The organism is Salinibacillus kushneri (assembly GCF_900111405.1).
In the GTDB taxonomy this organism is placed as follows: domain Bacteria; phylum Bacillota; class Bacilli; order Bacillales; family Alkalibacillaceae; genus Salinibacillus; species Salinibacillus kushneri.
In genome coordinates this window covers 1-115343 of record NZ_FOHJ01000002.1, presented here as the reverse complement: position 1 = coordinate 115343, position 115343 = coordinate 1, and the positions used below count along the sequence as shown (strand labels likewise).

103 protein-coding genes, 9 tRNA genes, 3 pseudogenes and 1 riboswitch (1 of these 116 running past the window's edge) are annotated in these 115343 nt (G+C 34.7%); of the genes and pseudogenes, 27 read left to right on the top strand and 88 right to left on the bottom strand.

Annotated elements, in window-relative coordinates; translation table 11 throughout:
• The 3 genes from BMX63_RS03020 to BMX63_RS03010 all read right to left on the bottom strand — a co-directional run.
• Positions 1 to 1211, bottom strand: partial view of a sigma-54-dependent Fis family transcriptional regulator gene (locus tag BMX63_RS03020; RefSeq protein WP_093132476.1) — the 5' portion only. Its footprint begins 604 nt before the window's first position; the window shows 1211 of its 1815 coding nt (coding positions 1–1211); the start codon lies at positions 1209 to 1211; its stop codon lies beyond the left edge, outside the window.
• 286 nt (positions 1212 to 1497) lie between these two features.
• Entirely contained in the window at positions 1498 to 1683 is a 186-nt protein-coding gene (locus BMX63_RS03015) for a type Z 30S ribosomal protein S14 (protein WP_093131849.1), read from the bottom strand.
• Between the two features lie 170 nt (positions 1684 to 1853).
• A complete protein-coding gene (locus BMX63_RS03010; RefSeq protein WP_093131847.1) occupies positions 1854 to 2669 on the bottom strand; it encodes an alpha/beta fold hydrolase in 816 nt (271 codons plus the stop codon).
• 124 nt (positions 2670 to 2793) lie between these two features.
• On the opposite strand from BMX63_RS03010, the gene BMX63_RS18615 reads away from it, so the two are divergent.
• Positions 2794 to 2922: a hypothetical protein gene (locus BMX63_RS18615; RefSeq protein ID WP_281242713.1), complete on the top strand. Its 129-nt coding sequence runs from the start codon at positions 2794 to 2796 to the stop codon at positions 2920 to 2922.
• A 261-nt stretch (positions 2923 to 3183) separates the two neighbouring features.
• Here the strand turns inward: BMX63_RS18615 and BMX63_RS03005 are convergent, their stop codons facing one another.
• Positions 3184 to 4455 (bottom strand): MFS transporter, encoded by a 1272-nt coding sequence (locus BMX63_RS03005; RefSeq protein ID WP_093131845.1) that lies wholly within the window; start codon positions 4453 to 4455, stop codon positions 3184 to 3186.
• Between the two features lie 470 nt (positions 4456 to 4925).
• Between BMX63_RS03005 and BMX63_RS03000 the strand changes: the two genes are divergently transcribed.
• Complete coding sequence (locus BMX63_RS03000) at positions 4926 to 5789, top strand: AraC family transcriptional regulator (protein WP_093131843.1); 864 nt, start codon at positions 4926 to 4928, stop codon at positions 5787 to 5789.
• 355 nt (positions 5790 to 6144) lie between these two features.
• Here BMX63_RS03000 and BMX63_RS02995 read toward each other — a convergent pair.
• Together BMX63_RS02995 and BMX63_RS02990 are read right to left on the bottom strand one after the other, a co-directional pair.
• Positions 6145 to 6958, bottom strand: a pseudogene (locus tag BMX63_RS02995) (ZIP family metal transporter).
• A gap of 720 nt (positions 6959 to 7678) precedes the next feature.
• A complete protein-coding gene (locus tag BMX63_RS02990; RefSeq protein ID WP_093131841.1) occupies positions 7679 to 7894 on the bottom strand; it encodes an aspartyl-phosphate phosphatase Spo0E family protein in 216 nt (71 codons plus the stop codon).
• A gap of 168 nt (positions 7895 to 8062) precedes the next feature.
• On the opposite strand from BMX63_RS02990, the gene BMX63_RS02985 reads away from it, so the two are divergent.
• From BMX63_RS02985 to BMX63_RS02955, 7 genes are all read left to right on the top strand, one after another.
• Positions 8063 to 8881, top strand: coding sequence for a helix-turn-helix transcriptional regulator (locus BMX63_RS02985; RefSeq protein WP_093131839.1), 819 nt, complete (start codon positions 8063 to 8065; stop codon positions 8879 to 8881).
• A gap of 28 nt (positions 8882 to 8909) precedes the next feature.
• Positions 8910 to 9482, top strand: a complete 573-nt coding sequence (locus tag BMX63_RS02980) for an MEDS domain-containing protein (protein WP_177167154.1) — start codon at positions 8910 to 8912, stop codon at positions 9480 to 9482.
• Positions 9483 to 9613: 131 nt separating this feature from the next.
• Positions 9614 to 10462: a MurR/RpiR family transcriptional regulator gene (locus BMX63_RS02975; protein WP_093131834.1), complete on the top strand. Its 849-nt coding sequence runs from the start codon at positions 9614 to 9616 to the stop codon at positions 10460 to 10462.
• 134 nt (positions 10463 to 10596) lie between these two features.
• Positions 10597 to 11481, top strand: a complete 885-nt coding sequence (gene murQ / locus BMX63_RS02970) for an N-acetylmuramic acid 6-phosphate etherase (RefSeq protein WP_093131832.1) — start codon at positions 10597 to 10599, stop codon at positions 11479 to 11481.
• Between the two features lie 21 nt (positions 11482 to 11502).
• Positions 11503 to 12882, top strand: a complete 1380-nt coding sequence (locus BMX63_RS02965; RefSeq protein WP_093131830.1) for a PTS transporter subunit EIIC — start codon at positions 11503 to 11505, stop codon at positions 12880 to 12882.
• 54 nt (positions 12883 to 12936) lie between these two features.
• Positions 12937 to 14007 carry a DUF871 domain-containing protein gene (locus BMX63_RS02960; protein ID WP_093131828.1) on the top strand — a complete coding sequence of 357 codons (1071 nt, stop codon included), beginning with the start codon at positions 12937 to 12939 and terminating at the stop codon, positions 14005 to 14007.
• A gap of 284 nt (positions 14008 to 14291) precedes the next feature.
• Positions 14292 to 14834, top strand: a complete 543-nt coding sequence (locus BMX63_RS02955; RefSeq protein WP_093131826.1) for an NADPH-dependent FMN reductase — start codon at positions 14292 to 14294, stop codon at positions 14832 to 14834.
• Positions 14835 to 15031: 197 nt separating this feature from the next.
• On the opposite strand, the gene BMX63_RS17865 is transcribed toward BMX63_RS02955, so the two are convergent.
• The 4 genes from BMX63_RS17865 to BMX63_RS02935 form a co-directional block, all read right to left on the bottom strand.
• Complete coding sequence (locus BMX63_RS17865) at positions 15032 to 15214, bottom strand: hypothetical protein (protein WP_093131824.1); 183 nt, start codon at positions 15212 to 15214, stop codon at positions 15032 to 15034.
• Positions 15215 to 15249: 35 nt separating this feature from the next.
• Positions 15250 to 16956 carry an ABC1 kinase family protein gene (locus BMX63_RS02945; protein ID WP_245732690.1) on the bottom strand — a complete coding sequence of 569 codons (1707 nt, stop codon included), beginning with the start codon at positions 16954 to 16956 and terminating at the stop codon, positions 15250 to 15252.
• 8 nt (positions 16957 to 16964) lie between these two features.
• Positions 16965 to 17264, bottom strand: a complete 300-nt coding sequence (locus BMX63_RS02940; RefSeq protein ID WP_093131823.1) for a phasin family protein — start codon at positions 17262 to 17264, stop codon at positions 16965 to 16967.
• Between the two features lie 502 nt (positions 17265 to 17766).
• Positions 17767 to 18417, bottom strand: a complete 651-nt coding sequence (locus BMX63_RS02935; RefSeq protein ID WP_093131821.1) for an SDR family oxidoreductase — start codon at positions 18415 to 18417, stop codon at positions 17767 to 17769.
• Positions 18418 to 18623: 206 nt separating this feature from the next.
• Between BMX63_RS02935 and BMX63_RS02930 the strand changes: the two genes are divergently transcribed.
• On the top strand, positions 18624 to 18839 hold the full coding sequence (locus BMX63_RS02930; RefSeq protein WP_093131820.1) for a DUF6366 family protein: 216 nt from the start codon (positions 18624 to 18626) through the stop codon (positions 18837 to 18839).
• 114 nt (positions 18840 to 18953) lie between these two features.
• Here BMX63_RS02930 and fdhD read toward each other — a convergent pair whose 3' ends face one another.
• The 5 genes from fdhD to BMX63_RS02905 all read right to left on the bottom strand — a co-directional run bounded on the left by fdhD (position 18954) and on the right by BMX63_RS02905 (position 27507).
• Positions 18954 to 19760: a formate dehydrogenase accessory sulfurtransferase FdhD gene (fdhD, locus tag BMX63_RS02925; RefSeq protein ID WP_093131818.1), complete on the bottom strand. Its 807-nt coding sequence runs from the start codon at positions 19758 to 19760 to the stop codon at positions 18954 to 18956.
• A 167-nt stretch (positions 19761 to 19927) separates the two neighbouring features.
• On the bottom strand, positions 19928 to 22279 hold the full coding sequence (locus BMX63_RS02920; protein ID WP_093131816.1) for an FdhF/YdeP family oxidoreductase: 2352 nt from the start codon (positions 22277 to 22279) through the stop codon (positions 19928 to 19930).
• A 164-nt stretch (positions 22280 to 22443) separates the two neighbouring features.
• Positions 22444 to 23721 carry an L-lactate MFS transporter gene (locus BMX63_RS02915; RefSeq protein ID WP_093131814.1) on the bottom strand — a complete coding sequence of 426 codons (1278 nt, stop codon included), beginning with the start codon at positions 23719 to 23721 and terminating at the stop codon, positions 22444 to 22446.
• A gap of 620 nt (positions 23722 to 24341) precedes the next feature.
• Positions 24342 to 26273, bottom strand: a complete 1932-nt coding sequence (gene fbp / locus BMX63_RS02910; RefSeq protein ID WP_093131812.1) for a fructose-1,6-bisphosphatase — start codon at positions 26271 to 26273, stop codon at positions 24342 to 24344.
• Between the two features lie 58 nt (positions 26274 to 26331).
• Entirely contained in the window at positions 26332 to 27507 is a 1176-nt protein-coding gene (locus BMX63_RS02905; RefSeq protein WP_093131810.1) for an acetyl-CoA C-acetyltransferase, read from the bottom strand.
• A gap of 255 nt (positions 27508 to 27762) precedes the next feature.
• Here BMX63_RS02905 and BMX63_RS02900 point away from each other — a divergent pair, with 255 nt between their 5' ends.
• Positions 27763 to 28935 carry a hydroxymethylglutaryl-CoA synthase gene (locus BMX63_RS02900; protein ID WP_093131807.1) on the top strand — a complete coding sequence of 391 codons (1173 nt, stop codon included), beginning with the start codon at positions 27763 to 27765 and terminating at the stop codon, positions 28933 to 28935.
• Between the two features lie 401 nt (positions 28936 to 29336).
• On the opposite strand, the pseudogene BMX63_RS02895 reads toward BMX63_RS02900, so the two are convergent.
• The 9 genes and pseudogenes from BMX63_RS02895 to BMX63_RS02855 all read right to left on the bottom strand — a co-directional run bounded on the left by BMX63_RS02895 (position 29337) and on the right by BMX63_RS02855 (position 36047).
• Positions 29337 to 30075, bottom strand: a pseudogene (locus tag BMX63_RS02895) (alpha/beta fold hydrolase).
• A gap of 264 nt (positions 30076 to 30339) precedes the next feature.
• The gene (locus tag BMX63_RS02890; protein WP_093131805.1) at positions 30340 to 30573 is read right to left on the bottom strand and encodes a hypothetical protein; all 234 of its coding nucleotides are present in this window, start codon (positions 30571 to 30573) and stop codon (positions 30340 to 30342) included.
• A gap of 117 nt (positions 30574 to 30690) precedes the next feature.
• On the bottom strand, positions 30691 to 30912 hold the full coding sequence (locus tag BMX63_RS02885; RefSeq protein WP_093131803.1) for a hypothetical protein: 222 nt from the start codon (positions 30910 to 30912) through the stop codon (positions 30691 to 30693).
• Positions 30913 to 31078: 166 nt separating this feature from the next.
• Positions 31079 to 31405 (bottom strand): hypothetical protein, encoded by a 327-nt coding sequence (locus BMX63_RS02880; protein ID WP_093131801.1) that lies wholly within the window; start codon positions 31403 to 31405, stop codon positions 31079 to 31081.
• 14 nt (positions 31406 to 31419) lie between these two features.
• A complete protein-coding gene (locus BMX63_RS02875; RefSeq protein WP_177167153.1) occupies positions 31420 to 31920 on the bottom strand; it encodes a HEAT repeat domain-containing protein in 501 nt (166 codons plus the stop codon).
• A gap of 228 nt (positions 31921 to 32148) precedes the next feature.
• On the bottom strand, positions 32149 to 33663 hold the full coding sequence (locus BMX63_RS02870) for a glycine betaine uptake BCCT transporter (protein WP_093131797.1): 1515 nt from the start codon (positions 33661 to 33663) through the stop codon (positions 32149 to 32151).
• 347 nt (positions 33664 to 34010) lie between these two features.
• Entirely contained in the window at positions 34011 to 34736 is a 726-nt protein-coding gene (locus BMX63_RS02865) for a polymer-forming cytoskeletal protein (RefSeq protein ID WP_177167152.1), read from the bottom strand.
• A gap of 18 nt (positions 34737 to 34754) precedes the next feature.
• Positions 34755 to 35411, bottom strand: coding sequence for a hypothetical protein (locus BMX63_RS02860; protein ID WP_093131793.1), 657 nt, complete (start codon positions 35409 to 35411; stop codon positions 34755 to 34757).
• On the bottom strand, positions 35412 to 36047 hold the full coding sequence (locus BMX63_RS02855; RefSeq protein WP_093131791.1) for a YhbD family protein: 636 nt from the start codon (positions 36045 to 36047) through the stop codon (positions 35412 to 35414).
• A 532-nt stretch (positions 36048 to 36579) separates the two neighbouring features.
• Between BMX63_RS02855 and BMX63_RS02850 the strand changes: the two genes are divergently transcribed.
• Positions 36580 to 37152 (top strand): CBO0543 family protein, encoded by a 573-nt coding sequence (locus BMX63_RS02850; RefSeq protein ID WP_093131789.1) that lies wholly within the window; start codon positions 36580 to 36582, stop codon positions 37150 to 37152.
• 37 nt (positions 37153 to 37189) lie between these two features.
• Here BMX63_RS02850 and BMX63_RS02845 read toward each other — a convergent pair whose 3' ends face one another.
• Positions 37190 to 38482 (bottom strand): hydroxymethylglutaryl-CoA reductase, degradative, encoded by a 1293-nt coding sequence (locus tag BMX63_RS02845; protein ID WP_093131786.1) that lies wholly within the window; start codon positions 38480 to 38482, stop codon positions 37190 to 37192.
• Positions 38483 to 38709: 227 nt separating this feature from the next.
• Positions 38710 to 40692 carry a lipoteichoic acid synthase gene (ltaS, locus tag BMX63_RS02840; RefSeq protein ID WP_093131784.1) on the bottom strand — a complete coding sequence of 661 codons (1983 nt, stop codon included), beginning with the start codon at positions 40690 to 40692 and terminating at the stop codon, positions 38710 to 38712.
• Positions 40693 to 41320: 628 nt separating this feature from the next.
• Here ltaS and BMX63_RS02835 point away from each other — a divergent pair.
• A complete protein-coding gene (locus BMX63_RS02835; protein WP_093131782.1) occupies positions 41321 to 41563 on the top strand; it encodes a Parvovirus coat protein VP1-like protein in 243 nt (80 codons plus the stop codon).
• Between the two features lie 582 nt (positions 41564 to 42145).
• Here the strand turns inward: BMX63_RS02835 and BMX63_RS02830 are convergent.
• The 3 genes from BMX63_RS02830 to BMX63_RS02820 form a co-directional block, all read right to left on the bottom strand.
• Positions 42146 to 43372: a DUF4317 domain-containing protein gene (locus BMX63_RS02830; RefSeq protein ID WP_093131780.1), complete on the bottom strand. Its 1227-nt coding sequence runs from the start codon at positions 43370 to 43372 to the stop codon at positions 42146 to 42148.
• Positions 43373 to 43602: 230 nt separating this feature from the next.
• Positions 43603 to 45006, bottom strand: coding sequence for a vWA domain-containing protein (locus BMX63_RS02825; protein ID WP_093131778.1), 1404 nt, complete (start codon positions 45004 to 45006; stop codon positions 43603 to 43605).
• Positions 45007 to 45159: 153 nt separating this feature from the next.
• A complete protein-coding gene (locus tag BMX63_RS02820; protein WP_093131776.1) occupies positions 45160 to 46053 on the bottom strand; it encodes a fructose bisphosphate aldolase in 894 nt (297 codons plus the stop codon).
• 512 nt (positions 46054 to 46565) lie between these two features.
• Here BMX63_RS02820 and BMX63_RS02815 point away from each other — a divergent pair.
• Both BMX63_RS02815 and BMX63_RS02810 read left to right on the top strand, forming a co-directional pair.
• Positions 46566 to 47366 (top strand): SDR family NAD(P)-dependent oxidoreductase, encoded by an 801-nt coding sequence (locus tag BMX63_RS02815; RefSeq protein WP_220083811.1) that lies wholly within the window; start codon positions 46566 to 46568, stop codon positions 47364 to 47366.
• 81 nt (positions 47367 to 47447) lie between these two features.
• On the top strand, positions 47448 to 48290 hold the full coding sequence (locus BMX63_RS02810) for an aldo/keto reductase (RefSeq protein WP_093131772.1): 843 nt from the start codon (positions 47448 to 47450) through the stop codon (positions 48288 to 48290).
• Between the two features lie 119 nt (positions 48291 to 48409).
• Here BMX63_RS02810 and BMX63_RS02805 read toward each other — a convergent pair whose 3' ends face one another.
• The 5 genes from BMX63_RS02805 to BMX63_RS02785 form a co-directional block, all read right to left on the bottom strand.
• The gene (locus tag BMX63_RS02805; RefSeq protein WP_093131770.1) at positions 48410 to 49045 is read right to left on the bottom strand and encodes a FusB/FusC family EF-G-binding protein; all 636 of its coding nucleotides are present in this window, start codon (positions 49043 to 49045) and stop codon (positions 48410 to 48412) included.
• A 162-nt stretch (positions 49046 to 49207) separates the two neighbouring features.
• Positions 49208 to 49471: a CD3324 family protein gene (locus tag BMX63_RS02800; protein ID WP_093131768.1), complete on the bottom strand. Its 264-nt coding sequence runs from the start codon at positions 49469 to 49471 to the stop codon at positions 49208 to 49210.
• 263 nt (positions 49472 to 49734) lie between these two features.
• Positions 49735 to 50688 (bottom strand): permease prefix domain 1-containing protein, encoded by a 954-nt coding sequence (locus BMX63_RS02795; protein ID WP_093131766.1) that lies wholly within the window; start codon positions 50686 to 50688, stop codon positions 49735 to 49737.
• Between the two features lie 4 nt (positions 50689 to 50692).
• Complete coding sequence (locus BMX63_RS02790; RefSeq protein WP_093131764.1) at positions 50693 to 51019, bottom strand: PadR family transcriptional regulator; 327 nt, start codon at positions 51017 to 51019, stop codon at positions 50693 to 50695.
• A gap of 268 nt (positions 51020 to 51287) precedes the next feature.
• Positions 51288 to 52274 (bottom strand): aldo/keto reductase, encoded by a 987-nt coding sequence (locus BMX63_RS02785; RefSeq protein WP_093131762.1) that lies wholly within the window; start codon positions 52272 to 52274, stop codon positions 51288 to 51290.
• Between the two features lie 279 nt (positions 52275 to 52553).
• Between BMX63_RS02785 and BMX63_RS18375 the strand changes: the two genes are divergently transcribed.
• Both BMX63_RS18375 and BMX63_RS18370 read left to right on the top strand, forming a co-directional pair.
• Entirely contained in the window at positions 52554 to 52940 is a 387-nt protein-coding gene (locus tag BMX63_RS18375) for a hypothetical protein (protein ID WP_245732689.1), read from the top strand.
• A 47-nt stretch (positions 52941 to 52987) separates the two neighbouring features.
• Positions 52988 to 53635: a mechanosensitive ion channel family protein gene (locus BMX63_RS18370; protein ID WP_245732688.1), complete on the top strand. Its 648-nt coding sequence runs from the start codon at positions 52988 to 52990 to the stop codon at positions 53633 to 53635.
• Positions 53636 to 53837: 202 nt separating this feature from the next.
• On the opposite strand, the gene BMX63_RS02775 is transcribed toward BMX63_RS18370, so the two are convergent.
• From BMX63_RS02775 to BMX63_RS02760, 4 genes are all read right to left on the bottom strand, one after another.
• Complete coding sequence (locus tag BMX63_RS02775) at positions 53838 to 54524, bottom strand: response regulator transcription factor (protein ID WP_093131760.1); 687 nt, start codon at positions 54522 to 54524, stop codon at positions 53838 to 53840.
• Positions 54521 to 55609 (bottom strand): sensor histidine kinase, encoded by a 1089-nt coding sequence (locus BMX63_RS02770; RefSeq protein ID WP_093131758.1) that lies wholly within the window; start codon positions 55607 to 55609, stop codon positions 54521 to 54523. The genes BMX63_RS02775 and BMX63_RS02770 overlap by 4 nt, the downstream gene beginning before the upstream one ends.
• Positions 55610 to 55691: 82 nt before the next feature.
• A complete protein-coding gene (locus BMX63_RS02765) occupies positions 55692 to 55889 on the bottom strand; it encodes a DUF5957 family protein (protein WP_093131756.1) in 198 nt (65 codons plus the stop codon).
• Position 55890: 1 nt separating this feature from the next.
• The gene (locus BMX63_RS02760; protein ID WP_093131754.1) at positions 55891 to 56310 is read right to left on the bottom strand and encodes a DUF6220 domain-containing protein; all 420 of its coding nucleotides are present in this window, start codon (positions 56308 to 56310) and stop codon (positions 55891 to 55893) included.
• A gap of 298 nt (positions 56311 to 56608) precedes the next feature.
• Here BMX63_RS02760 and BMX63_RS02755 point away from each other — a divergent pair, with 298 nt between their 5' ends.
• Complete coding sequence (locus BMX63_RS02755; protein ID WP_093131752.1) at positions 56609 to 57241, top strand: LysE family translocator; 633 nt, start codon at positions 56609 to 56611, stop codon at positions 57239 to 57241.
• Between the two features lie 192 nt (positions 57242 to 57433).
• On the opposite strand, the gene BMX63_RS02750 is transcribed toward BMX63_RS02755, so the two are convergent.
• Complete coding sequence (locus tag BMX63_RS02750; RefSeq protein WP_093131750.1) at positions 57434 to 58216, bottom strand: CAP domain-containing protein; 783 nt, start codon at positions 58214 to 58216, stop codon at positions 57434 to 57436.
• 434 nt (positions 58217 to 58650) lie between these two features.
• On the opposite strand from BMX63_RS02750, the gene BMX63_RS18805 reads away from it, so the two are divergent.
• Both BMX63_RS18805 and BMX63_RS02745 read left to right on the top strand, forming a co-directional pair.
• Complete coding sequence (locus BMX63_RS18805) at positions 58651 to 58695, top strand: erythromycin resistance leader peptide (protein ID WP_105980607.1); 45 nt, start codon at positions 58651 to 58653, stop codon at positions 58693 to 58695.
• Positions 58696 to 59190: 495 nt separating this feature from the next.
• Positions 59191 to 60654, top strand: a complete 1464-nt coding sequence (locus BMX63_RS02745; protein WP_093131748.1) for an Msr family ABC-F type ribosomal protection protein — start codon at positions 59191 to 59193, stop codon at positions 60652 to 60654.
• 279 nt (positions 60655 to 60933) lie between these two features.
• Here BMX63_RS02745 and BMX63_RS18265 read toward each other — a convergent pair whose 3' ends face one another.
• From BMX63_RS18265 to BMX63_RS02720, 6 genes and pseudogenes are all read right to left on the bottom strand, one after another.
• Complete coding sequence (locus BMX63_RS18265; protein WP_093131746.1) at positions 60934 to 62535, bottom strand: ABC transporter permease; 1602 nt, start codon at positions 62533 to 62535, stop codon at positions 60934 to 60936.
• Positions 62535 to 63452: an ABC transporter ATP-binding protein gene (locus BMX63_RS02735; protein WP_093131744.1), complete on the bottom strand. Its 918-nt coding sequence runs from the start codon at positions 63450 to 63452 to the stop codon at positions 62535 to 62537. The genes BMX63_RS18265 and BMX63_RS02735 overlap by 1 nt, the downstream gene beginning before the upstream one ends.
• A gap of 12 nt (positions 63453 to 63464) precedes the next feature.
• Positions 63465 to 64112: a TetR/AcrR family transcriptional regulator gene (locus tag BMX63_RS02730; RefSeq protein ID WP_245732687.1), complete on the bottom strand. Its 648-nt coding sequence runs from the start codon at positions 64110 to 64112 to the stop codon at positions 63465 to 63467.
• A gap of 170 nt (positions 64113 to 64282) precedes the next feature.
• Positions 64283 to 64428: riboswitch (cyclic di-AMP (ydaO/yuaA leader) on the bottom strand.
• A 261-nt stretch (positions 64429 to 64689) separates the two neighbouring features.
• Complete coding sequence (locus tag BMX63_RS02725; RefSeq protein WP_245732686.1) at positions 64690 to 65634, bottom strand: Na+/H+ antiporter NhaC family protein; 945 nt, start codon at positions 65632 to 65634, stop codon at positions 64690 to 64692.
• A 31-nt stretch (positions 65635 to 65665) separates the two neighbouring features.
• Positions 65666 to 66157 (bottom strand): Na+/H+ antiporter NhaC family protein, encoded by a 492-nt coding sequence (locus tag BMX63_RS18260; RefSeq protein WP_220083809.1) that lies wholly within the window; start codon positions 66155 to 66157, stop codon positions 65666 to 65668.
• Positions 66158 to 66180: 23 nt separating this feature from the next.
• Positions 66181 to 67334, bottom strand: a pseudogene (locus tag BMX63_RS02720) (trans-sulfuration enzyme family protein).
• A 193-nt stretch (positions 67335 to 67527) separates the two neighbouring features.
• On the opposite strand from BMX63_RS02720, the gene BMX63_RS02715 reads away from it, so the two are divergent.
• Both BMX63_RS02715 and BMX63_RS02710 read left to right on the top strand, forming a co-directional pair.
• On the top strand, positions 67528 to 68187 hold the full coding sequence (locus BMX63_RS02715) for a FadR/GntR family transcriptional regulator (protein WP_093131742.1): 660 nt from the start codon (positions 67528 to 67530) through the stop codon (positions 68185 to 68187).
• A gap of 144 nt (positions 68188 to 68331) precedes the next feature.
• Complete coding sequence (locus BMX63_RS02710; protein ID WP_093131739.1) at positions 68332 to 69288, top strand: threonine ammonia-lyase; 957 nt, start codon at positions 68332 to 68334, stop codon at positions 69286 to 69288.
• Between the two features lie 164 nt (positions 69289 to 69452).
• On the opposite strand, the gene BMX63_RS02705 is transcribed toward BMX63_RS02710, so the two are convergent.
• The 8 genes from BMX63_RS02705 to BMX63_RS02660 all read right to left on the bottom strand — a co-directional run bounded on the left by BMX63_RS02705 (position 69453) and on the right by BMX63_RS02660 (position 75762).
• The gene (locus BMX63_RS02705) at positions 69453 to 69626 is read right to left on the bottom strand and encodes a DUF3231 family protein (RefSeq protein WP_093131737.1); all 174 of its coding nucleotides are present in this window, start codon (positions 69624 to 69626) and stop codon (positions 69453 to 69455) included.
• Positions 69627 to 69813: 187 nt separating this feature from the next.
• A complete protein-coding gene (locus BMX63_RS02700; protein WP_093131735.1) occupies positions 69814 to 70818 on the bottom strand; it encodes a DUF3231 family protein in 1005 nt (334 codons plus the stop codon).
• A gap of 314 nt (positions 70819 to 71132) precedes the next feature.
• A complete protein-coding gene (locus BMX63_RS02695; protein WP_177167151.1) occupies positions 71133 to 72884 on the bottom strand; it encodes a recombinase family protein in 1752 nt (583 codons plus the stop codon).
• Between the two features lies 1 nt (position 72885).
• Positions 72886 to 73323, bottom strand: a complete 438-nt coding sequence (locus BMX63_RS02690; protein WP_093131731.1) for a hypothetical protein — start codon at positions 73321 to 73323, stop codon at positions 72886 to 72888.
• On the bottom strand, positions 73324 to 73539 hold the full coding sequence (locus BMX63_RS02685; RefSeq protein WP_093131730.1) for a hypothetical protein: 216 nt from the start codon (positions 73537 to 73539) through the stop codon (positions 73324 to 73326).
• Positions 73540 to 73996: 457 nt separating this feature from the next.
• Entirely contained in the window at positions 73997 to 74299 is a 303-nt protein-coding gene (locus tag BMX63_RS02675) for a DUF960 family protein (protein WP_093131726.1), read from the bottom strand.
• A gap of 777 nt (positions 74300 to 75076) precedes the next feature.
• Positions 75077 to 75394, bottom strand: a complete 318-nt coding sequence (locus BMX63_RS02665; protein ID WP_093131722.1) for a hypothetical protein — start codon at positions 75392 to 75394, stop codon at positions 75077 to 75079.
• A 41-nt stretch (positions 75395 to 75435) separates the two neighbouring features.
• Positions 75436 to 75762: a hypothetical protein gene (locus tag BMX63_RS02660; RefSeq protein WP_093131720.1), complete on the bottom strand. Its 327-nt coding sequence runs from the start codon at positions 75760 to 75762 to the stop codon at positions 75436 to 75438.
• A gap of 672 nt (positions 75763 to 76434) precedes the next feature.
• On the opposite strand from BMX63_RS02660, the gene BMX63_RS02655 reads away from it, so the two are divergent.
• Both BMX63_RS02655 and BMX63_RS02650 read left to right on the top strand, forming a co-directional pair.
• A complete protein-coding gene (locus BMX63_RS02655) occupies positions 76435 to 76860 on the top strand; it encodes a hypothetical protein (RefSeq protein ID WP_093131718.1) in 426 nt (141 codons plus the stop codon).
• Positions 76861 to 76882: 22 nt separating this feature from the next.
• Positions 76883 to 78085 (top strand): phospholipase D family protein, encoded by a 1203-nt coding sequence (locus BMX63_RS02650; protein ID WP_093131716.1) that lies wholly within the window; start codon positions 76883 to 76885, stop codon positions 78083 to 78085.
• Between the two features lie 40 nt (positions 78086 to 78125).
• Here BMX63_RS02650 and BMX63_RS02645 read toward each other — a convergent pair whose 3' ends face one another.
• The 8 genes from BMX63_RS02645 to BMX63_RS02605 all read right to left on the bottom strand — a co-directional run bounded on the left by BMX63_RS02645 (position 78126) and on the right by BMX63_RS02605 (position 85404).
• Positions 78126 to 79025 carry a tyrosine-type recombinase/integrase gene (locus BMX63_RS02645; protein WP_177167150.1) on the bottom strand — a complete coding sequence of 300 codons (900 nt, stop codon included), beginning with the start codon at positions 79023 to 79025 and terminating at the stop codon, positions 78126 to 78128.
• A 590-nt stretch (positions 79026 to 79615) separates the two neighbouring features.
• Positions 79616 to 80110 carry a hypothetical protein gene (locus BMX63_RS02635; RefSeq protein WP_093131710.1) on the bottom strand — a complete coding sequence of 165 codons (495 nt, stop codon included), beginning with the start codon at positions 80108 to 80110 and terminating at the stop codon, positions 79616 to 79618.
• A 3-nt stretch (positions 80111 to 80113) separates the two neighbouring features.
• On the bottom strand, positions 80114 to 80362 hold the full coding sequence (locus tag BMX63_RS02630; protein ID WP_093131708.1) for a hypothetical protein: 249 nt from the start codon (positions 80360 to 80362) through the stop codon (positions 80114 to 80116).
• Between the two features lie 456 nt (positions 80363 to 80818).
• Entirely contained in the window at positions 80819 to 81670 is an 852-nt protein-coding gene (locus tag BMX63_RS02625) for a hypothetical protein (RefSeq protein ID WP_220083806.1), read from the bottom strand.
• 265 nt (positions 81671 to 81935) lie between these two features.
• Positions 81936 to 83159 (bottom strand): MFS transporter, encoded by a 1224-nt coding sequence (locus tag BMX63_RS02620; protein WP_093131705.1) that lies wholly within the window; start codon positions 83157 to 83159, stop codon positions 81936 to 81938.
• Between the two features lie 12 nt (positions 83160 to 83171).
• Positions 83172 to 84218 (bottom strand): ArsR/SmtB family transcription factor, encoded by a 1047-nt coding sequence (locus BMX63_RS02615; RefSeq protein WP_093131703.1) that lies wholly within the window; start codon positions 84216 to 84218, stop codon positions 83172 to 83174.
• Between the two features lie 409 nt (positions 84219 to 84627).
• On the bottom strand, positions 84628 to 85068 hold the full coding sequence (locus BMX63_RS02610; protein WP_093131701.1) for a hypothetical protein: 441 nt from the start codon (positions 85066 to 85068) through the stop codon (positions 84628 to 84630).
• An 87-nt stretch (positions 85069 to 85155) separates the two neighbouring features.
• The gene (locus BMX63_RS02605; RefSeq protein ID WP_093131699.1) at positions 85156 to 85404 is read right to left on the bottom strand and encodes a hypothetical protein; all 249 of its coding nucleotides are present in this window, start codon (positions 85402 to 85404) and stop codon (positions 85156 to 85158) included.
• Positions 85405 to 85614: 210 nt separating this feature from the next.
• Here BMX63_RS02605 and BMX63_RS02600 point away from each other — a divergent pair, with 210 nt between their 5' ends.
• Positions 85615 to 87060 (top strand): TOTE conflict system archaeo-eukaryotic primase domain-containing protein, encoded by a 1446-nt coding sequence (locus BMX63_RS02600; protein WP_425441450.1) that lies wholly within the window; start codon positions 85615 to 85617, stop codon positions 87058 to 87060.
• A 202-nt stretch (positions 87061 to 87262) separates the two neighbouring features.
• On the opposite strand, the gene BMX63_RS02595 is transcribed toward BMX63_RS02600, so the two are convergent.
• The 10 genes from BMX63_RS02595 to BMX63_RS17860 form a co-directional block, all read right to left on the bottom strand.
• The gene (locus BMX63_RS02595) at positions 87263 to 87628 is read right to left on the bottom strand and encodes a hypothetical protein (protein ID WP_177167149.1); all 366 of its coding nucleotides are present in this window, start codon (positions 87626 to 87628) and stop codon (positions 87263 to 87265) included.
• A 79-nt stretch (positions 87629 to 87707) separates the two neighbouring features.
• Complete coding sequence (locus BMX63_RS18365) at positions 87708 to 88820, bottom strand: YecA family protein (RefSeq protein WP_093131693.1); 1113 nt, start codon at positions 88818 to 88820, stop codon at positions 87708 to 87710.
• Positions 88821 to 88955: 135 nt separating this feature from the next.
• Entirely contained in the window at positions 88956 to 89300 is a 345-nt protein-coding gene (locus tag BMX63_RS02585) for a hypothetical protein (RefSeq protein ID WP_093131691.1), read from the bottom strand.
• A gap of 221 nt (positions 89301 to 89521) precedes the next feature.
• Positions 89522 to 89950 (bottom strand): hypothetical protein, encoded by a 429-nt coding sequence (locus tag BMX63_RS02580; protein WP_093131689.1) that lies wholly within the window; start codon positions 89948 to 89950, stop codon positions 89522 to 89524.
• Positions 89951 to 90054: 104 nt separating this feature from the next.
• Positions 90055 to 91608 (bottom strand): UvrD-helicase domain-containing protein, encoded by a 1554-nt coding sequence (locus tag BMX63_RS02575; RefSeq protein WP_093131687.1) that lies wholly within the window; start codon positions 91606 to 91608, stop codon positions 90055 to 90057.
• Between the two features lie 59 nt (positions 91609 to 91667).
• On the bottom strand, positions 91668 to 93518 hold the full coding sequence (locus BMX63_RS02570) for an ATP-dependent nuclease (protein ID WP_093131685.1): 1851 nt from the start codon (positions 93516 to 93518) through the stop codon (positions 91668 to 91670).
• Positions 93519 to 93555: 37 nt separating this feature from the next.
• The gene (locus tag BMX63_RS02565) at positions 93556 to 94545 is read right to left on the bottom strand and encodes a hypothetical protein (protein WP_093131683.1); all 990 of its coding nucleotides are present in this window, start codon (positions 94543 to 94545) and stop codon (positions 93556 to 93558) included.
• Positions 94546 to 94992: 447 nt separating this feature from the next.
• Complete coding sequence (locus BMX63_RS02560) at positions 94993 to 95349, bottom strand: hypothetical protein (protein WP_143060108.1); 357 nt, start codon at positions 95347 to 95349, stop codon at positions 94993 to 94995.
• A gap of 271 nt (positions 95350 to 95620) precedes the next feature.
• A complete protein-coding gene (locus BMX63_RS02555) occupies positions 95621 to 95995 on the bottom strand; it encodes a hypothetical protein (RefSeq protein WP_093131679.1) in 375 nt (124 codons plus the stop codon).
• Positions 95996 to 96964: 969 nt separating this feature from the next.
• Positions 96965 to 97117, bottom strand: coding sequence for a hypothetical protein (locus tag BMX63_RS17860; RefSeq protein ID WP_177167148.1), 153 nt, complete (start codon positions 97115 to 97117; stop codon positions 96965 to 96967).
• A 463-nt stretch (positions 97118 to 97580) separates the two neighbouring features.
• On the opposite strand from BMX63_RS17860, the gene BMX63_RS02550 reads away from it, so the two are divergent.
• The gene (locus tag BMX63_RS02550; protein ID WP_093131677.1) at positions 97581 to 99083 is read left to right on the top strand and encodes an ATP-binding protein; all 1503 of its coding nucleotides are present in this window, start codon (positions 97581 to 97583) and stop codon (positions 99081 to 99083) included.
• A 272-nt stretch (positions 99084 to 99355) separates the two neighbouring features.
• Here the strand turns inward: BMX63_RS02550 and BMX63_RS02545 are convergent, their stop codons facing one another.
• The 7 genes from BMX63_RS02545 to BMX63_RS02515 form a co-directional block, all read right to left on the bottom strand.
• Positions 99356 to 100627, bottom strand: a complete 1272-nt coding sequence (locus BMX63_RS02545; RefSeq protein ID WP_093131675.1) for a hypothetical protein — start codon at positions 100625 to 100627, stop codon at positions 99356 to 99358.
• A 14-nt stretch (positions 100628 to 100641) separates the two neighbouring features.
• On the bottom strand, positions 100642 to 102471 hold the full coding sequence (locus tag BMX63_RS02540) for an AAA family ATPase (RefSeq protein ID WP_093131673.1): 1830 nt from the start codon (positions 102469 to 102471) through the stop codon (positions 100642 to 100644).
• Positions 102472 to 102631: 160 nt separating this feature from the next.
• Positions 102632 to 104524 (bottom strand): DUF1998 domain-containing protein, encoded by a 1893-nt coding sequence (drmB, locus tag BMX63_RS02535; RefSeq protein WP_093131671.1) that lies wholly within the window; start codon positions 104522 to 104524, stop codon positions 102632 to 102634.
• A complete protein-coding gene (locus BMX63_RS02530; RefSeq protein ID WP_093131669.1) occupies positions 104521 to 108036 on the bottom strand; it encodes a helicase-related protein in 3516 nt (1171 codons plus the stop codon). Before BMX63_RS02530 ends, drmB begins: the two co-directional genes overlap by 4 nt.
• Positions 108037 to 108056: 20 nt before the next feature.
• Positions 108057 to 109574 (bottom strand): DISARM anti-phage system protein DrmE domain-containing protein, encoded by a 1518-nt coding sequence (locus BMX63_RS02525; protein ID WP_093131667.1) that lies wholly within the window; start codon positions 109572 to 109574, stop codon positions 108057 to 108059.
• Positions 109575 to 109579: 5 nt separating this feature from the next.
• Positions 109580 to 110560, bottom strand: a complete 981-nt coding sequence (locus BMX63_RS02520) for a hypothetical protein (protein ID WP_093131665.1) — start codon at positions 110558 to 110560, stop codon at positions 109580 to 109582.
• 164 nt (positions 110561 to 110724) lie between these two features.
• On the bottom strand, positions 110725 to 111834 hold the full coding sequence (locus tag BMX63_RS02515; RefSeq protein WP_093131663.1) for a DNA cytosine methyltransferase: 1110 nt from the start codon (positions 111832 to 111834) through the stop codon (positions 110725 to 110727).
• 281 nt (positions 111835 to 112115) lie between these two features.
• Between BMX63_RS02515 and BMX63_RS02510 the strand changes: the two genes are divergently transcribed.
• Positions 112116 to 112913 carry a hypothetical protein gene (locus BMX63_RS02510; RefSeq protein WP_093131661.1) on the top strand — a complete coding sequence of 266 codons (798 nt, stop codon included), beginning with the start codon at positions 112116 to 112118 and terminating at the stop codon, positions 112911 to 112913.
• 10 nt (positions 112914 to 112923) lie between these two features.
• On the opposite strand, the gene BMX63_RS02505 is transcribed toward BMX63_RS02510, so the two are convergent.
• The 10 genes from BMX63_RS02505 to BMX63_RS02460 all read right to left on the bottom strand — a co-directional run bounded on the left by BMX63_RS02505 (position 112924) and on the right by BMX63_RS02460 (position 115325).
• On the bottom strand, positions 112924 to 114081 hold the full coding sequence (locus tag BMX63_RS02505) for a phospholipase D-like domain-containing protein (RefSeq protein WP_093131659.1): 1158 nt from the start codon (positions 114079 to 114081) through the stop codon (positions 112924 to 112926).
• Between the two features lie 339 nt (positions 114082 to 114420).
• Positions 114421 to 114502: transfer RNA gene (locus BMX63_RS02500), tRNA-Leu, on the bottom strand.
• Positions 114503 to 114510: 8 nt separating this feature from the next.
• A tRNA-Cys gene (locus BMX63_RS02495) sits at positions 114511 to 114584 on the bottom strand.
• An 8-nt stretch (positions 114585 to 114592) separates the two neighbouring features.
• Positions 114593 to 114667 (bottom strand) — tRNA-Gly (locus BMX63_RS02490).
• 4 nt (positions 114668 to 114671) lie between these two features.
• A tRNA-Gln gene (locus BMX63_RS02485) sits at positions 114672 to 114746 on the bottom strand.
• Positions 114747 to 114760: 14 nt separating this feature from the next.
• Positions 114761 to 114833: transfer RNA gene (locus BMX63_RS02480), tRNA-His, on the bottom strand.
• 26 nt (positions 114834 to 114859) lie between these two features.
• Positions 114860 to 114933, bottom strand: a tRNA-Trp gene (locus tag BMX63_RS02475).
• Between the two features lie 18 nt (positions 114934 to 114951).
• Positions 114952 to 115038 (bottom strand) — tRNA-Tyr (locus BMX63_RS02470).
• Between the two features lie 80 nt (positions 115039 to 115118).
• A tRNA-Phe gene (locus BMX63_RS02465) sits at positions 115119 to 115194 on the bottom strand.
• 54 nt (positions 115195 to 115248) lie between these two features.
• Positions 115249 to 115325 (bottom strand) — tRNA-Asp (locus BMX63_RS02460).
• Positions 115326 to 115343 lie beyond the last annotated feature (18 nt).

The window sequence follows — 115343 nt, the reverse complement described above, 5'->3', positions numbered from 1 at the left end:
AAAAGTTTTGTTTGCATAGGAAGCGGCATTTCAGCAATTTCATCTAAGAAGAGAGTACCATTTTGGGCCAATTCAAATTTTCCTGGTTTCCCTCCCTTTTTAGCCCCGGTAAAAGCTCCTTCCTCATAACCGAATAATTCCGTTTCAAATAAATGTTCTGGTATTGCTCCACAGTTTACACTAACAAACTTCCCACCTGCATATGGGCTTAAATGATGAATGCCTTGTGCGTACATTTCTTTTCCCGTACCACTTTCACCTGTTATGAGAACAGTCACATTTGTTTTTGCAACTTTCCTGGCCATTCTTTTCAGCTTTGAAGTACACTCACTATCACCAATAATCTGATCCAGTGTCATGATATGATTTTCTCCATCATTTCTAAATGGAATCTGTGCTTCTTTTTTATTTCTACTTGCTTCTTTTTGTAATCGCTCATATATTTTGTATAATTCAGTGATACCCTCGAAAATAATCATTCCGATGGCACCGACAACACGGTCTTCCTTCCAAATGGGGATTCGATGTACAATCATTGGTTGACCTTGTATATGCTGGATTGCTCCACGCTCTGGCATTCCAGTACGAATCGTATTATGTAAATTTGTATTATCAATCACTTCCTCTACATTGCGTCCGATTGCATCTTTTTTATCAATACCAATAAATTGGCAATAGGCATCGTTGAAAGCTATGATGATACCTCGATTGTCAACAACCGCTATCCCTTCATAAGCACTTTCTAAAATAACATTTAATATTTCAGCCGTATTTTCTTCTTGTTGAAACTTGAAAATATAAGATGATAGAGCTTTTAGCATTTTATCCCGTGTAAGTATTCCAATAAGTTTATTGTTATTCTTCACTACTAAAAAATATGGATCCGGCAATGTACAGACACCCAAAATGGAATCGTTTACATAAAGGGTCGTAAAATTTTTATTTAAATGAGAATCTCCAAGAAGCCTTTGTTTCCTATCATTGTGGATTAAACAATCTAAGAGTACCTGGACAGTAAGAATACCAACTGGGTTCATTTCTTTATTTACTACTGGAATATATTCAAGATTCTTCTTCTGCAGTAATTCAGCTGCTTCTATTAATGAAATATCACGTTGAACAGTAGACGGATTTGTCGCCATCCAATTTTTAACTTGAAAATATCCATCTTTATCGAGCAAATTTTCATGACTTTGAATGAACTCGTGCATCATCCTTCTCAAGCCCCTTTTATAAATTAAGATTTCAATGAAATGTAGAATAAATGGCGAAATGCAGCCATTTAAAACGATTCATCTCGCAAGGCTGGTGGTATTCAAGAACTTTTCTCAGGAAGTGAAACCATTACTTATACAGATGTTAACACAATATTCAGAATAATGTGTTAAAAGTTCAAACAAAAAGGATTACATCCAAATATAAGCTTCCAATGACGAGCTCCATTTTTATCATTTCCTATACCATAAAAAAAACCGGCCAACCATTGGGCTGACCAGTTTACCAGCTTGCTTTTTTTACACCTGGAATTTGTCCTTTATAAGCTAATTCACGAAAACAAATACGGCATAATTTAAATTTACGCAGTACAGAGTGAGGACGTCCGCATCGCTCACAACGTGTATACTCCTGGACTTTGAACTTAGATGGTTTCCTTTGCTTCATTACCATGGATTTTTTAGCCAAGTTTATTCCTCCTTCCATTAAATTTTATCTATAAAAGAAATGAATCTTTAATTTTAATCAAAGGATTATATTAACACAATCTTTGGCATAATCCAATGGTAAATGAAGGTAAACCAGATAGACAACCGAAGAACTGTAAAAGGATTGAATAGGAAGTTGAATCTGTCCTTCTACTGTAAAAATTTTGATAAGATTTGATTAAACTTCTCACTATGCTCCCAAAACATCATATGACCACCAAGAACTTCAAGCTTTGATTCCGGTGCGACCCTGTTCATGGTGGCTTTGGCTTGATCTGCCCAGTGTTCAGCTACTACGGTTAAAGTTGGCACAGCTTGACTGGCTTTTCTTGCCTCTTCACGATAATCAGAGAACATGCCAGATGCGAACAAATTCGCTGCTATGTAGTACGGCGTTTTTAACGACTCGTCTACAAGCCAAGCCAATTCCTCTTCGGTCAATTCCCTCTGCACCATTACCTGAGTAATATAGTCCATTATAAACGTCCGCTGTCCTTGAGGATTTCGAAGTGATGATGTATAAATGCTCGCAATATCATCAAGTGTCCCTTCTATCCAATCTTCTTCATTAGTAGAAAGAGACTTAGGCGGCATATCAATCAGCACCATTGATTTAACCGAATCAAAACCGAACTGCTTTCCATATTCCCAAACCGTAAAGCAGCCAAAGGACCAGCCGACAAGGGTCGCATCCTTGACATCAAGCTCTTCCAGCACTTTACCCAAATCTGTACCATGCGTAATATAATCATTACCATGGACAGAAATAGTTGACCGGCCATGACTTCTTGGATCTACGACAAGTACTCTATTGGTCTTTGAAAAATATTCAACCTGATGTGAAAATACCTCTCCTGTAAACGTAAAGCCAGGAACAAAAACAATAGGTTCGCCCTTCCCCACATCCTGAACGCAAAGTTCCACGCCAGAGTCTACTTCAATATATTTTGAAGTTGTCAAAGACATTTTCATCCGCTCCTTTTTATATTTTTAACCATGAAGAAACTTACGAGAGTTATATACATGTTCAACACTTGTCAATGGAAATCCTTTTATAATGATTATCAGTTAAAGGTCAAAAATATCGAATATGAAAAGACATCATAAAGAGGAAATTTATCATTTCTCGGTAGAAGTACAATATCAAAAAGAAAGCAGTGACTTATCAGAAGCTAAAATTTTAGATGGGCAAGCTAATTTAAATGAGGAACATAAATAGAAGAGATGGTCATTCACAATGAAAGGGGCTTATGAAAAGCTTTGATCATTACAGTTAAACCCAAAAAGTCTATGTTTGTATGGACGTAACCCGAACAAAAGCAATATAAAGGATCATCAGCTTGATGGTTTTTATAGCCAATTAGAGTAAAAGCCCAATAATCCTGTTTATCCAATGGAAATCCCCCAAAAAGGGGGACTCATCTTAATGTTTATTAAATAATAGGGGCAAAGAAATTTACCCTTCAGAGAAATTCTGGGGTTAAGCTTGTATTTGTGCCTTACTTGGTTTCTTCGCAATCAGCGCACAAATTAAACCAATAACAGGAAAAATAAGGGTAGCGAGAATCACATAGGTATAGCTGTGAAATAAATCATATCCTACCCCAAACGGAAGTGGTCCTAATGAGGAACCAATAACAGTCATGGTTACCCCGACTCCGCTAATACTTCCAATATATTTACGTCCGAAAAAATTTGGCCAAATAACCTTAATACTGATCCGCTCAAGTCCATTGGCAATCCCCCAGATTACTCCGAAAAGAATTGCTAAAAAGAAATTCGTCGTAAAAAGCAGCATTGTTAATAAAATGATTTCGACGATAAAGATCACTGCAAGCAAGTAATTGGTAGGAATCCGGTCGGTTATGATTCCTGATACAAACGACATCGGAATGCCGACTGCTGCCATCAAACTAAGAACCGTCGCTGCCAGAGCAGGTGATAAATCGTTGGAACCAAAAATCGAAATAATATGAAACGTGATGCCGGTATTCACCATCGCAGGGATTCCAATGCAAATCAGAATCGCCCAAAAGGTTCTCGTCTGTCTCGCTTCTTTTAACGTCCAATCCTCTGTGTCTGCATTAATATTTGTTGTACCCATGATTGGTTTTGCATGTTTTGCTTCTTTTCCAGCAAAACCATCTGGTTCTAAACCAACATCCTCGGGTGTGTTACGCACACCAAATAAAGCAAACGGTACAAAAACAACAAGAAGTAAAATCGACCAGAACTGCCAGGCAAAACGCCAATCCCAGGTATCAATCAACCACGTATTAATGACCGGAAAAACCATGGCACTGATAAAACTACCCAGCGTCATGATACTAAAAGCAAAGCCTCTCTTCTGAATAAACCACTGCGCAACCAATGTATTTGGTATCAGTGTCATACTTCCCTGACCAAGTAAACGAATTAGGAAAAAACCAATGGCAAGCATCCACAGACTCGAGACCATACTGTTCCAAAATAGCGCGATTGCAAAAAGAGAACCAATCGTCACCATCATAATACGCGGACCAAATCGGTCAATAAACTTACCCACAAACATCATAATGAGACCTGCCACTAAGGTCGCAGCCGAATACATTCCGGAAACCTCTGAACGAGACCAGCCAAAATCCAATATGTATTGATCAATAAAGGCCGAATTTGAATACGTCTGCCCAGGACCGGAAAAAAAGATGCCTAATGCTCCTATAAATACAATAAACCAACCATAATAAATTTTTTCAAATACCCTCGACTTCACTACACCGCACCTCTTTGTTGTGAATTAAAATATGAGAACAATAAATATAATCTTAACATAATAGTTCGATATTGTTGTAGAGTGGTATAGTGAAGGTTAGTTTTCACGTACCGAATACTTACATGTTGAATGGGTATCCTTAAACCATGATAAGACTATTAAAACGATTCCTATTCATTTAGTCTTCTACACCCTTGCTTCTCCTTTAACTGTTCGAGCAATTTCTCCACTGTCCCTACTCATGGGTACTGTGTTCCCTACAATAAACATAGCTTTTGCAAACCTTGTCAAAACTTACAAAATGATATTTACAGCAATTACATTCATTCCTTTAATAAATAAATGCAAAATAATTTATACAAGAATCCTGTCTTTTTATTAATTTAATCATTCGATATTTTTTGTGTTAAGAATGTCGAGTATTTTTAAAGTTACTTTGCTATTATGTAGACATGAAAAGGAGGGATATATTGCTAAAAGAATTAAACCTAGTGATTGACTATATTGAAAATCATTTAACTGATGACCTATCTCTTGAAAAAATTTCTAAATATGCTGGGGTTTCCGACTACCACTTTAGAAAGATATTCTTTTATCTTTCAGGGTTGACACTAAGTGAATATATAAAAAACAGAAAATTGTCGGAAGCAAATAAGGATTTATTGCATGGAGAAAAAGTAACGGATATTGCATTTAAATATGGTTATCAGTCAGTGGAAGGCTTTTCTAGAGCATTTAAAAACTGGAGTGGTTTTTTACCCTCAGATGTAGCAAAAAAAGAGTTAAACAAATTGTTTCCCAAACTTTCATTTGTAATAACGGTTAAAGGAGGAAATATTATGGAATATAGAATTGAGGAAAAACCTGCGTTTAATTTAGTCGGTGTAAGTAAACGTGTTCCTATGCAATTTGAAGGTGTTAATCATGAGATTGTAAAGCTTGCAGAAAGCATAACAGACGAACAAAAGGAAGAAATGCATTCTCTTCAAAATATAGACCCTTATGAAATTATTAATGCTTCTTATGATGCTGACGCTAAATTCTTAAAAGAAGAAGGGGATTTAACTCACTTGATAGGTGTATTAACGACTAAAAATGAAGTAAGTAATCAATTCGTAAAAGTGCCTGTCGATGCCTATACTTGGGCAATATTTCCAAATGAAGGACCATTTCCATCTACGTTACAAGAAACCATGGCAAAAACATATTCAGAATGGCTTCCTTCTTTCGATTATGAAGTAATCAATGCCCCCTCTTTTTCTTTTACTAAAATGGATAAACATAAAAAGGATTACGCTTATAGTGAAGTTTGGATTCCTGTTAGGAAGAAATAAAAACAGAAATCATTGAGGTCGACGCAAAATTATATTTGAAATGGACGATGAATAGCGTTAGATAAAGACGTAAAGACACAAAACCGATTACCTATGATGAGCAACGCTGATAAGTCTGCGTTGCTCTTTTTGAATTATTGTACCCATTAATCGAATAATGGAAGTATGTTATCAACAAATAAGAAGACCAACTTAATTTAGTCATTCTTTAGCATTTCCATATATGTCCTTTTCAACTGGAGCCTGATCGTTTAAGTACCAAGTTTCACAATCGCTGTTTATTAGCCATTTTCCTTTTTCGTTTTCGATGTTTTCATTTCCGCCACATGAATAATATAATACTTGTATCCTATTTTTATCCAAGTGCTACATCTAGAATCATCATTATAGTAAAACCAATCATTAAACACATGGAAGCAAGATCTTTATTTCCTTCCTCTTGAGATCCAGGAATACCTCTTCGACAATCACAAATATCATGGCTCCAGCGGCAAAACTTAGAGCGTAGGGTAAAATGGGTTCAATAAAGGAAACTGCCAGTACTCCAATAATCGCCGAAATAGGTTCAACCATACCTGAAAATTGACCATATTGGAAACTCTTCTTCCTGGACATGCCATCTCTAAAAGTGGCATGGAAACGGCAACACCTTCTGGAAAATTCTGAATCCCAATTCCTATCGCTAGTGCAATAGCCCCAGTAATGGTTGCTGAAGGCGAACTGGTAGCTACAGCTCCAAATGCAACACCTACTGCTAACCCCTCTGGTATATTATGTAATGTTATTGCGAGAACAAGTAATGTGCTTCTTTTTCTTTTTTTAGCGTGAATTCCTTCAACTTGATCTATAGGTGAGTTAGGGTGTAGATGTGGAAGTAACTTATCAACTGTCCAGAGAAAGATTCCGCCTAACATAAAGCCTATTGCAGCAGGAACCCAATCAGGTATTTCTCCACCTTCTGCCATTTCCAAAGCAGGGGCTAATAAGGACCAAAAGCTCGCAGCAATCATTACCCCACCTGCAAAACCTAACATTCCATCTAATAATTTCTGATTAAACGACTTAGTAGTAAATACTATTCCGGCTCCTAATGCTGTCATTCCCCATGTAAATAAACTTGCCAATGCTGCCTGTACTACTGGGTCTAATCCTTGAAAAAATTCCATCATTTATAAACATTCCTAACAATAGTATATATCCTATTAAAATATTCAAAATACCTAAAAAGTTTCTTTAGGTAAACATTTTAAATTCCTATAACAATTAAGTCAAAACACCTGTTTAAGTTACGGAATGATCCGTGTAAACACCAGATTTCATCACTTTTCAAGGCCTTCATATCGCTTTTAAAGTTTTCTTTCATGTTTCCCGCTAATTGTTTATTTGAAGAGGGATAGTAAATAAAAGCCATACAATTCTACGTAATACCTCCATATAATATAATCTCCATTCCTTATCATTAATTCCCAGATATCTATTGACAATCATTTCGAGATGAAAAATAATGGTACAACTTTCCTATTCCTAATATATAATTATGAATAGATTATCATCTGCATCTCTTTTATCCTGCTCTTTTCCATAGCAAAGAAGGCAGCCCCTAGATACAAATGGGCTGCCATAATTTGTACACATCCTTTCGCTTCCACAGGTTTGCCATTTCAAAAACACGATTATTTTGTCTCATACCTTTTTCTGTTTATTTATCCAAATAATACTAATGATAGATTATTAGCAACCTATTAAAATAATAAATAGGCTGTTATGCTATTTTGAATTTTTCGTTCTTTTATATAGGTAACATTACTTATAAATAATAAACGGTTTTAAAAACCATTACGGAGTGTATCGAATTCACACTAGCTGTGGAGAACTTATGAATGACTAGATTAGCTGTTCATGTTTTGATATTTATTAATCAATTTATCTAATTCTTGACTCAGCCATAGCGTTTCCTGGTCTTGAAAACCTTTAGTTAATCCCGCCTCAATAAGTTCTTTTCGTTTCCAATAAATTTTTTTCTTCAACTGATTCTCTTTCTGGTCATACATAGTGTTTTCATTCCTTTGCACGCATTCGTCGTCAGGTAAAATATGAATGGTCACAAAGATGCATGCACCCTCCCCTCTTTTTTAATGGGACAAATATAATGGTAATGTTTTCACAATAAAATTCAACAGATGCTATGTGGCAAGTAGCCACACAAGGCATACTTAATATTTGCTAAACTATTAAGGATATGTGTACTAGTGAAGTGAGATTGGAGGATAGAGATGAAAAGGGAATGGTTAATCCAATTTCGCAAATCAAATAAAATGACTCAGGAACAGGTAGCTTCCTTTGCATTTATTGACAGGGGTTACTATTCGCAGATAGAAAATGGAAAACGTGATCCTGGAATTACCGTAGCAATTAATATCTCAAAAGCGTTAGGCTTTGACCCGTTCATGTTCTTTCAAGAGCAACTATGTGATCATCCTATTAAAGAAACTTCTTCCAATGTAATATCAGAATTCTTTAGAAAAGAAGATAGCGGTCAAGTTTTATATCTATTTAATAGCTTTGAAAACTATATTCAACAAGCGGTTACCTTTTTATTAGCAGGATTGGAAAAAGAATGTTACAGTATCATAATTGATGAAGATAAGAACATTAACCTGATTCGTAAAAGTCTTGAAACGATTTTCTCTAAACATGATTTATTTAACCATATATACTTGATTGAAAAGAGTTACCTTGCAAATCAGGAACCTGAAGATGTGAAACAGTACTTGTATTCTCTACTTGAAAACACACCCTCAGCAGGAATATGGCTGCATGATGAACAAAATTCTTCTATAAATTGGTTTCACAATGCAGAGAAAGACTGGAAGATAATAAAAGAAAGAATAGATTGCAATCATATCCTATTCGTTCGTTCATATAATGCGACGGTGACTTCCGCAGGTGATTACATCAAAATGATGCGAATATATCCATATTTAATGACCGATCAGGAAATAGTCGAATCACCTCTCTATCAAATCGGGCTTCCATCATCTGATTCATCCGCTTACCCATCCTTATTTCTACAGAAAAAACAACAGGAGTAACAGAGCATTAAAGAAAAGGGTGAAACAATTGACAAATAAGCTATTTCTAACAAAGGATTTACAGGTCAACAATAATGCACATATTTTATATATCTTTGAAGATAATCAATGCTACTTAGAAAACCTAATAGCCTATATACATGCAGGAATTGAGAGAAATCATCACCTTATCGTTATCGAGGAAGCCGCATTATTTCCAGAAATTAAAAAAAGGCTTCAACATGACAACGGACAAAAATATGTACATTTAATAGATAATCAGCAATTTTATCGCTCTTATGGCGATTTCCACATTCACCATATTGTTGAACATTTTTATGATATACTGAAACCTTTTTTGGAAAAAGACATCAATATTCGTACTTGGGCACATGTTAACTGGAAGGAGCAAAATGATATAGTAAATAAATTGGATGAATTTGAATGTCTCGCTGATAAAAGTGTAAATCATATGAGACTGATGTCTGTTTGTGCTTATAATGCTTATGATGTCTCAGCAAATCTACAAACAATATTAATGAGAAGTCATGAATATCTGATGACTGATCAGGAGCTTGTTCCATCGTCTCTATACTCACTAGGGAGAAAGAATGAACGTTAAGGGGGTTAGGACAGTGTAGCCCCCTATCTCCCGTGGTATTTCTTAACCTTCCTTCCCGCTTTATACCTGTCCCATTAACCCATATTGCTGTATAATATTCCTTAAAATAGAAACAGAAAGGAAATGACAGTATGGGGCCATTACTAACCAGAATTAAAGATAGTCTACCTTCATTATCTGAAGCTGAAAAGAAAATGGGTTTATATGTACTGAAACAGCCAGAGCTTATCCCCAACATGACAACCAAAGAACTTTCTCAAAAATCAGGTACCAGTGAATCCAGTGTGGTTCGATTCTGCAAATCAATCGGCATTGGAAGCTTTAAGTCATTTAAATTAGAGCTTGTCAAGGAATTGGCGATGAACGAGGAGAAACTGACGGATTTTAATTTTCTACAGGATAAAAGTGAGCCCTATGATATTTTTCAAAAAGTAACTCATGTCAATACCTCTGCCATTGAAGCTATTCCTACATCATTAGATCGAAAGGAATTTCAAAAAGCCGTTCATACGGTCAATCATGCAGAAAGGCTCATTTTCTACGGGGTTGGAGGCTCAGCCACAGCTGCTGTAGATGGTTATTATAAATTCACTAAATTAGGTTATGCATGTACCGCCCATCAGGATTTCCATTTTTTATTATCATCCATTCCCTATTTAAAGAAAAACGACGTTATTATGGCCATAAGTATGTCCGGAAAGACAAAAGATGTATTGGAATTATCCAGATTTGCACAAAAAGAGGGTGCATCCGTTATTGCGATTACGAACCTGGATAAATCGCCCCTGTATAAAGAAGCAGATATCCGCCTTTGTACTCCAATAGTTGAACATGATTATCGAATTGGGAGCATCCCTTCCAGAATGACGCAACTGACCATTATTGACGCCTTATATCTCAGTGTCTTTAAAACCAAAGGTGAAGATGTGCTCCCTCAATATCACGAAGCAAGAAATGAAGTTATACGACTTCGAAGATAGTCCAATATCCGTACAAGTATAATTTTTTGATCATCATGAAATTTAGTTTCATACATTTATATAATTTAATTGGCATATAATTTCAATAACCATAAAATGTATGTATGAAAACGGTTTCTTGAAAGGGTGAAATCATGCTAAATAAATTAACGACAGAAACAAGAAACCCCAATAGTCAAGACTTAGACACCAAATCAATCAAGGAAATCCTGCAAATCATGAACCAAGAAGATTATCAGGTCCCATCAGCAATTGAGAAGGAGATTCCTCAAATTGAAAAGGCTGTTAACTTGGTTATTCAGTCGTTTAATCAAGAAGGACGATTAATCTATTTGGGTGCTGGAACGAGTGGTCGTTTAGGAATATTAGACGCTTCAGAATGCCCGCCCACTTTTGGGGTATCTCCTGAAATGGTACAAGGTCTAATTGCAGGTGGCTCAAAAGCGATTACAGATGCAATTGAAGGTGCAGAGGACAATAAAACCTTAGGAGGTGACGACCTTAGAAACCTTTCATTAATGGAAAAAGACACCGTTGTAGGTATCGCTGCCAGTGGTAGAACTCCTTATGTAATGGGAGGTTTAGAATATGCCAAACGTATAGGCGCAAGCACTGTCAGTATCAGTAACAATAAGAATTCGAAAATAGGAGAAGCTGCTGATGTAGCCATTGAAGTGTTAACAGGTCCGGAAGTTGTAACCGGCTCCACACGACTAAAAGCTGGTACTGCTCAAAAACTTGTTTTAAACATGATTACAACAACGGCAATGATTGGAATTGGCAAGGTTTATCAAAACTTAATGGTCGATGTACAGCCAACCAATCAAAAGTTAGTGGAAAGATCGAAGCGAATCATTATGGAAGCTACTAACGTTGATTATGAAACTGCAGAAGGACATTTCGAAAAAGCCCATCACCAGGTGAAAGCGGCTATTGTTATGATTCTATTAAACTGCACTTACGAACAGGCAGCAGAAAAATTAGAAGAGTCAAAAGGCTTTGTCCGGTATACGAAATAAATCAATTAGGGGGGGAACCTAATGAAAAAAGAAGAACAATTAGCGAGAGAGATTCTTAAACAAGTTGGGGGAGAAGAAAACATCCGTTCTTTTACCCACTGCATGACCCGTGTAAGACTTAATTTAAAAGATGATGCAAAAGCCAATGTAAAAGATTTGAAACAAATAGATGGGGTTATGGGAGTCGTCGAGGATGATACCCTGCAAATTGTGGTTGGTCCAGGTACTGTAAACAAAGTGTCAGATCACATCACAAATATTACAGGGATTCAAATGGGAGAAGAGCTTGATGTAAATGAAGATGATCTTGCCGATAAGACAAAGGCGAACATTAAGAAGAAAAATAATACACCATTTAAGAATCTGCTCCGTAAAATTGGCGGTATTTTCATTCCACTGATACCTGGTATTGTCGGTTCAGGTATTATCAATGGTACAGCTGGATTTTTAAACAATGCCGGTGTGGATACATCCTTAACCTGGATGCAGCTTCTAATCGTTTTAGGGGGAAGTATTTTCTCCTATTTAGCTATTATCGTAGGCTGGAATACTGCAAAAGAATTTGGCGGGACACCCGTATTAGGTGCCATTGCTGGAATTATCACGATGAATCCAGCCTTAGCTGATATTACCCTCTTTGGAAACGATTTAGCTCCGGGATATGGAGGATTAATTGGTGCCATGTTCGCAGCCTGGTTAATGGTATTTTTCGAGAAGCAATTCCGAAAGATTATCCCAAATGTTGTCGATATCATCTTTACGCCATTATTAACGATCTTAGTGGTTGGTTTGCTAACATTAGTTGTGGTTCAACCAGTCGCCGGTATTCTATCTACTGGTATTACTTCTGGGATTAATGCTGTATTAAGCCTTGGTGGTGCTTTAGGAAGTGCAGTAGCCGGAGCTTTACTAGGGGGATTTTTCCTACCATTAGTTATGTTTGGTCTTCACCATGGATTAACCCCAATCCATATGGAATTAATTAATTCCTTTGGTTCAACGGCATTACTTCCAATTTTGGCGATGGCTGGAGCCAGTCAGGTTGGAGCAGCGATTGCAATATATGTAAAAACGAGAAATAAACGACTGCGTAATGTGATTAAAGGTGGTCTTCCAACAGGATTTCTCGGAATCGGTGAACCATTAATTTATGGGGTCACTCTTCCGTTAGGACGTCCATTTATTACCGCTTGTTTAGGTGCTGCTGTTGGAGGAGCGTATCAGGCAGTAGTAGGTACAGCATCTTCTGGTATCGGGGTATCTGGTATCCCACTTATTCCACTCATAGTTGATAATAAGTTTCTATTTTATTTCATCGGTCTACTAATCACTTATACCGCCGGCTTTATCATGACGTACTTCTTCGGATTTAAAGAAGAGATGGCGGATAACCTAGACTAAATACAAAGGGAGAATGGATTTCTCCCTTTTTCAAATAGAAAGGTGTGAATTATATTGCTCGGTGTCTCCATCTATTTGTCGAATCATTCCGTAACGGAACAGGAATCTTATATTCAATCCATGAGTAAACTCGGGTTTACTAGTATTTTTACTTCCCTGCACATCCCGGAGGACAACCCTGAAACCTATAAAAAAGGATTAGTTGACTTAGGCAAGCTCGCCAAGACCTACGATATGGAACTGTTTGCAGATATTTCGCCCAAATCACTGGACTACCTAGGCTTTCCCTGGGACAACGCTCACCATTTAAAGGAATGGGGACTTACAGGACTGCGCGTTGATTACGGAATTTCTGATGAAACCATTGCTGCATTATCCAATAAAATGAAGGTTGCATTGAATGCCAGTACAATCACACATGAAAATATGGAAGCTTTACGAAAAAATGGAACTGATTTTTCTAGGATTGAAGCCTGGCACAATTACTATCCTCGCCCGGAAACCGGTTTAAGTATCAAAGATTTCAATGAAAAAAATAAGTTTTTAAAGGCTGAGGGATTGACCGTAATGGCTTTTATTCCAGGCGATGGGGAACAAAGAGGCCCTGTTTATCAGGGGCTTCCAACCATTGAAGCTCATCGGAACCGTTCCAGCTTTTCTTCCTTTATGGAATTCCATCATAATCAATGGGTAGATAAGATTTTAATTGGGGATCCGTCGATTAATGAGGATTCGAAGAGACAATTTGCAGATTATCGCAATCAAGTAGTTCGACTTAGAGCAAAACCCTATACAACCCAGGAAGATATAAAAAATCAATTACAAGAAAAGCAAACCAATCGCCTGGATCCAGCAAGAGATGTCATTCGATCTGCAGAATCCAGACAATACGGACTGATTGGACATTTTCCGGTCCAAGCTAATCATACAGGGGAACGTACAGAAGGATCCATTACGATTGATAATGAAAAATACGGACGCTATCAAGGAGAAATTCAAATTACCAAACGCAATCTTCCGGCTGACGAAAAGGTTAATGTGATTGGCCGGGTTATCCCTGAAGATCGATATTTACTTCCATATATCAAAGGTGGAGTTGCGTTTAAAATGGAATGGACCGAATAATTGAGCCGGAGGACAGATCTATAGATTTGTCCTCCACTTTTATGCTTGTTTCATCGGATATTTTTCGTCTGATGTAGAGTACCAAATGGATGCCCAGGTGATGCTTAAATGGACTACAATTCAAAGCCTCACTCCCGTATTCGTGATATTATGCTATATTCCAGCAGCTATCATCAATTTTATTTGGTTAACCTCCCCATCTAACCTGGAGCACAATCCTGTCTACTCGTGCCTGAAAATGATACGATGGGATTATGATGAACTTAGGCTTAGGAGGTTTTTTTATGAAACTAGTAGGCGTGTCAGGTTCCTTAGTTGGTTCCAAAATTTTAGAAGCTGTTTACCACTTTTTGAATACAGCAAAGGCAATAGATCCTACTATCAAAACGGAACTAATTGATTTAAAAGAAGAAGACGTTGAATTATTCCATGGTCCTTCTCTTTCTTTCTACAACCAGAATACATGGGATGTCGTAAATAAAATCACAACAGCAGATTTTCTTTTGTTTTCTACCCCTATTTACCAGGCCTCCATTTCAGGATCTTTTAAGAATTTATTAGACTATATGCCGCAAAACGCCTTTAAAGGAAAAGTAACCGGATTTATTACTGTAGGCGGCTCTGGAAAACACGCTTTAGTAGGGGATTACCAGTTAAAACCGATTCTTTCTTATTTAAAAGGAATAATTCCTAACAACAATGTGTTTATCCACAACACCTCCTTTGCAGAAGAAGGAGATTTGGAGGATGAGAAGGTGATTCGTCGCTTAGAGAAGCTGGCGAAGGAAATGATATCTCTCCAAAAAGGATTAAACGTAAATGACTGACATAAAGCAGTAATGTCCATCCTCCGTACCAAAAGAGGATGGCAAAAGTTTTTATCAAAGAAAAAATACAAACCCAATAAAAAATGAGACAGATGAACCTGTCGTCTTTTTTCCTTAGTCGGCAAACCCTTGCTTCGCAAGGGTTTAATTATCGTATCTATTGATTTCCTTTCTTTAATAGAATCGTTACTTAAATATCATTCAGGTAATGCTCCTTTTAGATTATCCGGTAAGGTAAAGTTTGCGTTAACAAAAGTACCTGGTTCGCATTTAATCGATAAAATATATAGAACAGTATTATAAAGATTATCATGATATGCATAAAAGGAACCATTACTTTCATGTAAAAAGGATTGTCTCAAAATCAAGACAATCCTCATTTCTACATGACAATATGTTCGTTCTACTCCCCCCTTTAAAACCTTCCAGACCTGAATATAGAATACAAGAGCCAAAGAAACATTAAGGTAGCAACCACAAATCCTATTTCAACTGCGGGGAAGTTCCATACTAATGACGATTCTCCACCCAAAGCTGAACCTATAATCAACCCTACCATTATGATGCTAAAGGCAAGGAGGACGATACTGAAGGACAGCCGATTACTAATCCGGTCCAATTTATTCAAAAATAATTCAAGATTTGGCATTGATAATTCCAAAGGGACCTTGCCCTTTTTAATCATCGATGTCAGCTCACGAACATTTTTCGGTATATCGATGAATATTTCCCTAAACTCATTCCACTGGTTAAACAAATTCTCAGCAAGCGTTTTGGGGTGGTATCGTTCCTTTAATAATTGTTTTCCAAATGGCTCAGCAATTTGGATAATGCTAATCTCTGGATCTAATTTTTCTACCATTCCTTCCAGAGTAAGAAGTGTTTTTCCTAGCAATGTGAGATCAGAGGGCAGCTTAATATGATGCCGATTAGCTACCTCAAATAAATCATTGACTGCCTCACCTAAACTTATTTGACTAAGGGATACATCATAATACTTTTCCCGAAGCTCATCGACATCCGCCCGTAGCATCAGCATATCCACATCATCGGGAACGAGTCCCATATTGGTGATTGCTCTAATAACCCCATCTGTATTTTGACGCATCATCGAAATTACAAGCGAAGCAAAATTATCCTTCATCCCTTTTGTGATACGACCAGCCAGTCCAAAATCCATAAAAACAATTACTTCTCCTGGTAGTATCGAGATGTTACCAGGATGGGGGTCCCCATGAAAAAATCCCTCTATTAAGATTTGATGAAAAACTGCATTCGTAATTCGCTCACCCAAAAGCTTAGTGTCATACCCTTTTTCCTTAAGAGCATCCAAATCATTCAGCTTTGTACCTTCAACAAATTCCATTGTAAGAACTTTTTTGGTTGTAAAATTCCAGTAAACCTCAGGGATTTGGATCATTGGAGTTTCCTGGAATTGTTTTGCTATTTTATCGGCATTGTGACCTTCCTTGGCATAATCCAATTCATCTAAAATAGCCTTCGAAAACTCCTCAACCATCTCTCTTACCTGATATTGAGCAGCCCACTCAAGTCTTAATTCCGCTAGTACCGCTAATTGCAGAAGAATTTCCAAATCCGTCTTAATCATATCCTCAATATCTGGACGCTGAACCTTTACAGCTACTTTTTCACCAGTCTTTAAAACAGCATAATGAACCTGACCAATCGATGCTGCGGCAAGGGGAGTTTCTTCAAATTTAGTAAAGATTGATTCTATTTCGTCTCCCAATTCACGCTCTATAATTGATTTTACTTGCTGATATGGAAAAGGGGGCACTTCATCCTGAAGCTTTTCCATTTCTTGAATAATATCCTCTGGTATTAAATCCGGTCGTGTGCTGGCAATTTGTCCAAGTTTGATAAAAGTGGGTCCTAATTCTTCTAAGAATAACCGAACCCGCTCTCCTCTCGTTTTGATATGTACTTCTTTTTCCTTATCGTGAATGAATAAACGCTTGGGTAAGGATAGGATAGTATCCATCCCCAGTTCTCTGACAAGGAAGCCAAAGCCATTGCGGGAGAAGGCTGTAGCAATTTCTCTGTATCGCTGCAAATGCCGTACTCTCTTTTCAAAAATAAGCACCCCCTCCTTTCTAATCATTAAAATATTTATTGATTATTGTTTTGATTCTCCAATTGTTCCAAACGCTTTTCCAACTCGCTGATATCTTCCTTAGTTGCAACATTTAAATCATTTAGTACCTTATTTAATTTCTGTTGGATTTTTCCCTCTAACTCCTGCTGGGTCTCCTGGCCTCTCTCCCATATCTCATTATAGAATTCCTTTGATTCCTGTTGGCTTAACTCACCTTTTTTCACCAGTTCATCTAAAACCTTTTGTGCCTGTTCCTTACTTGTTAAAGCTAAACCAATTCCTAACGACAAACCTTTTTTAAGAGTATTCTTCATTATAGATTCCTCCTTTTTTTAATGAATATATACTTCACGAGCAACAACTACTTTTCCAAATTATCTATCTATTTAAATTATAACAAGAAAGGGGAAACCATGACATTAATGTTCACAAAAATATAACAGTATAAACAGAATCGGTGCTTGTCACTCCATTTAATTATTTTTTCACGATAAGGATTCTTTTATTTTCTATACTGGAAAAAATGCCTATGAAATTTTTTAATCCTATTCTCCAAATTTTGTCACCTCTTTTTAAAAGATTAAGCTGATCATTATCAAATTAATCCTGCTATACATGATTTCCATATGGATTTTCTTTTTTTAATCCTATTTATCTTTTAATGGACCATGATATTCCATTTTTATCCACCTTTCCCATAATAAGTCCAGACCCATAGGAATGGATTCTTTAGGAAATTCTGTATTTTTCCAGTAATCAAAAAGGACATGTATATCGACTATACATGCCCTAAGTTATTGTGATATTTGTTTTTGTTTAGATAGAATCTATAGCATCCTTTACCGGTGTTGTACCCGTTACAAGTTGAAACTCCTTGCCAACAGTTGAATCATTTTCTAAAGCAGCAACGATGACTCGTGCTACATCCTCTCTAGGTACTTCCCCTCTATCCACTTCGACAGCAGCTTTTACTTGTCCTTTACCTTCGTCATTAGTCAGTGCGCCAGGATGTATAATCGTATAATCCAGATCTGTCCGCTTCAACCATTCGTCTGCATAGTGCTTCGCCGCAACATATGGGGCAAAGGAGGAAGGAGCACCCTGGATCGCTTCCCGTGTTGTATCAAACGAACTAATCATAATGAAACGCTTTACTCCAGCAGCTTTAGCTGCTTCAATCGTTTTTACTGCGCCATCTAAATCAATCATAATGGTTTTGTCTTTCCCAGTATGTGGACCGGATCCTGCTGTAAATACAATTGCATCTACTCCCTCAGCAGCATTAGCAATCGTATCAATACCTCCTTCGAGATCGACTATCGCAGTTTCTGCACCTAAATCTTCAAAAAAGGAAGCCTGCTCCTGCTTACGAATCATTGCCTTAGCTTCCAGATTATCAGTATCCTGAATAAATGAAACGAGGTGCTTTCCAATTTGTCCATTTGCTCCTACAACAAGAACCTTCATTGCTACCATCCTTTCTTTATTCTTACCTACATCTATCGTATACATATTGTAGCAGGATGTCCAATTATGGGCATTACATGCAGTTGCTTCCCTTTTCTACTTAACCATAAGATGTTAATCTATGGTATAAATCTAATAAAATCAGATTTACCAATGAGGATAAAGGAATATTTGGTTATCATTTAAGAAAATGGAGGGGTGTGACAATGAGGGAAGACAAGGAAACACCTGAAAGAAGAAGAGAAAGCCTAAGACAAGAAGAATTAATGAGAAACCCAACTGGAAATATGAATGATGGATTTAATAGGACTGAAACTGGAAATCTTGCAGACTTAGTTGGTCGTTTAGGTTGGAAGGGGACTGGAATACTTATCTTTGTTATTATAATAGGTTTTATAATCGTATCTATCTTCTTAAACTGAGAAGACTATTTATTGATCTTTTATTATGCACTTCTACAACTACACAGTTGTAGAATATGATACCTACATAGACAGGTTGATTGACTTGTGAAATTTTCATTTTGATAAGTAGCTTCAGGCCTCTGTCCTACTCACATCCAATAACCTTTCCGGGTGGGTATATATATTCATTTTATTTCCTCTGGCAAATCCGATGGCGGTAATATTAAGGTCATGGGCCAGATTAAGAGCCAAATCAGTTGGAGCAGATTTTGAAATGAGAATCCCAACGCCAATTTTTGATATTTTTAATAATACTTCTGATGAAATACGTCCACTGAACACGATAAGTTTGTCGGATAGGGGGATTTTATTTTCCAATACATGTCCATATATTTTATCCAATGCATTATGCCGTCCAATATCTGTTCGAATCGCCACCATCTCATCCAATGTACATAGGGCTGCATTATGAACACCACCTGTTAGATGAAAATGTTCGGATTGTTTCTGCATCTCTTTCATTAGTGACAAACTCTGATCAACTGTAATCATCATGCGACTTAAGACCGTTTTGGCTGTTTTTACATCACTTTTAAAGTAGAACTGACGACTTTTACCGCAGCAGGAACCAATAAAGCGCTTGGAATGACTTGTTGTATCCTCGGGTAATGATTTATGCAAATCAACATAGATAAAACCGGCATCCTCATCAATGTCTATGGATTTAATCTCATCGTAAAACAATATGATACCTTCTGAAGCTAAAAACCCAATAACAAGATCATGCAAGTCACCTGGTGTACAAACCATGGTCGCAAATTCTTCCCCATTGACAACAACCGTTATCGGTAATTCCGTTGCCACAATTTCCTCTCTTTCCGACAGACCTTCACCATCATATTCGATAATTCGCCAATGATTAATGGTTTCATTAGACATTGGTCTCCACCCTTTTTTGTATTGTATCATTCCATTCTCATTACTTTACCCAATCATCCACCTCATTATACACGTGTGATGGGGGGATGAGATAAGTATTTCTTCCTTCATTAAAAGTCATCCCCCATCATTATTTAAATCATAATATGCTCTCATACTACCAGTCGTTAATGTGGATCCATTTCTAATTCTTCTATCCGTTTTTCTACATATTGGGTATCCTTATGTGCGTAATAGGTTTCTGCTTTTTCCACAATAACCGACGTGTTGTATTCTGGAATTCCGGCATATTTTTCATAAACCCCTTTTGGAATGAAAGCATTTCCTTCTGGCCAGTGGACTTCAATATTCCCTTGTTTCATCGGTTCAAACTTTGCCCGGCCATTAAATGTACCATGCTGATTATAAACCACAATCGCATCGCCTTCCTGAATATCATGTTTTTTCGCATCCTCTTCATTCATAAGAACATCATCACGACTTGCATTATTAAAAGGATCTGATTCACTGTAAATCATGGAATTAAATTGTTTTCCGCGTCGTGTGGTTACATGAAAGTGGCCTTCAGGTTTTCGAAGCTCTGGAACTTCCACAGTAATCAGATTTCCTTTCCCATCAGGGGTCGGACATTCTCCCCCTTCACATAACCAGGCCCCACCCCATTGAAAAACATCTCCTTCCTCCCTTAGGTTCTGGATTCCATCATAATTAGGGGCTGCCTTTGCGATTTCATCACGAATTTGCTGGGCGGTTTCAAAGTTTATAAGATGTTTTTGATCTGGTTTCACTCTCTTGGCAAGATCCACATAAATCTCCCATTCCGCCCGTGCCTCTTCTATTCTAGGACCTTTAATTTCCGGTGATAGATATACCATTCTTTCCGTTGAGGTAGACGTACCTCCTCCAGGCTGTTCATATCTGGTCATAGCTGGCAGGACAATTACCGCTTCTTTAGCATCAACCAAGGTCGACGTATTAAAAATAATATCCTGATGGACCCGGATATCGATATTTTCCAGACACTGTTTAACAAAGTCAGGATTTGGCATGGTCTCTAAGAAATTACCGCCGGACATGTAATAGAGCTGCAGTTTTCGCTCATGGTCCTCAGGAAGAAGAGCGTTTTCAAGAGATACTCCTACAATGTCCCCTTGCCACTCTGGGATAGGAAAACCCCAGACATCTTTTATGCGCTTCCTGTTTTCTTCCTTCATGCCTCCACCTGGCAGCACAAATGGGTCGGCTCCCATTTCTCCAGATCCCTGCACACCTGAATGTCCTCGAATAGGCATAACACCACAATTCTCTCTGCCAATAAAACCACGCAGCATTGCCAGATTCGCTACTTGAGAAACGTTATCTGTACCAAAACGATGCTGAGTAAGCCCCATGGACCAGACAAAGACACCTGATTGTGATTGAGCCAGTATTTCTGCTAATTCTCTTATTCTATCTTTCGATAATCCGGAAGACTTCTCTAAAATGTCCCAATCATAGTAGGTCACCTTTTGCTTTAACTCCTTAAATCCATTAACGTGCTGCTGAACAAACTCATGGTCAATGGCAGATCCAGGTTCCTGTTCCTCCATTTCAAACCAGTGCTTCATGATGCCATGCATAAAGGCAATGTCCCCACCAATATTTACCTGGTATACATCATCCGCAATCTTCGTTCCAAATAAAGCGGAATCCGGAATCGATGGTACCCAATATTGATCCATAGAAGGTTCGTAATACGGATTAATGATAATTATCTTCGTCCCTTTTCGCTTGGCGGCATACATGTATTTGGTTGATACCGGCTGATTATTAGCTGCAACTGATCCCCAGAAAATAAGGACATCTGATCCAATCCAGTCTTTGTAGTTACAGCTTGAAGCCCCAATACCAAGCGAACGGCTTAGTGCTGTTTTGGATGGTGAATGACAGATACGAGAGGCATTATCAATATTATTCGTCCCTAAAAAGCGGGCCACTTTTCCAGCTGTATAATACGTTTCATTGGTAATGCCTCTTGATGTTAAATAAAAGCCGTATTGTTTTGGATCCATTCCTTTCATCTTTTCCGCCACCATATCAAGTGCTTCATCCCAGGACAAGCGTCTAAACCTTCTTTCACCGGGCTTACGAATAAGCGGATAAGGGATACGACCTAATTTTCTTAATTCAGTACTGCTCATTTTCCTTAAATCATCAATATCCGCATGAAGGACATCCTCCTTCATCGCGTGCATAGTATTTAATCGGAGTACATTTAATCTTGTTGTACATAAATGAGGCCCTTTAAGTGTTTGATCCTGAAAGCCCAACACACCTAATGCGCAGCCATCACAAACGCCCTTTCTTAAAATACGTGTCGCGTAGGGTAGATTATCTTTATTTTCCCAGGCAACCTTCATCATATCCCGAATATGATGCGGCTTAATTTTTCCTAAACCAAATGGAACCTTACTTACCCACAAGCTTGGGTCAGGTTTTTTCGGCAATTTCACAGGACCGGAGTGCTTTGTAGTTCCCAAAGAATATCCCTCCGTTTAAAAATGATTTTAGTATATCCTATTAACGTAGTACGAACTTTAAAACTTTTGTTATGGAAGAAAAACGTCGTAACGCATCTTTTATATAAAAATGATCGTTACGACTTGTTGAGATAGGCTTATTGATATGTCTCCATAACTTTATTTTAGTTTAACTCGGCACCCGCCATATTTGGATCAGGCTTTTCCTGTTTATTTCGTAGCCTGTTGATATCTGCCCGAATCCAAAGAGATAATCCAAATGCAGCTACAAACAAAATACCAAATATATACAATGTAGCATTATAACTGTTTGTTAGATCATAGACAGCTGAGAGAAGTATTGGTCCAACTACCCCTGCCAATGCCCAGGCTGTTAAAATGTAGCCGTGGATGGCGCCAAGTTGTTTCGTTCCAAAGATATCTCCAATATAAGCTGGAATGGTAGCAAATCCACCACCATAACAGGTTAGAATAGCAAACACTAAAATTTGGAACAAAAGGGCGCTGTAAGCAATAGGCAGTGTGAAGAAAGCGATGATTTGTATCACAAAGAATGCTGTATAAACATTTGGTCGCCCCATATAATCTGACAAAGATGCCCAGCCAATTCTCCCTAATCCATTAAACAAGCCATTCAGTCCAACCATGGCGGCTGCCGCAATAGGTGTCATACCTGCAATTTCCTGTGCCATTGGCGAGGCGACAGAAATGATAGCGATTCCACAAGTGACATTAATAAAAAGCATGAACCAGAGCATGTAAAAGCGGCGTGTTTTAACAGCTTGATTGGCGGTAAGCTGTGCAAGATCTGGTTTAATTTGCTTACCTCCACTCTGCTCTTCGGAATCAAATCCTTTTGGAACCCAGTCCTCAGGTGGTGGAGCTAAGTATTGAGATGAGGCGGTCATGACGATAAAATAAATGGCTCCAAGAATATAAAAGGTGGTCGAAATGCCGACAGACTCAATTAAGGCTGCAGCGGCTGGTCCACTAATTAAGGATGCAAAGCCAAATCCCATAATGGCAAGTCCCGTTGCTAGCCCACGTCTATCCGGGAACCATTTAACCAAAGTAGAAACCGGTGCGATATACCCAATCCCTAAACCAATACCACCGATAATCCCATAGAACAGATATAATAGATACAAAGATTCAAAGTAAGTGGCTAAACCTGAACCTGCTACTCCAACACCAAAGAACAGTGCCGCGAGCATGCCTGACTTTCTTGGACCTTGTTTTTCTACAAACCTTCCCATAAAAGCTGCAGATAGACCAAGAATAAAGATCGCAATACTAAACGCCATGGAAATTTCCGTAGTCTCCCAGCCAAATGAATTCGCCATTGGGTTGGTGAACACGCTCCATGCGTACGCAGATCCGATGGAAATATGAATACCAACAGCAGATGCCGCAATTAGCCAGCGATTTTTGACCTTATCCATACGTTTCCCCCTCACTTCATGATGATTAGAGCTCGTAAAAAGGCCACAGTTTGTCTACTGGCGCTGCCTCTTTCATATTCATAAGAGGGACTGCAAACCATATAAGATTATCAAACAGGACCTTTTGTGGATACCATATTTTTATGCGTACTTTTTTATGAATATTTTATGAAAATTTATAAAGTGAGGTCTTTCAGGTTCCGGATATGAATCGTTTGGAAATCTTATGAAGGATTTTGCCGGCCTTTTGATTAATAATTCAAAATGAAACGAATTAAACCCTATTTTCCGGAATTGATTATGAGTTGCCATAATTGAGCATTTATAATATTTTTTCTGCCTATTGATTAGCTATTTACTCCTGTTTTGGAATTTTTTAATCCCCTTTTCAAAACTTTTAATCCCCTTTTTAAAAAGATTAAGCGGACATTTATACAATTCATCCTGTTATACACTTTTCCAAAGAAAAATTTCTTTTTTAATCTGATTTAACCTTAAATAAGCGACAATCTTCATTTTAAATCCACATGCCTAATCATTCATGCAAAGGTATAATCCCCAACAAACAAAAAACCTCACAAACGTTAATAAGTGGACATTTGTAAGGCTTATTGATCGGCTCAATTCATATAGCGATATTCCATCAGACTCTTCAAAATCGAAATTTCCTGTAATAACTCCTCTCCGGTATTCGTTTCTAATACCTTTTTTCTTTCTACTTCTTTATCCACCAGTCTTCTTACCGATAATACGTCCGTGCCATCTTGCAGCACAGCTTCTTTTGAATGGAAATGTTTGTGGGCAACGAGCTGCATCCCGTAGGAATTATACAATAATGTATATCCGGCAATTCCTGTTGTCGATTGATAAGCTTTTGAAAAGCCTCCATCAATGACAATCATCTTTCCGTTCGCTTTAATCGGATTTTCTCCGTCAATCTCTTTTACAGGGGTATGGCCATTGATGATATGCCCCTGCTCAGGATTAAGACCGAACTCAACTAAAATTTTACGGCACATTTCCTCATTTTCACGTAAATAATAGTATGGATTCTTTCGCTCTTTATGCGTTGCTTTGTCTTGAATAAAATATCTCTCAAAAGTGGTCATTTCCCTTTTCCCAAAGAGGGAGGAATATTCTCCTGTCCATAAATACCAGACCATATCCGTTGCAAGGTCATCGGTCACTTCAGGGTGGGCAAAAGCCTCGCGTAAATAGTGTTCAAAGATATCCAGCAATTCCCGCCCTGCGTAAGTTTGATTTTCAATACGCATGTTCTCCATATTTCCTTTTTGATCAACAGGGATACAGCCATGTATTAGCAAGTTCCCATTATACTTCAAATAAAGATTCCCTTTTTTCATGAGAAAATTCATATGTCTCGCTAACTTTTCCGAATGCTGGACAGAAAATAAGAGTCGATCCATCACCTGCTTCTCTTCCTCTAATAATTGGTCAGGCTGTTCGGGATTAACCGTAGCAAAGCAGGTATTTTCCAGCGGGTACGTATGCCCATGAATCGTGATTTCGTTTTGGTCATAATCGATTTTTTCCAGCAACAGTCTTTCGGACATATTAAAATACGGACGTCTTTTGATAATCGGCATTTCCAGTTTGAACTGAATCATCGCTATGGCTTGATGAATTTTCGTAATTTGCAGCTGCTCGGATTCAGATAGCCTTTTGTCGGATTGCCGCTTTGGTCTAAAAGCAGGATTATCGTCATAGTATTTTTCCGCAAGATTGAGAAGGGGTCTAAGATTGATGCCATACACATCTTCTATAATATCCAAATTATCATAGCGTGCACAGATCCGAATAATATTCGCCAGACAAACCTCGGATCCCGCAAAAGCACCTAGCCAGAGGACATCGTGATTGCCCCATTGAATATCAACAGAATGATAGTTAATCAGTGTATCCATAATTTTGTCAGGCTCCGGTCCCCGGTCATAAATGTCCCCCACGACATGAAGATGGTCAACAACTAATTGCTGTGTTGTGTAAGCAAGACCGGTTATGAGCTTATCAGCCTGAGCCAGGGAAATAATCTCCTGAATAATTTTAGTATAATACCGTTTCTTATTGGTAAATTCATCTGTCTTGTATAAAAGCTCTTCAATTATATAAACAAACTGCTGAGGCAATGCCTTTCGCACTTTTGACCGGGTATATTTCGATGAGGCATAGGCAATCAATTCAATCAAATGCTTAATGGTTTCCGTATACCATTCGTTTAATTCCTGTTTATTATCAAAATTATTTTTCATTAACTGTAATTTCTCTTCAGGATAATAGACTAAAGTCGCCATTTCATTGATTTCTTCCTCAGCTAATCGATCATTAAAAAGGCCTCTGATTTTCTCTTTTACTTTGCCTGAACCATTTCTTAACACATGCTGAAAGGCCTGATACTCCCCGTGTAAATCACTAACAAAGTGTTCGGTTCCCTTTGGCAGATTAAGGATGGCTTCAAGATTGATAATTTCCGTAACGACTTTCTCTTCACTATCATATCTTTGCGCTAATAAATCTAAAAATTTTTTGTCCAATAATCGCATCCCCTTTTTCCCTTTGTCATAGGCGGAACAGAGGGGCAACTCCCCTGTCCTATCTATTTATCTGCATGGAAATGCCAATCCCTCCACCGACACATAAGGAAGCGACTCCCCTATGAACATCCTGTTTTTGCATTTCGTATAAGAGTGTAACCAGAATTCTTGCCCCGCTTGCCCCGATTGGATGACCCAAAGCAATGGCGCCACCGTTTACATTGACCTTTTCCCTATTAAGCCCTAAGTCTCTTGTAACGGCAATGCTCTGAGAGGCAAAGGCTTCATTTAACTCAAACAAATCTATTTCCGTTGCATCCACACCTGTTTTATCAAAAAGTTTTTGTAAGGAGTAGTAAGGGGCATACCCCATAATCGAAGGGTCTATCCCTATTTCCGCATATCCATTGATCATCCCTAAGTAAGGAATCTTTCTTTCATCAGCCATTGATTTTTTCATCAAAATCAGACTGGCAGCTCCATCATTAATTCCTGAAGAATTCCCAGCTGTCACTGTACCATCTTCTACAAAAGCAGGTTTTAGTTTGGCTAAGCTTTCTAAACTTGCATCAGGACGGATATGTTCATCATCAGAAACAAGTTTTTCCCCTTTTCTCGTTTTCACTTTTACCGGAACGATTTCCTCTTTGAATCTACCATTATTCTGTGCAAAAGCTGCCTTTTTCTGTGACTCAAGGGCAAATTGATCCTGTTCCTCACGGGAGACACAATATTCTTCGGCAACTTTTTCAGCTGTTACGCCCATATGGACGTTTTCAAAAGCATCGGTCAGGCCATCCTTCACCATACTATCAACCATATGAGTATCCCCCATTTTTTGGCCAAAGCGATGATTCGGCGATAGATATGGAGCCTGGGACATATTTTCCGTTCCACCTACAGCGACGACATCAGCTTCCCCTAATTGGATGGCTTGAGCACCTAGGATAACGGATTTTAATCCTGAACCGCATACTTCATTAATGGTCATCGCCGGCACTTCATAAGGAATACCGGAATGAATAGCGATTTGTCGCGCCGAGTTTTGCCCAACACCCGCCTGTAATACATGGCCGAAAATCACACGATTTACCTCATCAGGTGAGAGGTTTGCTCGTTGCATGGCCTCCTGAAGTGCTGTTTTTCCAAGAGTGATCGCCGATATATTTTTCAAACTGCCCCCGAATGTTCCGATTGGCGTACGGGCAGCACCAACAATAACAACTTCTTCCATTTTATGCTCAGTCCTTTACTTTTGATATAATAGAAAAGATTAAATCTATTTCAATATAAACAGAGAAAAAATCTCAAAAATATGAAATTACCTTGTGTTTTTCATTTACTATCGTCTAAACAAGTATTATAGTTTTATTTGTAGTCGTTTACATGATTATATCATGGATGATACGAAGTTACATGTAACAAAATTTTAAATTTCAGCTACATTCTCTTACTTAAATTAATAAAAATAAAAAAGGTGGGACTAGATTTGCAAATAGGAATTGATAAAATAGGATTTTATACACCCCAAATGTATATAGATATGAACGAGCTGGCTGAAGCTAGAGACGTTGATCCAGCCAAATTTACAATTGGAATTGGACAGGAAAGAATGGCAGTTCCCCCCATTACTCAAGATGCCGTCACTTTAGCGGCCAACGCAGCATTAGAAATTTTAACAGACGAGGATAAACAACAGATTGATTATGTTATTTTTGCCACTGAATCTGGTATCGACCAATCAAAGGCTGCTGCAATTTATGTACATCGCCTATTAGGTCTAAACCCGAACGCCCGCTCAGTAGAAGTGAAAGAAGCCTGCTTCGGAGCGACTGCCGGTATCCAAATGGCAAAAGGTCATATTGCTTTACATCCTGAAAGCAAGGTACTGGTACTTGGTTCCGATATTTCCCGCTATGGTCTGAATACTGGTGGTGAAGTAACTCAGGGTGCTGGTGCTGTGGCGATGATCATCAGTGCAAACCCGCGCATTATGACTATCGATGAGCCAAGTGTATACCACACAGAAGACATCATGGATTTCTGGCGTCCGAATTATTCTGATGTTGCTTTTGTAGACGGGAAGTTTTCCAATGAGAAATATATCTCCTTTTTCCAGAATGTATGGGGGCAATATCAAACAAAAACAGAAATGGGATTAGCTGATTTCGATGCAATCTGCTTCCACATGCCTTATACAAAAATGGGCCTTAAGGCTTTAAAATCGATTTTTGACGAAGAAACCAACTCCGATCAGGACAGATTAATGGACCGTTATGAAATCAGCAAAACGTATAATAAACTGGTTGGCAATATATATACAGGAGCTTTATATTTAAGTCTTATCTCCTTGCTAGAATTAAACACGGACATCGAACCGGGTGCCAGAATTGGACTATATAGCTATGGATCAGGGGCCGTTGGTGAATTCTTCTCGGGGATTTTACAACCAGGCTACAAAGAGGTATTAAAAACAGCCCAACATCAGAAATTACTTGAAGAACGTAAAGCATTAAGTGTTGCAGAATATGAGGATATTTTCCAAGAAGGCTTGCCAACAGACGGTTCAAGCGTAACGTTACCAGTTGAAGAGGATCCTGCTGTTATTTGTCTCGGTGGTATTGAAAATCATAGTCGTCACTATGTGAATAAAAATAGGTGAAACCTCATTAACTAAAGCAGTATAGGAAAAGAAAATTGCTCATTTTACTGTATAATGTACAATCAGCATCATTTTTACGAAGAAATTGAACTGGCGCTTAGATACATAATTCGTATCTAAGCGTTTTTTCATGCAATAAAAAATTTTAAATTCAAGGCAATCTTCATTGCTGAGTATATTTAATCACAATGCCTAAGAACCCACAAAGTCCAAATCTAAGACTCAGAGTAGCTTTTGGATTTTCTTTTTGACAGTGATAGATGGACTTTTATGGACTTACTCTATTTAATTAACTCCATTGTACATTTTCAAATGAGATTACTTGATAAATAAACTCATCTGATGTTTACATGATAAATTTTATTAGACTTCATCCTTTTTATCCAGTTATTACTTGTCAACTAAATAAATTGTGTTAATAGTTGGTTAAACCTGTCACGTTTTTCCCAGAAAGGGCCATGACCACTATATTGAAACGGGACTAGCTGTGAATTTCTTATTTTTTGGTTTACCTCGTGAGCCTGTGCAAATGGAATAAGTAGGGGCATTCACTTTTGGAAGATCCACATCTAGCGTCTCATCTCCTAATGTAATAATAATAGCTGCTGTTGACCAACTTGCTGCCTGTAATCCCATTTGCAAAAACCAGTCCGAAAATGGTTTCGTAATATACTGAAAGAAAAAGGTATCGGTTACTCCCTGCATCATCTTCGGGCGGTCCTTTAGAGTTTCCGTAAGAAGTTAATTAGCCGTTTCTTTCGTAAATCCAGTTGGGACAGCCGCATCAATTAATACAAGGTTTGAGACTCCAATACCATTGTGACGAGACATATATCGAATCGCGATAGCCCCGCCGGTAGAGTGACCAACCAGAGTAAAATTGTTCAATTGAAGTGTACTAACTACTGCTCGGATATCATCGGCAAGTCTGTTAAAAGTATAGCCACTTATTGGTTTATCCGCATTTCCAAACCCTCTCCAGTCGATTGCAATTACAGCGATAACCCATAGCAGGTAGAACGTTAAACTGATAGTCAAACTGTTTATGGTTTAACGGCCAGCCATGTAAAAATACAATCGACTTTTTAGCCTCTGGGCGTATAACTTCACACCAGGCTCTACAGGAACAAAGTATCCCATAAATGATTCCCCCGTAGTTTTATTGGTTTTAACAATAAGATATTCATTTTTAAACCATAGGTGAGTACCTATGCTAGGTAGGGGAAACATAAAGGTTTATTGAAGTATCCCAAGACAAAATTCGCCGATATATACAAATAAATTATATGTAATTGATGAAAAACTTCTCATAAGATATTAAATTTGCTATTTTACTACTCTTCCAACTTAAAAAATTCCTGCCTGTTTCTGAAATACAAACCAATATATAATATATAACATTGTTTAATTCTTTTTCCCAAAACCTACAACTGAAAATAGTAGACCTACAAATACGAATAAGTATTCAAGGCCACCTAAATCTGAGTTATCATCAACAGCAATAATTCCACCAACTAAAATGAAACTTAATCCAAGTAGCATAAATTTTAGCCCTGATGTATCTTTTCCACTGACGATCAAAGAAATTAAGTAACCGACTAAAATGAATAGTAATAGTAAAGTAATAATTGCATTCATTGTTTCCACTCCCAATGTAATCTAAGTAAGTATTTTAAGTAAGTATTTTCTATAATTTTGCTTATTCCATTCTAATTCAACGAATGATCTTGTCAATAAAAGATATGAATATGATAATCAAAATAAAGGATGAGGAAAGGCGAATCCAAAAAAACTCATTTTTTCATAGATATCTGGTTCCTTTTTAAACATCCAACGCATTCCAAACAAATAGCTTTCTTTTGGATTTATAATTGACCAAATTAACATCGCTACAAATGGTACACCTAATACAATATTGAAGAACCACTCGACAAATGGCTGTGGCGATAAATCTGGAATTGCCTTTTCGCTATACATTTTTTATACCACCAATTTAAAAATCCCTGTAAAATCACACAAAATATTAAAATTGGTTTATTCACCATTCGCTCCCTCGCCCCCAAATTCCCACCGAGACGAAATATCCTGACATTATCCGATAAACCTGCCTCATAGGAAGGACATCTTACTTTTTTAACTCCTGTTAAGAGTCCATTTTAATAGCCAATTTACCAAACAATTCAGGTTCTTTCTTTCTAACTTTATTTAAATTTGAATGGATTGCTTTTTTTACCTTATACCGCTCATCATTTAGAAGTGTTATTATTATTCCTTCTGCACGAACGATATACTTCATTCCCTCAGCAGACGAGAAAATCTTGGCTAAATTCCACCTTGCATTTTCATCATTTATCACTATCCACTTATTTAATCTACCTAATACTTTATCTGGGTAATATCGAAGTAGACCATCCCCAATTGCAAATTGCCCCAGGTTTTTCTTCACATAAGGATCTCTGTCAGTTAACAATAACTCTACAATATCTAATAACGGTTCACCGAATTCCTCTTTTCTTCGTTTTCCGCATACATTGCAGCTAGAACAGCTGCCCTCCTGACATTTCCCGAATGATCATTTGTCCAATTCCTTATATCCTTATAAAATTGATCAAAATGATTAGTAAGTACATGACCACAAGCACCAGCAGCCCATTCTCTAACTTCCCAATTTTCATCATTGGCAAGTGTCCTAAGTATGTTGGAAGTCTGGGAAGGATCTTCATGATAAACCGTAGAAAGTAATGATGTTGCAATTTCCCTACCTGTAACATCTTTAACCATTGCAAGTTGTATTGCAATATCCTTTAACCGTATTTGGTCTTTCACATTAGAAATAACATAATTAATCGCTTTCCTTTTCACAGGCGTTTTTGGGGTATTACGAGATCCCGTTCCCAATTTTTTTAGAGTTTCGATTGCTTTTATGAAATGATGATTTAAAAGATCGTTTAAAAATGTTTCTAAAACCTCATTACTATTATTCATACAATGTTCACCCCACAATGATATCGGATATACATTTACTTCAACAAAAAAGAGCATTAACCTTTTTTGGTTAACGCCCCTGTTTGTAACATTATCTTTTTGTGAACACTCTTATGAATCATTAACTGCAGCCCACTCCCAACTATTCCTCGACTCCTTCAAATAAACAAGTGAAAGAATATAAAACTTTCATTTATTGTCAATCATAAGCCGATAATGGCTGCTACATCAATTTTTCTTCTGCTTAATCTTGCCGATTCCCAGTTCTTTTCCTTCTTTATAAATTGACTTAATGAAGCTAATACACATAAAGAACATGATGACAGAGAACGGTAACGCAGCTATTATCATGGTATTTTGTAAAGCTTGGAGTCCTCCCGTGTAGAGAAGAGCTAGTGCGGTAGCAGAAAGAAGCACACCCCATGTCAATTTTACCGTTTTCCCTGGATCACCTGTACCGCCGGTTGTCATTAATCCCAACACAAATGTTCCAGAATCGGCGGATGTGATAAAGAATGTACTAATGAGCAAAATGGCTACAATAGATGCAACTAACCCTAATGGGAATTCCGAAAACACACCGAATAGTGACTCTTCAGTTGCTAGTTTCGATATCTCGGCTACACCTGTGTGCTCAAGATGAATCGCTGTTCCACCAAATGTAGCAAACCATAGGAAACCCACAATGGATGGAACGATTAAAACCGTAAAGACAAATTCCCGTATGGAACGTCCTTTTGAAACACGAGCAATAAAAATCCCCACAAAAGGAGACCATGCAATCCACCAAGCCCAGTAGAAAATCGTCCATGATTTAATCCACTCACGCGTTTCTTCATTCAATGGCGCTATACGAAAACTCATCTGCGGTAAGTGTTGTATATAAGAGCCAATGGAGTTTGTAAAAAGATTTAAGATAAATAAGGTTGGCCCCAAAATGAAAATGAGAAGAAATAGAAGACCTGCTAATCCCATGTTAGCATTACTCAAAATTTTGATACCTTTCCCTAATCCCGTCCAGGCAGAGATCATAAAAAGAACCGTTACAATAACGATAATAATTAATTGTATGAAAAAGTTACTCGGAATATCGAACAAAAAAGCCAATCCACCATTGATTTGAACCGCACCAAAACCAAGAGTAGTTGCAACCCCAATAACAGTCGCGATAACAGCGAAAATATCGATTACTTTTCCTGACGTTCCTCTTGCTGCATCGCCAATAACAGGTTCCAAAGTTGCACTAATAAGACCTGGCTTGTCATGTCTGTAATTGAAATAGGCTAAAACCAGAGCTACTATTCCATAAATCGCCCAGGCGTGAATTCCCCAGTGGAAATAGGTGAAACGCAGCGCGTCCTTTATAGCTTGATCAGTTCCAGTTTCCAAGGTCGGTGAACTAACGGCGTAGTGACTGATTGGCTCAGCCGTTCCCCAGAACACAAGACCAATTCCCATCCCTGCACTGAAAAGCATCGCAATCCAGCTCGGTCTGGAAAACTCGGGTTTTTCCCCTTGCTTTCCTAATTTAATTTTACCAAGTGGCGTGACTAAGAATACCAAGGCAACTAGGACAAAAATTGTAACAATAATTAGGTAGTACCAGCCTAGCTTACTCGCTATAAAAGCTTGCACATTCGTGGTGATGTTCTCTAAAGCCTTAGGCCACACAACTCCGAGAATCACCAGTACCAGCATAATCCCTGCCGATATTTTAAATACAGTCGAGAATTTAGTAAGCATAACATAAAGACCCCTTTCTGCAACCAGGGTTAACCCGAGAGTTCATTATGATGTTATTATTTTTTAGAACGCTCGAATTTATACGTTAAGATCGGGAGGATGAAGTATGTGGCGCTCTTGCCTTGATGGGAGTGGACTTTTGGTAGGTGTGAGCGGCTTTTCTTTCAATTAAAATTATAAAACCTGCTCCTTAAATTTTGAGAGCAGGCATGGACAATTAACCTTGATCTTTTTTCAACCTTCCTAATTCCGTGTACAATCATAAATCCATCCATGGCTTACAAGAGGTTTATGACTATCACAGCTGCCTGGCTAGGAAACCATAAATCTAACCAAATCTCCATAAATTATAGTTTCTTATATTTATCTACGACCGCCTTCTCCGATACTTGCAGATTACTGCTATACTCTATATATTCAACCTCACACCCAGGACCAATCTCTACTGTATTTCCACGGACAACTTTCGCCTTAGTATATTCTAGTTTAACCACATCACCTTCAATGAGATTTGCATGTAATTCTTTACTCAACGTTTTAATCAACTTATCCAAATGAAGAATGGGATACCGGTTTCTTTTTACCGTGATCATTTCCCCGCCAATTTCTTTCACGGATGATTTCCCATGTAAGGTTATCGCAACTTGATCTGCATTTAGCAACCCATCAATTGTAAAGGCTCCATTGAACTCTGCTTTCTCCACTTCACAATCACCAGCTATCTTAAGAATTCCTTCAAGGAAAATGTCGTCACCTTTTAAAAATTGCTTCAATCGTGTATGCCCTTTGATTTCCATGCTCCGAAAAAGTGTATTTCCTTCTATCGTTGAATCCCCATGTATATTGATCTCATCAGAAGAGAAATTCCCCTGTATATTTGTACTTCCGTTGATGACAGTGTACTGAGACGTGATATCCCCATCTATTTTTGCAGAACCATTACACTCAAAATCTTTACATTCTACATCTCCATTTATTGTTCCATTGCCGTTGATTGCAACCTTTATGAAGGAACCACCTCTTGTTTCACTATTTCCAGATAGAACTAAATCTCCTTTTGTTTCTCGAGTCATCATAAATCCCTCCAATCGTTAAATTTGATTTACATGAAAAATATTTTTTGAATTCTTTTCCTTATTTGTAAAGGTAGACCTGTATTCTACTTTTTCAATATGACAACCTGGACCGATTTCAACGTCATTACCTCTAACTATTTTTGCTGTGGTGTGCTCTAGATAAATGCTATCTCCTTCTATCACCTCTGCTTCAAGGGTATAAGATTTCTTCAGGATGCTTTTGCTTTTGATCATAATCTTCTCACCACCAATTTCACCGACACTACTAGGAGCAACTTGTAAATTAACCAATAAATCACCAACATTTAATAACCCAGTGATCGTAAAGCCCCCTTTAAGGTCCATTTTTTCAAGCTCTACATTCCCAGAACAATGAACAAATCCTCTCATATCAAGAGTATTTGCTTTCACCGACTGCTTAACATTTAACTCACCAGTACCTTTTATTGTATGACTGTTTAATTCTTCATCAACATTCAGCTTCCCAGTCACTTGCACTTGTTCCTTTGTCGCATTTCCTTTCACACGACATTCTCCAATAATTTTTGTGTGTTGAGAATAAACATCTCCGGAAATTTCCACTTGTCCTGTAACTTTAATCTTATCGTAATCTCCACCTGGATAGCTTCCGTTTCCTAAAACTTTTAACCGTATGTCTTTTTCCTTTGTCATTTAAAAACCCCCTGTTACTAAGGAATTCAGTAGTTTATCCAATTCTGTTTCAATGTCCAATAACACAGCCACTTTCGTTTTCTCATCAACATATAAGTCATCTGGATTGGTAACAAGTAACACGGTTACAACTCCCATTTTTCTTAACACCACTAATGAAGCACGCTTTTCCTCTAGCTTAGGAAAATGGTCATGTAATGTTTGAATGATTTGCTTTCCTTCTTCCCATCCAACCTCTCCTGTCTCCAAAGATTTATCAAAAAGATACAAATATAGTGATGTTTGGAAGGTAATCGTATCCAGTTCACCGAATTGCTCTTCAAAAATAGTAACAGCATTGCTCGAAACAATGTTTCGTTCTATGAAGTCCTTCTTTGATATTTTTATGTCCTTCTTTTTTGGAGATAAAGCATTTGCTAATTCATCCAGTGATAAATGATCTTTTAATTCTTTAATTCTGTTAATTCTTTCAATCATTTTCTCCTTTGGAAAAAACGTTTCTTGTCCAGTAAACGTTGATTTTCTAATAAACCAATCGTCCGGGATTAACTTTTTCCTCTTCCAACGGTAGAGCTGTCCGTAAGTTATGTCCGTTTGCTCTAACAAGTCTTTTTTCGAGATTAATCCTTCATCCATTGTCTTCACTCCTTAAACATAACGTAACATAACACTGTTACATTGTAAAGCTGCTAAATTCCTCTTTAAAAAGAATAACTCCCTGCTTACTTATTAAATACCTGAGAGGATTTGGCTGGTTAGGTTAAATAGTAACTTGATTAGGTTTTGATAAAGATTGAAAACTTCAAATAAAAAGGAAGAACCTACTTTTACTAGAGCTTTGTGTTTTTCGCCGTTTTCATTGATTGTCACATTTCACTTTAATACCAATATAAACTGGCATTCCCCAAATAATAAGGGCTAATAAATCTGCCTAAACTTATCAAAAAATAAGTTATTGAAGGGGCTGAAAGATGTAAACTTTTAGGTCAGTCTAATGTGTATTCCTTTGTTGAAAATACTAACTCGGGGGGCCTTTTTCCTTATTACATAATAAAATAATATTATTAAATACTATTTAATATTGGAAAAGTTTTTTGATTACAGCAGTAATGATTACAAAAACGAAGACGGTCTTAGCTGTATTAGTAAACCTGTTAAGGAGGAAACCATGTCTTATCCATCTTTTGACGAAATCCTGAATTTACAGTACAAATTAACCGATTTCAGATTACAATATTGGGTTGAACATGACTTATTTACATGGCAGTGGTGGTTATTAGCCATTATGCTTATTTTACCCTGGTTTCTATGGTACAAAATCATTCCAAAGGAAAGAAAGGCAGAAGTTTTGTCATACGGGCTTTTACTGGGACTTCTGACAAGTCAAATGGATGAAGTTGGTATTACAAGTGGTGCCTGGGCTTATCCTTATCAATTAACACAATTAAACAGAGGACTAAACCCTTATAACTTCGCCCTTATTCCCGTCTTCTATATGATTGTTTATTACTATTACCCTAAGTGGAAACACTTTATTATTGGAAATGTTGTTATCGCTATACTTGCAACTTTTGTAGTCGAACCTATCTTAATTAGTATGGGCATTTATAAACTTTTACATTGGAAATTAATATACTCGTTTCCAATATATATATTACTTCCCATAGTATTTCGAATTTTTCATTATTATTTAATTGAACAACACAAAATGGAAACCAAAAAATCAACAAAACCAACGTGAAGAGTTACCCACAAAAAGAAAGGACTATTGGATTGGTTTACTGCTCTCTTAAATCCTTTAACATTTCCTTAGCCGTATTTAAGTCCATCTTTTTACTCTGTCTAAGTTTCTCACTAACGACTTCAATTTCTGTCCCTGTTGCACCAGCACTAATGGCTAACGATTTCGCGTGTAGTTTCATATGTCCTTTTTGAATACCTTCTGTAACAAGAGCTTTTATTGCAGAAAGATTTTGTCCAAGTCCAGCTGATACAATAATGGACTCTAATCCCTTCGCGTTTTCATAGCCCATTAATCTTTTAGTAAACTGAGCAGCAGGATGAATGCTTATTTGACCACCGACAGCCCCAACAGGAAGAGGAAGGGTTAAACGACCAATTAATTCACCATTTTCTCCCTTTTCCCAGGTTGACAGGGAACGATATTGTCCAGATCGTGCTGCATACGCATGAGCCCCTGCTTCAATGGCACGCCAATCATTACCAGATGCAATGACAACTGCATCAACTCCATTCATAATACCTTTATTGTGCGTAACTGCACGGTAAGGATCAGCATATGCAAATTGGGTGGCTTCAATGATTCGGTCCCGAACTTCTTCTCCTGAAAACTCTCCTTTTTCCAAAAGGGAGAGGGGAATACGGCATTCTGCAGTAGCGAGACAATCCGTTGCATAGTTCGACAAGATGCCCATTAATGCTTTTCCATTTGTAATCTCTTCTAAATACGGTTTGATTGCCTCAACCATAGTGTCAATGATATTTGCCCCCATCGCTTCCAATGTTTCAATATGAAGATGAACCACCAGAAAAGAAGGAATATTGTTCTGTTCATCTGCAGGTAAGACACGAACAAGTAAGTCCTTTGCTCCACCCCCACGTTTTACAATGGAAGACTTGGATTCATTAGCGATTTGTAAAATATTTGCTTTGTGTTCCATTATAATGTTTTCTGCATCTTCTAAGTTAGGAATATCCTTTAAGGCAACTTGTCCAATCATCCTGCGTTCTTCTATGGATGTATGGAATCCTCCTGCTTTGTTGATGATTTTAGCTGCTGAACTTGCAGCTGCAACCACAGATGGCTCCTCAATCGCCATAGGGACAGCATATTCCTTGCCATTAATGAGAAAATTAAGGGCAGCACCAAGAGGAAGCTCATACTTCCCAATCTGGTTTTCAATCATATTGTCTGCCACATCTTCAGGTATAGATAAACCATCTCTTAAAAGAGCAGCATCATCCTCATGAATGACCCCAGCTAATACTAATGCCCCAATTCTCTCAGAACGATTTTTTTGATAAAACTTATGTAAATATTTATTCTCCATACTTCCCCTCCTATAGGTATAAATTCCTCATCCTACATTATCTTTTTATAGTGAATTTCTGTTTAGTTGCTTTTATTCGTATATGGGAAGAAAAAACAGAAATAAAGAGTTGGCTAAATTCCTAGTTAGCGCTATCATTTTCTTCTGACTTCTATATGTATTTTAGCATATGAACATCCCGAAGAATAACTTTCAGGAAAAAACGACAGGTGCCAGGCACCTGTCGTTTATTTTGAATCTTGTTTATCAGTTGGTTCTTCCTTTTCATCCTTTGTATCTACAGCTTCACCTTTTTCAGGATACGTATAATCATTTGGATTTACAGGTTCCCATTCTTTATTCGGGGTATAGAAACGAAGTAAGTCACCGTTTAATACTTTATCCGAAAGTTCCAGCTCATGCATAACGGTTTCTCTCTTCTTCAACATTTCTTCAGTTGGTTCCGAAATCTTTTCCTTCGTTTCATTATCATAATAGGTTCCATTAACGTAGCTGTATTTATCTGTTATAAAGTCACCATTTCGAAATGGTACAAACTCTTTATGATCTTTAGAGAATAAATCTGTTCCAAATGTAATATAATCCTGTGCCTTAATACCTAAAAGGTGTAACAATGTTGGCATAACATCTGTCTGGCCGGAATATTCATGATTCACACCTTGGCCATCTACTCCAGGAATTTTAATCATATATGGAACACGTTGTAATTCAGCATTCTTTAATGGAGTAATTTCTTCACCTATTATTTCCTTCATTGCCCGATTATGATTTTCTGAAATACCGTAGTGGTCCCCATAAATCATAATAACTGAGTCTTCATACAAGCCAGCTTCTTTTAAATCATCAAAGAACTGTTTCAATGCTTCATCTAGATAACGAGCTGTCTGGAAGTATCGGTCAACCGAACCATCTCCTGTTTCAGCAGGCGCAATTGTTGTATCCTCTTCATTAATCAAATATGGATGATGATGAGTTAATGTAATCATATGCGCATAAAATGGCTGTTCCAAGTTTTCAAGATATGGCATCGATTGCTCAAAGAATGGTTTATCCTTCAAACCATAGTTAATGACATTCTCAGGGCTCATATCATAGTAACTATCATAATAGAATTTATTAACACCTAATTCTTTATAAATTTTGTCCCGATTCCAGAACGATTTACCATCCCCATGGAAAACAGCACTAGTGTATCCCTCTTGCTGATCCATAATTGCCGGTAAAGCCTGATACGTATTATTTGCCTTCGTTGAAAATGCAGAGCCATTTGGGAGTCCATATAAGGAGTTATCCATTATTAGCTCTCCATCAGCTGTTTTTCCTTGCCCCGTTTGATGGAAGAAGTTATCAAAGTAAGTAAAGTCCTTACTCTTATCATGAACAAGCGAATTTAAAAATGGTGTTACTTCTTCCCCATGTAACTTATAGTCAATAAGAAAGGATTGGAAAGATTCTAAATGGATTTTAATAACGTTTTTTCCTTTTGCCACTCCAAAAAGCTCTTCATTCGGCTGTGCATATTTAGCCTTTGTATAGTTTTGGACCTCTGTAATATCATTACTATCAGCTAAAACACGCTGTGCTGAATTTTCAACATTTTGAGCAGCATCATATACCATAAAATTATACATGCCCAGATATTTCACAAGGTAGTTTCTGTCAAAGGTACGTTCCAATAGCTGCGGGCGATCTGCTTCTGCCAGACTAAGATTAACGCCAAATACGATAACACCCGTGATTAATATAGCCATTGCTTTACGGACTTGCAAACGTTCCATTGACCAGTTAGATTTCACTCCGCGGTAGAGGAAAAATAATAGTGCAATATCTACTAAATAAAGAAAATCATATGGTGCCATCAAGTCTTTAATGCTACCGCCAAGACTACCAAAGTTGTCTGTTTGCATTAATGTAGCAATCGTAATAAAGTCGCTATTGAATCGATAATAAACAACGTTAGCATATAAAATAAAGCTCATTAGCGTATAAATAATAAGGATTCGTCTTCCAACTTTATTGCCTTTTGAGAATAATGCCAGTCCTAAAACAATTAATCCAGAACTTAGAGGATTAAAGAATAATAGGAACTCCTGCATGGGTCCACTTACACCAAGATTAAATTCTGATTTATAAATTACATACGTTTTTAGCCAAAAAAGAAGTACAGCAATTGAGAAGAAACCCATCTTCGTGGATAATATCTTCTTCATTTTTTTCACCTCATAGGATGTTTTATTAATTGTTTCATAGATTAAAATTTTATATCTTGAACAGCTTAATGTCAACTTTATTCTTCAAAAAATTTATAGATTCCACATGGTATTTATTCCCTCTTTCATTACACCTTTTCTAGAATGCTGAATATAAGAGGAAACAATCCAGTCAAGATAAAAATTCTAATGTAAGAACAGATGTTATTTCCAACTTTATGATTAAGCTTGTCTTTAAATGATACTTCTTAATGGAAAATAAGAGGTAGTACTTCTTCGATTTTAATTTTGTCCCTTTTTAGGTGATACAAGTGTTGGATCATTATATCATAATCATCTTCTTTTACATCAGGATAATCATGTATTTTATCCTGTATATATCTTAATTCTAAAGGTAATTCCTTCTTTATCCATAATGTTTCTCCTCTAAGGTAAAAACAATAATTTTTCTATTATTATAACTAAGGAATGTAAAAACCTATCAATTTATAAACCTAGTATCATCATATTCACTTAAGAAACCCTTAACCCCTTTTTGGGGATAACAATCTGTGTTTCTGTCCATTGCGCAAAATTTCTTCTAACATAAATTAAAGTAAAAAATGAAAAGTTAGAGGAGGAAAAAATTATGCCATGCTTACCCGGCTATCGCTACTGTGGCCCTGGATGTATAGGCCCGGGAACACCAGTAAATCAGCTTGATGTTTTCTGTATGCAGCACGATACCTGTTATCGAAGTAATGGCAATAGAAGATTATGTGATGATGTATTCTTAAGACAGCTGCATCCCTATACTTATCGGAGAGATAAATTAGGTAAAGATGCAAGACTCATGTATCAGGCTATATCACTTAAAAAAAAATGGTTTTAATCATAAAACGACTATTCCTTACATTCATCCTTTCGTTCATGCGATTTTTTCCCTGACTTTTGATATTATTCCTTCTACTACTCCCATTACTTTTATATATACGTAATTCAATATCCTGAACGTTTTTATCCTTTTCTCCCATATTCTCATTAAACTAGCGAATCATAGCGAAAATGTCTTATAAAATTACTTACTTAAGGGATGCTTTTAATCAGCATCCCTTTTGACTTACGCCAATCATATAAGTGTTTATATAGGAATTGGCTTTAATTTCGTCCTCCCCTGGTATTAGATTTCCCTTTTCCTCTTTTTTGTTCATCAGGTATTCTGTCCTTATCCTTTCTTTGTTTCTTCGGTGCATGAGAGTCTTTAACCATGTTTTGCCCTCCGTTACTTAATGATGTATGGAGTCTTGCTGCTATTTTAGCAACATTAACCAGTCTTAGCCTGACCGTAATAAATTGAATTATTCAAATACCTTATTTGGTTTTTCACATTAAAAAAACCCTCATATGCGTAAAATAACAACACATGAGGGCTTAACGGTTTCCTGTAGGACGGATCCTAAAATATTTTATGAAATTATTCAGATTCGCTCTCTGCTTGACTCTCTTCTGTCTTGTCTTTGGTTTTTGTATCTCCAAACAAACCTTCTGGAATCATTTCAAAGCCATCTATAACCGTATTTTCTTCTACTTCAATCATTAAGTAAAGCTTACCGTTCATCTCGACCTGGCGAACATATCTTAGGTCTTGTGGACTAACGGAAATATCAGCCGCTTTCGTTTTGACTTTAATGGACTTTGACGAATATTTCGGAATGATGTTACTTGCTTTTACCTCATATTTTTCATCATCCATGACACTCTTAAACGCTGTTTCCACTTTTTCCTGATTAACATCTTCAACTCCACTGCTCTTTAAGACTTTTTCTACATCTTTGTAATCTAGCTTTGGTGTATCTTCTTCCTCTTCATTCTCTTCTATGACACGTTGAACTTCATCATAAACATTCGACAGTGTAGACGTATTCATTTGATTACCTACTACGTTTTTTACAACTTCCTCAAAAACAAATTTTTCCTCTTCTGCTGTTATAATTTCTTCTGCATTTATTACTTCTTCAATGAAGTGATAATTCAATTCATTCCCTTTTCCAGCCGAATAAAGGATATGGTTAACATCTGAAGCGTTGTCCGTAATGGAAGGGAACAGAAACCCTGATAGGGGAGCTTTCAAATCAATTATGGGATCTACAGCAATATTGTACTTAAATTCCTTTTCCACATAGTCAAACAGTAATTCTTTTTTCGGATCCTGGGTTTTGTTCATACTGCATAAGATAAAAGGATGGGAATAGACCGTATCCCGCTCGCTTTCCTCAGACTCTTCACTTCGTTTTTTCATCGGTTTCTGATATTCTCCTCGAATAAAGGTCACGACAATATCCATTTCATACTGCTTATCCTTAAGCATTTTTTCTACGATTTGAACCATGTGACTTGTCCATTCATCGGTATCATGGCTTAATAATCCCTGATGAAGAATAAGCTGACTGCTATTTTCCACATTACGCTGAAACTTTAATTCAAATAATTTCTCATCCAATTGACCGGAAAGAACTTTTTTGAAATTGTTCATAAACAGCTCTTTCTGTTCCTCTTCCAGCATTTCAAAGGGTAAGCTTTGATAATGATAAATTTCGCTGGATTCCTTCATTATGTACACATTAAAAATCTCACTAATTTGTAACAGATCATTATTTACTTTAAATTGTTTTCGAATATTGGCGATATCTTTCTTGTTCAATTTTGTTCCACTCCTTGGTGCCTGTCACCACCCGAATTTTGTCGAAAATAGGCTGATAACTTTATCTTGCATACAGGACTCCTATTTTACACCCCTTCTTCTTTCGTGTACATCCTAGTTTAAATATCTTACTAAATTCCGTATAGTAACAATGAATTTTAGGAGTGCAAATTATTTTTTCCCTACTTGAATTCTTTTCTTTAATTGATTAGAGTGCACCACCCCCAATATTACCATATATCGCCCCGCTCATCTTTTCTTCGTTCCATTTCTTCCTTCCATTCATTTACGCGCTTCTTAATTTCATCAGCAATAGCATCAATCTCATCAATTTTTTCTGACCTTAACTCCTGAAGCTCATCAATACGAATGTTATAGTTTTCCGATAGTAGATTTTTCAGCTCTTCTGTTACTTCATCAGTGATTAATTCTTCTTCCCTTAAGATGGAAATAGCTTGATCATATCGCTCATCTTCCTTTTTAACTAATGTTTTAATTTTGTCGTGTTCAACATCGTATTTATCATATTCATCTAAAATCTCCCAAGGGCCTGGTGCCTTTGTATGAGCCCATGCCAAATCCACCCGGGACGGCAGCCACTCATAATCAATGGTATCTTTTAATTCGTCTGCATCATCGGCTGAATAAAATTCACCATTACCTGCTTCAGAAACATTGGCTAATTGTTCTTCTGCATCCTCATCCACATTAAACCCAATAATATTGACTTGACGATGGTTATTATCATCTACAAAAGATTCTGCTGATTTCACAGGGTTCCCATCACAGGTCTCTACTCCATCACTCACAATATATAAAGTGATTTCACCATCCAGTTCCTTACTCATTTCTGCTGCTTTATCTATAGCTCCAGCTAAAGGTGTCCATCCTTTACTTTCAAATTCATTTAGCGATGCTTCAAAGTCTTTCTTATCATATGGACCCATAGGATAGATTTCTTCTATTCCTTTACAGGACAATTTTTTATCGGATTCAGCCTCAGAACCTTTATGTCCATAAACAATTAAAGAGACATCTTCTTTCTGACCTATCACATCGGCAAATTCCTGAACGGCCTCTTTAGCAATATCCATCTTCACTTTTCCATCAACCGTTAACAGCATACTAGAGCTGGCATCAAGTAAAAGCATAGCCTTCCCTGAACCAGACTCCCCTTCCACCTCACCTTCTACTTGTTTTGCATCAGGTAAATCCGGTTCAGGAAAATTCGGTTGAAAGGCCTCAGCAGTTTCTATGGCCGTGGTGTAATTTGGCGTACCAAGCAAGTGCACTATAGCTTGTTCTAATTCTACTGGATCTGTCGTTTCATTCGTTATGGTTTGTAAATGCTCGGTTAGTTCTTGTTTATTTTCATTTATGAAGTCCTCGTTATCCATATCAAGCTCCTGCTCTAAGGATATGTCATCGATCAAAATGCCCCCCGTTTGATTCTTCATGCCATCTCTGGAAGAATCCACTGCGGAGAAATTAGCTACAGTGAGTTTTTCTTCATTTTCATCTTCCACAGCCTCTTCCTGACTCTGTTGTTCCTCGTCATCTTTTGGAGTATTATCGTTGCTGCAGGCTGACAAACTAAAAAGCATACAAAATAATAGCACAGTAAACTTTTTCAACTCCCACACACTCCCCTAATGGGAAGGTGCCTGTCACTACCCGAAAAATGTCGAAACGCAAAAACACCTCACAAATGCTGATCCAACAACATTTGTGAGGTGTTTTTTCTGCTTTTCATTTTCCATTTTCACAACTGGAATACCCAGTTTTACTTAGTTCTTGTTTACAGATGCGTCATAAATGGAATCAACTGCTTCTTTTAATGTTGTATTAAATTCCTCATCAGTCTGATTCACATTTAAGTCGGCACTTAAAGCTCTGGAGAAGCTTGCAATTAGTCCTTCGTTATCTTTTAGTTTTTCGTTTGCTTCTTCTCTGGAATAACCACCAGATAATGCAACTACGCGGACTACTTGTGGATGCTCGATAAGCTCTTTATAGTGATTAGCATTTGTTGGAATGGAAAGCTTCAACATCACTAGTTCATTCTCGTTTAATTGATCAAGGTGTTTTTTAATTTCCTGCTTTAATATTTCTTCAGATTGTGCTTTATCGGAACTATTGATATCTACTTCCGGCTCAATGATTGGAACAAGCCCTGCATTAATAATCTTTTTACCGATTTCGAATTGCTGATCCACTACTTCTTTAATTCCTGCTTCGTTTGCTTCTTTAATAACAGAACGCATTTTTGTTCCGAAAATACCACGCTGGTTAGCTCTTTCCAATGTTTCGTCAAGATCATGGATTGGTTTCATCTTCTGAACACCATTGGATAAATCAGCTAATCCTTTGTCTACTTTAAGGAATGGTACAATCCCTTTTTCCTCTGCTAAATAAGCTGCAGTATATTTACCTTCGATTTCACGGTCCATGGTTTGCTCAAATAATATGGCACCAAGAATTTTCTCTGAATCAAAGGCTGGAGCAGTAATGATTCGAGTTCTCATTTCATGTACAAGATCAAACATTTCTGCTTCAGTTGAATATTGATCTTCTGTTACACCATATCCTGCAAGGGCTTTTGGTGTACTACCGCCACTCTGGTCAAGGGCTGCAATAAAACCTTTTCCGTTTTTAATCTGTTCTAGGTGTTGTTTCTGCATTTAGCTCACTCCTATATAAAAAATCAGTTCATTATATATTACTGATGAACAGTACTTATCTATTGTAACACTTTTTGGCAAGGGGTGCTCGTCACATATCTAAAAAATTTGTTTCACAAAATTTTCAAAACATAAAGAGTAGAAAGAATGATTATTGCGATAGAGTAAGCAGCATCTTTTAATGAGGGCCCCCACTTTTTAAAAATTTGCCGGCAATAGTAATAGTCTCCAGTTCTTTTCCTCATCATTAAAATTTTTCACGATAACTCCCTTTCCTATTCTTCATGTTAGGAGCTTATAATCATACTTTACCAGAATGTAACGATATAACAAAAATTCAGTACTTTGAAGGTCTTTATACTTTTTAATCGAAACTATAGAAAAAGGGTAGTTTTTCAAAATAAGTTTTAACTAAAAGAATTCTTATGATTGGGTGTCTTTTTCCGGTGGGATTATATTGTAGAAGAAAAGATTATTATTTTACCAATTATAGCTTGAGGAGATGAATAATGATGGATTTAGGATTAGCCAATAAAGTCGCGCTTGTAACTGGTGGGAGTAAAGGCATTGGTAAAGCAATCGCCAAAGCTTTGGCAGATGAAAATGTCAAGGTAGCAATTGCTGCTCGTAGTCAGGAAGAACTGGAACAGACAAAGCACGAAATTGAACAAAATGGGAGTACTGCCCTTTCTATTGTGATGGATATTACAAATGATGACGATGTTAAACAGGGAATTACATCTGTGATTAACCATTTTGGTCAACTAGATATCCTGGTCAATAATGCAGGGATTACTCCGGGTTTTTTCGACTTTGAGGATATTGAAATCGATGATTGGAAAAAGATTTTCGATATCAACGTTTTCGGTATGGTCCGAACAACAAAGACAGCACTTCCTTATTTGAAAGAGTCAGATGCTGGCCGGATTATAAATATTAGCTCTGAGTCAGGAGTTCAGCCTGATGGATTTATGCCCGATTATAATGCTACAAAAGCGGCCATTATTAACATGACGAAAAGCTGGTCTAAGGCATTTGCGAAAGATGGTATTCTTGTTAATACCGTTTCACCAGCGTTCATCCTCACCCCACTATTAGATCAAGCCATGAAACAGGATGCTGATAAACAAGGGATTTCCAAAGAAGAAGCCATTCAACAGTTTCTAAAAGAAAATCGTTCTCATATTGAGGTGAAAAGACCTGGAAATCCTGAAGAAGTAGCTAGTTCTGTAGTATTTCTTGCTTCCAATCAGGCATCTTTTATAAACGGAACCAATTTACGTGTGGATGGTGGATCTGTTGCCAGTCAATAGTTGATCTACCTGAGACTAATCTCTATGTTTTCTTTTTTCACCCAATACAAATCGAAATCCAAATTTTAAAGGAGTGACACGATGAATACTCAAATTCCAGAAGCCAAATTAAATGACGGCAATCTTATCCCTGTTATTGGATTTGGTACTTATAAACTGATTGGGAATGAAGGTGCAATCGCCATTGAAAATGCAATCAACAATGGTTACCGATTAATTGATTCCGCTTATAATTATGAAAATGAAGGAACTGTTGGTGCAGCTATTCGCCGGACTTCGGTTCCCAGGGAAGAATTACGTATTACTTCAAAGCTGCCAGGGCGTTATCACACATACCAGGATGCTTTACATACGATCCAGGAATCCCTCTACCGTGCCAACCTTGATTATTATGACGTATATTTAATTCATTGGCCAAACCCAAAACAGGATCAATATGTAGAGGCCTGGCAAGCATTAATCGACGCTAGAAAGTGGGGATTAATTAGATCCATTGGCGTTTCTAATTTCTTACCCGAACACCTTAACCGATTAGAAGAAGAAACTGGAGTAATGCCAAGTATCAATCAAGTTGAACTACATCCATTTTTTAACCAGGAATCTCAGAGAAAGTGGCATGAAAAACACCATATTATAACGGAATCCTGGAGCCCGTTATTCCGTACCAGTAATGTTTTCAAAAACGAAACAATTAAGGATATTGCCCTTAAACATAATAAGACGATTTCCCAAATTGTTTTGCGTTGGCACTATCAGTTAGGTGCCGTTCCTATTCCGAAATCATCATCTCCAGTTCGTCAGCTTGAAAACATATCTATTTTCGACTTTTCCTTAGATGACAAAGATATGACGACATTAGCCAATTTAACAAGACCAGATGGCCGAATAAACGATCAAGATCCTGCCGTCTATGAGGAATTCTAGTTATTTATTCAATGAATACCCCGGCTACCTTCCATCCTATATCAATCACGGAAGGTAGCTTTTTTATGGTGATGACTTAGCCACCTATCACATTATCTTCAATGTGTAATGAAACTTCTTTAACCGTTAAGCCGTTCGACAAACTCATATAATTTATCCAAAGACATGAGGTTGTGATTACACGTCTTACTATCCTGACAAATATAATTTCCCCTTTTAATAAAGTTTCCTTGAACATTTCCTTTCTTTTTAACTAAAAACATGCCAACGTCTTCATAGCTATTACAAATGGAACAAATTCCTTTTTGGTTAGAAGTTGTAAAGGAGCCCTGTAATCCAATTAATTTTTTATCACGTCGGATGACAATATATTTTTTATTTGCACTATAATCCACCCAGCTAAAATAAGATATTTCCCGCAAATCGATATCCTCTAACGCAGGAATCTTTAACTTCTTAACCTTAGGAAATAATTTCTTAATCCCTTGTTCAGTGACATTAAAAGGGATGACATACGGCTTTAATTGATCTATAAATCTCTCTGCTTTTTCTTTATCATCAATCGATGTAATGGGCTGGAACAATTGTTTTTGTTCTTCATTCATGTTAGGAAATAGAGCTGAAACCCTCTCTATAGCCATTGACTTTATCGTATTTAGTACACTCTCATCTTTAGCCGTTGAATGACCATTTACCAGGTTTTGCACTTGCCCTTTAATATAATTAAACTGATATACTCGAATAAAAGCGTTCATTTTTATCACTCCAAATTTTCCAACTAACACTTACCACCATTCGTTTACAAAATATGCTTCCTGTTTAAAATGTAAAAAACAATTCCCTATTATTCTCTACATACTAAAAACACTGAATATCCTCATATGAGGATATTCAGTGCTTCCTGAGGGTTATCTATTTCACTTTGAATATACAATTTTCTTTATCGTCTCTGATGATAAAAAATATTCCTCAACGAACTCGTCTATTGATACGCCCTTTTTAAAAGAACGTCTGATGGCAGCATTTCTTTCGGCAATCGACTTTCTTGCACCAGAACATGCTCCCCACTTTTGATAGAACTCTTTTGGTTTCGGAATATAAAGGTTTTCTCCTTGAACATATTTCTGAATCTCTTTTAAAAGTTCTTCCGGCAAAACCTCTTTAGCTTTTACATGACTCATCCTAGCCCGCTCCTTATTTTTTATTTTGTTTTTAAAAATAAGGTGCAAAGCCTAATATTAGAATGTCATGTCAAGCGAATGTATAATGGATTCCTCATGCAAAGATTCGCCTATCCAATACTAGGCTTTGCATGAGAAGATACAATATCAGGCACGTTCGATGCCATTTCTATCACCCTTAAAATCATACTTAATCCTATTGTATATTTTTTTCATTCCTATTGCATCCGATCATGATAAAATACCCAAAACCCTTCCAACTTCTATTTTGACTTCAGGATTTTATAGGCGCCACTAAAGGTTGCAAAGAGTAAAGCAGTAATCGGGAATATAATCCAATTAATCCCCCACATTTCAAAAAGGAAACCCGTGATAAGAAAGATACATAAAGCCAAAGGCCATATAATGGAATTTGCAGCAGCAATCACTCTGTTTTGCTCCTTTTCACGCATCGAATATTTCTCAATTTTTACCAGCTTTTTATATCCATCCTTCACCATACCGCTATAGACGATCATATAAACACCAACAGCTACCATTAATAGTAAGAAGACTACCCCATAATCGACACGAAAAGCTGATAAAATAATAAGTGTTAAGGGAGATAAAATGATAAGAGTAACACCTGTGACAATAGATCTTACAAAGGACGAATGAAAAGCCTCATTTTTCTGTTGAATTTTGTGCTGTACAACAGAATCAATTTCTACTCCGTATTCAATATGTTTATACTTTTCAATCTTCAACCCCGCGTAAATAAATAGAATAACGGCTACAGTAATAAACAGAAAGAATGGAATAAGACCGGCGATATTTCCAAATTCTGTAGAGGGGAATGTCACGATGCCCATATCAATTAACTGATAGCTTAAAACAAGTATTGCTGATGCTATAATGGATAAAAAGACACCAAAACCAATCATTTTGGCTGATTTTTTGTTCTCGTCTAAAAAGTCATTGATTTCCTCCTCTGTCATAGACGGTAGTGACTTTTCATCACTTTTCTTTTTAATGTCATATGCCTCCATTAATTCATCAATATTACCAAACTCTGAAATAACAATTCCAATAGCCTCATTTTCGGTTTTTCCACTATTTTTTAGTTCATAGTACTTATCCTCCATATTGGATAAAATCTCTTCTTTCAGCTTTAACATTTCATGAGTATTAGGCAAATTTTTAAACATATTTTCCAAATAATTAATAATGGTTTCCATTCGATTAAACCTCCTTAATGAATCGGTTAATAACTTCTTTCGTTACTTCCCACTCTTGACACTTCTCGTAATAATACTTGATCCCAGCATCGGTGATTCTGTAATACGTACGCCTTTTTCCAAATGTTTGTTCCTGATAATAAGACTTAATATACCTCTTTTTCTCAAGACGATTAAAAGCTGAATAAAGGGTTGTTTCTTTTATAATGTATTTTTCATCTGATAATTGTTTAATTTTTTTTGATATTTCATAGCCGTAGGAATCATTATCTAACAATAGATAAAGAATGATTGTATCATTATAACCACGAATGACATCACTACTAATCAAATAAAATTCTCCTTCCTGTAGTCGATATTTACTACATCTGTCGTACTTTATCTGTCGTAGTAATTTAACTATACCACAAATTACCACGACAGGTAAAGTAATTTTCACTAAAAAGGGCCTGCCCCTTTAAAGGGGACAGGCACCTCTATGAAAAAAAGGACAGGGAATAAATCCTGTCCTATGTTAACAAATCGTGAGGGACATCAGTGGTTTTTCCTCTGTCCCATCATTGTGTTTTACGGCAAAAGAAAGCTGTCTCTCCGCTCCATTATAAGTTAACGGTTCTCATGCCTTCTTCTGTATAACGTTTACCGGCTGCTGCACCCAGCGGTAGTACTTTGTTTATTCTATTAATTTCGTCATCCGTTAATTTTACTTGAAGGGAACCGACATTTTCTTCTAAGTATTTTACTCTTTTGGTACCAGGAATCGGTACGATATCTTCTCCTTGCGCTAATAACCAAGCAAGGGCTAGCTGAGAGGGCTGGCATCCTTTTTCATGTGCGATTTCTTTAATTTTGCTTACAAGATCAAGGTTCTTTTGAAAGTTTTCACCTTGGAAACGCGGTGAATAACGTCTATAATCATCTTCTGCCAAGTCTTCAAATTTCTGAATTTGTCCTGTTAAAAATCCTCTTCCAAGTGGACTATACGGAACAAAACCAATTCCTAGTTCGCGACAAGTAGGTAAAACTTCTTCTTCTACATCACGACTCCACAATGAATATTCCGTTTGCAAAGCAGAAATCGGGTGAACAGCATGTGCTTTTCGGATTGTATCTGGTGCCGCCTCAGACATACCAAGGAAACGCACTTTTCCTTCCTTGACTAAGTCTGACATGGCACCAATGGTTTCTTCAATTGGAACATTTGGGTCGACTCGATGCTGATAATATAAATCAACATGATCAACACCCAACCGTTTCAAACTTGCATCACAAGCCTTCTTCACATAATCAGGATGACCATTTACTCCTAAACTGGTTCCATCCTCAGCTCTTACATTCCCAAATTTTGTTGCAAGCACTACTTGATTACGACGATCTTTTATCGCTTGCCCAACTAATTCTTCATTTTCACCTACACCATACATATCTGCTGTGTCGAGAAAGTTTATTCCTAAATCAAGTGCATAATGGATAGTTTCAATCGATTTTTCGTCATCTCTACCACTGTAAAAATCAGACATTCCCATACAACCTAATCCTAATGCCGTAACTTCTAATCCCTGGTTTCCAAGCTTTCTTTTTTCCATAAACGTCACTCCCTTTCCTAGTTTAAGCGTGTTTTTTAAACCTTTTATCCTCATCTTTCTCTCCAAGTTTATTTTGATACTGAACGTTGAATTTATGTCCATCATAACAGGAAAATAATGGGCATACAATCATTCAAGGTTTCCCCATTCAGTTTTCCCATGCTCCTATATTTTTTCATTTTATATCTTAAAAGTGGGGACTTTCTACCTTGTTTTCTATTGGAAAGTGTTATCGATAAAAGAAGTATGATAATATATTAGCAATACATAAAGTTAAAGGTGATTCTATTGTTCTTCTTATCCTCTACTATTTATAATCTTTTCCTATCAAATTCCGTTTGGATTAGTGAGGTCATCGTTTATGCTGTGGTTCTATGCCTCATCTTTTTGTTACGTTGGATTGTGAATGTAGCGATAAGAAAGTTTAATAATCATGAAGCCCTTCGTTCCATTGTTAATTGGGTAACCATTTACGGTGCTTTGGTATATACCTTGCTCTATTTTTTAGATGCCGACTGGATGACCCGTGAAATCACATCTGTAGGCAAGGTGGAAATTTCTTTTTTTCTTGTCATTGTAGCTATCCTCATCATTTCATTTGCTCACCGCGCATCAAAAGTTATGACAAAATATCTATTACCAAGAGCTTATTCCAGATATCAATAGATCAGGGTATACAATACACCTTTAATCGGATTATCCATTACTGCATTATGATTGTTGCCTTTGTTGTGAGCTTGGCGACCGTCGGGATTGATTTAAGTGCGCTAACTGTATTTGCTGGTGTCGTAGGAGTAGGTATTGGGTTTGGCATGCAAAATATTGCTTCGAATTTTATTTCTGGTATCATTTTGCTTTTTGAGCGACCTATAAAAGTGGGCGATCGTGTAATTGTCAACGACATTTTAGGGTATGTAGAAAAAATTAATATGCGGGCAACCATCATTCGAACGATTGATAATGAACATATCATCGTTCCTAATTCCTATTTTTTAGAGGAACACGTTGTAAATCGTTCCTATAGTGACCCAAACTTAAGACTCCGTATTCCCATCGGTGTTGCATATGGAAGTGATGTGGAAAAGGTACGGGACTTACTTTTACAAGTAGCTCAAGAAGAAGCAGCTGCCTATGAAAATATTTTATCCGATCCAGAGCCCTTTGTTTATTTTTCTGGATTTGGTGATTCCTCCTTAGACTTTGAGTTGTTTATATGGATTGCAAATCCTGATCAGCTCATTATTACTAAAAGTAATATAAATTTTCGTATTAATAATATTCTAAAAGAAAATAATATCGAAATTCCATTTCCTCAAAGAGATTTACACATCAGAAGCATTACAGGTAATGATCAAAATTAGGGGAAAACACCATACTTTTTTGGCAAAGTAAAAGTAATGGACTAGATGTTCATTTCCTATCGATATTCATTCAATATAAACAAAATCACACGCATCTGGAAGCAGCTCCTCCTAAAGGGAAAGCAGATATCCCGGCTTTTGCCGCTTTGATTTAAAAAACGAAGCGAAGCTCTTTATGAACTTCGCTTTTGTCACTCCCATTTTATTTTTTTAACCGATAGCCTACTCCCCATATCGTTTCAATATACTTAGGATTTGAAGGATCTTCCTCTATTTTTTCTCTTATTTTTCTAATATGGACGGTTACGGTTGTAATATCTCCCAGTGAGTCGATTCCCCAAATTCGCTCAAATAACTCCTCTTTCGTAAACACCCGGTCTGGATTTGCAGCGAACAATACTAGTAAATCAAATTCCTTAGCCCGTAACACTCTTTCCTTTCCATTGACATAAAGCCTTCGTGAACTCAGGTCGATGTGCAGTCCTTTAAAACGAATTTCATCTGGTTCACTATTCTTATTGACCAGCCGTTCATACCTGGACAAGTGAGCTTTCACCCTCGCCACAAGTTCACTCGGGTTAAAAGGCTTCTGGATATAATCATCAGCACCACGATCAAACCCTCGTATTTTATCAATGTCTTCTTTTCGCGCTGTTACCATTAAAATCGGAATATCTAGCCTATCCCTCAGTTGTCTGCAAATATTAAATCCATCAACACCAGGCAGCATTAAGTCCAGGATAATAAGGTCATAACCGTTCTCTTCAGCTAACTTTAATCCTTCTTCACCCGTCGTTGTAATGTCACAAGAATAACCATTAACGTCTAAATAATCTCTTTCCAGTTCAGCAATATTCATTTCGTCCTCAACAATTAAAATCTTTTTCATGATGACACCTTCTTTAGTGTAAAGTAGATGCTTGTACCTTGTCCTTGTTCGCTTTCAGCCCAAACTTTTCCGCAATGCTCTTCAATGATTTTTTTTACGATGGCCAGTCCAAGACCACTGCCACCTGTTGAAGAATTTCTTGATGCGTCTGTCCGGTAAAAGCTTTCGAAAATGTGGGGAATATCTTCTTGAGGGATTCCGCTTCCATTATCTTTTATTTCAACCTTCACCTGCTGAGCCTCAGATTTTAAACGGACTCTAATTTTCTTATGCTCTCTTTTCATATATTTCAAGCTATTTTGAACGATATTGGTTACGACTCGCCTTAACTGCTCACGATCTGCTTCTACTATATAGGAATCCTTTGGATCGGCTTGCAAGGCAGCCGTTCCCTCTTCCTTTTCTAATTCAAAATCCAATTCATCAATAAAATCAGCGAAAAAGGAATACAAATCTACTTTTTCAAACGTAAACGGTATTTGTTCGATATCCAATTTGGAATATCGAAATAAATTATCGATAAGGCTTTCCATGTCATTGGCCGTTTTATAAATGATGTCCATATACCGTTCCAGTTTATCTGGAGTATTCGCCACTCCATCCTGAATTCCCTTTACATAACCTTTTATCGATGTTAAAGGTGTTGATAAATCATGAGAAATACTCGCCATTAGCTCCTGGCGATTGCGTTCATACCTTGCCTGATCCGCCTTTGCCTGTTTCAAGCTAATCCTCATTTCTTCAAACGTATTAGAAAGCGCACCAAGCTCATCTTTCCTGTCCGTTGCAACGCTATACTCTAAATTCCCTTCACTAATTTTTCTTGCCGAATGGGATAGTTCTTTGATTGGTTTAATGATGCTTCTGGAGACGTAATACGTTAATAATCCATTTGTCAGAACGACAATGAGTACAATCGAAATAAAACGCAGACTAAAAAATAGTTGTAGATCCGCTCCTTGTGGGTCACCATTAAACATGACAAACATAACGTAACCTAATATCATTTCAACTAATAAAAATCCTACAATCGGAAGCACAATCATCCCTATATTAGACAATAGTAATCGCTTCTTAATGGACATGAGGTTCACCTGCTTCTTCCATCTACTTTAAACAAATTTAATTTAATGTAATCTAATCTTTATGAAAAGTTTAGCACATCCCTTATCTGTTTTTCAGGTTCTTCTGGTCCATAATCGGTACCACAACAGCACAAATCATAGCTGTGAAGTAAGAAAGATATTTAATCCCCATTGGTTCATTAAATATCATCATTCCCAATATTCCGATAAAGCTTGATAATGCAATACCAAGAACAAATCCTCCGATTAAACCGACAAGTATTCCTAAAAAGATTCTCATATTAAGCCTCTCCCTTCTGATTTCTATTGTTGTCGAATGTGAATTTCCATATTTTCCGAACCGTTTTGTATGACAACACGAATAATAGAACACCGAAAACGGGATGCATAGCACCTAGCCATGGTAATGCAGTAGTAATATTTGCGGTGAAATACATAAGGAATATCAGCGTTAACATTCCTAACAATTGCCAGTATGCAAAGCGTGGTAATGCACCAATAAATGCAAAAATAAACATGAAAATCGGAATATTAAATCCAAATAAGTGGACGAATATCATATGCTTCATCCAATTTACCGGACTTATAAAAATCGCCATGCCTGCCAAAAAAATCTGAATAACAACACTTAATGCAAAAAGAATCGCTAATATAAGGTAAACGATTCTTCCTATACGAACTCTTAGATTTATGGTCTCCAAAATATTTTCCTCCTTTGTTTGAACTCTGTATCTAGCATACAAAGGAATTCTAAAATCACCCTTAGGTAATTCTTAAATAAGTCTTAAATATAATGAGAAGGAAGAGGTTTGATATGGAGAATACCAAATGGCGATAGATGAATCAGCATGTCAGGAAGCAAATAGAGGTATGGGAGCACCATATATCAAAATGAATATATGATAAAATGAAAATAAAGAATAATCTATTATGTAACGAATGAGTATTTAGTTTATAAAGCACGATTCGGCTTCAAATCTGAATATTATGGTGATAACTATGGATCAAATGGTGAATTTTGGCGGGTTTTTAGTAGCAGCTATTTTGCTGAATTTAACACCTGGTACAGATACCATGTATATCGTAAGCAGAAGTATCTCACAAGGTAAATTAGCCGGGCTTTTTTCAGCTCTTGGCATTACTGCTGGTGTTGTAGTACATACATTATTAGCTGCTTTTGGACTATCACTTATTTTAGTTCAATCAGCTTTTTTATTTAATGCAATCAAAATTTTAGGAGCCTTGTATCTAGCTTATTTAGGTTTTCAAATGATCATTGCCAAAAAGACAGCAAATGAACTGAAATCATTGCCAAAAACAAATAATAAAAAAATATTTTTACAAGGTATGATAACGAATGTTACGAATCCGAAAGTAGCTTTGTTTTTCTTAGCTTTTCTTCCTCAATTCATTCACACTGATGCTACTGCAAGTCCGATACCTTTTATACTCCTAGGTCTTACTTTTACATTAACCGGAGGAACATGGTCTCTGTTCACAGCCTATTTTTCTTCTTTGATGACTAAAAAACTGAGAGAGAACTCAAAGATTGAATTGCTTTTAAGTAAAATGACCGGAGTAGTTTTTATTATGATGGGAGTAAAATTACTTAATACAAAAGTTTCACAATAATAATTAAATGTATGTAGGGTTTAATTAAAGGGCGTCTTTCCTTCAATACCAGGATACGTAAGTTTCTATGTTGCATCATTAAACCATTCAGAGTTGTCAACAAAAAAAGGACCATACCGAATAGTTTTGACTATTCGGTATGGTCCTTTGTATTTATCGTATAGGTAAGCCAGCCTCTTCAGACGTTAATAATTATTTACCAATGAATTGTTGTGTCCAGTGGTTTCCTTGTTCTACGTATCCAACACCAATATGGGTAAAGTTTTCATTTAAAATATTGGCACGGTGTCCTTCACTGTTCATCCATCCATTCACAACTTCTTCAGGTGTACGCTGACCTTTGGCAATATTCTCGCCTGCCGTACGGTACGTTATTCCATAGCTTTTCATCATATTAAAAGGTGAACCATAATTTGGACTGTTGTGAGAAAAATAATTGTTTTCAGCCATATCTCGTGATTTTTCTCTTGCTACTTTGCTTAATTCCTTATCAATTTTTAATGGAGCTAAACCTTGCTTCTCCCTTTCTTGGTTCGTTAGGTCTACTACTTCCTGTTCAAATTGACTAAGGTTCGATTCTTGTGATTGACTATTTTCTGTTTCTTTAGCTTGTTCTTGAGCCTGTTCTCTTTCCTGTTCGGGCGCTTTTTCCTGTGCTTGCTCCTGCTTCTGTTCTTTAGATGGATCCTTAGCAGATGGCTCTTTTACCGGTTGTTCTTTTTGAGCAGGCTTTTCCCCTTGATCTTGCTTCTGATTGAATTCTTTCCAATTCATATTATAGTTTTCCATTAATTGATTCATAAGTTTATTGATGTTCATTTGTGACTCTTTCATTAAACTACCATTTTCTCCATTTACAAAATAGGAGATATTATGGTTAAACGAATGATTTTGTTCGGCATCAGCTTTATCAAAAGCGGATCCAAAGATAACAGCTGATGATAAGGCAGTGAGCATTGCGATTTTCTTAAACATTGAAAATTCCTCTCCTTTGTTGCCAAATTAACTTACATCAAAATTTTAGCATGATTTTTTTGTAATAATTGAGGGGGGATTTTCCATTTCTATGATTGTTCCTTTTTTATAAACTTCTTCACTATTAAAATTTCCCTTAACTATCTAAATGAATAGAAAAATACTAGATTTATATTATTTGGAAATAAATTCAATAAAATGAAAAAGTTGCAATAAAAATGGTGTTGACAGCATTTATAAACGAGCGTTTTTGTAACAAACTAATTTCAATTGTAATAGATGTAATCGAAATGTCACTTGTTTGCGCTTTGCTTGTTCAGCTACCGAAGTAGACTAATGAAATAAGTGTCCTTTTCCTTTGACTTTTTCAAGAAGTCTCACTAAAATAATAGTAAATAACTGTATTTTTAAAATGTAAGGAGGATTATTAAAAAATGACACACTCTATGAGACTTCGTTTCCCTACTTTGAACCAGTAATTGAATATGGTCAAAGACTCTGTTTGTATATACAGAGTAAATGGGATAAGTCTGTCCTTTTTTAATAGTCCTCATTTTATATAATGGTATCAGTTGAAGAAAGGGGATTTTCTGCCTTTCTTTATTTATATGTAATCTTTATGAGAGACTTATTTGGCGATAGATAACTTCATAACCCACTCGATTAGAAGAGCCCTTTACTCTAAATCACAGACAGACCGTCTGTGATTTTTATTTTTATGTAAATAGATGGAGGGATTTTAAATGCAGATGATCCTTTTTTATTGATACGAGCTTTGGCTTTGATGGTTTGTCTGGGCGATTGTTATCAACACCGCTCTTATCATGATGTAAATGTTGTTTGTGAATAGGAAAAGAGATAGGAGGAGAAAACCATGCAATTTTTATTATTTTATTGATACGAGCTTGGTCCAGAAGCTCGTATCGATTCTCGCTATCGATACGAAATGATAAAAATTTCGGGAGGTAGCAAAGATGGAACAAATTTGTTTTGAATTTGAAAATGTTGAAGTGACATATTTAGATAAGGAAATTTTAAAGATTGACCGATTAGCGATCCATCAATTCGACCGTATCGGAATTGTTGGTAAAAACGGGGCAGGAAAAAGTACCATTTTGAAATTATTAGCAGGTAATGTTCAACCAACAAAAGGGAAAGTGCTTCGTCATGTTGAGTTCGGATATTTTGAGCAAATTGAAGCACCACCAGCCCTTGAAGCCGATCCAGTATTACTTGGAAAATTAGATATACCAGAAGATTCAATTCAGTTAAGTGGTGGGGAACAAACCAGGTTGAAGCTTGCTCAGTTGTTTACCCATTATTACGAAGCATTGCTAATAGATGAGCCGACAACGCACTTGGATCAAGATGGGATATCTTTTTTCTTAGATGAACTTCGGTATTATTATGGAGCGCTTGTATTAATTAGTCATGACCGTGTTGTACTAGACGAACTGGTCACGACGATTTGGGAAATGGATGAGGGTAAGGTACGTGTTTATTCAGGAAATTATAGTGAATATGCAGTTCAAAAGAAGTTAGAACGTGAACAACAACAGAAGGCCCATGAACAGTTCATTAAAGAAAAGAGCCGGCTCGAAAAAGCTGCACAAGAAAAAATGAAAAAAGCTCAGAAGGTTGCTCAGGCAAAACGAATGTCAAAAAGGGAAGCGAATGCCCTACCGAATAAATCGTTAATGACAAAGTCCAAAGGTACCAGCCAAAAAGCCATGCAACATGCAGCAAAAGCTATTGAGAGTCGAATGGAAAAACTTCAGGAAGTTGAAGCTGTTAAAGAAGATAAACCTATTATCTTCCATCCATCTAAAACGGTAGAATTGCATAATAAGTTCCCCATTATGGCAGACCGATTTACTCTTAAAGTTGAGAACAAAGTATTATTAGAAGATGTTCGTTTCCAGCTGCCACTTGGTCAAAAAATTGCGATTTCAGGCAGCAATGGCAGTGGAAAAAGTACATTGCTACACCATATAGCGAATCTTGATTCTAATTTAATCATTTCTCCAAAAGCAAAAATGGGTTACTTCAAGCAAATGAGTTATCAATTCACGAGTAATGAAACGGTGTTGCAATTTGTGAAAAATCGATCAGAATATGATGAAACATTTTTACGGCGTATTTTACATTCCATGCAGTTTGTTGGTACAGATATACAAAAAAACGTGAAATCCTTAAGTGGTGGAGAAGTTATTCGACTCCAACTTTGTCAGCTGTTCTTAGGGGAATATAATATTTTATTGTTAGATGAACCGACCAATTTTTTAGACATCCATGCTATTGAAGCATTAGAAACTTTTTTTGCAGGTTATGAAGGCACAATCCTTTTTGTATCACATGATAAACAATTCATAAAAAATGTAGCAGACTTTCAATTGAATATACATGAGAAAAAGTTGATACAACATTCAATTGATTGAGAAAAACTGCCAAGAGGTGGGGGTGAGCCCCAAAATGTAGAGTGTTAATTTTGCATCTGATTGGCTGGTTTGAGTTCGATATTGTACTGGACTTAAACCAGCTCGTTTGATTTTATTGAAAATCCTGAACTTCCGCAGCTTCCTCCCCCCAACTTCCTCGTATAAAAAACTGAAGGCCTACCAGACAAATTCCGGAAAAAGCCTTCAGCTTTGAAACATCCTTTTCTTTGAGGGAAAACCTTGTAAAGTAATGATAGTCTGATACTCTGCTTAGCCATGTTAATTTTTACTATCACGTTTTCGAAAACCTACAAAGCTAATCATCATTAATCCTAACGCAATAATACTTAATAAGAACAATGGCATAAATGTTACATCCTCTATAGGTACTTGTGGAACATGACCAAATGGAGATAGTTTCCCTACCAAATCGGGAATTTGCATTAAGTTCCCTAAATATAGGACGAAGAATGAATAAATAAAATAAATCCAAATCAAAGAGGTCAGCATTGGTAATAATCCAATAAGGAATGCAGCGATACCAATCATAACCAGCATTGCTGGGTAAAATACAAGAGCTGCACTATAGACCATTCCTAATTCCAGACCCGTATCCATAACAGTTGTTGCTGCAGACCACAGGCCAAGGGCACTAAGGGAAATCATCACAAAACCATTCACAACCGCCATGATTAAATAGGATCCTATAAGCTTTGTCCTCGATACAGCCCTACTTAATAAATGCTCCAAACGCTCCTTTTTCTCTTCACCACGAAGTTTATTCATAGCCATAACAGGAGGTATCGTTGCTATAAGAGAAATGACGATCATCAATGTTGGAATAAATTGTTCGACAATAGAAGCTCCTTCAGCTTGTTGTAGCATTTGTTGATACATTTCATTTCCTTCAAAAAACGATTCTAAATCGCCAAATATAGATCCATAGGAAGCCCCTAGCACAAACAATCCAATTGCCCATGCTATAAACCCGGTTCGCTGCAGTCGAAACGCTAAACCAATTGGACTTTGCAAAAGACGCGAGGCATATCTTCTCCCTGGTTTGGATGCTATGAATCCTTGTTCTAAATCACGAATATTATTTAGGTAATTTGCAACTACAAATAATAGGATAGAAACAGCCAGCATTAACAATATAGAGCCCCAATTATTAGATGAATATACTTCTGCTTTCGATACCCATCCTAATGGAGAAATCCATGATAATGCTTCGTTACTTATATCAGTAATAGCCCGAAAAAGGTAAGCAAGAAGCAGGATAGCAACCGACCATCCGATCGTACCTCGGGAACTTTCTGAAAGCTGGGCGAAAATCGCTGTCACTCCTGTAAAAACGAATCCCGTCCCGCCTAAAGCAGCACCATAAAGCAAGGACCCTTCTAAATCCATACTTTCAATTCCAAGTCCATACAATCCAAAGCCTATAACCAACGCTAAACCAATAAACGTCCCACTTGATACAATTAATGAAGCATTTAAGTAAGAAAGGCGGCCTGATGGTAAAGAACGAATCATTTCAATGCGACCATCCTCTTCATCTGCTCTTGTATGACGTGTCACAAGTAAAACAGCCATTATACCGACAATTACTGCAGTCATTACTATCATTTGATGGGCTGTCATGGCACCAATCGTATAATTATCCAAATCACCGGTCCCTAACATCGCTGTCATTGCGGGATTTGCCATAGTTTCAGTAATGGCATCTCTTTCCTGCTGCGTTTTATATAAATTATCAAAAGCAGGAGGTACGACTAATGTGAACATTGCCAATCCCATTATCCATAATGGGATTTTTACTCTATCAAGACGGAGAATAAATCGAGATAGTTTACCTGTGTTAGCAAAGCTATGTTGATCCATTAACGGACACCTCCTGTTTCTTTCCCTTCTGATTTATCTTTGCTTTCATAATGACGCATAAATAAATCTTCTAGGGTTGGCGGTGCACTCTCCAACTTTTCAATTCCAAACTGACTAATATGCCTGATAACATCGTCCAGTTGTTCCGTATCTACTTGAAAGGTTAAACCTTGATCTGTTTCTTCTATTTTATGGATTCCCTGCAATTCATTTAACGATGAAATGGATTGTTTTGTCTCTACAAGAATATGTGTACGGGTTAGATGACGGAGTTCGCTTAATGATCCAGTTTCTATGATTTTGCCTTGTCGAATGATTCCCACTCTATCACACAATTTTTCTACTTCTGAAAGGATATGACTTGAAAGCAGTACACTTTTTCCTCTGTTTTTAACATCCATTACACACTCCTGAAAAACCTTTTCCATCAACGGATCAAGTCCAGAGGTTGGTTCATCTAGAATATACAAGTCTGCATCTGATGAAAAGGCTGCAATTAATGCAACCTTTTGTCGGTTACCCTTAGAATATGTTCGGCATTTCTTTGTGGGATCTAAATCAAATTTTTTGATCAATTCTTCTCTTCTGCTTTTATTATTGCCCCCTCGTAATTTTACAAATAAATCAATTACTTCCCCACCTGTTAAGTTAGGCCATAAATTGACATCACCCGGTACATAGGCCAATCTCTTATGAATTTCAACTGCCTCATTCCAAGCATCCTTACCAAATAACTTAACTTCCCCTTCTGTTGCCTTTAAAATACCCAGTAATACTCGTATTGTCGTTGATTTACCGGCTCCATTAGGTCCAATAAATCCGAAAACCTCCCCACTACCAACTTCGAAATTAACACCATCTAAAGCTGTAAACTTCCCAAACTTCTTCGTTAAATTGCTAACTTCCAATACGCTCATGTTTAATCCTCCCTATTTGTAAAAACTATACTTCAGTATTTTTGAATAACTCTCCCATTCATTAAGATACTCCTCTCCAACTCCTTCAAAGGTGGTTAGTTGATTGACTGCTTTCTCCCCAAATCCGAACATCGTCCAATTAAGAATCTCGATCGCTTTTTGAATATCGATGTCCTCACGAAATTTGGAGTAGTCGATATTCTCATATATTTTTGTAACCCCCTCTTCAAAGATGGAATCAACTCTTTGCTTAATGTCGTCCTTCACTTCATCAGATTCCTCAAGGCGTAAGGAGCTAAGAAAATCAAATACATGAGGGAATCTTCTGTGGATTTGCAATTTTTTTAAGCCTAATTTCTCGATTCTTTTAAAAATATCCCTTTCATTCAAATCGATTTGTTCATAAATTTCCTCGATTATTTGAACACCGTATTCGATTAAATATAAATAAAGATCTTTCTTGCTATTAAAATAGTTAAATAACGAACCTTTAGAGATTTCGGCCTCTTTTACCATTTCATTTGTTGATGCTTTTTCAAAACCACTTTGAACAAATTCTTTTATTGCGGCGTTAATAATACGCTCTTGTTTCTCTGATTTTAGGCTGTTAAATATAGAATTAATGATAATGATCCCCTTTCTGCATAACCTAAATGACATATTGGTCAACAAAAATTAAGGAGAAAGCAGTGACAAGTTCTCGGCCCGACTTGGTCATTCTGCTTAAGTGTTGACCACATCGGTCAACGAATCTCAAAAAATTTTTTATACCCATTAAAAAGGACCATCACAAACAAGAATGGTCTTAGGATAACCCATAGACCTTTCTCTCGAGTATTATGTAACGCTTACGAGGTTAGCTGTCGGATTAGGGACTGAGAGTATCCCCTCTTACTAAGTAAGATTCACCCCAAGATAGACAAGTATCTATCGAAAACGGTTCCCCCGCTCAACTTAGTTTCAGCGAATAAAAGGTGTTCGGCAATATTTTTTTGTTGATTTAACTAAAAAATACTCCCATTATTCTCTATTGTCAATAACTTTTTTCACTTGAAAAAGCAAAATGTTCTTACCTATCATCAACTAAAAGCTGATACACGACTAAGGACCATTCTGGATGTGATCTCCTTCCCATTTGGCCGCTAATTCTTTTATACGTAAGAATAGAACTTTTAAGAGAGCAAAGAAATCCTTGTGGAATAAAGGAAGGAGAAGAACCCTTCTTCTCCTTCCCTCGCTATTGTTGAAGATTCTTGGAATTTGTCAAATTAGTTTGGTCTAGATGATCATCGTCTCCTATTTTCCGAGTGCCAAATCCAGCTGTGTATGGTGCAAGTAATCCATATAATGCAGAGAATATAAAGCCCCCAAGGTTAAAAATCGCCCAAGGTAAGAATTCAAAATTAGTCACACCTAAGGTAGTTGCCATAAATACACCAGAAACAGTCCATGGCATCAATACCTCTGTGATTGTTATGGAATCCTCCATATTTCTCGAAAGATTGACTGGGTGAAGCTTCTTTTCTTTATACACCTTTCCATAAATATCTTGAATTAAGAAAAACGATACAAGAGCATTTGATGTACAATTAATAACTGCGAACCCGGTTACAAGAGCGGAGAATGTTGTACTACCAATTGTTTTCAAGTGTTTGATAATACCTTCGAGGATAATGGATAAGGCTTGAGATACTTCTAATGCTGATGCGAAGAAAAAGGCAACAAAAACAAAGAAAGTTGCATTATACATTGAGTAGAGACCGCCTCTATTTAGTAATGATTGCATATCTTCACTAATTACATAGGCATCTCCACCTAGAATATCAACATTAAAGCCTGAAACAGCTGAAGTAAATTGATTGGATATAGATGCGTCTTGTGTGATCGACGCGAGGATTAAAGCTGTTATCGCTGAGGTGAATAATACAATTAGTGGTGGTTTTTTCATTAGAGAACCGGCAATTACTACAATGGCTGGTATCAACAAGAGTGCATTTAAGTTAAACAGCTGATCAAGACCAGAAATCATTTCCTGGATATTTGCCAGCTGTGTTGAATAAGTTTCAATTCCTAAGCCAACAATCGTAAAAACGATGATAGCAACTATGGACGATGGGATTGCCGTATATAACATATGCTTAATATGCTCATATAGATTAGAACCTGCAACAAGTGAACTCATGTTTGTTGTATCGGATAGTGGAGATAATTTATCACCAAAATAAGCTCCCGACCACCACAGCACCTGCTGTAATAGCTAAGGATAAATCCATGGTTTCAGCAATACTCATAATGGCTACACCAATTGTCCCAGCGGACCCCCAGGACGTCCCAACACAGGTAGAAACAATCGCTGTAACTAAGAAGGCTAATAAGTATAAATAACTAGGGTTGATAATATTAAGACCATAATATACAAACAAAGGAATCGTACCTGAAATCATCCAGGTTCCTATTAAAATTCCAATACAAAATAAAATGGCTGGAAGTGCCCTTTTTATTTTATCCCCCATGACAACAATAATTTTGTCCCATTGATGGCCGTTCAACACAGCAAAAATGGCAAATACAATTCCTGCAAATAGTAACATTAATTCTGCTGGATACTTTAACATTCCAATTCCACCAATAAAAATGACTAAAGAAATAACAATTGGAATGAATGCGATCCCTAATGAAGGACGTTTAATCGTAGTCTCGCTCATTATCCAACTCTCCTTTACACTTTTTATAGTTGTTGAAACGCGCGTTCTAAATCACTAATTTGAAGCTCAGAACCTTCTAGTCCTACTGACAGTCTAATTAAGCCTGGTGATATGCCTTGTTCTTTCAACATTTCCTCATTGTCCTCTTTGACTGGCGAATTCACGAGGCTTTCATAGCCCCCCAACTAACACCAATTTTAAATAACGTTAAACCATCAATAAAATTACACACATGGGCAAAATCTGCCTGTTTAAGTTCAAAACTCAGCAGCCCTGTAAACCCCTTCATTTGTTTATTTAAAAATGACTTGTTCAGTTCCATACTAGGGTGGTGAATATTTGCCACATCTTCTTTTGTCTTTAAATAATCAACGATTTTTATTGTATTTTCCTGATGCTGTTTTAACCGTATTGGTAAAGTACGCAAACCTCTAATAACCAAATAAGCGTCGTTCGGTCCCAAAACAGAACCATTGAGTTGATAACCATAAGTAAAGATTTGATCAACTAATTCATAACTACCTATTACCGCTCCTCCAACGACATCACTATGACCACCAATATATTTCGTCAATGAATGAATTGATAAATCAAATCCTAATGTTAATGGTTTTTGAAAAATTGGTGTCGACCATGTATTATCAATAGCCGTAATAATCCCATTATCTTTAGCCTTTCTCGCCACAGCTTGAAGATCGACAACATTCATTAGCATAGTACCTGGACTTTCCACATAAATCATCTTCGTATTTTCTTGAATCATAGTATCCAAGTTAGTTAATTCATGATCAACACAACTGTAGGTGATATTAAATTTCTTAAACTGATCCATCAATTGCGTAGTAGGTCCATAGATGTTATTGATAAATAAAACGTGATCTCCACTTTCGAGCAGTGAAAAAAACACAGCACTAATGGCTCCCATTCCTGATCCGAAGCATTTACACTTATCCCCCCTTTCAAGTGCAGCTAACTTTTTTTCCAGAACTTCAACTGTTGGATTGACCCCTCTAGAATAAACGTAATGTTCCCTCTCCAACTTTTGAGCCTCCGTAAATTCTTTAAAGCTTTCAAAAGCAAAAAGACTAGTTTGGTAGATTGGTGGGGAGACAGACCCATTATTTTTGGAAGGATTTTCACCAAAATGGGTACATATTTTTTCATCGGTGTTAAACATAAGTTAGTCAACCTTCTTTCCTGAGATGATTAGGTATTCCAGTCTTTCATACCTTTAAAAAAATACTATCACACCTCCAACCTGTATGAAAGGTTAAAATATTCAGAATTTATTGGTTGTAATCATTAAAATGGATTAACACCAAATGTTATTATAAACTTAAACCAATACCATTCAGAGGTGACGGATATTCATGAAGACTGTAAAAAAGAAGAGACTATCTGAATTAGTTGCAGACGAAATTAAAGCCTATATAAAAAAAGAAAATCTCAAAGAAGGGGATCGTTTACCTTCTATCTCTACCTTAATTAACATATTAGGTATTGGACGATCGTCCCTTCGTGAAGGGCTACAGTTATTAGAAGCACAAGGAACTATAGAAATTTTGAATTCAAAGCCCTTTCAAATCCAGACATCCTTCGATATTGAAAATGAGAGACAATTTTTATTAGAAGCATTGGAAGTACGAACAGCACTGGAAGGAAAAGCAGTAGACCTTGCTGCCCAAAAAGCAACTAACGCTGATATAGAGAAAATGGAATATCATTTAAAGACTTATGTACAGTGCATCGAAAATAATGAAAGAGAAAAAGCTAACATCTCTGATTCCTTATTTCACCAATCCATTTACGAAGCTGCTCGTAATGATTTATTAAAAAGTATTATTGACTCTGTTTGGGATACATTTCATGAATTCTGGAACGAACCATTTGGGATTGAGGACATCTTTGATAAGAGCTATCCATACCACGAAGAAATGCTACAAGCTATCAAAGACCAAAATCCAAAAAACGCATCAATAGCCTTTCAAAAGATTATGGACTTTGTAAAGACTACTATTGAGAAGATATAAGGGGGAAGCGAAGCAGGGAGACGATTCTTACTTCCTCATCATTAGATATAAAGTTGGATGAGACGCCTGGCAATCTTACAGGTTTAAAGAATTTTTTCTGGACTCCAACATATATTTAAACCCTAAAAGGAGGGTAACCTGCAGATGATTAACTATCATGATATTCTACAGGCTCGTGAAAACATTGCTAATTTTATGAACGAGACTCCTGTATTACATTCTTCTAAGCTAAGTGAAATATGTGGAAATGAGATGTATTTTAAAGCAGAACATTTACAGAAAACAGGTTCCTTTAAAATTCGTGGAGCAGCCAATAAAGTGAAGAAGACTGTCAGAGACGGGGTGACATTTGTTACTGCAGCCTCCAGTGGAAATCACGGACAGGCAGTAGCCTATATTGCGAATCAGTTGGGGATACAAGCTACCATTGTCATACCAGTTGATGCAAACGAAAGTAAGAAAAATGCTATTAAATCATACAGAGGAAATATTGAAAAGTGTGGAACCACGTCAGCAGAGCGTCTGCCAAAAGCCAGGGAATTAGCAATCGAACATAATGGTACCTTTATCCCACCGTACGATGACCCATTTATTATGGCAGGACAAGGTACAATTGGTTTAGAAATATTGGAGCAATTGGAGGACGTTGACATAATTGTTGTTCCAATCGGCGGCGGTGGATTAATATCAGGTATTTTAACAGCAATTAAACAAACCAAGCCAAAAGTGAAAATTATCGGGGTTGAACCAGCGACCGCCAACGATACGTTTCTGTCTTTAAAAAATAAAAAGATAACAGCAATACGAGCGACAACTACGATTGCTGATGGACTAAGAACCAGTCAGCCTGGGGATATGACATTTCCTATTGTACAAAAATACTTGGATGACCTTGTATTAGTTTCGGATGAAGAGATCAAAGTGGCACAATCTTTTGTGCTAGAACGAATGAAACAGCTCATTGAACCCTCCAGCGCAGTGACTGTAGCGGCTGCAATGAATGGAAAATTGGGTATCAAGGATAAAAAGGTGGTCTGCGTGCTGTCAGGTGGGAATGTGGATATCAGGAATTTGGGATCCACTACAATACAAAGGGTTTAATAGAAAGTTTGTTATTGGTATTATTTTGGTACCAGTAGTCGGATCGAATTGGAGTATAGAAGGTAACAAACCTGAATCATTAGAGGAAATCTATACTTTTTATTGAGTTACATTTATTTGTTTATTTCTTTCTTCCAGCCATTCCTAATCAGGATTTTAGCCCCTTAATGGGTATATTTGAAGATATCTTTCATAAACACAGTAGTTTTAGCTGCTAAATCATGCCGCAATTTAGAAGCGGTCTCTAGTGAGTTTCCTCCTATTGCGAAACTACAGCATAGACTTATGCAATACATCATGAATTTATCAGAAAACGGAGCAACTGTTGAACGTAGCATATTACCATGAGATCGTGAAGGTGTATGAATACCATCTTGGAGAAAGGTGTCACGAATTCCTTAATGATGCTTTTTGCAATTTCTTAACCAGTCATTGATATTCTGAAAACTTTTTTAGTTATATATAATTGTTTTCTCTGTAAAAAATGAGCATTATACAAAATATTCTCCATTTAGATGTTAGGTATTACTTATCTTTTGCAAGTTCCTTTCTATTTGGAGCTAATGGTGGTTGTTCTAACCAGTTATTTTTGGTCATTAAATTAAACCACTCTTTTGTAACCATCAGGTTTTTTAGTATTATTTTTTCATAGGTTGTTACGATGTCTATCCGCATGGCAGATGCAAGACCAGCGCCATGGTATGATTGGGAAGATTGTAATAAGAATCCAATATGATACAACATTAACTTATCGGAAAAAGGAGAATCTGTTGACGTTGTAACCTCTGATTCCCATGACATCGGAACAGGTAGATTATCACCTTTTAGTATTTTACTAAGTGATTGAATTTGCTGATTAGAAGTGTTCTGTGTACTCTCTAAAAATTTTCTAACCTCTTTTGATTGTGTTACTTGACTAAATCCAATCGAAAGTGATTTTTCCAATATTTTCTTTTTGATATTAAGGGATAGGGCAATAATTTCTATTGATGCCAAAGGTCGCTTGTCTCCAAAAAAACCATTTATAAATTGTTGTCCTGAAACAAATTCAGGATTCTCTTCAGGGTAAAAGTATGGGTCTCTTTGAAAATGCCCTTTTTCAAGTAGTAATTCAGTAGTTCGATGATACATAGTCATCCCGTCATTAGTACATGAATCATAAAAGTGCCGTAAGTCCTTTCTGACAGAAGAACTAAGGGATGTTGAATGCCCAAGTAAACCATGTAGTGTCATAATATGTAAATAATGCAAACAGAAGATATCAGAAAATAATCTTTTAGTCCCTTTGTTAAGATCTGATTCAGTAAAGCCAATCGGTACTGGGAATCCCTGGTTTTCAATGAATTGCCTTATTTGACTTTTTTGTTTATCAAATGTCTTTATCGCGTCTTCAAACAGCAGTTTTATCTTCTCATCTTCTATAATGGATAACATATATTTATTTACAATGTCTACGGCTGTACCATTTACATATTCGCCCCACAATGTTCCTATTTCAGCAGATGTGAGTTTTAAATCTTCTTTATCCATATAATCACCTCAACCTAATGTTTCCCAAAGGTATTAGGTTTTATTATGACTATTAATAAACTAAAGTATTTAGTAAGGACATTTACCTCTATTTATCTGTTTAATGGGTTTAGACTTATCAACTCTCATTATTTTTGATTTGTTTGAATGCTAGTTCAATAAGGTTTTATCTAATTCTTGTTCAACAGATCTCCTATAAATAATGAACTAATAAATGATTTGATACATAGAATCAAGGTTGAATCATAAATTTAGATTTGTTTTTTATTGTATAGGGCTCTGTTTCTCTATTTAAATTTAAAAACAAAAAACACTCACAAACATTGATGTATCAACATTTGTGAGTGTTTTATTATTTTTAAAATTAACTCGTTTTTATCTAAAGATACCGGTGGTCCGGTATAATCGTCATACCCACAATGGGCAACATGATTAAGTATTTTATTAAATATTTCCCTTCTTTCGTCGAAGTCCTCCTTCACTTTTACTTTATTGATTTTTTTGACTATCTGCAAATCTTCCATTTCAATTTTATACTTAACCGTCAGTTTTGAATTTCCATTTTCTAATTCTTCCACAATGACCTTATCAATGAAGCGGGAGACAATATCTCTTTGTAATTCTTTATCTAACATTTTCACAAAGTCCATCGTAAGTTCAAACTTATCTCCCTTTACTAACATTTTCTTAAATGCTTCAAGAGATTCGATATTGTACATATCATCTTCGTCAAAGTTTTCTATTTCAATTTGTAATTCTTCACTTTTCTCTTTAAGTTCAATCATGTTTTCCTCATAAATTTCTTCTAAGCGTTTATCATCACTTTCAATTACTTTCTTCACAAGTCGATTAATCTGTTCTTGGATTTTGTTTTTCTGTCTTTCTAAATTTAATTTTTCACTTAGTTTCTTTTTACTACTGCTAGTATATTCCTCAAACTGCTTATTGAATAACTTCAGTAGCATATCTTGATTAATAATATGATTCATGCTATCAATTAAGAGCGGGTCTATCTTATCAACACGAATCCCCTTTGCTTGGCAGAAAGCCCTGCTATGTCTTTGTTTACCACTACATATGTAGTATTCATACTTATTTCCACTACCGTTTAACTTCGCATTAGCAAAGTAGTGATTACCACAATTTCCACAAGTTAGAATCCCACTAAGAAGATGCTTACTCCCTTTATGCTTATTTCTAAAAGGGTTATTATTAGATTTTTCTTTCATTAACTTTTGAACTTCGTTGAATATTTTCTTACTAATTATTGGTGTGTGACTATCTTCATTAACAATCCATTGGTCTTCACCATTCCATTTCTTTCTGTCTTCCCCAATATTTTTTCTTCTATTGTAATGGAGGTCTCCTGTGTAAATAGGATTTACTAGAATAGAACGAATTGTAGACTTGCTATATTTCTCTCTTCCGAGTGCTCGTTCCCTTATTAAGTGTTGAGTAATAGTATCTATGCCTTTTCCCTCTAAGTACATATTAAAAATAGTTTCTACTACATCTGCCTCTTCATTATTGATTTCGTATTTCTTTGTCTTTGGGTTAATATTATATCCAAGTGGAGCAATACCACCTAAAAAGCGACCCTTAGACCTTGCAATACCAATCATATTATCACGAACAGTTTCGGCAATTTGCATTCTCTGTAACTCTGCAATTGCACCTAAAATGTTAATCATAAAAGTTCCCATATAATTATCTGTTCGAAGAAATTCTTCTGTGGCACTTGCAAATTCTACATTATGCTCTTCCATTATATCTATATGGACAAGTAGATCTTTTAAATTTCTAGCAAAACGACTAAGACTGTAAACAACTATTACATCATAATCGTTATCTTTATGTTTTATTTCGTTAAACATTTGCTGAAAAGCAGGACGCTTGGAAGTACCACCAGAATAGTCAAGATCTTCATAAACTTCGACTAGTTCGTAGCCTTTTTGTTCACAATAGTTCTTAATATGGCTCAACTGTGTTTCTTGTGATTCTTTCAAGTTGACCTTTGCCTTCGGTCCCATATCAGATACCCTAATATAACCTACTGCTTTTTTCATATTAATAACCTCCCTCAGAAATAGAAATAAATTTTTGCAAATTGTCTGCGTACCGATCAAAGAATTCAGGGTGCGCAACATTATCCTTTTTCTGATAAGGCATTAATAGTTCTATATGTCTTTCTCTACATAACTGCGCTAATTCCCCTAATTTAAGAGGATTATACCAATGTGCAAAAAGATCTAAAATAAATACTTTATCAATTTTTTCATAACTTATGACCTTCAGCATTTCTTCAAAATCTTCACCAACTGAACCTACATCTGAAAAGAATAGATTAATGCTGTAATCAGAACCATAAATATATTGGAACTCCTTATTGTCCTCAAAGTTAGCGACTCTCTCCAAAGTATATTTGTAAAGCATGTACTTTGTTGATTTTTTTTTAACTACGTTATCAGATAGAACACAGTAAGCAATAGCATTCCATTTAGCCATTTAACGCACCTCCTTATGGAAGTGTGCAAATTCACTAAGAATTTTATTTGCCTCTTCAATGTCTATTTCTGTTTCTATCTTCATTCTATCTAATAGATTAGAATATTCCTTAACTAATTTTAGACGTTCAAACTGAAACTGAGCAAGGCGTACAAGAACTCTAACTTTCTTAATATCAACCTCTAATTCCACAGACTTATTTCGTTCTTTTTCCATAAAAAAAATCTCCTCCTAAAAATAGATTGTTCTAAATGGAATATTAACGCGTAATAAATAAACACTTAAACAAAGTGTATTAGTTTATTAATATCCATTTACCTTGAAACAATCTATAATTAGAAAGAGATACGTGTATGTATCAAATATATATTGCAAAAACAAAAATATAAGAATCTAAAAGTATATAACCTATAAACTGTATAATATATTGTAAAGTAATATTACTACGAATTACCAGTAAAGTAAAGGGCCGATTTTAATCTTTTAATTTCCTTACTTTATTTAGTCTACTTCCATTATCATAAGGCTGAGAGTAGTAAACATTGCCACAATTCAAACACTGAACATCGCAGACACGATCGTAGTTAATTTTATCCTTTAAATCTTCAGGGTATTCCTCTACCCTGATAACATCTAGAATCCCACCACATTCACAAATCATCTTATCACGCCCTTAATATTCTTCTGCAAGCATTACAGTTATAGTCTTGCTGTCATCTATAATAAAAACCGTTCCTTTAAACGTATTGTTTACATTCGTAAGAGTTAGTTGTTTTCTGAAATGAGGTTCTTCTTGTGAATGATTTATATAAGTGTTTTTTCCATTAGAAGAGATAGATATATCAAATGTTTGTAAATAATCTACTTTAGTAACTCTCTTCATATCCATTATGGAATCTAACATCCCTTTTATAATTTCAGGCATTATTTGACTTTGTACCGGCTTAGTTGTAAAGACTGGTTTTGGTTCGAACATTATATTCTCCCTTTTAACTTTCCTTTTAGTATAGCATTATTTGATATATATAAGATAGCACATGTCAAAATCCTATTAAATAAAGAAAAGACATACTTTTTAAGGTATGCCCTACTCATTTAATTCTCATATACAGGTATCCCAATATCAACGATAAAAATATACTTACCAATAAGGCCCTTTCTATCCAAGGAGTGCTTTCCACATTAAGTCTACCATTCTTTGCATGAATATAACCTTGAAGCACCCAAAACCATGTATAGCCGCCACTCATAAGCAAAAGTGTGAAAAATATAATTGGAATAATATTATTAATTTGAGGTATTGCCACACAGATTAACAAGATATATGAGATGAATTTACCTCCAAATACTTTAAAAGCAAAATCTGTAGGAATGCCATGTTCTAATTCTGCGCTCTTATTATAATAATTGAAATACAGTATGGTATTAAAAACTATTCCCCCTATAAGCATTACAGTCCATGAGATTAAAAAAAAGTTTATAGTTGGAATTCTGTAGTATATCCACATCCACGGTAAACAAATAATTGTAAAAATAGTAGAGAAATACACCATTATGAATATAAGGGCAATTCTATGCCATTGTTTCTGAACTATAAATCCCAAATTTGTTCAACCCTTTCGCATTATAATCAATAAAAACACTTAATATAGATGCGTCTATTCGATTTTATTTGGCTCAATATGCGACAGCATTATTGCAGGAAGTACTACAACCAACGATCATTTAGAAAACATCATCTTATTGAAACTTTTTATTTATGAAAAAAAACTAATAAAAAAGCCTGATAATTAGTGAGTTTCTTAACCTTATTTAACAATAACTCCCTTTCAATATCCTGTGTACCAAAACCACTCTCACTAATTTCTGATAATATCTTGTATAAGATTTCCTTGCATGACAAGTCAGGATATACTGCACTCTTGTTCAAAGTGTCCTTAATAAAAGAAATTTCTTTTTTCGTAAAGATAGATAATAATTCATTTCTAGTTGATATAATCTTTTTACTTATTCTTTTAGATTTCTGGGTATAATAATCTATTTCTTTTTCAGTAAAATTCTTGTGATCCAAAAATAATCCTCCTTTACCGAAGTTTAAAATCAATTGTTCTACTATATTATGTCAGTCAGGTATCCTATAGGAAGATCGACATCACTATGGATATCTTGTTGAATAATGCTGTATTCCAATCCATACTTTTTGCATATCTTAGAGAATCTTTTAAAGTCTTCCCAATTCCCTAATTCTTTGTAATCGTAAAGTAAGACTCTATCAACTGTTTTTGGATCTATAAATTGAATATATAGTTCTAATAAATCAATGTTCACTAACAAATACATCTTGAGTTCTCTATTTAGAAAATTTGCGTGATTCTTTAGCCTCTCTTCAATATCTACGTAATGTTCTTTATTAAATGTAATACCAAAGTAATATCCCAATTTCATCACCCCTAATAGTATTTGATGATAACTATAGCGCGAATCTAATCATCATCAAGCGTTTTGTATCAATGAAAAAAAATTCTCCGTTATGAATTAACAAAAAACAGCGATATTGCGATCAATAACAGATAATAAATAAACACCTTTAACTATAATTTTGGTCTGGGATTCTGAAAATGGCTTAATTATAAATATGGCGGATTCTGCTAAAAAACGGGAGAATCGTTAATAATTAAGGATTATAATTAAATGTCGTTAAATATCTAATTTCTTCTTTTTATTAATACAAGATTATTATTTTTAATTAAAATTCTCTATATTAGGATTTTTTTCATCTTCAAGGTGGTATTTTCTTTATTACCGCGTTATTTGAGATTTCATGCCACAAATATTAATATTCATTAATAAATAAAAATAATAATTATAACTGTTATATTGATTATAAAGACTATAATCAATATAACAGTTATTAATTCTTGATAAACATTATAATTAGTAACAATGATTATCAATCAATGTTATTGAATAACTGTAAATGACTAAAGAAAACTACAAAGTTATAAATTACGATAAACAACCTTCATAAGCCATGAAATCGCTAAATTCGGCTGCATAAATTTGATATATAATAAACATAAGGAAAATTTTGTAGAGAAAGGATTTGGTTTTATGGCAGACACACGTAAATCAACAAATTATAATAAGGAAAAATTAGAAGATGGATTAGGTTTAAAGAGATTGTCCAACACTACTATCTATCTAAAAGATAATGAATTTGTTCTTTCACCATCCGTACAAAATCAACACAAATGGTTTGATATTCGAAAAGTTAATTTAGACCGTTTTAATGAAAAACCTTATAAAGGGCATCTACTTATTCGGTATTTTGATAAATTTCTATTAACTGATCTAGACAGATTCATACAGAAAATGACGCCTACAGAAAAATACATAGAAAATCAAAATATAGGAATACATTGGAAGTTTAATGTTGAAGAGCAACAAGAGGGATATACGTTAATCAATCGTCAAGATAGAACTCTTACCTATAACATAACCGAATACTCCATTGAAGAAATTAGAAAGTTAATCTGATTACAATAAAAGAGGTGAAATAATGTCCATAAATATTATTAATCAAGATTTCGGAGAAAAGTTTTATAAATTGCTAGAATCAACTCAAAGTGAAATTAACATAATTTCTCCTTTTATTGGTCTTAAAACTGCATTCAGTTTAAATGAATGGCTTGAACAGAACCCGAACATAAAATGCAATATAATAACTCGCTTTAATAGAGAGGAGTTTATCAGGGGTGCTAGCAGTATTGAAGGCTTAGAACATCTTATAAATGCTGGAGCAAATTTATATGCTTTACAAGACTTACATACAAAGTTATACATCTTTGACAAAAACTCAGTTATTATGGGCTCTGCAAACTTCACTTTTAATGGTTTCTATAAAAATCATGAATTTGGATTGTATATGGAAAATGAACCTGATTTCACTAGGGAATGTCAGGATTATTTTGATCAAATTATATTTATGATAACTTCAGATGGTGATTGGAAAGTCACCCTAGAACGAATAATAAAAGAAAGGCAACTAGTAAATAAGAACATTAAAAACCGGAAAGGAAAGAAAGGATTAAATGAGTATAACCAAGCCAAATGGGGAGCAAAAATAGACCAAGAAAATCAACAAGAGAAAACACTCAAACTAAGAGAACATGACTTTTTGGAAAATGCTATAAAAGAAACAGTTCATAGCACCATTAGTACTGGTATATGGTTAAAGTTTGAAGGAACTAGTGAAAACAGGATATCAAACAACGAAGTTTACTTAAAAAGAAAAAGAATAAATAATGAATATATAAATAGAACTTTTTTCCCTGTTAGACCCACCGGCATTAAAAAAGGGGATTTATTATTTTTAACAGTTGTTAGTAAAGACAAAGATGATAATGAGGTTCCAATAATAGTCGGATATGCTACAACTAACGGATATAACAAAGATTATAAAATTGATACTCAAGACCCTAAATATATTAATTGGAATAATCGATTCCCATACTACGTTGAATTCAATAATGGTAGATTCTTAAATGACAGTATTAAACATGGCATTTCTTTAATTGAACTGTACCGCGAATTAAAACATGATGTTTATCCATCGACTGTTAATAAACCTGAAACTAAAATCGAAAGCATTAAAAAGAGGCATTATCAAAAGCCACATCTCCAAATTACGGAATATGCTAAAGATTATCTTTATAGCAAACTAAATAGTTTGTTCGAAAGATATGGTTATGAAGATATTTAGTATATGAAAAAAAAGCGTTCCAAAAATCTGAACGCTTGAATTAAAATTCTGTTTTTTTCAATGCATCTTTTAGTTCTCGAATTGAAGGTGTTACATATATTCTTGTTGTATCAATACTACTATGCCCCGCAAGTTCTGCTATAGATTGAATATCCACCCCATGCTCCGCTAACTGTTTACAATACGTATGCCTAAGTGAGTGTGGGGTAATCTCTATTCTTAATAGATCACTATACTTTTTTAATATATACTGTATGGCCCTTGTAGTTATGTAGTTGCTTTTACTACTCACTAGTAAATATTCAGTTTCCTGATTTCGTACCTTTAGCCAGTCAACTATTACTTGCTTAGTGTTATCGGTCAAGGGTACAATCCTATGTTTATCACCTTTACCGTTTACATTAACAATATTTCTATGAAAATCAATGTCTGAAATTCTAGTATGACACATCTCTTCAACACGCAATCCTAAATTCACCCCTAAATATACTATCGCTTGATGAAGCATTCCCTTTTTATAATTTTGTTGCTTTGTAAGTTCGATCATGTGTAGTAATTTACCAACTTCTTTTCTAGTTAACCAACGTATGTTATTCTGTTTTTGAACCTTTTTGATTTTTATATTATTTGAAAGGTTAACATTGGTTGAACCACTAGTTACCAGAAATTCTGACCATTTCATTAAAGCAACTAACCTTCTATTGATTGTACTAGGAGCAATAGTTGAATCAGATTTAAGTTGACGTTCATAGTCTTTTAAATCAGTCGAGGTGAGAATTGAAATTAAGTGAGGCGGTTCATATCTTTTCTTAATCCATTTAAAAAAGTGGTTTAAATCCTGAGTGTAACTTCTTATTGTGTTTAGACTTTTATCATTTTCAAGTAGAAATGTTTTAAAACTTTCAATTGATTGTGAAAGAGTAGTTGAAACAATGTTCATTCTGATAATCCTCCCTACTATGTTATACGACAAAAACAGTATTTCTTTTATTGGTGTTATGCGACAAGAAAACATAAGGTACATAAGTAATAATGTCGCATAAACCATATTATCTGATAAAAACTATTTGTTCGTATTATAGCGCGTTTAGAAAAGTTAAGCAGCACATATAATAGATTCTTACATTAAATATTAATTCCTAAGAAAAAACAGAATAGTAATCAAATTTTATATCAGGAACATCTTTTTCCAAATCATACTTTGCTACTAATCTATTATAATTGTTCTGCCTTCTTCAATTCGTATTCAGGCAGGAATTCCCTTAGATCGGAATGCTGAAGAATACAAAGTACATTTTTTGCAAGACACAATATGTCCTCATAAATAAAGGAAGGAATTATCAAGCAAAGACTGTGTCAACTTTTTTTCAAGAGGTAAAAATGGCAAAAAAAAGAGAATGCACTATTAAAGATGCAATCTCTGAGTTATCTCCCTATATCAAATTTAAAGAATTCATATTAAAGAACTCTTTTTGGTTTCCTATATATATAATAGGAAAATAATTCGTAAAAGGAATCTCTTAAATAGATCTATACATTAGTAACATCCCCTTCAAAAGTTTCAAAGTGTTTTATAAGTTTTAATACATTCTTCTTTAAACGCTTATCAACTATTCCTTCTTTTACAATTCTCTTGTATGTTCTTATTTTTTCAATATTATCAAAGCCAACTTTATTTAGTTCATAAAAGTCAGTTGGAACTTCTTCACTAATTGCACAATACCCCTTATCCAAATAAAGATTTACAAGTATTATGTTAAATTGTCTTTCTATAAAGTATCTCATAATGTCTTCATCCAAAAGTGTTAAAGCATCATGTATGATTACATTCTTAATACCTTGTGATTCCAATTGGTTTAAGTACTTTCTTAAGGTATGTCTGCGATTGCTGTACTCTAACCTACTTCTAACAAATATTCCCTTAATCATTGCAGCATTACACTTTAAAGAATATTCGTTATCCAGCATTTCTTTCTTATCATTTGATTTTACATGCATAAAATAACCAGCATTTCTTAATTCCATACCTTATCTACCCCCTTCAGAAAAGACAACATACTTCTTAAGGACATCAATTCCTTGTTCATAATCTTTATCTGTAGTAAAGGTAGATGGTATATCTTTTACTAATTGTTTAACGATCCATTGATACTGGAATTCTACACAAATATCCATAGTCCGTTGGAAATTTATTAGAAATTCAACAGTTTTGTTTTCATTTGGAATAAAATCCAAGTAAATCTTTCCTCTGTAATTTGGGTTGTGATGTAAAACCATAAAAAAATCTCCTCCATTAATTAGAATTGTTTTAATGGAATATAAAATACAAGTATAAATAAACACCCACCGTCAGTGTTGTTTAATGTATTAAATATCCATTTACCTTGAAACAATCTAAAAATAGAAGAGATACGTGTATGTATCCATATATATTGCATATAAAAAATCAAAAGTAAGAATCTAAAAGTATATAATCTATAACACATTTAATATAATCTTTGAATTAATAGTATCAACAATTACTAGAAATGTAAAGGACCTATTTCAATCTTTTAGTTTTCTTACCTTATTTAATCTACTTCCAATATCGTAGGGCTGAGAGTAGTAACCAATGCCAAATTCAAGACACTGAACATCAAAACACGATTTTGATAAGCCAAGAAATTGCTAAATTCGGCTGTATAAATTTGATATATAATAAACCTAAGAAAAATTATGGAGGAGATAAAATCATTATTTGTTTTTCGTGATATATTCCTGTTCTGTCATAATTTCTATAATGTCTTTTGGTTCAATTTTTACTTTTGGATGTACATATGAGTAAAGTTCGTACACGCCGTATCTTAGAATGTTAATGGATTTTTGGATCACCCATTTTTTTACTTTTGCTTCTATTACTTCATTAGGTAAGTATTCTAAATTATCCTTTGTAATTCCATAATCACTATCCTCATATTCAGCCTCGAATGTAAAATATCTATAGTAATTCAGAGGTTGCTTGAATTTAATGATATAGTGTTTATTGCTTTTATCTTTAACCCAATCTAGTTCAATCTTATCGTCTTTTAAGAATCTTGCTAAATCAAACAATATCTCTGGTCTATCCCTTGTATATCCACCGTATGTAAGTATATTTTCATGACTTAAAAATCCATTAATTTGAAAATCACCATAAAATTTATGTATCACTCGATTTTTATATTCATCTTCGTCTGTTAGACTAAATCCCTCTGCTTTCTTACTTATATCCACTTTATTACCCTTAAATAAAATGTACTTTTCTTCTAGATTAATTTGAATACCTTTATTTTCTAAATAATCCTGTAATGGAGTTTCTTGCGACACAGCGTCTTGTAAGTTAATTATACCTTTCTCATTAATAGAATGACAATTATCAATACTGGTGGTACTATGCAAACTAACCAATTCTATATCCTTTCCTAACAGTTTTTCATCCTTTATATCAAATACTTTCAAAAATTCTATTACATCTGTACTTTCCAAAAAAACAAATTCTGAAATTACTTCTTCAGTTAGGTCTAAGAAATCTACTAGTGATTTAATATTGCTATTATAATCAGTCATATCAAATATCAAACTTTAACACCTCCAACTAAATAATAAAAATTTATCATCAAAAATACCCAGATACTACGTACCTTTAATTCTTATATTCCATGTTGTATCCTTCAAGATAGTCAGATTTAATTTTCAAATCCATGTTCTGTGTTCGCGTAAAAAACTTAAGCCATCTTCTCAAAGATAAAAATCGGTATTCTGACCTTGTATTTTTCAACATCTTGATCCATGAGTCATCTTTTCGTTATGTATAGTATTAGTTTAATATTGTTTAAGAGACTAACTTATCTCCTGTTCTATAACTATCAATAAATTTAAAATATGGAAGGGTAATTCCTAAGATAGAAACTATACAAATAATAGAACCAATTAATAAATATAATGGGCGTACTCCCCATATCTCACTTATAAATCCCCCAACAAGTACACCTAAAGGCATAACACCCCTAATAACTAAAAGTCGAACAGAGAATACTTTGCCCATAAGATGATTGGGTACGGTTTGTTGACAGATGGTTGTATTATGCACGCTAAATACCGCCATAACTATTCCCCCTATTATTTCAGTAGTAATACCAAATATAATACTTGTATTAAAACATAGAGCAATAAAGGTCGTCCCTCCAATGAACAGTGCCCCCAGCATTAGAATTCTACGACTTTTATAAACTATTTTTCCAACCAATATAGTACCAATGATATATCCAATCGGGAAACCAGCCATAAAATATCCATATTCAGCATAACTACCTTGTAACTCCTCAGTAATATAGGGAAGTGTCGTGACCATCGTTACACCAACTCCAAATTGAACAAATGCAAGAAATCCCCCTAACCAAACCACAATTGGTTGTGTAAAAAAGTAGGATATCCCCTCAATAAATTCCGCCAACCATGAATTTCTTACTTTTTTAATACTTCTAGATTCTTGAATAAAAAGTAATGTTAAGCCACTTAGTATAAGTAGAATACTTACTAGAGAAAGTGTTGGTGTGACACCTATGAATTCAATCACAATACCACCTAGTATCGGTGCCATAAAGGTCATCAATCGAACTGTTCCATCAATATAAGCATTCGCTACATGCAGATGCTCTTTTAAAACAATTGCAGGTGTTATTGCCTGATTAGCGGGTACATACAATGGAGTAATTAATCCAATTACTATTTGAACCAGATAAATGTGCCATGATGCAAGTGATCCTGTAACTAATGCAAAAAGTGGAATTAAAAATACAAGTCCCCTAGTCCATTGTGAAAAAATCATGACCCATTTACGACTCCAGCGGTCTATAAATGGCCCAATAAACAATTGAAGAATAAGAGAAGGGATAAAATATAAGATCCACATACTTCCTAATGCTAGGGTTGAGCCTGTTAATTGGTAAATCAATATTGAATTGCAAAAGGTTCCAAAAGCCCCACCCAATTCTGAAATTCCATTCCCTAACCATACAGATACAAATGAACGGTTCTTCAGTATTGATAATTTCATTAATTATTCCCCCTATTGTTGCTTTAGATATATCTCTAACTCTTTAAATAAAAGTTCAATTACATCCCTTTTCAACGAATATTTCGATTCAATTATCTCTACTAATTTTGCTGATCTTAAAATCTTTAGATGATGGTGAATAGTTGATTTGCCAACATTTAATTGTTCAGTTAGTTCTTGTAATGAATGATTTCTTTCAGATAACAATTTCACAATCTTAAGACGAGTGTCATCTCCTAAAGCCTTATGTTTCAGTACTAAAAAATTACTAGGTGTGTACTTGTCGTTAGGAGTTATACTCTCATTTGAAACTGGATAGTAAAAAACCTTTGTACCCTCAATATCAGCCTCAATATTCCATGGTCGATAAATATATTGCGGGATTAATAAAACTGTATGAACACTGGGTTCAGGATTATATGTAACTCCTCCAGTTGCCCACTGAACCAACTCTTCTGGTGTTAGTTTCAATTTCATTGTTTTTTTAGATTCATAATCATTTTTTAGAATTATGAATGTATCTTTTTGATTTTGTTCCAATACTTCCAAATACCATTTACTCATGACATTAATAAGATGTTCTTTTAAATGAGCGACCTCAGTTTTGCTAATAAATTCTATGTATTCAGGAAAAAAAGGATTGTCACCAGTTACCTCAATCAATTTTTGAATTGCACTCTCATCACCTAAAGCAGCCATCTCCCTGTGATTTTGAAAGTCATTCCCCACAAAAGGTAAACAAATGAATTTAAACTCCGAGTCCTTAAGGTTTCTAATATAGGAGATAAACTCAGATAAATCTTTAAATTCTTTTTGATGAAGTAATTGTAGTAACGATTTCCATGTATTGTTTTTTTCAACGAAGTTTAGTTGCTCCAGTAATTCTGCTGATATTAATTGCTTTATGTGATTCCAATATTCTTCAGGTCTTTCTAAAGTTTTTATAAGTTTCGAATTTGTAATGGCTGCTATTCCTAATGCACTTTCCCATAATGTCGAATATGTTAGTTGAACATTATATGTCTCTCTTTTTCTACTAGTTAGTTGTAATACATCCACAATAATCACCTCAAAAGTTTTATTACAGATTAATTCTATACTTTTAGAATAAAACATTCAACTAATATAGAATATTTTATCTTCATGTTAGATTAAAAACTAATAAAAAAATAGCAAACCCTCTAGAATAATTAGGCTTGCTAAAATTACTTTTCATATAAAATTATTATTTAAGAAAGACACGTTTACATCACACCACATAAGGTCATCAAGACTCCATTACTGGTATATGCATTATATTATAGTTCTCTTTGGAAGAATGCCTTAATGAAGACATTGGAGAACTTATTTGGTCATATTATAACGCGTGCAGAAAGTCATGCAGCGCACATTATAAGATTTATACACTTAGCATTTAATAACCCAAGAAGATCAATATATGTGCTAATTATAGTAATTAAACTTTATATTAGAAACATCTTTTTTCCAATTCATACTTTGCAACTAACCTATTATGTAATTGCTCTGCCATTCTCAATTCATGTTCAGGCAGGAATCCCTTAAGAACGGAATACTGAAGACTAGAAAGCGCGGTTTTTTCAAGACACAACATGTCCTCGCATAAGTCATGTTCACTTTTTTCATAATCAGGTTCGGTGTTTTTCCTTTCCAAATGTTTCTCTAATAATTGTGATTTTGCTTCATCAATCATTTCTTCCACTTTGTCAAAAAGTGTTAGGACACATTCGGAAACATCTTCTGCTAGATAATCATCTGTATATGTTTGCCCATCTGTCCGATCAATAAGATATACACCTTTCTCATTCTTATAAACACCAACGTAATCAAACTTATTACCTACTCCTATATTTAACAGATTATCGTATTCTTCTTTAATTAATTCATTCATCACTATCCTCTCCTTTCTTTTTCAAAATTCAATGACTTGAATTTTAACTTCAACTCACACAAAAATAACCCTTATTCTTTAATTGAATTAAAGTTCAGTGTTTTTAACTGTATCTAAATGATAGAGAATGTTTCTTTCATATTTATCAACTTCTGAATGATCTTTTGCCATCTGAATTGTACACATTACGTTAAGGATATTGCCTTGAGTTTCCTCATCAAAGTTATTTTTTTCAATTTCGTTTGAGAGAAAACCAAGCACTATTTTTTTCCTATTGATAAGTGCCTTTTCCCCCTCTAATTCATTAAGTAATAATTCATAAATTCCTATTCCCATTAATCATCCTCTCCTTTCTAGTCATACTTTTGACTTAAAATAGTTATATCACAAAAAGAAAAAGACGGGTTAAGTATGAAATAACATAATTGTAATTTCTCAAAAAAAATTACAATTTATTGTCTTAATAACAACTCAACCTTTAAAGCAGGATAATTATATTCAATGTATAATTGATTAGTGTTGAAAGGAAGTGATTTTGTGGCAGAGATGAAATCGATCGTCGGAAAAATGATAGATTTGTTTATCACACTTCGTTATAAATATATAAAACAGAATAATGATGAACTTGGAAGTTACACAACTTTTAATAGCAGAGAAAATAAAAGACACATTCCATTCGTTAATGACTTTATTCACTCTCATCTACAACATAAAAATACATATGGTATTTTTTGCAATAAATTTACCGCCAAATTTATCACATTTGATGTAGATATTAAAAATTCACTTAAAGCAAAAAAAACAGTTCTTGCTTTACATTCAGTACTATATGAATTTGGTATTCCTGATAATGTAATTTATACAAGCATTAGCGGAAGTAAAGGATATCATGTTGATATATATTTTACTGAGGAAATTGATTATAGGCTAATTAAGAAACTATATAATGCTACTTGTAAAGAAGTAAAGTATCTACTAGATGGGAACTTAGAGAAGAATGAAATCGAACTTCGCCCCTCTTTTAAAAATGGAGTAAAACTCCCACTAGGAATTAATTTTAAAAACAAAGACCCTAACAGTAACATATGTTGGTATGTGGACCCCTATAATAATTTTCAAGCCTACAAGTCACTTGATTTTATATTATCTATTATTAAGATAGATGCACATATAATTGATGACTTGATAAACGATATAGTGATTCAAAGTGGAGTAAACCCTTCTGAATCGTCCCGTAAAAATAAAACTAGAGATATTGATAACTCTGGTTTATCCAGTATTGATTTAACACAAGAAACTCCAAAGACTTTAAAGTCTTTATTTGAAAAAGGATTAACAAAAAAAGGAACAAGAAACGCTTCGCTTTATAAATTAACCATTTATCTTCGCACACTAAGATTAAGTAAGGACGATTGCAAGCGGGAATTAGTAAAATGGATGAACAGACAAGATCCCAAGTTGTATGATACGAAACTTGAAACTTGCTATGCGGAAATAGAAAGGTGTATAGAATCCGTTTATAGTAGGAACATCGTTTGGTCAAACGGACTGAGTGAAATAGAGGTATCTAGGGATGAAGTTCTTTCAATTTATCAATATGACAAGAAACTACATTCTATCATTACAGCGTTATTGTTCCACTCGAAAAGATTTAGTAATATTGATAACCAGTTTTTCATGACATATGAACAAATGGCTATAGCGACTACACGGACATTAAAAACAGTAGTGACACATATTAAAACTCTGGAAAAGAAAAAAATAGTTACAGTCACAAGATCACCAATTAAATACGAAGAAGGTAAATTTATGAGTCATCCCAACACATATGAACTGAACATTAATTGGCTTCATTCCGAGAAAGGTAAATCTACAAAAGTATCAGTCGAGAATTTAAGTGATTATCAAAAGAATTATGCAAAGGCAAAGTTATCTTTGTTTTCAATGGAAGAGATAAGTAACATACTAGAGTTAATTGATCAGGCAAAATAAAATAATAGTAATATAAATAAGTACATTGGGTGTAATTTTTTTCAATTGTATCATCTTATATTGAAAATACTTTATTCACTTCAATCTAATTCAATTCAACGTTAAATAATAACTTTAACCTTCTTTATTCCATCTTTAGCCTTAAAGTTTAAGCAAAAAGAGCATTCAAACGCCAATTTGATGCTCTTTTTTACTTATACCTTTATCTTCTCCTTGTTTGAACAGGCTCTCCCTTATCAATATTGTTTTTTGACCTTCTAATGTATGATTGGAGATTTCTATAAAAACTTGTCCCCATAAAGCCCTCTTCTTGTTCGTGGTCTGCTCTTTCTAGAAAACTATCTAATAAATTCACCTTTTCCTCAAAACTAATTGGATTCTCGCCTAAAGAAAGGATATAATCATAACATTTTTTCGCTGGCTTCCTATCTGCAAGTCCACGACTATACCCTCTAGTGTAACTAGGAGTTAGTGGAGATTTTGATTGTCTTTTTAAAAAATAAAAAGCATTTCTAAACTCCTTTTCTCTGTCTACCAAAATATCACCTTCTCTTATTAATGTTTTCATTTTTAGTTCGAGCATTATAATACTAATCATACAACTAATATTATTTAGCAGGCTCCTATCCAAGGTTGTAAAAAGGGTGTTAAGCCTCTATATATCTATCCTGATATATTTTAGAAAGATCAGTTAAGATATTACCGTTTGCGATTGGAAAAACGTTAAGTACTTTTGCTTCTATAGAATTCTCACAGATTTTCCAACCATCTTCAAACGATTCTATTGGTAATGTTGTATTTAAATTAACACCTACTCTAAAAATATGAGGATGAAAAAATTCTATATATTGTGTTCCTTCTTGATTATGATATATAGCAGGAACTGGTGCAATTAGATTTATATCCAAATAAAAAGTTAATCTTTTTTCCCGTTTGTGTACTGGTTGTTTATATATTTCAACGTATGATAACTGACTTTCATCATCTGTTCTAAAAGCCGCTTGGCTCTTATCACGCATTGCTACAGCAAATAAATCACTTTCATATTTTAATTCAGGTATATCAGTAAAATATGAAAAACGTGTTTCTTTCAACTCTCTTGTGCTTCCTTGAAGATCATAAGGTGAGGTCCATATTGTTTGACTGTTTGTTATCCCTTCATAACCTGAAACTGAAGTATGGTGAAGCAATCTAAGATAACGATGATTTAATATTTTAATATATGGAACTTCTATTTGATTAAGAGCCTTGGAAATTGAAATAGAAGATGCAGCATAATGCAATTTGTTAGTTTTTAAGTTATTAGGAATCTGAAATTTTATTATGGCACCAGTTTCATAGTCAAGGTTGCACCTTACATTTAAATGACATTCCTCATCACTTTGAAATTCCATAACAACATCTAAAGTTTTAGGTCTAAAAAAACGTTCATTTATTTCAATACCATATATATAAATATTCCTGAAAGCATCCCATTCTCGTTTTGAATTTGATAATCGGGCAAGATATACCTTTCCAGCATATTCCTCTTGAAACCCACTCTCAATACTAAACTGACTTGTTCTTACGGAAGGACTAATCCTTCTTTGAGATGTGAGATAGGAGCCACAGCAATTGATAGGGTTTAATCCACTTCCACATATACAGTTAGTTGAAGAATCATTCGGCAGTTCAGAAAATCCACTTGCACTTAAATGGCACTTCTTGTATTTCTTTCCACTTCCACAAGGGCACAAATCATTTCTTCCAATCACAGACATATCTATTCTCCTATTAAAATTTATTAATCGTATTTCCTATACTTCTTGCTGTTAACTTAACTTAAATACTCTTTTTTACACTATACCAAATATATTAATATTTTTTTTGTTCTTGAACATAAAAAACAAGGAAAATCATTCCTTGTTTAAATAAATCGGATTTAATTTTTCAACTAGTTTTAAACACTCGTAAATTGCCTCATTAATCAAAATGTATTCACTTAATATAGGAAATAGATTGTCCGTTAAGACTTCATAGGATTCAAAAGCAATTTCTCTAACGATAGTATCCAAAGTATCCCTTTCCCAAGTGTTTAACCTCTTGTCAATTGCATAAAAGAAGTATTGATACTGGGCATCCTTTTTTGATGCACTCCAGTTTATCCTTCTAAAACGTGCAATCATAAGCATGTAATCTCCATTATTGAATTCAACAATTTCATTTTCCTTTGTTTTCCCAAAATATCCTTTATTGTCCAAGTGTAATTCCTCCATTATCTTTCGATTTTATAATGCATGTGACTCTTCTAGATAATGGAGTAAATACCTTTGAACTTTAGGCTAGGTCTGTAAAAATTGAATAGGATCTTTAGATTGTTTTACTCCTACCATTTTTCACCAGAAATTGTCGCAAAATCTAACACCTATCGAAAACGCATTCACCAATTACGCTGATAACGGAAGACCTTTCAGGAAAAAGATTAACTTTTGTCTTGGTTATTTCGACTTTCTATCATTGTTTTCAATACAGTCACCATAGCACCTGCAACAATCAATAATATTTCTTTCCTATGTTTATTTAGTTTACCGATAACTCCTTCTGCTTTTTCGGTAATCTTTTCACTTCTATCTAATAAATCCCTTAATTCTTCATCTGTATAATTACCAGACTCAAGTTTGTGTTCAATAATCTTTTCAATATTTTTCTTATCTTGCTTTGCTAGTTCATTATAATTTCCCTCCGATTTATCGGTGGACTGTAATATTTCTCGGGCAAGGTCTGGTATTTCCAAAATCTTGTCCACAATATTACCAATTATCAACTTAGTATTATTTCCGACCCTCGTCAATTTGCCACCTTTAGAATCAACAATTTCGTGCTCATTATTGTTATTTTGTTTTTTCGCCATTTGAAAATCACCTCAATATAATAATTATTAGCCATACAAGACTAATTTTCTTAATAACAAAAGTTATACCCTTTTAATTCCTTACTTGTACCAAAATATGAGACTTACTGTCCAGTGCCTACTGTTTTACTTTGTGTTACTGATACCAATTCAACATTAAGGTCATCTAATTGTTTTTTCAAAGTATCATTTATTCCTTCAAGACAAGCGATACATAGAAATTCTTTTGCTCTACTAAATCCAACGTAGCCTATTCTACAAGTATCTTTTTTGTCCATCTTCCTTTTATCCTTATCCTGCTCCAACCATTTCTTTAATTCATTTCGGGTTTTTGCTACCATTAAAACAGCATCAGCCTCTTGCCCCTTTGCTTTATGAATAGTAAGACAATAATCCTCACTATCATCATTATTAATGTAGTTCATTTCAAAGTTAATCTTTTGAATAAAATCTTCTGCGAGTGTTTTGGGATTATGCTCTATCTTAGTGTGGACAGTCTTATAGGGGTCAAATTTAAAAAGAAACTTAATAATATTTATTAGTTTATCACTATTCATAAATGGATTTTCTCTTATACTATTAATGGTCTTTATACAAAGTTGTCTATATGTAAGGTTATCTATTTCCATTTCATTAATAATTGTATTCTTCCCCTTATTTAGAATCTCACATATAAACTTTGAACTCTCTTGTATATAGTTTAAATGAGCGGAATTCTTCTGTTCTTTCCGATTTAAACCAAACTCATTTTCGACTTCTTTATAAGCATCTCCCTCATATGCTATAAAGAATCTACGTTTAGGACGTTTTTCACAATATTGGCTACTATTACATAGAAAGTTGAACTGTTCAATAATTTCTCGTAAATCATTAGCCTCTGTAATGAAAGTTACTTTGTTAAGAGTTTTATTGTTAGCATTAGAGTGTTCTTGAACAATAGAAGAATGAAAATTATTTATAAAGTCTATGATTGTCTTACTTGAGCGATGGTTTCCATCTAGATACTCGGTATTTATCATACTACTATTTATTGCCTTAGAGATTGCTCTCTTATCCATTGTAGGTATTTTACGTCCTTTGTTTTGAAATGACATTATACTTTGCTCTGGGTCTCCTACAAAATACATCTCTGTTAAACCAGCAATTCTCATCTGTTCAAAAATCCTATACTGTCCAGAGTCAGCATCTTGAAATTCATCTACAAATAAAAATTGGATTCTATTAGAAATCAATTTTCTTATCTCTTTATCCTCAATTAAGTTATTAGAAAATGAAACTATTTTATCGTAAGGTACTATCCCCTTACGAACTATATTACTTTTAATTCTATTTTCTTCAATTTTATCTTCTGCAGTTATCTCAATCTCCTTATATATTACTTCTTCTGGTAAATAACCATGTAATTTTCCAAATGGCTTAAGAAAAAATCGAATTAAAAAACTATGAATTGTGCCAACGAAAACATTTGGTGGTACTTCTATTTCTTTAGAGAGCCGCTCCTTGATCTCAAGAGTAGCCGTATTTGTATATGTAATTATAGCAAGGTATTTCTCTTTACTTAATAACGGTATTTTTTCAATGACTCTATTTATAATATGATGAGTTTTTCCAGCACCCGGTCCTGCAAGAACCAAGGTGGGCTTTAATTTTTTGGCCATTTAAATTGCTCCTTATTCAATATAATTCTATTATGAACTAGAGGCAAAAAAGTAATTACCTAATCCACCACTAAAAAATCAAATGCTTCCTTGATGTATTTTGGTACTTGGAATACGTCTTTTTTGGTTCCATTAATTTCTTCACTCAAATTAAAAGCAAATTCCGATTTATAGTCTTCTACCATAGAAAAGAAAGTGTCGGTTTCAATTTTACTATTTCTACATTCCTTCTCATATTCTAGCCCTTTATTTGGCCTTGTTTTTTTAAGTGCCTTAAGTAATATTTCCTTTCCTAGACCACTTTTATTTGCGTCAATAATTTCTTTTTCAAAAGTTTCCTTGTTAACAGAAACTTTTATCGTAGAATAGTTTTTTTCATAATCATTCTTTAAGTTAACTGCTCTATTTTCCGTTTTTTTGCCAACATCACCATCAGTTAATACAGCACATTTAATAAAATACCCATTTTTTATAATTTCCAAGAAGTGCTTAAATGCAACTCCGTTGACGTTTATTATATTACAGCCGATGCTATCAATTGTTCTATTAAATAATAAATTAAATAATGAGGGTACTAAAATTTGTTCCGCAATACCTTCTACTAATATTATTTTACGAGAATAAAACATGCTTGAATTGGTAGCATCTAAATACTTATCAAGATAGCGTCTGTGTTCTTTATCCTTCTTATTTTCTTCAAATCCATCGGTTATGTAATGTTTTTTTATCTCCAATCCATCCTTGTATAAAACAGCCGTGTTATCCAAATTGAGTGAACTTGTAATATGGGTTGAATGTGACGTTATGATAATCTGCAAGTCATCTCTTTTATCATTTATCTGTTCTATATTGTTCGCAAGATGCTTTTGTAAGTGAGGATGCAGATGTGCCTCGGGTTCCTCAATTCCAACAATTCTAAAACAAGTTTCAATATTCTCTTCTGGTGCTAAGCGAGACAATAATAAAGAAATGTATAACAAATTGTTTCTTCCAAGTCCATTCCTATCAATTGTTATTGGGTCTTGTCCGTAAATCAAACTTAGTTTCCTTAAAATATCCCCAGTTTCAAGTGTTGAGAAGTAAAAGTCAATATTATTTTCACCTGTTCCTTGTAAGGAAATTTTATTTAATTGGTCAATTATTGTATCTCTAATATTCTTAAGTTGCTTGTTACCTTTAATCTTTTCATCTAAATTACCTAGTACTGCCTTTATATCCTCATATGAATTCTCTTCTCCTTGACTTAGAATTCGATAAAGTAACTTGTAATCTCCATTAGCAATTAATTCGCGTTTAGCATCACGTAGAGCATCTAAAAGTTCTAACTTCAACATACTTATAAGATAGGGATCAACACGGTTTGTGCGATCATTCCCTCCGTATATAAAGTAATGATAACTCTTAATTGGGAATTCTATATAATCCAATAGGTCTTCCTGTTTAATATCCTTTCTTTCGTTCATTATCAGGTTAATTTTTTCGCGTTGTTTTGTTATCCATCCCTCTCTATCAAAGTTGATAGTAGGTTTAAATACATATGTTAGTTTAGCCTTTTCCATTGTTCTAGTTGAAAACCAATCACCAACTACAGATAATTGTTTATTATCCATTCCCTCAAATGTTAATTGTATTATTACTTCTGGGAAATGAATATCACTAATCGGGATGGACTGATCTAATATATCATTTTTAAATTTTAATCTTGTACTATAATTAATATCTTCTATTTGTAACATACGTTTTCTAAACATAGTAATGTCTTGGCTTAAAATCAGTCCAATAGATTCTAAAAGATTAGTTTTTCCAATATTGTTCTCACCTATTATTGCGGTAAATTTTTTGAGTTTCATTTCAAAACCCTTATTACCAAAATTGCGATAATTCTTTATGGAAATTTTTGAAATATGCATAATAACCTCCAAACCTTTACTAAGGTAGATAAATGGTCTAATTTGAGTAAAACCAATTCATTTCTGTAATATATTTATTATTAGAAGGTAAATCTTCTTCACAGAGATCTAAAAGTTTATTTTTTAATGGATCATTTTTTATCATGTATGAAATCATATATTCCAACTTTTTTATTTCTATAGGTAACCTATTAATTGATAAGTCTTTGTACAGATGGTATAACTCAGTAATTACACCAAAAACAATGCCTAACTTATCATCGTACACAAGTTCCTCTTCATTTTTCACAATATCTCTTTCAAAGTACTGCTCAAAATTGCCTATATCTAAATTAAAATCAACTTGGCTAAATCCCTCAAATGTATAATTTTCATCGTTACGTTCCTTTGATAAATGCATTGGATTATTGTCATAGAATTTTTCATCTGTCATTTTTGTTAATTCTAATTCCTCATGATTTAATGAGGTATAATTAACCCAGATTTCTTTATGTGAATTCACCCTTTCTTTATGAAAAACTAAACTACCTTTATCACTTTTAATGTCAAAATCTAACGTTAAACTATAAGAACTTTTTTCTGAAACATCTTTGTTCGGATTTAAAACATTGTATATATTCTTCACAAAAAAATAGTTTTCTGAATTGACTACATATGATCTTTTTCCACACAATGTATTGATTGCTCTTGCTAAAAATAGTTTAGCATAGTATGCGGTTACATTTATCCAATGGACTGCCCCACTACCATATAAGTTTTTTGCAGCCAAATAATTATAAAATGCTTTATAAAAAGAAAAAATAGATTCATGTAAAAGTGTTGGCCTTAAATCCTCCATATCATTGTAGTCTAAAGAAATATGAATTTTTGATCCTTGTTTATGTGAAATGAAATAGTCAATTTCGTCATTAAAATTATCGTGTATTAACATTGGTAGATGCCATTCCCTCGGTCTAGGAACTGATTGCCTTAAACTTTGATAGTCTGTATCTTTATAAAACTCTAGTAATTTATTTCTATAATCCATAGTATTTTAACACCCCTATAAATTTTTTTGTTATTCATAGATTACCATATTATAGTAGGTAACTGGCACTTTTAATAAGGAGAAGTTATAAAAATGACATATGTATTTTGTTCAACATTATGGCAAATTAGATACAGAAGACTATCTATACTAACGAGTCTATTAGTAAGTCTTTTGGATAATTCAGGCTACTATAGAAGATAATTAAGCCATTATATAACGAGCGGTAATTGATTCCCTATTTTAAGATGATGCTTACATATTCAATTTATATCATGCAGAAACTTGAACACTATTAAATAAGTACATTGTATGTAATTTTTTAAAATTATGTTTACTTATACTTATAATGTGTTATTTATTAATCACTTTCTAAAGCCTAAAAAGAAGCATATATTAAGGTAAGTCTTCTATCTATCAATAAAAGAAAGAATAGAAACAAGGGGGTTATTCCTTGTTTCTATTCTTATAAATTGGATGTAAATGTTCAATTCGTTTTAAACATTCAAATGCAACTTCATCTTCTAAGATATACTCACTCAATATTGCACCTATGTTTGATGTTAAATCTTCAAAAGTTGGATACACATTATTATAAACCATTATGTTAAATACATCTTCTTGGCCATTTTCTTCACTAATAACTTTAAACGTATTATCTAAAATGTACACAAAATACTGATACTGAGCAAAGCCGTTGTACTCTCTCCAATTAATCCTCCTAAAACGGGTAATCATAAACAGAATATCATTGTGGCGAAATTCAACAATATCATATTCCTTAAATTTTCTAGAGTTGTTCATATTTTTCATATGTCTCTCCTCCATTGACATTAGTAAATTTTATTCCATCCGACTATTCCAGATGAAGTATTAGATACCTGTAACTGAAAGACATATAGTTATATATTATCTAATAGCCTAAAGAGGATTTAAAGGGCAATTTAAGCCTGATTTTTAGTTATTATAAAGCCACATAGAACCAGATAAATAGTGTAAGGAGACATGGCTTTAACACGGCCCCTCTATTCTTGTTGTTATAATATTTTTTCTTCTAAAACACTTGTTTAAGGTATTAAGTGCAAGTCACATCATTATGATTTTTATTTATCTGTTTTAAGATATATCTGTATTCCTGCAAATCACAAAAAAATTCACAGTGATTAAACTCAATAAATACAGGGAAATTTTGTATCGATGGTGTGATTGTAACTTTCATATCTTGATCACCATCTAGTGCCAAATCAATGATCTCATCTAGTGTTTTTGCATAGAAATTCATACGTAGGAGTTCATACTCCCTTTGGGTAAGTACGGTTGAATCAACTTCTCCTAAAGCGTCAAAGAATGATATTACAACGAAATCATTATACTTATGAATTTGTAGTACGGTTGCATCATTATATAGCAGATTTATCTTTATTAAATTTTCAACACTCATTTTAACCATTAAAAATCTCCTCCTTTCGACATCTATTAATTTAAACATTAAAGTCCTAATTACTGCTTTTATGACAAAACTCCCTTAAAATATTGGTGTATCATTACAGTTTGAGGTTCTGGATAATTAACTGTATAGAAGCAAGCAATATGAGAGGTTTATATAATAATAGATTTCAAATCATTTATTGAAGTTTTTTTCAATGTATAGGTGAACATGTTAATTATCATAAATAAAACCTTTTACATTCATGTCTATATAAATATCAACGACTCCCAATACTTTTATCAGTTAATAGATATCTATAAAAGAATTGTGACCGCTTGTAAGAGTGACACAGTTTTTGCTTGATAAAATGAAACACTTTTTTCCAGTTTAGACTTCCATTTTTTAAGAAAAAGTGTGTATGATGGTCTTAACGGTAATGTAACCAATGTGTATTTTTTCAATATCTATGCTCACAAAAAAGTGTATGTGGACTAATAATTATACAGTTTAATGAAATTGTGCTTGTTGCACTAACGAGGCAGAAGAGTTGAATAAAGATAATGGTTTCATGTTAAAATTTAACGAATATGATGGGGGGATTTATGATTATGGCTTTTATGAATATAGTTTTTTTATTATCTCTAATTATAGGATTATATTTGTTAACGATTGGAATTTGGGAATTAAGAGAAGGGGCTAACAGAAAAAAGTACATTACATTAACGACTATTGGGCTATTCTTAATATTTGTTTTCCCAAGATTGTTCACTTTATAATGACTTCTTTCACTAACGGGGTGCTTTAACACTATAAGGAATTAAATGAAATTAAATTAAAGAGCCTAAAATATGCAATTTTTCATGCACTACTTGCGTATTTTGGCTCTTTTTATATTCATAAAATATACTGCCGTTTATGACATTTTTTAATTGCCAAATACAAATAATGATTGATCAGTTTTTTCCTGTATAGTTTATAAAAATAGTTCTTTTACCCATACACTCTCATGCCACACTCTTCTTGATCTATGCATGCCCAAACTTTTTTCTTAACTTCTCCACTAAAACCGTCGTCAAGATATACCGTTTTATACTCAATCTCTTCTTCATTCGTGTTTCCGCATACAAAACATTCTTCAGTCATTTCATTCACGCCCCTATTTTATTTATTTAGAGAATACTTTCTATATACATAAATTTTACCATATATCATATTGATTGGTTGCACTTAATTAATACACCTTATGCTACTAAACTGTCACATTATTCAACAAGCACTACTTCGTTAATGTAAATAATTATTATATATACATTTTTCGAGAGTATCGATAATGAAAAGACAAACAGAGGTTGCATTTATCCTTAATACTATCAAACCCATTCTTCCATAAAAAAGGGAAGTCCTTAACTAGAAAAAAGGGCTTCATGTTATCAAGTAATAACTGTGTGACCTGTTTCAAGCGGTCACAACATGGTTACCTATTACAATTATCCTTCCTCTATTTTAGTTCGTAAGATAAATATTTTATGTTTTGATATAATGTACACAGGTTAAAAAACACAATATCTATTGTATTTGTATTAATAAATAACTAGTAGGTGGTAATATGAACTTAATATCATTGATTGATGCTAAGAATAATTTGGAACCAATGACTTATAACGACTACAAGAAATTTAAAGGCATAGAGATTCGAGATTATGAAGTTCAGTGTATAGAAAGCATGATTAGAAATTTTTATGAAAAAGAAATTAATGAGTTAGTAAAATACTTAGATAAATTCACCATCGGATATAAGATAAAACAAATAGGTAAAGAATTTGATTTATTAAGACTTGGTGAAAATTATCATATCAATATTGAATTAAAAAGTCAGTTCACAAGTAGTGAAGAAATAATAAAGCAACTACAAAAAAATGCTTATTATTTAAGTCCTTTAAAAAAGCCCTCATACTTATTTACTTTTATTGAAGATCAAAATAGATTTGTACAATTAAATAATAATACCTTGATCGATATAGAGGTTGATACAGTACTAGATTTATTATTCAATCAAAAAGTAAATTCCAGTGAGGATTTAGATGAATATTTTGATCCATCTAATTATTTAGTTTCGCCTTTTAATTTAACAGAAGAATTTATTAATGGTGAGTATTTTTTAACTGCACAACAAGAAAACATAAAAAAAGAATTAATAGAGACTTTTTTAGATACACCCTGTCGAATCTCTATTAAAGGGGCCCCTGGTACTGGTAAAACTCTTTTAATCTATGATATTGCAAAAGAACAAAGGCTGAGAGGTAAAAAGGTACTTATAATTCATTGCGGAGTGTTAAACAGTGGTCATTTCGAATTAATTAATAAATATAATTGGAGGATATGTGGTATAAAAAATTATAGTTCCAATATAAGTTCGGATTGGGATTTAATAATTATTGATGAATCACAAAGAATCGATTCTATTAAATTTAATCACCTCCTAGAATTCACAGAAAAAATGAATATTACTTGTATATTTTCTCATGATGGTAATCAATGTCTTCACAATAACGAAATAAATAGAAATATCTCGAGTAAAATTATAGACTTATGTAATGTGAAATATAGCCTTAAAGAGAAAGTTAGGACTAATAAAGAAATGGCAACGTTTATTAAATATCTTTTCAATATGAATACAATTGAATCAAATAATAAATATAATTTTAAAGATATTGTTCATATAAAATATTTCAAAGATATGCAAATAGCAAAAGAATACACTGATATTTTAAGAGAAGACGAATGGAATTTTATTAATTTTACTAACAGTCTTCACACTATTGATCCTTTTGATAACTCAATTATTCCACATGTAAGGGATAATGCCCATAAAGTTGTAGGCCAAGAGTTTGACAAAGTAGGCATTATAATTGATCACCATTTTTTCTATGAAAATGGTCGCCTAAGAGGTACAAATAGGTCATACTACCATTCTACCAAAATGTTATTCCAAATATTAACACGGGCTAAAAAGAAGATATATTTAATATTGGTCAATAATGAAGATATGCTAAAAAATTTATATACGATTTTACATGATGATAGTAATAGCCAATTAGTTCTCACCTGAAATCACAATGGGATTTAGTATTGATATATAGGGTACAAATATAAAAGACTAAAAGCCTAATTCCTCACAAACTACTGAGGGACTAGGCCTTTTATCCTTCCAGATATTGAATGTTTATCCAACCATAGGTTACTTGGTAAATTTAGTATCAAATGTTCGATATAAGCAAGGTAGAAGTATACAGAATTTGCTTTTCTCACGGCCGTAATCAAAAAAATAAATACAACTTTGCCAATGCTTCTTTTCTTAGCCTTAAAGAATATTTTCATTTTTTACAGGTTTTTTATAATAAAATCAAACGCATTTCCACAATTCTCCCATGAAGATATGAGCACTTCATTTTGACTAAATGATGATTGATCACTAATATTAGACCATCCAACTAGAACACCATGCAAGTTAGTATAATTATCTTGTACAGATTCAAAGTCTTTCAGATAACCGAATACCTTATAGGCACCATCAACTAGATATGCCCTCTTATCTGAACGTTTAACCTCAATAATGTAATAGTTAGTAATATCATTTTCTTTTATTTCTAAAATTATATCAGGTCTTCTAAATCTATCACTTAATCCGTACTTACTCATTAAGGGACCATACTTACTATTTATCATGAATATTCTAGGAATACTTTGATAATAAATCTTCATTCTTCTTTGCCCTAACTTATACTTACTGACAATAGAAGATTTACCACCTATCAGTCCTATTCTTTCTCCAATCCAACCATTTTCTTCTATAACCTCAAAAAGTTTAAATAGTACGGCGATTTCGTACAATGTGTCTTTGTTAATTGGCTCTAGTGTCTTTCCATTCAGTTCTAACTCCAAATAACTTATAGGACTAGTAATCATTGTTTTATATGTTCTTGCAGCACTTGCTAACTGTGAGTACATATTACCACGAGCCTTTTCGGCAGTTGAAATAATTTTGTTATTAATTTCATGAATTTCACTTATATTTCTTACAAACGGATTTTTCAATAATTTAGTGGCTTTAATACCTATAATTATAACCTCATCTATCCACTTATCTTTTACGCCAAGGGGCACGTATTCCATTGCCCCTTTTTTAAAATCATAATTAGAAATTAAATTACTTATATACAATATTTTGCGCAATAAATAAAGTAAGAGTCTGTTTTCAGGTAAATCAAAAAGAGATGATCTTTGGCTACATACAAAAATTGATGGGTCCCCACCTGCAGAATACCTTTCCTTAAACGTTCTATTCCAATTTATTTTACCTCTAACATTTCCTCTTAGGATATTATGTTCATTAACAGATACCTTTGATAACCGATTAAGAATAGCAGGAGCAGTTTCCTCTATAAACATTTTCACATCTTCAGATAGCAGAAAATATATTGAACTTAGTAGTTGTAAATCTTTCTTTGGAACATTAGTTAAATTACTAAATATATCATCTGCTGAAGCAATCTTTGCATTCTTTTGTATAAACCTCCACAAATGCTTGTGTGTTTGCTTTAATATTTGTTCATGATTTTGTTTTGACCAGCAATCACTTTTATTAGTAATCATGTTTAAAACCCACTTTATTCCGATTCAGTATCATCTGAATCTTCCTCACCATCAAATTCATGTTGCAAAGCAATATCTTCTTCAAAGATATTTTCATCTTGTGATAATCTTCTATCTGCACTTCTGAAAAAGTTATTAGGTAACTCAAAGAAATCACCTACAAAACTCTTAAAAGTATCTTTTTCTTCACTAGTTAGGTAGGAACCAATTTGTTGGTATAACTCAATTATATAATTATGATCCAAGCCTTCATATTGAGGAATGACAGTTCCACAAATTGCTTCGATTTTACTAGAGTTGTTAGTAATCTCTATATAATCTATAAGTTCTAGAATAATTGCAGGCCCTAACGGTCTAGGAGTTACTTCAACTAACTTTTTTAAGAAATCCTTATTTATTTGCGAAATTGCACCATTTGTATCTATCAGATTTGAATAATAAATAAATTTAGGTATAGGGATTTCAATGAAAGCAAATCTACGCATAAATGCATATGAAAAAGTAAAAAGACTATTTTTATCAAATGTGTTCATAGTGCCAATAACTCTCCAATTTTGTCCAATGTAATAAGTACTACTTGATGGATCAAAATATGAGTTTGCCCCATTATAATGTCTTATTTTTACTGAGTTCCCTTCATTTTCAAATGGAAGTTCAACATTTTTGCCAGATAGTACGGTAAATAATTGTCCAAACGCCTTGTCAATATCAGCCCTATTTAATTCATCAATAATTAACCACTTATTTTGCCTTATACTTTTTAAGACTATACCCTCATGAAACCTAAGTTTTCCAGAGTCATTTGGATCCGGCATATAGCCTCCTATTGTATCAAAGGTGCTCCAATCATCCGTTGCTGTACTTAGCACATAGCCATCAGTATAATTGGTTCTTATGCCTTCTTCCGCCGCTCTCTCAGCAATAGTTGTTTTACCCGTTCCCGGTGGTCCGGTTAAGATTATGTTTTTATCTATATTTATGTAATTCTTAAGATGCTCTATAGGACCAATTTCCATCTCAAATGAACCAATTATGCGGTCAATTTCGGGATTATATAAGTTACTATATGTTGTTTGAGTTCCTACTTCATTATCTTCGTCTTCATCTTCATTTCTTTCTTCATCTTGACGTTGTCTTTCTTCAAAAGATTTGTCTTCTTCTACCAAATATGTAATAACATCTTTCACATTAAGCATGAAATTTTCTCCAAAAATATCAGTTAGTCTATCTTCTAAATTTGGGTATTTATCTAAAATTGCTCTAACTAATCCTACTGCTTGTTTTCCATGGATAGCACTTAATGCTTGGTTCGGTTCCCCTTTTGTCATCGGAGAAATTCCCGGTAAATTATAGGTGGTTCTATAAGGAACCAAATCGTCTTTTTTAATATTGTTTTCTAGTAAAATATCAACATTTATCTCTACTTTAAAGTTTCTCCCCTGATAGCCAACATCGTATGGTTCCCTTGCTATATGGCCGATAGCAATCAAACCCGTTTCCCAAGTTACCTCAGGTTTACCTCTATCACCACCAAAAACAATAAAAATAATTTGATCTACTTCTAATTCATCTTTGAATCTATTTAACTGAAGTACTTCTATTGGATTATCTAAATTTGAAATGGATTCTACTGTTGATGGGTTCCCAGTTTTAATGCTATAGAATACAAGTTCCTCAAGTTCTTGATCAGAAAGTTTTTCTTCACCATCTATTTTGGGGAATTCTTCTTCTATCAACGGGGGTGTGGAATATTGTCTTGTTATTTTATGAGAAATGTCATCTTCATTATCAAATAAGGATAAATCTATTTGATTATATTCCTTATTATTTCTTTCATTAGGCATATATTTTTCCTCTCAATCTAATATATTGAATTCACATTGATTATATATGTAAATTCTACCAAATGATTCAGGTGAAAAATAGGTCCTTTTAATCATTATCAAAACTAACTGGATAAAAAAATGTCTGAGCCCTGAAGTTAGGTTCAGACATTTTAATCTATTATTTAAAAAAACCAATCTTTGAATCAATCAACAATGTTCTATCCAGAAAAAGATTTCCTAGTTCACAAGATGTTTCAGGGAGATAAGTACAACTATGACATGCCGCTCCATTTAAATTATTAACACCTTGACCAGAAGATTTCCCAATCTCTGAACATACTGGGTCAGAACTACACCATCTTGCTTTATCTATTGCTTTGTCAACTACAGGGAAAAAGTTTTTTGTTTTTCCCATCCGTACTAAACCACCAAATGTACCATCGATGTCACCTGATGAAGTATAAATTAATATTCCGCATTGTTCGTCATCTATATAAAGGCGTTCACGTATTGAAGCGGAGTTATAACCACAAGTAAGGGCCAACTCGTCAATTATTATATGTGACAAGGTATGCATTAGAATATTTCTGGGACTAAGAATAGACTCATCAATATTTGTTCTACTCCTTTCTACCCTTGTCAGCAACTTATTAAAATACCTTTGAACATCGTGGCTTTCTTCCCAAGATCTAAGTTTTTCTGTGTTTAACGTAAAGAAAATTCCTTCCCCGTAAACCTTATATGCCGGTAGCCATTTATTTTGTATCAACTCCGGGTCTTTAAATAATAACCTTTTTCCATTTTCAATTTTATTTTTACTAGATTCATCATCATTTGTAGAAAGTCTATTAAATCCAGTTAGTGCAATAGTTTCTTTTAACTTTGTCACTCTATTAATTAGTGCAAAGTTTGTTGCAAGACCTTTTGTTTCGCCCTCAATATGTCTCCATTCGTGTCTTACCTTCAAGTTCTCAGTTACTACATCATTAACAAGAGTCTCAAACTCTTTTTTTCGAAGTTCCTTTTCAGTATTCTTAGAATGAATTCTCTCTTGCGCTTGCCCATCATCTAGTTCACCTTCAATGTAAAGAATTGCAAGTTCTATATCTGACTTTTTAAATTCTTGTATTTCTGGAGGACACATTTTTTTAACTATCTCTATTTTCTTATCTATTTCATCAGTAATTTTTAGCCAAGAAGAAGTTATCCCATTTCTTTCAAACATATTAATCAGTCTTTCAACCGCAGGATTTTCCCCTGGCAAGTAAATTGCGCTAATTGTATTTGGATAGTAAACATTTATTGAATTTTTCAAGACTGCAACAGGGTATGAAGTACACTTTTCATTGTCTTTTAAAGAACCATACCATGGTTTATGCCCTTTGCATTGATATAGGTTACCATTTTCATTTAATCTCTTACTTAGTTCACTAATACCTTCTTCTTCATGATTAGAATCGTTTCTTCGTGTCATAATGCCCCTTAGGGACCTTTCTTTGTTGCAACTACACTTTACCTTGAGGGAATCAAGTGTTGCTCCGCCTGTAGAAGTTAAACGCATTAGTCCCTCACATCGAGTATCCTCATCTTTGTGTACCCACTCTCTCCAAGGAAAATCAGAAATATGACCTTGGTTACAAACAGTTACAAATGGCACTTGAATCATTTTTCTCCTATCTTTACAAACTTTGCAATCCAACCAACTTGTTCTGTTTGACATTTCTGATTGTTGTAAAGTTTTACATACAGGACAGTAATGCCAAGTAGGAAATCGTAGTAAAGGAATATAAATATCTGTATTTGTTTGTGTTAAGGCATCTCCTGCGTTTTTATATTTGTAACCTGGCCGATAGTCAGGGGGCATTAATAGTTTATCCACCTTCAGAATTGATCTTAATCTAGGCTCTTGAATCTCAAACTCATCTAATGCATCAATTGGCTTTTCATTCTTGTCATGGTACCACTTATCAAGGGAACCTATCATTGCTGATTCCCCTTCTGGACTAATTACAAGAGAACCGGGACCAAAGGTAGTAACAAGTTGGCCCCTTCTTAAAGGTAGATCTTTCATGAAAATAAACCCTCCCAACTATTTTCATTTTCATTGTTATCTTCCGAGTTATATACAGATACAATTAGCCCTCTACATTCAGAATCAACATTTCTCATTGAATTTATCATGGACTCAGACTTATTTTTTAATGCTTGTGGAATAATTGTACCTGCTGAATACATATAGCCTTCCACCTTAGGGTCTACTCTCCATGCAGTATATTTACCTTTTTCTAACCTTTGTAAAATAGTTAAAAATCTACTTTTCAATTCTTCGACCTGCTCAGGGTCAACCAGTTTGGCACGTTCAATTATACGATTATAAAAAGGAACAACCTTAGAATTCAGGTTCTTTTTAATCTCATTCCAGTCAGGTGTTCTGGCAATATCATCAGTTAGTGCTTGTCGTAGGAATCCTACAATTACTGCATGGAGCCCCCTATCTAAAGAAGAATCAGAAAATGGGGTAACACTTGTTGGTTCTACCTGCGCGTACAATTTTTGATGATATTCTCTAAAATGTTCAAAATGTGACTTATCTCTAGATTTGGTATTAGAATATAAAGTGAATATTATACCAGGTCTTTCCCACCAACGACGCCCTACACGACCACTAACTTGTATATACTGAGCAGTCATTTTAGGTTGACCAACAATGGCCATAACAGAAAGTCGATCGATATCAACACCAACTTCTATAATATTTGATGCTAAGCATAAATCGATTGATGAGTCACGATTGTTTTTATTATTCTCAACATAATTGACTTTCAAATCATCAATAGTCTTTGAGATTTCATGACTTTGTTTTCTAGATGTCAGTTCCAAATACTTATTTATATAGCGTTGGTCTTTTTGCCCTTTTCTCATAGCCATAGAATTCGAATATTGAGGTATGTCCGTTTGAGTTAATGTCAAACCTCCTCCTAATTCCCGCAGAGTATTATAGAATGTAAGTAAGGTCCAATAAGGATCCCTTTCATCTTTCTCAATCTCATTGGAAGACTGAAGAATAGAAGAAAATGCCATAACCTGGGACATCATAATACGGACCGTTTGAGTGTAAACACCGACATATTTACGGCCGGGTTTTGGTATTCCTGTTTCATCATCAACTGCTGGAGTTGCAAAGAAGGAATCTTCATTTTCAATTCCTGGACTAGGAAATAACCTCGAATGTTTTCTTCCGAAAAGGGCTAGAGCCTGTTCCTCAAACTGTTTAATGGTAGCGGTGGCCGCAATAATTTTGGGTTTAATTATTTCTCCATCTACCTCTTTTAAACACAATTCTTCTATTAATACTTCAAATAAACCAGTAAGAGTTCCCAATGGACCAGATATTAAATGTAATTCGTCTTGCACAATTAATGAAGGTGGACTTGAAAATCTTTCACCATTCCAATCGATACCAAATAACGCTCTTGCTTTAGGTTGCCACACCAATTGTACAAATTTATCTACTGTTCCAATCAAAAATGTTGGGCGCTTTTCATAAATTGTTTCATCAACGATGTAGATTGGTAATTCCTCATGAAAGAGACAATTATTATCTGGACAATGAACCACTAGTTTATTATTCTCAATCTTATAACCAAAGTAATGTTTCTTTTTACTATTTTTTTCACCATAAAAGCCTAGATTCGCTCCACACCATGGACAATTGTTTACAATAAATTGTTCAGCACCTTTTACATTTTTTTGTAGTTTACTCAGACTCTGTTTAGCCGATTTATTATTATTTGGTGTTGTTTTTGAACCAACCCATATTCCAATTGAGAATGGTATATTTCCCAACTTATCTTGATTATTTCTTCTTAAGTATTCCAAAGCACAGATAAGCCTAGAAGATCTCTGAAACTGGTCAGCAGTAAGGAGTCTTAGTGTATATCTCATTAGGACATCCACTCCAGCATCCATGGGGTTTTCTAACCTTCTTAAAATCATTTGAAAAGCAGCGACTCCTAAGTATGCTTCTGTCTTACCACCACCTGTAGGAAACCAAATCAAGTCAACTATTTTTCGTGAATCACTATCCTCTTTAACAAAAGACTCAATTGACAATAGAATAAAAGCAATCTGAAATGCCCTCCAGGAATTATCAGCATTCTTCAATTTCATTTCATCTTTTGTATTCTCTTTAAATGACTTATTAAAAATGATTTGATTATTTTCAATAACTCCTGAACGTTTATCTTTTCCATTTACTTGTTGTAAAAGAATAGCAAGGTTTGCTAGACGGAACGCCTCAAGAGTTTGTTTTTCATGAAGCAATTTTAGACCATCTTTCATTCTTTTTAGGCTTTCCTTACATAACCTAATATGCTCTCTTGCCGCAGGGCGTAAAGGTTCAGCAACTGTAACCTTTATTTCATTTTCTTTATCTTGAATCCATTCTTCATATCCCTGGATTAAAGGCTCCAATATTTTATTAGGATGTTCATTAGATGATAATCCTGCCAAATCACTCATTTTAATTGTTAGTTCTATTTTACGATTGCCTTTTTTGACATAAACATTTGGTGTCATACTTAGAGTTTCATACTCAGGCATAAAGGTTGTAGATATTTCCTTAACATTTGTAATATGCTGTTGCCAATGAGCCGCACAACCATGTCCAAATGCATATATACCTTCATTTCGATAGAGTAGTTCAGTTGACGCTTCTTCATCACTTAGATATTCTTTCATTTCGTATTGCTTAGGATATATAGAAAATGAATGATTTTCTGGAGTACTAATACTCATTACTGATTGAAATAATATTAACTGTAATCTATTAAACCCTTTAATATCGGAACGGTTAGTTACACTTACAGTTATAATATACTTGTCCTTAACTTCTCTAATTCGTGCTTGAATTTGAATTTTGTACTGACTAACCTTTTCATTTTTTCTGTTTTTCATGTCAACGGTGTTGTCGATTTGCTTTTTTTCTAATAGGTTATTAATCGGTATCTCCCAAATTCCTTCTACCGTTTCCCTTAACCACCATTGAAAACTATTACTTTCACCCTTAATCCTGACGTTATGGGGTGTGTAACTCCCTCCTTCTATCTTTACCGTTAAAGATGGAAGGTTCTTATCCACACAAAATGTTAAGCCCATTGTAGAAGGCATAAAATCGTTTCTTTGTGGAAATAACTCAACATCACCATCTTCTTCTGTATTCTCAATTCCCGCTGTCAAATCAAACAATTCATCTCTCTTTTTAACCTCATCCTCTTCAACAGACTCTTTATCTATTGGTGTGTCAAGTGCAACATCTTCATCCTTACTAGTACCTAAAGGGAATAATAGGCCACTAACATATCTTTGAGTTGGAGATTCTCTCTGAAGTATTTCTTCTTTTACTCCTCCCACTTCCCAATAATAAGGTTTGCGCATATCATCTTTTGACTCGAATTCCGTAGTACCTATAGGACTAAACTTTGTATAATGATCTCTAATTTGTCCGGGTCCTATAACTTCCTCTTTAACATTATTAAAAACTATTTGGCGATTCTTAAGTGACTTATCCAAAGTTATAGTCATATAAAAAAACTCCTTTTATATTAATCTACTTCTATCGGTTTCATTAGGTTATAGGGTGCTATTAAATACTTAGACTGATCGATTGAAACTATTCTTTCAATATTAAATGAAGCACCTTCAAACTCCTGAGAGGTAAAAGTATAGTAACCTTGTTCTTGAAGATCCTTTACAAAGTCTGTTGATAATTCAGTCATTAATTTGCTTGATATTAGTCTGCCTGCTTTCAAGTGCGCGCGTTTAATCTGTTTCATTTTACTGTGGATTTCATGAATATCTTTTTCATTGTATTTTAATGCTTTAAGCAGTTCCGGAAGTTCAGTTGGACAAATCGAATTATCATTACACCAATTCCTGACTGACACAGGAGATGCTGTTTTTAAATGATATTTTCTACTTAAAATTTGACTTACACGATTTATTCCTTTTTTCTCTACATTATATCGAAGCCTATCTTTCCATTTCTTTTGTAACAATCGATAACTCTCTGCATTTGATTCCAGTATTTGATCTGCCAATTCTGCAATTAATTTTATATCGCTTTCATTTCTAATTACAATGTAGTCATCTTCTTCAACTTCTTTAAAATTAACCTGTTTGATAAGATTGTCTTTTTTTCTTGGAATAAATATACGAACCTTAGAATCTTGAGGTGCAAATAGAAAGCGGTCATTTTCTAAATACACTATGCTTGCTTCAACAGAGTCTGTTATATCACTCTCTCGACTTTTTTGTTGTTCTAATAGTTTGTTAACAGCAATGTTTAAGGATTCCTTTTCTTCAAGGGTTATCTTAACTTTCTTCTGAATCGGTTCTCCAAAGGAAATATGATTAAAGAGAGTACTGTACAACCCTTTCATATCAATACTTTCAAACTCTTCTATTGGTTCCATGGAATTATTAAACATGTCATAAGAAATAAAGGTTATCCTTAATCCCTTAAATGTATTTTTTACATATGCACCAAAGTAATCCGGACTACCGATATATATAACTTCATCAAATAGATTTATTTCTTTTCGAAAACTGTTTTCAGTAAAAAAGTCAATATTATGATTTAGTTTAAGGCCTTTCTTGATTATTGTTCTTTCTTCAATAGATATTGCTCTTTTCGTAACTATTGCTAACTTCAATCTTATATCCGAGTTTTCATTTATATAGTTGCACACGTAATCGGTCATACTATTTTCGATACTTTCTGATACTTCTTTAAATGATTTTGCAATTTTGATTACTGTAGTTGAAAAGAGTTCTGGATAACTATTTTTTACCTGATAGAATTTTTGTAGTAATTCATTCTCCAATTCTTTACTAATTACTTTACTGTAAGGTAGAAAACTTCCAGTGAGTTTAAAAAATATTCTTCTTAGCATATTTAATACTTCGGATAAATGCTCGTCACCATCATATCTAGTCTGAACTTCTTTACGATAACTCTCCAAAATCTCACCAAAAGAAGATAACTTCATGTTCTCAACATGAAAAAATGAAACATTACTCTTTTCCAAATTATATAAGTCCACTAAGTTACTAAAACTCATTTTCCCTACCTCCAAGCAATCATTTCTATACCATTAGGTACTTTTGTATTACCAAACTTTAAATAGTCAACTAACTCTTTTGTGTTTATATTATGATTTTCTTGTAAGGATTTTCTTTTTAATTCTTCCTTAATTTCGTGTATCCTACTTTCATTGTCCGTTCTACTAATAACTATAATTCTAGGGTTTTCATTAAAGTACCTAGACTGTTTCATATAACTATTTACATCCGTATAGATTACGGGTACATCAGTAGTAATTTCAACATCATTTTTTTTCATTTGAGAAGAGAACAACTGTCCATTTGTATAACTGTTATTATCATCGAGATAAAGAAAGTCATTAATTTTACCTCTTGAACCATTGAATATAAATATATCTTCTTGCATCTGCTCTAGAATACGAGAAGTATTACCTACAATATAAAAATAATCACCTGGGTAAAATGAAACCTTATTTAACTGATTTGAAGAATACAATGCACTTAATAAGCCACTTCTTTCTAAACCGAGTTCTTTTTTCTTACTTACTTTTCTTGATCTTTTAACCTCTTCTAATTCCTCATCTAAAAGGATTATTTTGTCTATCCACTGTCTTTCTGGAACACCTCTTATCATTCCACCGTCTTTGATTCTTAAAATCATTTCATTTTCAAAGACTGGACTTGGATCTATAGAAAGAACAGATGCTTTTCTAGAAGATTTTTCATCCTGATAGATAATACGACTACCTTTTTTCAGACTCATAACTTGCTTCCTAATTGATCTCATTTGTTTATTAATAGAAAATTTCTTATCTGCAATGCCCATTGCTACAAACAAAGGAAAATACTGCTCACTAGGAAGTGATAGTAATATAGTAATAGGTTTTCGATATTTAGTTCCATTATCACTTATATAAAACCCTAGTTCAAAAGCAAAATTTATCCAATCCGGCAAGTCATTTATGCCCTTTTCATGAAGAACCTTTAAATTCTTAATAGACATCTTCATACACCTCTTAGTAACTGCAACTTTAAGAAAATTGTATCATACTTTAGGGCCCGTATATGGTAAAAGATTACCATGCCTATTACTTATTCACTGATTTTTTGACAAAAATATGTGTTTTCTGCATAAAAAAAAGCCTAGATTACTAGGCTTCCTTACTTCTAAATTGAAACAGCAGATTTAAGTTCTTCTGTTCTTATTTCATTATTATTTTCGTCTAAAGTAGCAATTAAATTTTCTGCAATTCTTTTAATTACTGGCACACTTACTGCATTTCCTGCTTGTTTGTATATATGAGAGTTTGCCATTCCATCTACTATTTGGTAATCTTCATCAACTGGGAAACCTTGAAATCTTAGTGCCTCTTTAGGAGTTAATTTTCTAAATCCCCAATTATCAATAATCAATGGTACATTGTGACCCCCAGTACCCATATTTGCAGTTAAAGTCGGACATACATTTGATTGGTTTTCCCTTACATATACACGTCTAAGTTGATAAACAGTATCTCTTCTAGTCATAGTCTCTTTTAACATATTATAATACTGACTCTCAACACCATAATAATATTTATCATCTTGTTTCTCATTTCGCTCCAACACATCTTCAATAGTTTTAGTAAGGGTAATTTTTTCAGGCCAAACAAAATTCTCTAAAGCCTCTTCTTCTCTAAATCCAACAATAAAAATACGTTCCCTATTTTGTGGAATATTTCCATATTCCATAGTGTTCATGACTTTACTCTCAAAAAAGTATCCACTTTCTCTTAGCATTTCCTCAATTACTTTGAAAGTATTTCCCTTATCATGTCCTTTAAGGTTTTTTACGTTCTCAAGAAAAATCGCTTTTGGTTTCTTCGCTCTTATGAAACGAATAACATCAAAGAAAAGAGTTCCCCTAGGATCTATGGCATCTGTAAATCCTCCACATTCAGGACAAGTAGCACCATTAATGTACTCGTCATAAGTAACTGAATGTTCATGTTCACAGACGTGGCATTGATATTTCATACCATGTCTATTTCCGGCTACAGAGAAAGCCACACATGGCCATCCAGCAGTCAGAATATCTGTGTCTGGCATATCATTGCCGTCTAGATTTCGAATATCATCTTCCACTAGTTCGTGGTTAAAGTTTTCTCTATAAGTAATGCAAGCATTTTTATCTATTTCGTTTGCCCAGATAACATTTGCACCTGCTTGTTCAAATCCTTTATCGATTCCACCGATTCCAGCAAATAAGGATGCTACTGTATTTTTTTTTCTTTCCATACCACACCTCCGAACATTAGTTCTGTCCTCATATTCTATATTGTATCATAAATTAAGTAAAATTGTTACTTTAAATTCTACACTTGTCATGGGCATGTCATTCTTTTTCATGTAGATTCTATTTTAGCATAACCTGTCGAATTTGGCTGCTGGGTAAACCTAATTATTTTTAATAAATATAAAATACCCTATGGAATTTTTACAATTTTTTGGTATATCTATGGCCATTTCTAGTTTTCTATCATACACTTGTAGTAAAAATATCCTAGGTTGGTGATAAAATGAATAAGTTAAGTGTAAGTGAACAACATGACTACGAAATGGGGATTGATAAGACTCTATACTCTTTTACTAACAAAAAGGATTTTACTGCTTACAATTCCTTTAGTGAAGAAATAATTGAAGAAGTATTTGATTTTGCTTATGGTATGAGTTTTGGCGACCAAGGTAATCACAGAAACCATAGAACTGGTGGAAATCATCGAAGAAGAAAAGGGGAGATTTTTGCTGATACTTTTCAAGGTAAACTAGCAGAATATGCTCTTTATGAGGTGTTTACCGATAACGGGATTGAAACACCTGAACCAGATACAGAAATGTACGGCTTAGGTGAATGGGATTCCAGTGATTTTGAGATAAATGGTTGTAAACTTGCTGTTAAATCAACTAAGTCATTTGGACAACTTCTATTGCTTGAGTCGGACGATTGGAATGCAGATGGGGAGTATATTCCTAATTTAGAAAACGGTAACAGTAGATATACTGCCTTCATTCTTATTCGATTAACACCGTTCGCTTCTGACATTTTAAAACAACATAGGTGGCTTTATACGGATACTATTGATAAAGATGAATTAAAAGAAGCCATTATGAACGAAACATTTTCTTATGATATACCGGGGTGTATATCAAGAAAAATGTTAGTTCAAGCAATTGAAGAAGATTTATTCATTCCTCAAGGTGCATATTTAGGTCAGATTTATGAATCTAATAAAATGGATGCCAATAATTACTATGTGCAAACTGGAGATATGCTTGATATCTGTACGTTAATTGAGCATCTAAAAAAGAAAAGATGAGGAAATCTCCTCATCTTTTCTTTTTACTCCCCTTAAATTCATCTTCAAATTCTTGATATGACCCTATTTTTGAGAAATGAATTTTAAAGCGGTCTTCATTTATCTTAGTAACTACTACACTATCAATCCCTATATCTTCTAACATACTATAGGTTACTAATGTATTTACTGGGACCTGTAATACATGTCTTAACAACCAATGACCTAATAACTTATTTGGGTTAGTCATTAAGGCTTTCCCATTTTCCTGACAAACTTTTGCGTTATATTCAATACCGTCAGGGAGAACTATTGCAAAAGGAGTTCCAGGTTTACCACTTCCTAATTTATATGGAAAGAAACCTTCAAAGTCTTCATGTATCCATTTTGGAATAGGTATATATAATTCGTCATGGTGTCTACTTCTACCACCTGCATTCCATTGATTTAAACCACTTCCAGCATGGACTTCCCCGTCCCTTGTAGAATATAAAGGAAGATATACCTTTTCAAATGTTTCTTCCGGCTCTTTAACTAAATCTAAAGCAGAACCTGTCCTTTCTAATAAGAAAGAATATGGATCTTTGAGAATTTCTACATCAAAAGAATCAATTGGTTTCTTCGTTTTAAACCGTTTAAACAAAGTACTTTTTGCTTTATAAAATTTATATTCAGCAAATTTATCTTGAAAGAAAATTGTATTACCTTTTTCTTTTATACTTTTTATAGAAGACATATCTACAAGATCCATATGCTCCTCGTATAAATTAAAACTTCCTTCTTCACGGGTAACAAGGTGGTATATCATATCATTTAAACCGTGAGATCGCATTGTAAAGTTAATACGCTCATTTCTCATTTTTGAAATGATATCCACTACTTCATCTGAGTTCTTACCTTCATATACAGATAAGTCTTTGTTGAACTCTGCTATTTTTTGATAGGTCTTTCCATTACCATGTAAAAATGTTTTTAATCCAATACCTAACTTATTTTTAGCGGCATCGGCACTAACATCACCCCTAGATAGGTTTTCTGCTTCAAAAACACGGCAAAAGATATTTTCTGCTGCTCTATAATATAAGTAAGGAGTAGGACTATCACTAAACAGGTGAGATAGTGATCCTACTGTTTGCAGTAATTTTATGTACTCTTTTCTTTCACTTTCAGTTTGACTTAAATAGAACAAAATACCTCCCCCATTCTATAAGGCAATTTTAGCAAAGTGTAGTAAAAAATATAAGGACCATTTTAAACAAAAAAAACAAGAACATTGAGTAGTAATTCATGTCCTTGCTTTACCAACAGCAATTATTAAAAAATCGCTTTATCTAATTTCCCACGGCTTTTAAAATATATATTAATGTTTCCAAAAAAGCCAACTGCTTCAATCATTATATGTAATTCCCCCTCATCGAACAATTTTCAAATCTCAATATAGCATAAAAACAGCAGAGTTAAATAACCCTGCTGTTTTTAATCATCGTTTTCTATGATAATACATAATTACTTGTGTGTATAACGTTGATACCGGTGGTCGGGGTCGAACCGACACTCCTTACGGAACACGATTTTGAGTCGTGCGCGTCTGCCAATTCCGCCACACCGGCATGTTTTCTGGAGGCGGCAACCGGATTCGAACCGGTGATAAAGGTTTTGCAGACCTCTGCCTTACCACTTGGCTATGCCGCCGGATTTAATGGAGCGGAAGACGGGATTCGAACCCGCGACCCCCACCTTGGCAAGGTGGTGTTCTACCACTGAACTACTTCCGCATAATGGCTGGGCCAGCTGGATTCGAACCAGCGCATCACGGGATCAAAACCCGATGCCTTACCGCTTGGCTATGGCCCAATGTATACCAAAAGGGCGATTGGTGGGAATCGAACCCACGAGTGCCGGAGCCACAATCCGGTGCGTTAACCACTTCGCCACAACCGCCATATATTTTTCTTTGAAAATGAAAATGGCAGGGGTAGTAGGAATCGAACCCACATCAAAGGTTTTGGAGACCTTCGTTTTACCATTAAACTATACCCCTACAATACTATTTAAATAATGGTGGAGGGGACAGGATTCGAACCTGTGAACCCAAAGGGAGCGGATTTACAGTCCGCCGCGTTTAGCCAGACTTCGCTACCCCTCCAATAAAATGAATGAGAGTAATTCCAGCAAGAATAATTACTATTATATCCTACTGGTTTCAAATCAAAATTATGACTTAAATGGTGGCTCGGGACGGAATCGAACCGCCGACACACGGATTTTCAGTCCGTTGCTCTACCGACTGAGCTACCGAGCCACTATGTAATTTTCATTATGTTATAAGCACCACATAACTACTCTATGTATTTAGTGGCGGTCCGGACGGGACTCGAACCCGCGACCTCCTGCGTGACAGGCAGGCATTCTAACCAGCTGAACTACCGGACCTTTGGTTGCGGGGGCAAG

Coding starts and splice junctions, on each gene's coding strand:
- BMX63_RS02795 (WP_093131766.1), bottom strand. CDS start 50,688: ATGGAAACCATTATTAATTATTTGGAAAATATGTTTAAAAATTTGCCT.
- BMX63_RS02870 (WP_093131797.1), bottom strand. CDS start 33,663: ATGCTTACTAAATTCTCGACTGTATTTAAAATATCGGCAGGGATTATG.
- BMX63_RS02810 (WP_093131772.1), top strand. CDS start 47,448: ATGAATACTCAAATTCCAGAAGCCAAATTAAATGACGGCAATCTTATC.
- BMX63_RS02785 (WP_093131762.1), bottom strand. CDS start 52,274: ATGGAAAAAAGAAAGCTTGGAAACCAGGGATTAGAAGTTACGGCATTA.
- BMX63_RS02885 (WP_093131803.1), bottom strand. CDS start 30,912: ATGTATAGCGAAAAGGCAATTCCAGATTTATCGCCACAGCCATTTGTC.
- BMX63_RS02520 (WP_093131665.1), bottom strand. CDS start 110,560: ATGTCTATTAAGAATTTAAAGGTTCTTCATGAAAAGGGCATAAATGAC.
- BMX63_RS02510 (WP_093131661.1), top strand. CDS start 112,116: ATGAATAAGTTAAGTGTAAGTGAACAACATGACTACGAAATGGGGATT.
- BMX63_RS02765 (WP_093131756.1), bottom strand. CDS start 55,889: ATGAGAATCTTTTTAGGAATACTTGTCGGTTTAATCGGAGGATTTGTT.
- BMX63_RS02545 (WP_093131675.1), bottom strand. CDS start 100,627: ATGATTACTAATAAAAGTGATTGCTGGTCAAAACAAAATCATGAACAA.
- BMX63_RS02655 (WP_093131718.1), top strand. CDS start 76,435: ATGGCAGACACACGTAAATCAACAAATTATAATAAGGAAAAATTAGAA.
- BMX63_RS02915 (WP_093131814.1), bottom strand. CDS start 23,721: ATGGATAAGGTCAAAAATCGCTGGCTAATTGCGGCATCTGCTGTTGGT.
- BMX63_RS18370 (WP_245732688.1), top strand. CDS start 52,988: ATGATTGTTGCCTTTGTTGTGAGCTTGGCGACCGTCGGGATTGATTTA.
- BMX63_RS02540 (WP_093131673.1), bottom strand. CDS start 102,471: ATGCCTAATGAAAGAAATAATAAGGAATATAATCAAATAGATTTATCC.
- BMX63_RS02595 (WP_177167149.1), bottom strand. CDS start 87,628: ATGAAAACATTAATAAGAGAAGGTGATATTTTGGTAGACAGAGAAAAG.
- BMX63_RS02555 (WP_093131679.1), bottom strand. CDS start 95,995: ATGGTTAAAATGAGTGTTGAAAATTTAATAAAGATAAATCTGCTATAT.
- BMX63_RS02735 (WP_093131744.1), bottom strand. CDS start 63,452: ATGAGCGTATTGGAAGTTAGCAATTTAACGAAGAAGTTTGGGAAGTTT.
- BMX63_RS02675 (WP_093131726.1), bottom strand. CDS start 74,299: ATGTTCGAACCAAAACCAGTCTTTACAACTAAGCCGGTACAAAGTCAA.
- BMX63_RS18365 (WP_093131693.1), bottom strand. CDS start 88,820: ATGTCTGTGATTGGAAGAAATGATTTGTGCCCTTGTGGAAGTGGAAAG.
- ltaS (WP_093131784.1), bottom strand. CDS start 40,692: ATGAAGAAGATATTATCCACGAAGATGGGTTTCTTCTCAATTGCTGTA.
- BMX63_RS02930 (WP_093131820.1), top strand. CDS start 18,624: ATGAGGGAAGACAAGGAAACACCTGAAAGAAGAAGAGAAAGCCTAAGA.
- BMX63_RS02625 (WP_220083806.1), bottom strand. CDS start 81,670: ATGACTGATTATAATAGCAATATTAAATCACTAGTAGATTTCTTAGAC.
- BMX63_RS02845 (WP_093131786.1), bottom strand. CDS start 38,482: ATGGAGAATAAATATTTACATAAGTTTTATCAAAAAAATCGTTCTGAG.
- BMX63_RS02905 (WP_093131810.1), bottom strand. CDS start 27,507: ATGGAAGAAGTTGTTATTGTTGGTGCTGCCCGTACGCCAATCGGAACA.
- BMX63_RS02710 (WP_093131739.1), top strand. CDS start 68,332: ATGATTAACTATCATGATATTCTACAGGCTCGTGAAAACATTGCTAAT.
- BMX63_RS02945 (WP_245732690.1), bottom strand. CDS start 16,956: ATGATTAGAAAGGAGGGGGTGCTTATTTTTGAAAAGAGAGTACGGCAT.
- BMX63_RS02750 (WP_093131750.1), bottom strand. CDS start 58,216: ATGTTTAAGAAAATCGCAATGCTCACTGCCTTATCATCAGCTGTTATC.
- BMX63_RS02730 (WP_245732687.1), bottom strand. CDS start 64,112: ATGTCATTTAGGTTATGCAGAAAGGGGATCATTATCATTAATTCTATA.
- BMX63_RS18265 (WP_093131746.1), bottom strand. CDS start 62,535: ATGGATCAACATAGCTTTGCTAACACAGGTAAACTATCTCGATTTATT.
- BMX63_RS02745 (WP_093131748.1), top strand. CDS start 59,191: ATGGAACAAATTTGTTTTGAATTTGAAAATGTTGAAGTGACATATTTA.
- BMX63_RS02685 (WP_093131730.1), bottom strand. CDS start 73,539: ATGGAAAAAGAACGAAATAAGTCTGTGGAATTAGAGGTTGATATTAAG.
- BMX63_RS02645 (WP_177167150.1), bottom strand. CDS start 79,025: ATGAACATTGTTTCAACTACTCTTTCACAATCAATTGAAAGTTTTAAA.
- BMX63_RS02860 (WP_093131793.1), bottom strand. CDS start 35,411: ATGACAAAGGAAAAAGACATACGGTTAAAAGTTTTAGGAAACGGAAGC.
- drmB (WP_093131671.1), bottom strand. CDS start 104,524: ATGAAAGATCTACCTTTAAGAAGGGGCCAACTTGTTACTACCTTTGGT.
- BMX63_RS02530 (WP_093131669.1), bottom strand. CDS start 108,036: ATGACTATAACTTTGGATAAGTCACTTAAGAATCGCCAAATAGTTTTT.
- BMX63_RS02600 (WP_425441450.1), top strand. CDS start 85,615: ATGAAATCGATCGTCGGAAAAATGATAGATTTGTTTATCACACTTCGT.
- BMX63_RS02875 (WP_177167153.1), bottom strand. CDS start 31,920: ATGAATAATAGTAATGAGGTTTTAGAAACATTTTTAAACGATCTTTTA.
- BMX63_RS02705 (WP_093131737.1), bottom strand. CDS start 69,626: ATGCTACGTTCAACAGTTGCTCCGTTTTCTGATAAATTCATGATGTAT.
- BMX63_RS02820 (WP_093131776.1), bottom strand. CDS start 46,053: ATGCAGAAACAACACCTAGAACAGATTAAAAACGGAAAAGGTTTTATT.
- BMX63_RS17860 (WP_177167148.1), bottom strand. CDS start 97,117: ATGACTGAAGAATGTTTTGTATGCGGAAACACGAATGAAGAAGAGATT.
- BMX63_RS02725 (WP_245732686.1), bottom strand. CDS start 65,634: ATGAGTTCACTTGTTGCAGGTTCTAATCTATATGAGCATATTAAGCAT.
- BMX63_RS02815 (WP_220083811.1), top strand. CDS start 46,566: ATGGATTTAGGATTAGCCAATAAAGTCGCGCTTGTAACTGGTGGGAGT.
- BMX63_RS02525 (WP_093131667.1), bottom strand. CDS start 109,574: ATGAGTTTTAGTAACTTAGTGGACTTATATAATTTGGAAAAGAGTAAT.
- BMX63_RS02610 (WP_093131701.1), bottom strand. CDS start 85,068: ATGAATGAATTAATTAAAGAAGAATACGATAATCTGTTAAATATAGGA.
- BMX63_RS02835 (WP_093131782.1), top strand. CDS start 41,321: ATGCCATGCTTACCCGGCTATCGCTACTGTGGCCCTGGATGTATAGGC.
- murQ (WP_093131832.1), top strand. CDS start 10,597: ATGCTAAATAAATTAACGACAGAAACAAGAAACCCCAATAGTCAAGAC.
- BMX63_RS03010 (WP_093131847.1), bottom strand. CDS start 2,669: ATGTCTTTGACAACTTCAAAATATATTGAAGTAGACTCTGGCGTGGAA.
- BMX63_RS02560 (WP_143060108.1), bottom strand. CDS start 95,349: ATGAACAACTCTAGAAAATTTAAGGAATATGATATTGTTGAATTTCGC.
- BMX63_RS02940 (WP_093131823.1), bottom strand. CDS start 17,264: ATGAAGAATACTCTTAAAAAAGGTTTGTCGTTAGGAATTGGTTTAGCT.
- BMX63_RS17865 (WP_093131824.1), bottom strand. CDS start 15,214: ATGAGGATTGTCTTGATTTTGAGACAATCCTTTTTACATGAAAGTAAT.
- BMX63_RS02985 (WP_093131839.1), top strand. CDS start 8,063: ATGAAAAGGGAATGGTTAATCCAATTTCGCAAATCAAATAAAATGACT.
- BMX63_RS18615 (WP_281242713.1), top strand. CDS start 2,794: ATGAAAAGACATCATAAAGAGGAAATTTATCATTTCTCGGTAGAAGTA.
- BMX63_RS02700 (WP_093131735.1), bottom strand. CDS start 70,818: ATGGATAAAGAAGATTTAAAACTCACATCTGCTGAAATAGGAACATTG.
- BMX63_RS02550 (WP_093131677.1), top strand. CDS start 97,581: ATGAACTTAATATCATTGATTGATGCTAAGAATAATTTGGAACCAATG.
- BMX63_RS02865 (WP_177167152.1), bottom strand. CDS start 34,736: ATGACTCGAGAAACAAAAGGAGATTTAGTTCTATCTGGAAATAGTGAA.
- BMX63_RS02575 (WP_093131687.1), bottom strand. CDS start 91,608: ATGGCCAAAAAATTAAAGCCCACCTTGGTTCTTGCAGGACCGGGTGCT.
- BMX63_RS02695 (WP_177167151.1), bottom strand. CDS start 72,884: ATGAAAAAAGCAGTAGGTTATATTAGGGTATCTGATATGGGACCGAAG.
- BMX63_RS02850 (WP_093131789.1), top strand. CDS start 36,580: ATGTCTTATCCATCTTTTGACGAAATCCTGAATTTACAGTACAAATTA.
- fdhD (WP_093131818.1), bottom strand. CDS start 19,760: ATGTCTAATGAAACCATTAATCATTGGCGAATTATCGAATATGATGGT.
- BMX63_RS02890 (WP_093131805.1), bottom strand. CDS start 30,573: ATGAATGCAATTATTACTTTACTATTACTATTCATTTTAGTCGGTTAC.
- BMX63_RS02650 (WP_093131716.1), top strand. CDS start 76,883: ATGTCCATAAATATTATTAATCAAGATTTCGGAGAAAAGTTTTATAAA.
- BMX63_RS02800 (WP_093131768.1), bottom strand. CDS start 49,471: ATGAGTCATGTAAAAGCTAAAGAGGTTTTGCCGGAAGAACTTTTAAAA.
- BMX63_RS02755 (WP_093131752.1), top strand. CDS start 56,609: ATGGATCAAATGGTGAATTTTGGCGGGTTTTTAGTAGCAGCTATTTTG.
- BMX63_RS02570 (WP_093131685.1), bottom strand. CDS start 93,518: ATGCATATTTCAAAAATTTCCATAAAGAATTATCGCAATTTTGGTAAT.
- BMX63_RS02630 (WP_093131708.1), bottom strand. CDS start 80,362: ATGGTTTTACATCACAACCCAAATTACAGAGGAAAGATTTACTTGGAT.
- BMX63_RS02955 (WP_093131826.1), top strand. CDS start 14,292: ATGAAACTAGTAGGCGTGTCAGGTTCCTTAGTTGGTTCCAAAATTTTA.
- BMX63_RS02635 (WP_093131710.1), bottom strand. CDS start 80,110: ATGGAATTAAGAAATGCTGGTTATTTTATGCATGTAAAATCAAATGAT.
- BMX63_RS02855 (WP_093131791.1), bottom strand. CDS start 36,047: ATGGATGAAGGATTAATCTCGAAAAAAGACTTGTTAGAGCAAACGGAC.
- BMX63_RS02805 (WP_093131770.1), bottom strand. CDS start 49,045: ATGAACGCTTTTATTCGAGTATATCAGTTTAATTATATTAAAGGGCAA.
- BMX63_RS02935 (WP_093131821.1), bottom strand. CDS start 18,417: ATGAAGGTTCTTGTTGTAGGAGCAAATGGACAAATTGGAAAGCACCTC.
- BMX63_RS02515 (WP_093131663.1), bottom strand. CDS start 111,834: ATGGAAAGAAAAAAAAATACAGTAGCATCCTTATTTGCTGGAATCGGT.
- BMX63_RS18260 (WP_220083809.1), bottom strand. CDS start 66,157: ATGAGCGAGACTACGATTAAACGTCCTTCATTAGGGATCGCATTCATT.
- BMX63_RS02690 (WP_093131731.1), bottom strand. CDS start 73,323: ATGGCTAAATGGAATGCTATTGCTTACTGTGTTCTATCTGATAACGTA.
- BMX63_RS02770 (WP_093131758.1), bottom strand. CDS start 55,609: ATGTCCATTAAGAAGCGATTACTATTGTCTAATATAGGGATGATTGTG.
- BMX63_RS02580 (WP_093131689.1), bottom strand. CDS start 89,950: ATGGCGAAAAAACAAAATAACAATAATGAGCACGAAATTGTTGATTCT.
- BMX63_RS02620 (WP_093131705.1), bottom strand. CDS start 83,159: ATGAAATTATCAATACTGAAGAACCGTTCATTTGTATCTGTATGGTTA.
- BMX63_RS02605 (WP_093131699.1), bottom strand. CDS start 85,404: ATGGGAATAGGAATTTATGAATTATTACTTAATGAATTAGAGGGGGAA.
- BMX63_RS02565 (WP_093131683.1), bottom strand. CDS start 94,545: ATGGATTATAGAAATAAATTACTAGAGTTTTATAAAGATACAGACTAT.
- BMX63_RS02975 (WP_093131834.1), top strand. CDS start 9,614: ATGGGGCCATTACTAACCAGAATTAAAGATAGTCTACCTTCATTATCT.
- BMX63_RS02715 (WP_093131742.1), top strand. CDS start 67,528: ATGAAGACTGTAAAAAAGAAGAGACTATCTGAATTAGTTGCAGACGAA.
- BMX63_RS02965 (WP_093131830.1), top strand. CDS start 11,503: ATGAAAAAAGAAGAACAATTAGCGAGAGAGATTCTTAAACAAGTTGGG.
- BMX63_RS02775 (WP_093131760.1), bottom strand. CDS start 54,524: ATGAAAAAGATTTTAATTGTTGAGGACGAAATGAATATTGCTGAACTG.